Annotated in this window: 94 protein-coding genes, 1 tRNA gene and 2 pseudogenes (2 of these 97 only partly in view); 51 read left to right on the top strand and 46 right to left on the bottom strand. The window is 71.9% G+C overall.

Features of this window, described 5'->3' with window-relative positions; translation table 11 throughout:
* Positions 1 to 126, top strand: partial view of a TIGR02391 family protein gene (locus D7223_RS01305; protein ID WP_238161439.1) — the end only. Its footprint begins 708 nt before the window's first position; the window shows 126 of its 834 coding nt (coding positions 709–834); its start codon lies beyond the left edge, outside the window; the stop codon is at positions 124 to 126.
* A 12-nt stretch (positions 127 to 138) separates the two neighbouring features.
* On the opposite strand, the gene D7223_RS01310 is transcribed toward D7223_RS01305, so the two are convergent.
* Both D7223_RS01310 and D7223_RS01315 read right to left on the bottom strand, forming a co-directional pair.
* Positions 139 to 1,311 (bottom strand): AbiJ-related protein, encoded by a 1,173-nt coding sequence (locus D7223_RS01310; RefSeq protein ID WP_120723910.1) that lies wholly within the window; start codon positions 1,309 to 1,311, stop codon positions 139 to 141.
* Entirely contained in the window at positions 1,308 to 1,532 is a 225-nt protein-coding gene (locus tag D7223_RS01315; RefSeq protein WP_147252449.1) for a hypothetical protein, read from the bottom strand. The genes D7223_RS01310 and D7223_RS01315 overlap by 4 nt, the downstream gene beginning before the upstream one ends.
* A 376-nt stretch (positions 1,533 to 1,908) precedes the next feature.
* On the opposite strand from D7223_RS01315, the gene D7223_RS01320 reads away from it, so the two are divergent.
* From D7223_RS01320 to D7223_RS01380, 13 genes are all read left to right on the top strand, one after another.
* The gene (locus D7223_RS01320; RefSeq protein WP_147442464.1) at positions 1,909 to 3,639 is read left to right on the top strand and encodes a ParB/RepB/Spo0J family partition protein; all 1,731 of its coding nucleotides are present in this window, start codon (positions 1,909 to 1,911) and stop codon (positions 3,637 to 3,639) included.
* A gap of 1,068 nt (positions 3,640 to 4,707) precedes the next feature.
* Positions 4,708 to 5,421, top strand: a complete 714-nt coding sequence (locus D7223_RS01325; protein WP_186832189.1) for a winged helix-turn-helix domain-containing protein — start codon at positions 4,708 to 4,710, stop codon at positions 5,419 to 5,421.
* Positions 5,422 to 5,890: 469 nt separating this feature from the next.
* Positions 5,891 to 6,460 (top strand): hypothetical protein, encoded by a 570-nt coding sequence (locus D7223_RS01330; protein ID WP_120723917.1) that lies wholly within the window; start codon positions 5,891 to 5,893, stop codon positions 6,458 to 6,460.
* Positions 6,461 to 6,601: 141 nt separating this feature from the next.
* On the top strand, positions 6,602 to 6,865 hold the full coding sequence (locus D7223_RS01335) for a hypothetical protein (RefSeq protein WP_120723919.1): 264 nt from the start codon (positions 6,602 to 6,604) through the stop codon (positions 6,863 to 6,865).
* A 611-nt stretch (positions 6,866 to 7,476) separates the two neighbouring features.
* On the top strand, positions 7,477 to 8,691 hold the full coding sequence (locus D7223_RS01340; protein ID WP_120723921.1) for a DUF932 domain-containing protein: 1,215 nt from the start codon (positions 7,477 to 7,479) through the stop codon (positions 8,689 to 8,691).
* A 131-nt stretch (positions 8,692 to 8,822) separates the two neighbouring features.
* Positions 8,823 to 9,326 carry a hypothetical protein gene (locus D7223_RS01345; protein ID WP_120723923.1) on the top strand — a complete coding sequence of 168 codons (504 nt, stop codon included), beginning with the start codon at positions 8,823 to 8,825 and terminating at the stop codon, positions 9,324 to 9,326.
* Between the two features lie 87 nt (positions 9,327 to 9,413).
* Positions 9,414 to 9,638 (top strand): hypothetical protein, encoded by a 225-nt coding sequence (locus D7223_RS01350; RefSeq protein ID WP_147252448.1) that lies wholly within the window; start codon positions 9,414 to 9,416, stop codon positions 9,636 to 9,638.
* Positions 9,639 to 10,257: 619 nt separating this feature from the next.
* Positions 10,258 to 10,683, top strand: a complete 426-nt coding sequence (locus D7223_RS01355; protein ID WP_120723927.1) for a hypothetical protein — start codon at positions 10,258 to 10,260, stop codon at positions 10,681 to 10,683.
* Positions 10,684 to 10,810: 127 nt separating this feature from the next.
* Complete coding sequence (locus D7223_RS01360) at positions 10,811 to 11,452, top strand: GGDEF domain-containing protein (protein ID WP_120723929.1); 642 nt, start codon at positions 10,811 to 10,813, stop codon at positions 11,450 to 11,452.
* Between the two features lie 64 nt (positions 11,453 to 11,516).
* A complete protein-coding gene (locus D7223_RS01365; protein WP_120723931.1) occupies positions 11,517 to 11,966 on the top strand; it encodes a hypothetical protein in 450 nt (149 codons plus the stop codon).
* A 147-nt stretch (positions 11,967 to 12,113) separates the two neighbouring features.
* Positions 12,114 to 12,515, top strand: a complete 402-nt coding sequence (locus D7223_RS01370) for a hypothetical protein (RefSeq protein ID WP_120723933.1) — start codon at positions 12,114 to 12,116, stop codon at positions 12,513 to 12,515.
* Complete coding sequence (locus D7223_RS01375; protein ID WP_120723935.1) at positions 12,512 to 12,913, top strand: hypothetical protein; 402 nt, start codon at positions 12,512 to 12,514, stop codon at positions 12,911 to 12,913. The genes D7223_RS01370 and D7223_RS01375 overlap by 4 nt, the downstream gene beginning before the upstream one ends.
* Positions 12,914 to 13,091: 178 nt before the next feature.
* Positions 13,092 to 13,595 carry a hypothetical protein gene (locus D7223_RS01380; protein WP_147252446.1) on the top strand — a complete coding sequence of 168 codons (504 nt, stop codon included), beginning with the start codon at positions 13,092 to 13,094 and terminating at the stop codon, positions 13,593 to 13,595.
* Positions 13,596 to 13,823: 228 nt separating this feature from the next.
* On the opposite strand, the gene D7223_RS01385 is transcribed toward D7223_RS01380, so the two are convergent.
* A complete protein-coding gene (locus D7223_RS01385) occupies positions 13,824 to 14,237 on the bottom strand; it encodes a hypothetical protein (RefSeq protein WP_120723939.1) in 414 nt (137 codons plus the stop codon).
* Positions 14,238 to 14,473: 236 nt separating this feature from the next.
* Between D7223_RS01385 and mobF the strand changes: the two genes are divergently transcribed.
* Positions 14,474 to 18,742, top strand: a complete 4,269-nt coding sequence (mobF, locus tag D7223_RS01390) for a MobF family relaxase (protein WP_120723941.1) — start codon at positions 14,474 to 14,476, stop codon at positions 18,740 to 18,742.
* Positions 18,742 to 19,821 carry a DUF3800 domain-containing protein gene (locus D7223_RS01395; RefSeq protein WP_147252445.1) on the top strand — a complete coding sequence of 360 codons (1,080 nt, stop codon included), beginning with the start codon at positions 18,742 to 18,744 and terminating at the stop codon, positions 19,819 to 19,821. The genes mobF and D7223_RS01395 overlap by 1 nt, the downstream gene beginning before the upstream one ends.
* Positions 19,822 to 19,898: 77 nt before the next feature.
* Here D7223_RS01395 and D7223_RS01400 read toward each other — a convergent pair whose 3' ends face one another.
* From D7223_RS01400 to D7223_RS01490, 19 genes are all read right to left on the bottom strand, one after another.
* Positions 19,899 to 20,846: a DUF5954 family protein gene (locus tag D7223_RS01400; RefSeq protein WP_238161441.1), complete on the bottom strand. Its 948-nt coding sequence runs from the start codon at positions 20,844 to 20,846 to the stop codon at positions 19,899 to 19,901.
* Positions 20,847 to 21,467: 621 nt separating this feature from the next.
* The gene (locus D7223_RS01410; protein WP_120723947.1) at positions 21,468 to 21,848 is read right to left on the bottom strand and encodes a histone-like nucleoid-structuring protein Lsr2; all 381 of its coding nucleotides are present in this window, start codon (positions 21,846 to 21,848) and stop codon (positions 21,468 to 21,470) included.
* A 331-nt stretch (positions 21,849 to 22,179) separates the two neighbouring features.
* Positions 22,180 to 23,985, bottom strand: coding sequence for a hypothetical protein (locus D7223_RS01415; protein ID WP_120723949.1), 1,806 nt, complete (start codon positions 23,983 to 23,985; stop codon positions 22,180 to 22,182).
* A 98-nt stretch (positions 23,986 to 24,083) separates the two neighbouring features.
* Positions 24,084 to 25,403, bottom strand: coding sequence for an MFS transporter (locus D7223_RS01420; RefSeq protein ID WP_120723951.1), 1,320 nt, complete (start codon positions 25,401 to 25,403; stop codon positions 24,084 to 24,086).
* 80 nt (positions 25,404 to 25,483) lie between these two features.
* Positions 25,484 to 26,881 (bottom strand): APC family permease, encoded by a 1,398-nt coding sequence (locus D7223_RS01425; protein ID WP_120723953.1) that lies wholly within the window; start codon positions 26,879 to 26,881, stop codon positions 25,484 to 25,486.
* Positions 26,878 to 27,411, bottom strand: coding sequence for a MarR family winged helix-turn-helix transcriptional regulator (locus D7223_RS01430; protein ID WP_238161443.1), 534 nt, complete (start codon positions 27,409 to 27,411; stop codon positions 26,878 to 26,880). The genes D7223_RS01425 and D7223_RS01430 overlap by 4 nt, the downstream gene beginning before the upstream one ends.
* A complete protein-coding gene (locus D7223_RS32650) occupies positions 27,408 to 27,551 on the bottom strand; it encodes a hypothetical protein (protein ID WP_158610806.1) in 144 nt (47 codons plus the stop codon). The genes D7223_RS01430 and D7223_RS32650 overlap by 4 nt, the downstream gene beginning before the upstream one ends.
* 54 nt (positions 27,552 to 27,605) lie before the next feature.
* The gene (locus D7223_RS01435) at positions 27,606 to 28,691 is read right to left on the bottom strand and encodes a M23 family metallopeptidase (protein ID WP_120723957.1); all 1,086 of its coding nucleotides are present in this window, start codon (positions 28,689 to 28,691) and stop codon (positions 27,606 to 27,608) included.
* The gene (locus tag D7223_RS32400; protein WP_147442465.1) at positions 28,688 to 29,194 is read right to left on the bottom strand and encodes a hypothetical protein; all 507 of its coding nucleotides are present in this window, start codon (positions 29,192 to 29,194) and stop codon (positions 28,688 to 28,690) included. The genes D7223_RS01435 and D7223_RS32400 overlap by 4 nt, the downstream gene beginning before the upstream one ends.
* Positions 29,191 to 29,412, bottom strand: coding sequence for a hypothetical protein (locus tag D7223_RS01445; protein ID WP_120723961.1), 222 nt, complete (start codon positions 29,410 to 29,412; stop codon positions 29,191 to 29,193). The genes D7223_RS32400 and D7223_RS01445 overlap by 4 nt, the downstream gene beginning before the upstream one ends.
* Complete coding sequence (locus D7223_RS01450; protein WP_120723963.1) at positions 29,409 to 29,669, bottom strand: hypothetical protein; 261 nt, start codon at positions 29,667 to 29,669, stop codon at positions 29,409 to 29,411. Before D7223_RS01450 ends, D7223_RS01445 begins: the two co-directional genes overlap by 4 nt.
* Positions 29,666 to 30,262 carry a hypothetical protein gene (locus D7223_RS01455; RefSeq protein ID WP_120723965.1) on the bottom strand — a complete coding sequence of 199 codons (597 nt, stop codon included), beginning with the start codon at positions 30,260 to 30,262 and terminating at the stop codon, positions 29,666 to 29,668. Before D7223_RS01455 ends, D7223_RS01450 begins: the two co-directional genes overlap by 4 nt.
* Positions 30,262 to 32,115 carry a type IV secretory system conjugative DNA transfer family protein gene (locus D7223_RS01460; protein WP_238161446.1) on the bottom strand — a complete coding sequence of 618 codons (1,854 nt, stop codon included), beginning with the start codon at positions 32,113 to 32,115 and terminating at the stop codon, positions 30,262 to 30,264. The genes D7223_RS01455 and D7223_RS01460 overlap by 1 nt, the downstream gene beginning before the upstream one ends.
* Complete coding sequence (locus D7223_RS01465) at positions 32,115 to 33,689, bottom strand: hypothetical protein (RefSeq protein ID WP_238161447.1); 1,575 nt, start codon at positions 33,687 to 33,689, stop codon at positions 32,115 to 32,117. Before D7223_RS01465 ends, D7223_RS01460 begins: the two co-directional genes overlap by 1 nt.
* Positions 33,686 to 35,182 (bottom strand): SCO6880 family protein, encoded by a 1,497-nt coding sequence (locus D7223_RS01470; protein ID WP_120723967.1) that lies wholly within the window; start codon positions 35,180 to 35,182, stop codon positions 33,686 to 33,688. Before D7223_RS01470 ends, D7223_RS01465 begins: the two co-directional genes overlap by 4 nt.
* Positions 35,183 to 35,199: 17 nt before the next feature.
* Complete coding sequence (locus D7223_RS01475; protein WP_147252444.1) at positions 35,200 to 37,071, bottom strand: hypothetical protein; 1,872 nt, start codon at positions 37,069 to 37,071, stop codon at positions 35,200 to 35,202.
* A gap of 202 nt (positions 37,072 to 37,273) precedes the next feature.
* A complete protein-coding gene (locus D7223_RS01480; RefSeq protein WP_147252443.1) occupies positions 37,274 to 37,981 on the bottom strand; it encodes a hypothetical protein in 708 nt (235 codons plus the stop codon).
* 11 nt (positions 37,982 to 37,992) lie between these two features.
* Positions 37,993 to 38,364 carry a hypothetical protein gene (locus tag D7223_RS01485; protein ID WP_238161448.1) on the bottom strand — a complete coding sequence of 124 codons (372 nt, stop codon included), beginning with the start codon at positions 38,362 to 38,364 and terminating at the stop codon, positions 37,993 to 37,995.
* A 26-nt stretch (positions 38,365 to 38,390) separates the two neighbouring features.
* Positions 38,391 to 39,443, bottom strand: a complete 1,053-nt coding sequence (locus D7223_RS01490; RefSeq protein ID WP_147252442.1) for a MinD/ParA family ATP-binding protein — start codon at positions 39,441 to 39,443, stop codon at positions 38,391 to 38,393.
* 455 nt (positions 39,444 to 39,898) lie between these two features.
* Here D7223_RS01490 and D7223_RS01495 point away from each other — a divergent pair, with 455 nt between their 5' ends.
* Positions 39,899 to 40,213 carry a helix-turn-helix domain-containing protein gene (locus D7223_RS01495; RefSeq protein WP_120723976.1) on the top strand — a complete coding sequence of 105 codons (315 nt, stop codon included), beginning with the start codon at positions 39,899 to 39,901 and terminating at the stop codon, positions 40,211 to 40,213.
* 22 nt (positions 40,214 to 40,235) lie between these two features.
* On the opposite strand, the gene D7223_RS01500 is transcribed toward D7223_RS01495, so the two are convergent.
* Positions 40,236 to 41,699, bottom strand: coding sequence for an NF041680 family putative transposase (locus tag D7223_RS01500; protein ID WP_120723978.1), 1,464 nt, complete (start codon positions 41,697 to 41,699; stop codon positions 40,236 to 40,238).
* A 382-nt stretch (positions 41,700 to 42,081) separates the two neighbouring features.
* Here D7223_RS01500 and D7223_RS01505 point away from each other — a divergent pair, with 382 nt between their 5' ends.
* The 3 genes from D7223_RS01505 (at position 42,082) to D7223_RS01515 (ending at position 45,919) form a co-directional block, all read left to right on the top strand.
* The gene (locus D7223_RS01505; RefSeq protein ID WP_120723980.1) at positions 42,082 to 43,329 is read left to right on the top strand and encodes a dsDNA nuclease domain-containing protein; all 1,248 of its coding nucleotides are present in this window, start codon (positions 42,082 to 42,084) and stop codon (positions 43,327 to 43,329) included.
* Between the two features lie 206 nt (positions 43,330 to 43,535).
* Positions 43,536 to 43,934 carry a hypothetical protein gene (locus D7223_RS01510; RefSeq protein WP_147252441.1) on the top strand — a complete coding sequence of 133 codons (399 nt, stop codon included), beginning with the start codon at positions 43,536 to 43,538 and terminating at the stop codon, positions 43,932 to 43,934.
* The gene (locus D7223_RS01515) at positions 43,931 to 45,919 is read left to right on the top strand and encodes an ATP-binding protein (protein WP_238161450.1); all 1,989 of its coding nucleotides are present in this window, start codon (positions 43,931 to 43,933) and stop codon (positions 45,917 to 45,919) included. The genes D7223_RS01510 and D7223_RS01515 overlap by 4 nt, the downstream gene beginning before the upstream one ends.
* Before the next feature lie 1,286 nt (positions 45,920 to 47,205).
* On the opposite strand, the gene D7223_RS01525 is transcribed toward D7223_RS01515, so the two are convergent.
* From D7223_RS01525 to D7223_RS01535, 3 genes are all read right to left on the bottom strand, one after another.
* Entirely contained in the window at positions 47,206 to 48,225 is a 1,020-nt protein-coding gene (locus tag D7223_RS01525) for a tyrosine-type recombinase/integrase (protein ID WP_238161451.1), read from the bottom strand.
* Positions 48,222 to 48,548: an AbrB/MazE/SpoVT family DNA-binding domain-containing protein gene (locus tag D7223_RS01530; RefSeq protein ID WP_238161452.1), complete on the bottom strand. Its 327-nt coding sequence runs from the start codon at positions 48,546 to 48,548 to the stop codon at positions 48,222 to 48,224. The genes D7223_RS01525 and D7223_RS01530 overlap by 4 nt, the downstream gene beginning before the upstream one ends.
* Before the next feature lie 266 nt (positions 48,549 to 48,814).
* Positions 48,815 to 48,898 (bottom strand) — tRNA-Leu (locus D7223_RS01535).
* Between the two features lie 230 nt (positions 48,899 to 49,128).
* Between D7223_RS01535 and D7223_RS34210 the strand changes: the two are divergent.
* From D7223_RS34210 to D7223_RS01560, 5 genes and pseudogenes are all read left to right on the top strand, one after another.
* Positions 49,129 to 49,728, top strand: a pseudogene (locus D7223_RS34210) (tetratricopeptide repeat protein); the annotation flags it as partial.
* A gap of 2,326 nt (positions 49,729 to 52,054) precedes the next feature.
* Positions 52,055 to 54,673 (top strand): fibronectin type III domain-containing protein, encoded by a 2,619-nt coding sequence (locus D7223_RS01545; protein WP_120723989.1) that lies wholly within the window; start codon positions 52,055 to 52,057, stop codon positions 54,671 to 54,673.
* 29 nt (positions 54,674 to 54,702) lie between these two features.
* Positions 54,703 to 55,698, top strand: a complete 996-nt coding sequence (locus tag D7223_RS01550; RefSeq protein ID WP_120723991.1) for an AAA family ATPase — start codon at positions 54,703 to 54,705, stop codon at positions 55,696 to 55,698.
* A gap of 8 nt (positions 55,699 to 55,706) precedes the next feature.
* A complete protein-coding gene (locus D7223_RS01555) occupies positions 55,707 to 56,858 on the top strand; it encodes a DUF58 domain-containing protein (protein WP_120723992.1) in 1,152 nt (383 codons plus the stop codon).
* Between the two features lie 35 nt (positions 56,859 to 56,893).
* On the top strand, positions 56,894 to 59,362 hold the full coding sequence (locus D7223_RS01560) for a transglutaminase TgpA family protein (protein ID WP_238161622.1): 2,469 nt from the start codon (positions 56,894 to 56,896) through the stop codon (positions 59,360 to 59,362).
* Between the two features lie 131 nt (positions 59,363 to 59,493).
* Here the strand turns inward: D7223_RS01560 and D7223_RS01565 are convergent, their stop codons facing one another.
* Together D7223_RS01565 and D7223_RS01570 are read right to left on the bottom strand one after the other, a co-directional pair.
* Positions 59,494 to 60,285, bottom strand: coding sequence for an SDR family oxidoreductase (locus tag D7223_RS01565; protein ID WP_120723996.1), 792 nt, complete (start codon positions 60,283 to 60,285; stop codon positions 59,494 to 59,496).
* Positions 60,282 to 61,256, bottom strand: a complete 975-nt coding sequence (locus tag D7223_RS01570) for an LLM class F420-dependent oxidoreductase (RefSeq protein WP_120723998.1) — start codon at positions 61,254 to 61,256, stop codon at positions 60,282 to 60,284. Before D7223_RS01570 ends, D7223_RS01565 begins: the two co-directional genes overlap by 4 nt.
* A 158-nt stretch (positions 61,257 to 61,414) precedes the next feature.
* Between D7223_RS01570 and D7223_RS01575 the strand changes: the two genes are divergently transcribed.
* The gene (locus D7223_RS01575; RefSeq protein WP_120724000.1) at positions 61,415 to 62,656 is read left to right on the top strand and encodes a low temperature requirement protein A; all 1,242 of its coding nucleotides are present in this window, start codon (positions 61,415 to 61,417) and stop codon (positions 62,654 to 62,656) included.
* Positions 62,657 to 62,718: 62 nt separating this feature from the next.
* On the top strand, positions 62,719 to 63,600 hold the full coding sequence (locus D7223_RS01580) for a DUF1028 domain-containing protein (protein ID WP_120725604.1): 882 nt from the start codon (positions 62,719 to 62,721) through the stop codon (positions 63,598 to 63,600).
* A 6-nt stretch (positions 63,601 to 63,606) separates the two neighbouring features.
* On the opposite strand, the gene D7223_RS01585 is transcribed toward D7223_RS01580, so the two are convergent.
* Both D7223_RS01585 and D7223_RS01590 read right to left on the bottom strand, forming a co-directional pair.
* Positions 63,607 to 64,293, bottom strand: a complete 687-nt coding sequence (locus tag D7223_RS01585) for a maleylpyruvate isomerase N-terminal domain-containing protein (protein WP_120725606.1) — start codon at positions 64,291 to 64,293, stop codon at positions 63,607 to 63,609.
* Positions 64,290 to 65,171, bottom strand: a complete 882-nt coding sequence (locus D7223_RS01590) for a phosphatase PAP2 family protein (protein WP_120724002.1) — start codon at positions 65,169 to 65,171, stop codon at positions 64,290 to 64,292. Before D7223_RS01590 ends, D7223_RS01585 begins: the two co-directional genes overlap by 4 nt.
* Before the next feature lie 81 nt (positions 65,172 to 65,252).
* Between D7223_RS01590 and D7223_RS01595 the strand changes: the two genes are divergently transcribed.
* A complete protein-coding gene (locus tag D7223_RS01595) occupies positions 65,253 to 65,984 on the top strand; it encodes a DUF3159 domain-containing protein (protein WP_120725608.1) in 732 nt (243 codons plus the stop codon).
* A gap of 283 nt (positions 65,985 to 66,267) precedes the next feature.
* Here the strand turns inward: D7223_RS01595 and D7223_RS01600 are convergent, their stop codons facing one another.
* Positions 66,268 to 69,168: a glycoside hydrolase family 48 protein gene (locus tag D7223_RS01600; RefSeq protein ID WP_120724004.1), complete on the bottom strand. Its 2,901-nt coding sequence runs from the start codon at positions 69,166 to 69,168 to the stop codon at positions 66,268 to 66,270.
* Between the two features lie 1,051 nt (positions 69,169 to 70,219).
* Here D7223_RS01600 and D7223_RS01605 point away from each other — a divergent pair.
* Positions 70,220 to 71,755: a GH1 family beta-glucosidase gene (locus tag D7223_RS01605; protein ID WP_238161463.1), complete on the top strand. Its 1,536-nt coding sequence runs from the start codon at positions 70,220 to 70,222 to the stop codon at positions 71,753 to 71,755.
* 87 nt (positions 71,756 to 71,842) lie between these two features.
* Here D7223_RS01605 and D7223_RS01610 read toward each other — a convergent pair whose 3' ends face one another.
* The 3 genes from D7223_RS01610 to D7223_RS01620 all read right to left on the bottom strand — a co-directional run bounded on the left by D7223_RS01610 (position 71,843) and on the right by D7223_RS01620 (position 76,256).
* The gene (locus D7223_RS01610) at positions 71,843 to 72,265 is read right to left on the bottom strand and encodes a roadblock/LC7 domain-containing protein (RefSeq protein ID WP_120724006.1); all 423 of its coding nucleotides are present in this window, start codon (positions 72,263 to 72,265) and stop codon (positions 71,843 to 71,845) included.
* On the bottom strand, positions 72,262 to 74,778 hold the full coding sequence (locus D7223_RS01615) for a sensor histidine kinase (RefSeq protein WP_120724008.1): 2,517 nt from the start codon (positions 74,776 to 74,778) through the stop codon (positions 72,262 to 72,264). Before D7223_RS01615 ends, D7223_RS01610 begins: the two co-directional genes overlap by 4 nt.
* Before the next feature lie 98 nt (positions 74,779 to 74,876).
* The gene (locus D7223_RS01620) at positions 74,877 to 76,256 is read right to left on the bottom strand and encodes an FGGY family carbohydrate kinase (RefSeq protein ID WP_120724010.1); all 1,380 of its coding nucleotides are present in this window, start codon (positions 76,254 to 76,256) and stop codon (positions 74,877 to 74,879) included.
* Between the two features lie 243 nt (positions 76,257 to 76,499).
* On the opposite strand from D7223_RS01620, the gene D7223_RS01625 reads away from it, so the two are divergent.
* Positions 76,500 to 78,413 (top strand): anthranilate synthase family protein, encoded by a 1,914-nt coding sequence (locus D7223_RS01625; RefSeq protein ID WP_120724012.1) that lies wholly within the window; start codon positions 76,500 to 76,502, stop codon positions 78,411 to 78,413.
* Between the two features lie 86 nt (positions 78,414 to 78,499).
* Here the strand turns inward: D7223_RS01625 and wrbA are convergent, their stop codons facing one another.
* Complete coding sequence (gene wrbA / locus D7223_RS01630) at positions 78,500 to 79,117, bottom strand: NAD(P)H:quinone oxidoreductase (protein WP_120724014.1); 618 nt, start codon at positions 79,115 to 79,117, stop codon at positions 78,500 to 78,502.
* 163 nt (positions 79,118 to 79,280) lie between these two features.
* On the opposite strand from wrbA, the gene D7223_RS01635 reads away from it, so the two are divergent.
* The 5 genes from D7223_RS01635 to D7223_RS01655 are packed head-to-tail and all read left to right on the top strand — an operon-like array spanning position 79,281 to position 83,273.
* Complete coding sequence (locus D7223_RS01635) at positions 79,281 to 80,120, top strand: ABC transporter ATP-binding protein (protein WP_120724016.1); 840 nt, start codon at positions 79,281 to 79,283, stop codon at positions 80,118 to 80,120.
* Positions 80,117 to 80,935: an ABC transporter permease gene (locus tag D7223_RS01640; protein ID WP_238161465.1), complete on the top strand. Its 819-nt coding sequence runs from the start codon at positions 80,117 to 80,119 to the stop codon at positions 80,933 to 80,935. The genes D7223_RS01635 and D7223_RS01640 overlap by 4 nt, the downstream gene beginning before the upstream one ends.
* Entirely contained in the window at positions 80,932 to 82,122 is a 1,191-nt protein-coding gene (locus tag D7223_RS01645) for a sensor histidine kinase (RefSeq protein WP_238161468.1), read from the top strand. The genes D7223_RS01640 and D7223_RS01645 overlap by 4 nt, the downstream gene beginning before the upstream one ends.
* On the top strand, positions 82,119 to 82,736 hold the full coding sequence (locus D7223_RS01650; protein ID WP_120724018.1) for a response regulator: 618 nt from the start codon (positions 82,119 to 82,121) through the stop codon (positions 82,734 to 82,736). Before D7223_RS01645 ends, D7223_RS01650 begins: the two co-directional genes overlap by 4 nt.
* A gap of 48 nt (positions 82,737 to 82,784) precedes the next feature.
* A complete protein-coding gene (locus tag D7223_RS01655) occupies positions 82,785 to 83,273 on the top strand; it encodes a GNAT family N-acetyltransferase (protein WP_186832188.1) in 489 nt (162 codons plus the stop codon).
* A 180-nt stretch (positions 83,274 to 83,453) separates the two neighbouring features.
* On the opposite strand, the gene D7223_RS01660 is transcribed toward D7223_RS01655, so the two are convergent.
* The 3 genes from D7223_RS01660 to D7223_RS01670 all read right to left on the bottom strand — a co-directional run bounded on the left by D7223_RS01660 (position 83,454) and on the right by D7223_RS01670 (position 86,377).
* Entirely contained in the window at positions 83,454 to 83,849 is a 396-nt protein-coding gene (locus tag D7223_RS01660; protein WP_120724022.1) for a DUF4190 domain-containing protein, read from the bottom strand.
* A 199-nt stretch (positions 83,850 to 84,048) separates the two neighbouring features.
* Entirely contained in the window at positions 84,049 to 85,059 is a 1,011-nt protein-coding gene (locus D7223_RS01665; protein WP_120724024.1) for a LysR family transcriptional regulator, read from the bottom strand.
* Between the two features lie 325 nt (positions 85,060 to 85,384).
* Positions 85,385 to 86,377 carry a helix-turn-helix transcriptional regulator gene (locus tag D7223_RS01670; RefSeq protein WP_120724026.1) on the bottom strand — a complete coding sequence of 331 codons (993 nt, stop codon included), beginning with the start codon at positions 86,375 to 86,377 and terminating at the stop codon, positions 85,385 to 85,387.
* Between the two features lie 53 nt (positions 86,378 to 86,430).
* Between D7223_RS01670 and D7223_RS01675 the strand changes: the two genes are divergently transcribed.
* On the top strand, positions 86,431 to 87,114 hold the full coding sequence (locus D7223_RS01675; protein WP_120724029.1) for an alpha/beta fold hydrolase: 684 nt from the start codon (positions 86,431 to 86,433) through the stop codon (positions 87,112 to 87,114).
* A gap of 134 nt (positions 87,115 to 87,248) precedes the next feature.
* Positions 87,249 to 88,349 carry a winged helix DNA-binding domain-containing protein gene (locus D7223_RS01680; protein ID WP_238161475.1) on the top strand — a complete coding sequence of 367 codons (1,101 nt, stop codon included), beginning with the start codon at positions 87,249 to 87,251 and terminating at the stop codon, positions 88,347 to 88,349.
* Here D7223_RS01680 and malQ read toward each other — a convergent pair.
* Positions 88,346 to 90,352 carry a 4-alpha-glucanotransferase gene (gene malQ / locus D7223_RS01685; RefSeq protein WP_120724031.1) on the bottom strand — a complete coding sequence of 669 codons (2,007 nt, stop codon included), beginning with the start codon at positions 90,350 to 90,352 and terminating at the stop codon, positions 88,346 to 88,348. The two genes, D7223_RS01680 and malQ, sit on opposite strands and share 4 nt — an antisense overlap.
* 301 nt (positions 90,353 to 90,653) lie before the next feature.
* Between malQ and D7223_RS01690 the strand changes: the two are divergent.
* The 3 genes and pseudogenes from D7223_RS01690 to D7223_RS01700 form a co-directional block, all read left to right on the top strand.
* Positions 90,654 to 90,836 (top strand): annotated as a pseudogene (locus tag D7223_RS01690) (DUF397 domain-containing protein); the annotation flags it as partial.
* Between the two features lie 41 nt (positions 90,837 to 90,877).
* Positions 90,878 to 91,465: a DinB family protein gene (locus D7223_RS01695; protein ID WP_120724033.1), complete on the top strand. Its 588-nt coding sequence runs from the start codon at positions 90,878 to 90,880 to the stop codon at positions 91,463 to 91,465.
* Positions 91,466 to 91,557: 92 nt separating this feature from the next.
* Positions 91,558 to 92,064, top strand: a complete 507-nt coding sequence (locus D7223_RS01700) for a DinB family protein (RefSeq protein ID WP_120725618.1) — start codon at positions 91,558 to 91,560, stop codon at positions 92,062 to 92,064.
* Between the two features lie 180 nt (positions 92,065 to 92,244).
* Here D7223_RS01700 and D7223_RS01705 read toward each other — a convergent pair whose 3' ends face one another.
* Genes D7223_RS01705 through D7223_RS01720 form a run of 4 tightly spaced genes read right to left on the bottom strand, consistent with a single transcriptional unit; the run spans position 92,245 to position 96,576 of the window.
* The gene (locus D7223_RS01705) at positions 92,245 to 93,450 is read right to left on the bottom strand and encodes an ABC transporter ATP-binding protein (RefSeq protein WP_120724035.1); all 1,206 of its coding nucleotides are present in this window, start codon (positions 93,448 to 93,450) and stop codon (positions 92,245 to 92,247) included.
* Between the two features lie 9 nt (positions 93,451 to 93,459).
* Positions 93,460 to 94,293, bottom strand: a complete 834-nt coding sequence (locus D7223_RS01710; RefSeq protein ID WP_120724037.1) for a carbohydrate ABC transporter permease — start codon at positions 94,291 to 94,293, stop codon at positions 93,460 to 93,462.
* 1 nt (position 94,294) lies between these two features.
* Positions 94,295 to 95,296, bottom strand: coding sequence for a carbohydrate ABC transporter permease (locus D7223_RS01715; RefSeq protein ID WP_120724039.1), 1,002 nt, complete (start codon positions 95,294 to 95,296; stop codon positions 94,295 to 94,297).
* Entirely contained in the window at positions 95,293 to 96,576 is a 1,284-nt protein-coding gene (locus D7223_RS01720; protein ID WP_120724041.1) for an ABC transporter substrate-binding protein, read from the bottom strand. Before D7223_RS01720 ends, D7223_RS01715 begins: the two co-directional genes overlap by 4 nt.
* A gap of 229 nt (positions 96,577 to 96,805) precedes the next feature.
* Here D7223_RS01720 and D7223_RS01725 point away from each other — a divergent pair, with 229 nt between their 5' ends.
* The 5 genes from D7223_RS01725 to D7223_RS01745 all read left to right on the top strand — a co-directional run bounded on the left by D7223_RS01725 (position 96,806) and on the right by D7223_RS01745 (position 100,780).
* Entirely contained in the window at positions 96,806 to 97,384 is a 579-nt protein-coding gene (locus D7223_RS01725) for a DsbA family protein (RefSeq protein WP_120724043.1), read from the top strand.
* A gap of 119 nt (positions 97,385 to 97,503) precedes the next feature.
* The gene (locus D7223_RS01730; protein WP_158610808.1) at positions 97,504 to 98,358 is read left to right on the top strand and encodes an endonuclease domain-containing protein; all 855 of its coding nucleotides are present in this window, start codon (positions 97,504 to 97,506) and stop codon (positions 98,356 to 98,358) included.
* 785 nt (positions 98,359 to 99,143) lie between these two features.
* Positions 99,144 to 99,854 carry a VOC family protein gene (locus D7223_RS01735; protein WP_120724048.1) on the top strand — a complete coding sequence of 237 codons (711 nt, stop codon included), beginning with the start codon at positions 99,144 to 99,146 and terminating at the stop codon, positions 99,852 to 99,854.
* A 171-nt stretch (positions 99,855 to 100,025) separates the two neighbouring features.
* Positions 100,026 to 100,457, top strand: coding sequence for a RusA family crossover junction endodeoxyribonuclease (locus D7223_RS01740; protein WP_120724050.1), 432 nt, complete (start codon positions 100,026 to 100,028; stop codon positions 100,455 to 100,457).
* 47 nt (positions 100,458 to 100,504) lie between these two features.
* Positions 100,505 to 100,780, top strand: a complete 276-nt coding sequence (locus tag D7223_RS01745) for a hypothetical protein (RefSeq protein ID WP_120724052.1) — start codon at positions 100,505 to 100,507, stop codon at positions 100,778 to 100,780.
* Positions 100,781 to 101,156: 376 nt separating this feature from the next.
* On the opposite strand, the gene D7223_RS01750 is transcribed toward D7223_RS01745, so the two are convergent.
* The 3 genes from D7223_RS01750 to D7223_RS01760 all read right to left on the bottom strand — a co-directional run bounded on the left by D7223_RS01750 (position 101,157) and on the right by D7223_RS01760 (position 105,737).
* On the bottom strand, positions 101,157 to 102,095 hold the full coding sequence (locus D7223_RS01750; protein WP_120724054.1) for a rhomboid family intramembrane serine protease: 939 nt from the start codon (positions 102,093 to 102,095) through the stop codon (positions 101,157 to 101,159).
* Positions 102,096 to 102,270: 175 nt separating this feature from the next.
* Positions 102,271 to 102,963: an HAD family hydrolase gene (locus D7223_RS01755; RefSeq protein WP_120724056.1), complete on the bottom strand. Its 693-nt coding sequence runs from the start codon at positions 102,961 to 102,963 to the stop codon at positions 102,271 to 102,273.
* Positions 102,964 to 103,016: 53 nt separating this feature from the next.
* Positions 103,017 to 105,737: an MGH1-like glycoside hydrolase domain-containing protein gene (locus tag D7223_RS01760; RefSeq protein ID WP_120724059.1), complete on the bottom strand. Its 2,721-nt coding sequence runs from the start codon at positions 105,735 to 105,737 to the stop codon at positions 103,017 to 103,019.
* Between the two features lie 42 nt (positions 105,738 to 105,779).
* Between D7223_RS01760 and D7223_RS01765 the strand changes: the two genes are divergently transcribed.
* The 6 genes from D7223_RS01765 to D7223_RS01790 form a co-directional block, all read left to right on the top strand.
* Entirely contained in the window at positions 105,780 to 107,720 is a 1,941-nt protein-coding gene (locus D7223_RS01765; RefSeq protein ID WP_120724061.1) for an amylo-alpha-1,6-glucosidase, read from the top strand.
* A 331-nt stretch (positions 107,721 to 108,051) separates the two neighbouring features.
* On the top strand, positions 108,052 to 109,383 hold the full coding sequence (locus D7223_RS01770) for a glycosyltransferase family 4 protein (RefSeq protein WP_120724063.1): 1,332 nt from the start codon (positions 108,052 to 108,054) through the stop codon (positions 109,381 to 109,383).
* A 54-nt stretch (positions 109,384 to 109,437) separates the two neighbouring features.
* Complete coding sequence (locus D7223_RS01775) at positions 109,438 to 111,975, top strand: serine/threonine-protein kinase (protein ID WP_238161479.1); 2,538 nt, start codon at positions 109,438 to 109,440, stop codon at positions 111,973 to 111,975.
* Between the two features lie 93 nt (positions 111,976 to 112,068).
* Positions 112,069 to 113,865, top strand: a complete 1,797-nt coding sequence (locus tag D7223_RS01780) for a serine/threonine-protein kinase (protein ID WP_238161485.1) — start codon at positions 112,069 to 112,071, stop codon at positions 113,863 to 113,865.
* 100 nt (positions 113,866 to 113,965) lie between these two features.
* Positions 113,966 to 114,775, top strand: coding sequence for a metal-dependent hydrolase (locus tag D7223_RS01785; protein ID WP_120724065.1), 810 nt, complete (start codon positions 113,966 to 113,968; stop codon positions 114,773 to 114,775).
* A gap of 5 nt (positions 114,776 to 114,780) precedes the next feature.
* Positions 114,781 to 115,343 carry the 5' portion of an amidohydrolase family protein gene (locus D7223_RS01790; RefSeq protein ID WP_120724067.1) on the top strand. Its footprint extends 340 nt past the window's final position, so 563 of the gene's 903 nt are visible here — the first part of the coding sequence; the start codon lies at positions 114,781 to 114,783; the stop codon falls past the right edge of the window.

The following is a 115,343-nucleotide window of genomic DNA, read 5'->3' on the forward strand; positions in this document are numbered from 1 at the left end:
CCGGCGCACACGCCGCGTGCGACTGCGGGATGGATCCTAACCGAGCCAGACGTGCTCGATCTGTTCTCGATGCTGTCGCTGGTGCACCGCCGCCTTGACGTGTCAAACGTGCGGACCGGACCATGACCTAGCTGCTGGTCACTGGTGGTACCGCTGGTCTAGACGGTCGAAGAATGCGTTGAGCAGGTGCTGGGCGGCATGGTCGTCGGTGAGTTCGGCGCCGCCGAAGCGGTACACCTCGTACCCCTTCAGGCGCAGGTCGCGGTCGTCGGCCACCATCGCGGCGTAGCGACGCGGGTCGGCGCGTCCATCGGGGTCCGCGTAGTGCTGCTTGCCGTCGCATTCAATGACGACTCGGGCCCGGTGCGGCAGGAGCAGCAGGAAATCCATCCGCTGCCGTGAGAGCGGGCCCGGCGCGCGGCGCTGCCCTGCGGTGTACGGGTCGTAGTGTAGGTACACCTGTGGGATCAAGGCGGCTATTCCGGGGCCGAGTCGCCCGTACCGCTCGGCGTAGGTACGCAGCACGCGCCGCTCGGCGTTGTTGTCGCCAAGCGACTGGTCCAGCCTTTGGTAGAGGCTGCGCCAGACCTCACGTTGCGGCCGGCCGGCCAGGCCCTGCCGGTCGGACCACCAAGCGGTCAACTCGGTCCAGGTCAGCCCGTGCGCAGCCAAGGGCCGGTCGTAGACGAGGCAGTTCTGCTGGTTGCGGATGATGCGCAGGTCGTTATTGACCGCATCGTCGAGCACAATTTCCGGCTTGGGCCCGACTGCGGCGAAGATCAGATTCCTCATCGCGCCGGGCACGCCTGAGCCGATTTGGTGGTAGTCGAAGATCGGCGCGCCACTAACGGCGTCGACCTGGACGAGTTCGTAGCCGTCATGGACCAGCACCGAGTTGAGGAACGTGTGGAGGCGCTCGACCTCGCCCGGGTCGGTGCGTACCGCAGGATGCAGCATCTCGGCCAGGAAACGCAGCAGCGCCTCGTCGTTGTCGACCAGCCCGAAGCGGGAATCGTGGAAGACCCAGTCCTCCTCGTCGTCGTCGTTGGCCACACGATGCTGGACGATGTCCTGGAAAGCCGTAGTGAAGCGGGGGTCGCGGCTGGGTAGCTCGTCCAGGTCGTAAAGCCGGGCCAGGAAGTCGGTTTCGGGCAGGGCGCCGCTCCAGAAGGTGTGCTGTGGTTCCAGGAACTCCATCCGCCCGGCAGGCACTGGACCGCACAGCCGGCACAAGCCCTCACGGAGACGGCGCCGGGTCACCTCAGTGATGCGCCCTGCCGTAGCCGCGCCCTGCTTGGGGAAGGTCATCATCGAGCGGTCGCCGTTATGTGGTCGAAAACCCAGTACTCAGTGACCCGGAAGACCTCGAACAGCCCGACCGCGTCAGCGATGCTGTGCTTGCCGACGGTGTGCAGCTTTACCACGTGTGTCCGCTGAGGCGGGGACAGCTTCGGCCTCCGGCCTTTGACCTTGCCCTTAGGCCAGGTGTTGCCCTTGGAGTAGCGGGAATAGCCGATCAGGGCCGCGGTCATACCGCGGAGTGTACGGATAGCCACCGACATGGAGCCGAGCAGCGGGCGGGCCATCTGAGGTGCGCCCAAGCGGGCCCTTCGCGTTGGTATGGGCCAGTCGAAGCGCCTGTCCCGCGATCGGGGCAGGCACTTCGTCGTGAGGTGTCCTTCCAGCCGGCCGAGCCGATCACGCGCCGCGTCAGCGGCAACTCAACTGGAGCATCCATCACGATAAGGGTGCTCCAATAGCCGGTTGCTCTATACGCACAAGGTCGCCTGCGAGTGATCTCGATCTCATGCTTACAGAAGCCGACCTGATGCTGTATGATTAAAGAGCAAGGATCGGATAGCAGCCCGGACTTGCTACCAACAGCCCACTAGAGGGAGACATGTTGTGATGGAAACCAAGGCCGAAGCGATGCGGCTCGACGCTCTCGACGCGGACCGGCCGGTCGGCATCGTGCCCGACGCCGACTCGCCGGGCAGCCCAAAGCGGGAGGACACCCCCGAGGTCAGCATCCCCGAGACGAACGGCCCGGTGCGCCCGCGTTTGGTGTGGGCGGATCCGCGCGAGCTTCGGGTGCACCCGCGCCAGATTCGTAAGGATCTAGGCGACCTGAGCGAGCTGCGGGACGGCATCGCGCAGAGCGGTGTCTTCCAAGCACTGCTCGGAGTTCCGGGCGAGGATGGCATCTACATCACCCAGGGGCAGCGCCGCCGGGCCGCCGCCATCGAGGCCATCGAGCAGGGATCACCGATGGCATTGGAAGTCCCGGTGCTGGTGCATGACGCGATGGCGGACCTGACCGCCGCCCAGATCGCGTCGATGTTGCAGGAGAATCTGCACCGAAAGGCGCTCACCGCCAGCGAGGAGGCTGGTGGCTACCGGCAACTCACCCTGGAGGGCTGGACTACCGAACAGATCGTGGAGCGAACCGGGCGCAAGAAGGCCCACGTCGAGCGGTCCCTGGCGTTGGCGAAGCAGGGTGCTCAAATCCAGAGCGCCGTCGACAAGGGCGAGCTGACGCTGGAAGACGCCGCCGAGGTCGCCGCGTTCGACGGTGACAAGGCCGCACTCGACCGGATCCTGAAGAAGAGCGGAACGGCGTGGGGCCTGCGCCACCAGGTCGCCAATGAGAAGCGCAAGCGCAGAGTCGCAGAAACCGCCAAGAAGCTGCGCGCCGAGCTGGACAAGGCAGGCGTCGTCGTCGTCGGCAAGCCGAAGGGGTTTCCGCACAGCAGCCGCGAGGCGGCCGTCAAGGATCTGCGTGGCCCCGAGGGCGAGTCGTTGAAGGACGCCGATGTTCGCAACAAGCCCGGATTCGCCGCGTTCATCGACACCTCCGGGCACGACGCCGCGGTGGTGGTGATCTGCCTCAACCCCGACGCGCACGGCTACAAGCGGCGCGGCGTGTACAGCACGTACGTCTCCCCCGCCGAGATCGCCCGCAGGGAGAGCGAGGCTGCCGAGGCCGAAGCCTTCCGCACGGCGTTGCAGACCGCAGGCGATCTGCGCCGCAAGTTCGTGGTGGAGACCTTCGGCAACGCCAAGGCCGCGAAGTCCCTCTACGTCCACGCTCTGCGAGCAACGCTGTCCGACCCAGCGCTGATGAACGGTGGCCCGGACGAGCACGAGCTGCTCACCGGGCTGGTCGGCATCGACCCCGAGAAGGTTGAGATCAACGACGCGGGCGAGGCTCGCCTCGTTCGCCTGCTGGTTGGACGCTGGGTCGCTGGCAACGAGAAAAACCTCAACGACTTCCTCGCCGCACGTTACCGCTTCCGGCGCGACCCGGCGCTGAGCTGGCTCGACCGCCTCAGCGACGCTGGCTATGGCCTGTCCGACGCCGAGCGCGAACTGCGTGACTCGCTGACGCAGAAGCCCGCCGACCAGTCTGTCAACGACTTAGATGAGGACGACTACGAGGACGACGAAGACATCGCGGGCGACGACTACAACCATGGCGACCGCAAAGACGATGGGCCACGTCTGCACGTCGTGCCGGACGGTGCGCTGACTGAGGGCGGCGGCGAAGCTGTCGCGACGCAGACGCCCGCCAACCCTCTGCTTGACGGAGTTGCCGAGAGCGAGCGTCGCAACGATCGAGTGGTGGAGCCGGCGGCGTAGGAAAGGACCGCCGCGTCAATCCGGTGAGGGTGCCTGGCAGACCCGGGCACCCTCACCGCCTCGATCTTGTGAGAACCTGACCGATCACTCTCCACCCAGGGACACGCTCTGGCCTCGCACTCCGGACCAACCAATCCTTGGTCTGACGCCGATGCGATAGTCACCGCCGCTATCACCAACGCCCGCCGTCGGCTAGCACGGTCGTCGAACCGCTACGCCGACGATCTCTTCGAACTCGCCGCCCGCCTCGTCAGCATTCAGCTGCCGTCCGCGCGAACTGTGCTGCTGTCGAAGGCGTATTCGCCAGCCAGCTTATGCACCCGCCTGACACTCGTCGCCGTCCGCGATGCAACAGAGCACTCCTCTGGTACGACCCGGTCGAGCCCTACCCACCACCATCCCGACGCCGTCGCGCTCGGCGTCCCGACTGCCTCGCAGCACCGCGTCAAGAACAAGGACAGCACTCCCGGGAGCGAAGAACCATAAGCCTCGACAACGGCCCGTCATCCTGCCGCACGGACGCCGGCCTGGACTTGGCCGTCGCCTACATCCGCAGCCTGGGCGTGCGATACGAGGAGACCCGGACCATCCTCTACCCAGGTCGACAGCGACAGTCTGGTGGCCCAAGCACCTCGTCCTCCCACGGAGCGCGCGTAAAACCGCCTCCGCCTGACTGCACAAGGGCTGGACCACGAACGCTGCTCGCCACACGCTCACGAGCAGGCGAACCGCCGCCCACAATGGGCAAACCGCCGCCAGGACGCTTGCCCATCGTGGGCGCGTCAGCAACCACAGATCCCGATCACGCACGCAACCGCCCGCAGGAGAGACATGACCCTCCGGACACCACCATCGGCCATACGCAGCAGCAGGAGAATCCTGCGCCACGACGCTGTTACACTCGGCACCAATCTCACGGCGCGCATCCGCTCGTTGTCGAGGTTGTTGGTTGGCGGCCGGGGTGCTGCTGGCACCCGTCCGCGGGTGCATATCCCCGGCCGCCGCACACTTTTGCCCCCCATCCGAGCAGGGACAGACGTGAGAATTCGGGTCGTCGACGGACGGCGGATGACCGACCGCGCCGGCGCCGCCGAGTTCACCGGCCGCAGCGAACACACCATCACCATCCAGACCAGCCCGAAGCGCCGCGCCCAGGGCTCCGGATGGCCCGCACCAATCTCCGGCCCCGAGGGGGTCCTGCTATACCCGCTCGACGAACTGGCGGCTGCAATCGAAGGAATCGCCGAGGCGTCCCGGGCACGCGTCCACTCCATCACCCTCGACGGCGACCCCGACGAACTCATCCCCGCCCTGGAGTTCCGGGCACTCATCGACGCCAAGGCCAGCACCTGGTCCAAGTACGTCGACATGAGCAAGGCGGCCTGGGGGCGCGGCGAAGACGGATACCTGCCCCGTCCGGACCTGGAGGAGCCTTCACCAAAGCGCGGCGTCATCCGCTACTGGAAACGTCACCGGGTGGAACACTGGATCAACAGCCGTCCCGGCCGCGGCGCCGGAGCGGGCCCCCCGGTCCGTACCGAAGCGACCGGCCCGACGGCGGCCAAGTACCGCCGCGTCATGGCCGCGATCCGGCAAGACATCTCGGAAGGCATCTTCGCACCAGGGCAGCGCTTACCCTCCGAGGCAACGCTGGGAACCCGGTACGCAGTCAGCCTCACCACCGTTCGGCGCGCGTTGACCGAGCTCCGCCGTGAAGGGGTCCTGAGCCGCAGCGACGACGGCATCGTGGCGGCCCCCAACACGCCGCCCCATGACGCGTAGCCTCTGAGGGCTTACGAGCATCGGCATACCGATCAGCCAGGCCGCCCCGGTTCCTAGACCAGCGTCGCGGTCGGGTCCGCGCCCGGTACGAAACGCACTCGAACAAGGCCGTCCTCGACCGGTGTGACCGACTCGATCTGGGCCGACATCAGCTCGTAGCGCACGGTCCCCATGACGATTTCGCGGCCGCCGAGACGGACCGTGCAGGGGCGTTCGATCCCGACATCGGCTGTGGTGGGTCTCCCGCAGGGCTGGGGCGTCGGCCAGCCGGACGTGCCCGCGCCCCGAGTCCGACACGTGTACCCCGCCAAGGTGCACGAGCAGGCAGAGGCGACGGGTGGCGCGTCTCGGGTTGCAGGACACCACGCGGCAAGAGCACCCTCCACACCCACTTACGCTGTATGATTAGAGTACGCGCTTGGGGGTCGGCAGCCCCCGCCGCACACCAACACCCGGAGGTCCGAAGACCATGCTGTCCGCGGCAACCGCGCACGCCCTCAGCGAAGCCCTCATCGACACCGAGCGCACCGCCGAGCAAGCCGGATGGGACAACCCACCCCAGTTGCTCGGCATGTTCACCGAAGCCGACACCCCCGTCGAGATCGCGGCAGTCCCTGTGCGCCCCAAGACCTGGCACGCCAGCAACCCGCTGCATCCGGGCGCGTACATCCCGGCCACCGCCATCCTGGAAGTGCTCACCGCCTACTTCACCTCACCCCTCACGCCGGCCTGGCTCAGCGCCTGGCTGCACCAGGACGACCGCGCACCGGTCGGCTCCGCGTTCCTCTGCGAGAACCCGGGAGACTCCCGCACCCCCGGACACCCTTACAGCGACCTCCGAGCGATGCCAGACGCCGCAGACAACGCGATCCGCAGCCTGAGCGCGGCCGACATCGACGGCCGCTACTACTACGTACTTCGACGGCGCGGATCCGACATGGCGTCAGCGAACACCGATCACGACTCGACTCCGCTGATTCGACAGACCACCGCGGGCGCCTGCCTGTACCGACTGCGACACCTCACCCGCCTGGCGTAGCCGATCCCCGGCGCTAACGCAGAATGCGACCCGTCCGCCGCACCCGTCGGAGGACGGCTGTTTCCCGACGCCGCCCCACCCAACGAGACGCGCCGCACGAGGCACGACGGTCAGCGGCCCAGCACAGAACGGCAGACCCGCATGTCTGATAACAAATTCTGGAGCGATGCCACCGGCAAACCCGCCGTCTACGGCCCGGACGATCCGTGGTGGCACGACCAGCAGGACGAGGAAGACGCGCCAAACGCCGAGCGGAGCACCGCCGTGGTACTCGGAGATATCTGGGACGCCGGCGGTGTCGTCCTCTACGACACCCCCGCTAATCTCCGCCGATACCTGCACGATGCCCTGCGACTGCTGGACCTGACAGAGCTGAGCCCAATGCGCACACCCGGGACGCAGTGACGGTCAGCCCGTCGACGCCACCGAGATCGCTCGACCCGATTTTTGTTCCTCGGTTCGTGGTGGTGGCGACCGTTGCTCCCGCCGAGCACCGGGCAGGCCGGACGCTCGCTGCGCTCGCACCCGGTCCGGCCCGCCCTGCCGACTCCGCGCACAGTCACCCTCGCGCCTCAAGGCCGGCACAGGGCCAAGACATTGCCGGAGCGGCCTACGGCCGCGCTGCCCTACCCCTTTTCGGCCGCCGGCTGCGCCGGGATTATCGGTATCGAACGTCGGAAGTAAAATCCGCCGCGGGCTCGGAAAACATCATGCAAAACCCGCATGATCTTTTCCTCGAAACCCCCGCGCCGGATTTGACTGCCGCCGCCCGATACCTGGGCGAGCAAGCTCGCCCCCGGCGGCCGAAAAAGGGGTTGGCCGTGACGTTATCGCCGCGCCGAGCTGATCGCGGCTGGCACGGCCCACCGGGTGATCTTGACGAAAACCAATCGCAGAGAATCGACTCCCGTGTGGACAGCTCAACCCTTAATGCTGTATGATTATAGATGTGAGGGAGGGGATAGCAGCCCCCGACCACACAACCAACAACCCCACAACGAAAGGCAACGCCTGTCATGACCACCCTCGCACTGCCGGACGTCAACCAGAAATTTGCCGCCGAGCGGATCGCGCAGATCAACCGGGCCGCCGACAAGCAGGCGGGCATCGACGCCCAGGTCGCCGCCGGAAAGCTGCGCAACCTCGGCAACGGCCGCTACCTGGTGACCGACCCGGACAGCTGGGACAACGGCGAAGTCCTCACGATGAGCCAGGGCGAGTTGCTGCCCGAACACGGCCTGGACGAGACCACCGGGCAGGTCGCGCTCTACACCACCACGCCCGCGTGGCACCAACTCGGCAACGTCATCCCTGGCGGCACTACCGACATCGACCAGGTGCTCACCCTCGGCGGGATCAACTTCAACGTCAGCCGCCGCCCCGTGCTCTACCAGGCCAACCCCACCGACCAGCTCCGGATCCTGCCGGACCAGTTCGTCAACATCCGCGAGGACACCAACGCCGGTCTCGGCGTGGTCGGAGCCCGCTACGAGGTGCTCCAGAACCGGCAGGGCTTCGAGTTCCTTCAGGACCTCGTCGACGACTACGCCGTGACGTGGGAATCCGCCGGAGCGCTGCGCGAGGGCCGCAAGGTCTTCATCTCCATGCGCCTGCCGCAGACCGTCACCATCGACGCCGAAGGCGTCAACGACGAGGTCGTGCCGTTCATCGTCGCCCTCAACAGCCACGACGGATCGAGCCTGTTCCAGGTTGTCGTCACCCCGTGGCGACCGGTCTGCGGCAACACCGAGCGGTTCGCCGTCCGCGACGCCGTCACCCGCTGGGGTGTGCGCCACACCCGCAACGCCCGCGACCGCATCGAAGAGGCCCGCCGCACCCTGCGCCTGTCGGTCGACTACTTCGACCACTTCGCCGCCGAAGAGGAAGCCCTCGCCCGTACCGAGATCGCTATCAAGGAGTTCCACGAGGTGATCGGCGACCTGTGGACGTCCCCCGACGAGGACGCCCCTGTCCGCACCCGCAACAAGCACGCGAAGCGGCTCGACCTCCTGACCGACCTCTTCGACACCAACGCCGCGCGCCTGGGCCGCACCGCCTACGCCGCCGAGCGGGCCATCACCGAGTTCGCCGACTGGAAAACCACCATCCGCCCGACCGGATCCCTGCGCGGCAACAACCTCGCCGCCCGCGCCACCGCCATGGTGGAGGGCAGCGCCGACGAGCTGAAGAGCAAGGCCCACCGCCGCCTGCTCACCCTTACCCACCGCTGACCCCACCCGGGGCGGGCACCCGATACCCGGTGCCCGCCCCGGCCCGCACGGCCGACACCGCGTCGACGCACATCGAGCGCGCCGACGCGGGCTGCCGCGCCGCACGGCCGCACTCACGCGCAGGAGGGACCATGCCCAAGCCCATCGGACTGCCTCACGGCGTACGCCTACCCCGCACCTTCACCGAGACCGACGCCCGCGACGTGTTCGCCGCGCTCGCCCGCGCCTACGGCTGGACCGGCTACCTGTTCGGCCGCGCCGAAGCACAAGCCCGGATCAGTCCCCTCACTCTCACCGATGCCGAATGGCGACACCTGCACACCACCGAAGAGTGGACCCGGGTCAACACCATGGCACGCCGCGCCGTCGACCACGCCGACGCCATTGGACACGCCCTGCGACAGGCCGGATTCGGTTGCGTAACCTGCACCGAGTTCGTCACCGGCCCGCCCGCCGCAACCTGGCGACGGTGTCCGCGCTGCCTGGCAACCACCACCCTGGCCGAGCTGCAACGCCAACCCTGCCCGGTGGCCAGTGATCCGCCCGCTGCCCACGCCTGGCAAGCGGGCCGGTGCAGCGCCTGCGCGATGCCCGCCCCGACGCTCCGCCTCACCGCCGTACCTGACGCCGCCTAACAACCTGGGGGACACCGGCTACCGCCGGTGTCCCCCACCCGCCGCCGCGCGGTCGCCTCCAACGCGACCCGGACACCCGGAGACGACATGCACAGCCAGCCACAGCAAGCAGCCGACGACGTCATGGCCGACCTCACCCACGCACTACCGCTCATCGGCCGGCACCTAGCCGCGCCTGTGACCGACGCTGGCGACAGCGAGGCCGCCCCAGTCGTCGCCATCACCGGACCACACACCACGATCACCGTCGAGCGAGGCGGCGACACCGGCCACCGAATCACCATCGACATCCACACACCCCGGGCCGCCTGACCATCACATCGGCACCCCATCCGGTCGAGATCCTCGGGCCTACCGACCCGATTTTTGTTCCTCGGTTCGTGGTGGTGGCGACCGTTGCTCCCGCCGAGCACCGGGCAGGCCGGACGCTCGCTGCGCTCGCACCCGGTCCGGCCCGCCCTGCCGACTCCGCGCACAGTCACCCTCGCGCCTCAAGGCCGGCACAGGGCCAAGACATTGCCGGAGCGGCCTACGGCCGCGCTGCCCTACCCCTTTTCGGCCGCCGGCTGCGCCGGGATTATCGGTATCGAACGTCGGAAGTAAAATCCGCCGCGGGCTCGGAAAACATCATGCAAAACCCGCATGATCTTTTCCTCGAAACCCCCGCGCCGGATTTGACTGCCGCCGCCCGATACCTGGGCGAGCAAGCTCGCCCCCGGCGGCCGAAAAAGGGGTTGGCCGTGACGTTATCGCCGCGCCGAGCTGATCGCGGCTGGCACGGCCCACCGGGTGATCTTGACGAAAACCAATCGCAGAGAATCGACTCCCGTGTGGACAGCTCAACCCTTAATGCTGTATGATTATAGATGTGAGGGAGGGGATAGCAGCCCCCGACCACACAACCAACAACCCCACAACGAAAGGCAGCACGATGGGCGAATCTCCCGCCACCTACGAACAGGCCGACCGGATCGCCGCGCTCGTCCGGGTCGTCCGCGCTCGCCACCTCGCGCACCTGCGCCTCACCACCGAGGCAATGCGCGACATCCTGACCGTTCAGGACATCCACGAACGCAGCCGCCGCGTGGTCGTCGTGTTCCTGCACCTGACCATGAGCAAGACCCACCCGGTCACCCCCGAATGCGCCAACCAGATCATCACCGCCGCCGCCTACAAGGCCAACGGCATCGATTGGGCCGCCACCGAGTTCACGATCCGGTGGACCGAGCACGGGCGGTTCTACCTCGACACCCTCAGCGGCGGAGCGACGTTCTGCATGCCCGTCAACCTCACCGCTGACCCGGTCAACGTCGAGCGACACCCGAACGTTTACCTCGCCCCGGCCACCCAGAGCTGACGTCTCCGCCAGGCGGCCGGGACCCGTCCCCCGCGCCCGGCCGCCTCCGGCCCAGCCAGCCACACCCCGCGCGCCCCGATCGCCCACGCCGACGACGTGCCGAGGTGAACACCCCGGAGGCTCCCCCATGCTCGCGTCCAGCCTTACCGCGCTCAATCTCGCGTTAACGGTCGCCATTACTTGGCTCGCCTACAAACAACGATCAACCATCATCAGGCTCAACACCCAGCTGACGATCGCGCAGTACGACGCCGCCCATGACGACCTCACCGGCTTACTCAACCGCCGCGCCATCCTCGCCCACTTGAAAAAGCAACTCGACGCCGCGCGCCCAGTTTCCGTCGCGCTGCTCGACCTTGACGACTTCAAGGGCATCAACGACACCCACGGCCACGACGCCGGAGACGCCGCACTCACCGAGGCCGCACGCCAACTCAAGGCCCTACCTGTGACCATCGGTCGTCTCGGTGGCGACGAATTCCTCATGATCGCCACTGCCGACGAGCGGACCGGATTCGCTCACGCCGCCGCCGCACAAGCCGCCATCGCCAGCGCCCGCATTGACGCGGCCGGGCAGACCGTCCAGTTGTCGGCCACCGCTGGCGTGGCCCACGCCGCCGGAGGGGTCAGCGCGCCGGAACTCCTGCGCCGCGCCGACCGCGCGATGTACGGAGCCAAGATCGCGGGCGCACCGATCCGGGCCTACCACGACCAGATCCCCGACGTGCCCGCCCACGCCCCCCAGCGCCGCCGCACCTACCGCCCGTAACCCATGCCGGGCCGGTGGTCGGGCACCAGCGCCCGCCCACCGGCCCACCACACGAGGAGCCCGCATGAACGCGCTCACCGCGCCAACGCGCATCCTGCCCGCGCTGTCCGCCCCCGACCGCCGCCGGGACGTTCGCCCCCTGCTCGACACCGCTACCCGCACCGTCGCAGCCGCGCTAGACCGACTCGACCTCTGCGCCCACGTCCCCGTGTGGCCAGCAGATCCCATGACAGAGAACTACCACCTACCCACCATCCGCGCCGCCGCCGTCCAGGTCGCGCTACACGCCCGCGACGACCGGTGCGAACGATGCGCCGACCGCCCCCACCAGATGCGCGCCGCCGCCCGACTCGCCGAACTCTGGCTAGAGCTGTCGCGCGCGTGCATCCGCTACGTCACCCAGCCCCAACGGTTCCCACTCCGCCTCACGCAGCGGACCGCCGCATGCCTGGCCGACTTCGTCTCGTGGGTCATCACCGGACGGCCGCACTTCCTGCTAGGCCAACCCGCCTAACCCCACTGTCCGGCCGGGCAGCGCCCGCCGGACAGCGCGCGCGAGACGGCACCGGCGCGCATCGAGCACGCCGCCGCCGGCTGCCGCTCCCGCCCCTCACCCACCGGACCCTGATCCGCCGACCGACGACCCACCCGGAGAGTCCCGATGAGCTGGCACATCCGCCACCCCCGCGACCCACGCCAATCGGTCTGCGGCCTGCCCGCCGCAGACGTGCGCCGATGGGAGACCGAATATCCGCCGCACATCGACTACACCTGCGAAGACTGCTACACCCTGCTACCTGAGGCAGCGCAACCCGACGACGCCACCCACCCGCCGGGCGATGCCACCCTCATCGACACCCTGCGCCAAATCGTCGCCGACCGCCAATACGCCAAGATCGACGGCGTCATTGTCGACACCTGGTCAGCCGCCGTCACCGTCCTGATCTGGGACAACCTCCGCGACGACAAACGACAACGGCTCCTGACCCTGCCGTCGCACGAGCTGATCCTGCGATGCGTCGCGATCTACACCCGGCTCAACGCAAGGAACAGCGACCAGTGAGCCACGGCCGGCTACCCCAGTGGTTCCACTTCGGGCCGTATGTGTTCGACATCGACGCCGCCCAAGCGCTGATCGCCGCGACGCCCCGCGACACCAGCACCGTTGACGTCAACGCCTGGGCCACCGCCTACGGCCTAATCCACCTCGACAACCCGAACCCCTACGCAATCAGCCTCATCGGGCCGGCTCACAACGCCCTCAACCGCACCTACGCCATGACCACCGACCTAGCGCAACCGCTGATCGTGGCGCAAATCGACATCCCCGACGCAGCACCTGCACCACTGCTCATCGACGGAACACACCGGCTGTATCGAGCCTGGCACGAACACCAGCCGCAGCTACCCGCGCACCTGCTCACCGCCGCAGAAACCCGCCAGATCACAGCGCCGCGCTAGCCCACCCGGTCACGCCGGCCCCAACCGGGTGCGCTCGGCCGCCTACGAGGCGGCCGGGCCGCCGCACCGCGACGTCGTCGGCGCGCATCGAGCACGCCACCGCCGGCTGCCGCTCCCGTCACTCCCTGCCGCACGCCACCCACGCCGCAATCCCTCACGTCCCGGAAGGGCACCAGCAATGAGAATGACCCGCCCCGAACTCATCACGATCGCCCACACCTACGCCGACTGGGCGCCCAACTACTACGGTGGACCGCTCGCCCTCGACAGAGAACAGACCGTGCGACACATTGCCGACGGCCACCTCCCCGGGCTCGCTTTGAAGTACGGCCGCCCCGCAGTCTGGGACGCGGTGGCCGCCCACCTCGACGTCAACCCCCACCTGCTCACCGCACCACGCACGACCCAGGCCGAACGCGACAAGCGCCAAGCCGAGCGAGACGCCCACGCCGACCGCTACCTGAAGGCCGCCTACCGCCACTACGTCGCCGCCGAGCCCTACGAAACGCTGGCCCTCATCGACCGCGCCGAACTGACCTCACCCCCCTTCAAGAACTACGACCAGTTCCGCACCGCCACCCACACGAAGACGCCACCCTTCACCCCCACCGACCTCACCGGCACCGCGCTACGCCGCCGGGTTACGCTCCCGCTCACCGCCCGATCCCCGGCCCACCCGTGATGTACCACGGCAGCGATACCCGAGGCTGGGTCTATCCCGGCCGCACCGTCGTCGAAGGGGACTGGCCCGCAGCCATCCCGGAGCACTGCACCGCCACCGACAGCGACACGCAGACGCTCGCTGGTGGCCTCGTGATCGTCTGCACCGGCTGCGGACTCGACTGCACGTAGACGCAGCCCCCGCAGTGTTGGCCGGTCCGAGCGAACCCGACCGGCCAACGCTTGCACCTCAGGCCATCCCATCTCCGCCGGCATCCCCGATCGGCGACGGCCGCGCGTCGGGCACCTGAACAGCCGTGCGGCGCCGACGTGGCAGCACCTCGCCCAGCTCCGCGATCCGCGCTCGCACCGCAGCGCCATCCGCGCCGCGCCGATACGACCGCACCCGGGCAACGTCCACCCCGGTCAAGTCCGCCGCCAAGCCGTCATCACGGAGCACCGTCGCCAGCACCGCCACGGCCAAGCCGTGCGCCGCCGCAGCCTCGCCGACCTCCTCATCCAGCCGCGAAACGGCCTCATGCCGCCGCCGCTGCGCATCCTGGACCGTGCCGGCCGCCTGCTCGACCGCGCGCACCGCCCGCAGCTCCAGTTCCTGCCGCCGCCGCAGCGCCCGGGTCGCGTCATTTCCCGTCTTACTCGCCATTCCTTGACAGTAACGACTGTCCAGATCCGCTCACCAGACCAAGCAACACACCAATTAACCGAACCGTTTGAACCTAGCCAGGATTCTTCACCTTCCCACCGCAGCCGTTCAATTTTGGCCACAGAGCGCCTGGCCTGCCTAGACCTTTGCCACCCCTCCTCTTGTTCAGTTACAGGGGACACACCCCCTTGCATTCTCAACTGCCACATCTCTAATTGATCTTCTACGGTCGGGCCATGTTGACCGTCACGCGCATCTCGCCCGGCGACGGTTACCGCTACGTCATGGAGCAGGTGGCCGCCGGTCGTCATGACCTGCGTCCCCTCGGCGACACGGGCCCGACGCCCTACTACATCAACCACACCGCACGCGGTGAGAGCCCCGGCTGGTGGGCCGGCAACGGCGCCGCCGTCCTCGACGTCAGCGGCTGGGTCACCGAACAACAGATGCGCTATCTGATCGGCCAGGGACGGCATCCCACGACTGGATTTCGGCTTGGTCAGAAATGGCGAATCTACGCGCCGATGACCGACGAATACCGCGACGAAGCGGTACGACGCGCACTGCTGCATCTACCCGACGACGCCACCGTGGAACAGCGCGACAAGGTGTGGCACCGCATCATGAATGCTCCCGAACGGCGGGCGGTGTCCGCCTACGACGTCACGGTCTCCCCCGTGAAGTCCGTGTCGCTGCTGTGGGCTTTCGGCGACGACACGGTCAAGCACGATGTCGTGGCCGCTCATCATGCCGGGGTGCGCTCGCTGCTCGATCACCTCCAGCGGCACGGGGCCTTCACCCGCGCGGGCGCGGCCGGCGTCCGTCAGCTCGACACCGAAGGGCTGGCCGCGCTGGTCTTCGACCATCGGATGAGCCGCGAGCGCGACCCGCAGCTGCACTCGCACATCGTCGTCTCCGCCAAGGTCAAGACGGTCGACGGAAACGGTGAACCGCAGTGGCTGGCGTTGGACGGGCGTGCCTTCTATCGCGCGACCGTCGGCGCCCGCGTCGCCTACGAACGCGCCGTGGAACTCGAGTTGCACCAGCGCCGCGGCGTGACCTTCGCCGCCCGCGGCGACTCCGGGATCCGGGAGATCGTCGGCTTCAGTGAGGCGTCGTTGCGCCACTACGGCAAGCGGCGCGGCGCCATCACCGAGGAGATGGACCGCCGTGTCGACCGCGCCGGACCCGCGGCGCGGTCGACGGCGGCGCAGTGGCGTCGACGCGCCCAGGACGCGACGCTGCGGACCCGCCGCCCGGCCAAAGGCGCGGAGTCCACCGACCAGGCCGTGCAGCGATGGCAGGCCGAGGACCGCAAGGCCCGGCTCGACACTCCCGGTCAGGTACGCCGCGTTCTCACCAGCGACGTGAACGACGACACCGCCGACACGGCGTGGCGCGTCCTGCGCCGCGCCCGTCAGCTGAACCCGGCCGGTGTGGACGAGGAAGCCCTGCGCACGGCTGCCGTTCGACTTGGAATCTCTGGGCCTGAACGCGACCGGGTCATCGACGCGGCAGTACGCAGCGACGTGCGCTTGGCGCTCGCCCGCGCCGTGCACACCCTCGGCCGCGAACGTGCAGTGTTCGGCCACGAGCACCTCGAACTGGCCGTCGGCCGGGTCCTCGGCATTACCCCCGGCGACTCGCCGCAATCCGACTGGCGGAGGGTGCAAACCCTCGCCGGTGATGCCATCGCTCAGAACCTGGGTGGGCTGCGGGTGCTGACTCCGCCCGCCCTCGTGCAGTGGGGACCGACGCTGCTGCGCAGCAGCGACCAGCACAGCGAGTACACCCGCCACCGCGATCTGCAGATGACCACTCACGCCGTCCTCGCCGCCGAGAAGGAAGTCATCACCTACGCCGGCCGCCGCGGCGCCCGCCCCGCCTCCGGCATGGCGATCGACGACGCCGTCACCGCATTTCGGTTGTCGGCGGAGAAGGCCGTTGCACTGCGTTTCCTCGTCGGCGATGACCGGCGCGTCACCGGCGTCGTCGGACCCGCCGGCACCGGCAAGACGTACCTCCAGCGCGCCGTGGTCGCTGTCGCCCGGCACGGCGGCGTGCCGGTGCTCGGACTCACCGTCGGACAGTCCGCCGCGCAGCTGCTCGCCGACGCCACCCGCCAGCCCGACGGGACGATGCTGCGTACCGAAAACATCGCCCGGTGGCTGAGATCCCACGACCGGCCGCCTCCCGGCACGAGCGCCGCCGACTGGCGCTTCGCACCCGGTCAATGGGTCATCATCGACGAGGCGTCGCAGGTTTCCAGCCACGACCTCGCCCGCCTCGTCACCCAACTCGACGCCGTCGGCGGCAAACTCATCCTCGTCGGTGACCCCGCGCAGATCTCCGCCGTCGGACCCGGCGGCCTGTTCCGCTACCTCGACAGCCTCGGCACCACCACCCACCTCTCCCAGGTGCACCGCTTCACCCAACCGTGGGAAGGAGCAGCGTCGCTGCGGCTGCGCACCGGCGACCTCACCGTCCTGGCCGAATACGAACACCGCGGCCGGCTCATCGGAGGGCACCGCACACTGCTCATCGGTCAGATGCTGGACCGGTGGGCCGCCGACATGGCCACCGGCCATCCCAGCATGATGCTCGTCGAGACCGGCGACGAAGCCGCCGACATCGCCCGCCGCGCCCGCGACATCCTCCTGCGCGCCCGCCTCGTCCGCGCCGGCCCCGCCGTGCGCCTCCGTGACGGCAACCACGCCAGTGTCGGCGACATCATCGTCACCCGCCGCAACGACCGTCGCCTCGGCGCCGGTGCCGCGTTCGTCGCCAACCGCGACCAGTGGCGCGTCCAGGCTGTCACCCGTAGCGGGCGGCTCCGGGTCACCAACCTGCGCACCACCGCGAGCGCCGTCCTGCCCGCTCCGTACGTCGCGCGGCACGTCCAGCTCGCCTACGCCCTCACCGTCGACTCCGTCCAAGGGCAGACCGTGCACACCGCCCGCGCGCTCGTCGACGACAGCACTACCCTGGCGCGGCTGTACGTCATGCTCACCCGCGGCCACACCCTCAACGAGGCCTACGTCGTCACCGACGACCACCCCCGAGAAGGCATCCCACCACAACCTCCCACCGCCCGCGTCGCCGTCTTGGCCGACATCATGCGCCGCGCCACACCCGACCGCTCGGCCACCGAAACCGAACACCAACTCTGGGCCGACGTCGACGCCCTGAACACCTGGACACCCATCTACGACGACCTCTCCGCCCGCGCCCGCATCCCCGAATACCTCGCCGTCGTCGCCCGCATCAGCGGACCAACCGTCGCCGACCGGCTCGCACAGGACCTCGCGCTGCCTGCGCTCATCGCCCGCCTCACCACCCTGCGAGAAGCCGGCCACAACCCCGCCGAAGTCCTGCGTCGCGCGATTCGGCCCCGGGAACTAGATTCTGCCGACGACATCGCCGCGGTGCTGTCCTGGCGCATTGACCGCACGATGGCCCGCGCCACCGCCGACCCCGCCATCGCCACCACACCGGCGCTCGCCGCGTCCTACACCGACCGCATGCTCGCCGACCTCACCGGCGACGTCGGAGACGCCCTGCGGCAGGTCGCCGCCATCTGCGACCGCCGCGTCACCGCGCTGGCCGACCTCGCCGCTGAGCAACAACCCGTCTGGGCCCGCGCCCTGGGCGCCGTACCGCAGGACCAGGTGGGCCGCGACCAGTGGCTCGCCCGCGCCGAAATCATCGTCACCTACCGCGACCGCTACCAGCTCACCAGCGACCACCCCATCGGGCCCGAACCCTCCACCGGTGACATCCCCCGATGGAACGCCTGGCACCGCGCCCGCGTCGTGCTCGGCGCAGCCACCCTCGCCGGACATCTCACCACCACCGACGACAACGAGCTCGCGCAGCTCATCACCGCGCAGCAGGCGATCGACGCCACCGCGCCGACCTACGTCGCCGACCAACTCCGCGGCGCGCACCTCGACCTCACCGACGTCGAGCACCGCCACCACGACCTCACCCTGCTTCTCGCCGCCATCAACACCGCCGGCCAGCGCGCCGCCAGCCACGCCCAACACCTGCAACCCCGCTGGTGGCAACGCGGCCCCTCCCGCGCCCGAATGCTCACCGCCCAACAGGAAGCACACCAGCGCGCCGCCGACGCAGCCGGCCACCACGCCAGCCTGAGCACGAAGCTCGCCACCCTCAACGACGTCATCGACCAACGCCGCGAACGCGTCACCGACCTCGAAACCCGCCACGACGAATGGCAGCGCTGGTACACCAACGCCCTGCCCACCCGCTACGCCGGACTCGCCGCCGCCGCCGAACAAACCCGCCGCGCCGCAACCCGCCGCACCGACCTGGCCAACGCCGTCGCCGCGACTACGGCCCGGGTCCGTGCCATCGACGACACCCGCCCACAACCCCACGCCACGCCCGTCGCCGAGCACCTGACACATCAGGCCGATGCCGCCCGGCGCCGCACCGAGCCCACGCCCAGCCACACTGTCGCCGAGGAAATGGAGCTCGAGTGATGGCCGTTCAACCCCATCCCGTCGCGTTCGTCGACGAATCCTGGCTACAGCAACGCGGCAGCCCCGGCGCCTACCTCATGGCCGCCGTCCTCATCGACCAGGACGACGTCGCGCCCGCAATCGCCGCCGCCAACGCCGCCGCCGCAGGCCAGCCCTACCACTCATCCGAGCTGTACCACCGCGGCCACGTCGGCACCATCGAAGCAATGCTCGACGTCGTAGACAACCACGCCGGCTGGTCCGTCGTGTCCGCCCAAGTCCCCCTCGACAACGGCAGGCAAGCCCTCACACCCGACAACCCGCAGAACATGCGCGGCCACCTTGAAGACCAGCGCGAATATGCCCGTCAAGTCAGCCTCGAGCGGCTGCTGCGCTACCTCAACGCTCAACGCGTACGCGACGTCTACTTGGAAAGCCGCGCCAGCATGCGCGAATGGCAGGAAGCCCGCGACGCCGGCAGCCGCCTACCCGCTACCGACCGCACCGACATCCGCGCCTACCGGCGCCTGCTCGACCAAAGCGCGATTAGTCACCGCATGCGCCTCGTGCACGTCAAAGACCGCAGCCACGCTGGCTTGTGGATGGCCGACGCCGTCGCGTGGTCGGCCGGCCGCGCCATCCGCGCCGACGAACCGCAGTGGTGGAACCGCATCGCCGACGTCGCCACCGTCCTCGAAGCAACGACCGGCGCGGAGCTACGCCTCAACGAGAGAGGGGCCGCTCCACCAGATGGCGAACGCGGCCCCCACAACCTGAGCCAAAGCGCCCAGGCCATGTCCTCACCGACAGTGTACTCCGCCGGCCCCGAACCAAACCAGGCCGGCGCCATCCTGCGAAGCCTCGTCGCACAGGCTGACCAGGCCAGGACACCAGCTTCCGACCAGTTGACGCGCGAGGTACTCGGCTACGTACAGCACATCGCCGAACGAGTGGAACAGCTCAGCAGGACTGTCGACCAGATGCTTCCCCGAGCAGCCGGGACATCAGAAACGACGCCCGACCGGACGGCGACTCCTCAACCTCGCCGTGATCTGCACGATGACGTCGAGCCTGCAACTCAACCCGACCTCGGTGAATGAGCAGTCCAGAAGTACCGCCGACACGCACGAACAGCGGCGCACTATCGGAGTCGTTCAACGCGGCGCACGCGGCGCGGCTATCGGCCAGCCGCCGGCGGCTGCTCCGGGTCGGGATCCGAGGAGCGCGGCCCTTCCGGGCCACCACTGGACATGCGCAGCAAGGTTTCGATGCGGGTCACCCGGAAGCGGCGCCCGAGCACGGTGAGGTCATCGACGGGGTTGGCGTCCAGGTCGTCGGCGGCCTGCTGCAAGAAGGCCGTCTGCTCGTCGGTGAGCCTCAACAGGCGCGGCTCGATGTAGCGCAGGCCGAACGCGATCTCGTCGCGCGCCAACTGAGGTGTGGCCACCGCCCGGCTGTACGGCCGCCACGACCCGCCGACGCACTCAGCGGCAGCGTAACGGGCCGGGAGAACCACCCCGAGAGGGTAGGCGGCGACGGCAGCGACGCTCTCGGCGTACACATCGGCGGGCACCTGCCCCCACGGATAGTGCGCCGTCATCAGCTCGACCCGCAACATCGCCTCGCTGACTCCGGTCACCGCTTCCGGGTCGACGACGACGACCTCATCAAGGAAGCTGTCATGGTCCTCAGCATCGCGGGGATCTCGGTCGGTGGGCCGGGGTGGCTCGGGGCCATCCGGACCGAACCGCGCGAACGTGTCCACCCGCACGATCCGATGCGCCCGGCCGGTGACCGTTATCTCGTCGAGCTTCTCCCTGTCCAATACGTCGACAACTGCGGTCAACTCTGTGGCCAGTCCGACGTCCTCGGTCTCGTCCAGCAGCTCGCGCAACCGGTGCGCAAGGATGTCCCGGGCCGCTTGCGGCGTATCCGACACCACAGCACACACCTGCCAGCGTCCGGCCTCGGCCTGCACGGCATGTCCGAACAACGGAGCACCGATCCGAATCCGCGGATACACCTCAGCGCGCCGCGCCGCGTCGTCCTCCATGACCGCACCAACCGGGTCGTCGCGCCGCTGCACACGCAAGACCACTGGTGTGGCCATCTCCTCGTCACCCATAGCAGTCATTGTGTGACTACTCCGGCCATCTAAACAGGTGCCGCGCACGGCGCGAAGCCCGCGGAACGGACGCTGGCCTCACCGAGTGCCACGCCCGGGGCGAGGGCACCGTCCCGGATGCGGTTTCTGGATGGCCGCATTGGCCCGACTGCTGCCAGCCGCGGGACCGCGGCAGCCGGGACCACTGCGAATGAAGCTTCCCGCCCGCCGCTCCACCTCGCTCGAAAGTCGAACGTGTGTACGATCCGACCGTGGTAGAGGAAGTTGTCCGGCGGTGGTGGAACGGCACCTGGGGGCGCTTGACCCGGCGCGACGTGTGGCTGATTCGTCAGACACAGTGGCAGGTCGTGGCGCGCACAGGAGACACCGAGAGCGGGAAGGTGCTGCGGTGGACGTATGACTCCCACGACGAGGCCGAGGCGATGGTCGGTCGACTCCTGCGCTCCGAGACCGCGGGGCGATGGCGCGAGCAGCAAAGCGGACCTCCGCCCCATCAGGGCCGCTCCGCCGGCGGCGACTCGTCGTGAAGCGCCGACGTCGCGCCATCACCTTTGCAGACGCGACGTTGCCCGACGAAGGATTGATACGCAGGCAGGATCCCCGCATGCCGTGAGTCGCTGGTCAACGCCCCGCGCTTTGGTGATACTCATTCACGACGTCCTGCGGGATCCGTCCCCGATCTGAAACGTTCTTACCGGCTCTCTTGGCCCAATCCCGGATCGCCTTGTTCTGCTCCCGGCCGACGACGATACCGCCGCCGACACGGCGAGAACCGGCTGGAGTTGCAGAAGTCCGGGCTACGCGCCCGCCGACAGCGACGCCACCACGGCCAACCTTCGCCCCATGACTGGTGTAGGGCTCAAGAACGCCCCGGAGCTTTTCGGCATTGGGAGCCGACAGGTCGATCTCATACTGGACACCATCGAGAGCGAACTTGACGGTTTCGTCGGCGTCACCGCCGTCCAAGTCGTCGACAAGCTTATGAATGATTTGCTTAGCCACGGCGTCATCCTTCCAGCCTTAAGAAGCGTGACCCGGATAGTAACCCCCCGCACCGGATAACGGAAATTTGAGGCTCACCCTCTGGGCGATGGCTACGTTCACCCATCCTCACCCATCACCGTCGTGCGGAAAGGCCAGCGTCGGTGCCGAGCCAAGAACAAGGAGTGACTTGTGCGCATCAGGCAAACGCCTCAGCTTCACTGCTGGCTGCGATCCCTTCGTCACCGAAACATGGGATTTCCAATGAGCGCCTCTGCGAAAAGGCACTTTCCGGCCTGGCAGGCGCCTTGAGCACAGGGCACTGGCCGGGCACATCGGGTCGGATTCTTCGCTAGGTGCCAAGTAACCAACGGAGCCATTGTCTCGGGCCGGCCATCGCGTCGGCCGGGATACCGAGAGCTCCTGGGTAGATCCGTTCGTAAGCTGCGCTGACGGCGGCGGCGGAGCGCGGGTTACCAAGAAGCCAGGGAGCAGCGGCGCGGTATGGCTCCAGTTTGGCGTGCGGGCCGCTGCCGGAGATCGTTCCCTCGAGTAGGCCGCGGTCGCGAAGAGCGCGCCACATCCGGTCAGCTGGGCCGTCGTAGCTGTCGCCCCAATTGCCCTCTCCCCAGGTGCTCATGGCGTCGATGCGCAGCGGGAGTGCCTCGATCTCTAATTCGGCGGCCATGATCGGTAGCCCGAGAATGCGGAGAGCGTGCGTGCGGTGGGTGCCGTTTCTGCCGATGCGGTGTAGGGGTCCTGCGGGACCGTTGTAGCGCAGCATGCAGGCGTGTCCGAGGTCGGTGAGGATTTCGGTGAAGGCGATGCCGGGGTCGTCGGCTGTCAGCAGTTTCTCGATGATCAGGCCGACTACTTGCGGTCGGTGGGACGCGAAGTCGTTCCAGGATGAGGCGTTGCCGCCGATGACTGTGTCGAGGTCGATCCAGTCGTTGAAGGCGATGCTGCCAAGGTAGACGTCGTCGTCGGAGTCGGGCATGCAGTCGACGACGCCGGAGGTCAGCGGTGCGGTGCGGTTGAGCAACTCCGCACGGGCCAAGATTTGCTCGCCGAGGTTGAGACCGCTCCACCGGCTCCTGATCTGGGCGAGTGCCGCGGTGACCGCCGAGAGCGAGGCGGTGCTGTCGCGCACGAAGTCGACGAGCGGCGGAGGACCGTCGTAGCCTTCATCTGAGATTCGACGGCGTCGGGGGGTCTGAGGTGGGTTAGTCGTCCACCGCACAACGGCGTTGGCACCCGCAGGCGTTGACAGCTGCCTCAGCAGATCCTCGGCGGCAAGTCCGTTGACAACCATGCCGCTGACGTGGCGGTCGCCCTCCTGGGCTGCGAAGGATGTTGGGCCGGTGGTCACAGCCGTCCACGACACCGTGACGTCAGCGGGCGGGGCGTGATCGGCTCTGCGAACCAGCCGCTCGTAGAGAGCCGCGGCCCACGCTGCGTAGTCATCCGGGGCCGATTCCGGGGGCGGAACGTCGCCATCGGCTCGCGTTTGTACCGGGACGTCCGTAGGCTCCAGTAGCGGGATTGCTGCGCCGGTAGATGGCGCCGGTAGTACCACTACCGGGGAGGACCGGTGCCTGCCAAAGGCGGGAACTGATAGCAGTACCCACCAGACACCACTGATAGCCGCCGCGATCCAGCGCCCGTCCCCAGGTGTCGCAGATGCCACCATCGCCGTCGTAGCCGCTCCGTACAGAACCCATCCGATGCGTGCGGCGACGACACGCAGCACGCACATGGCCAGCAGCACCACGCCCGTGATGCACCACGTCCACCACAAGGTGGTCGCGGGGATCGCCAGACCCTCAGCGTGGGTCTCCAGGTATCGGCGCACCGGCGCGAGCACGATTTGCGCGTACGCCTGCTCGTGGACCCAGCCGCTGAGCGCCGCGATCGCGTCACCTGCGGCGAACAGCAGCCCTCGCACGACCGGCACGATCAGCATCAGGACAACGCCGACCCCAACTCCAGCGACCGCGAGGACCAACCACAGAGGCGGCCAGTTGCTGCTTTGCGTGTCCCGCGCCTGCTCCCAGAGGTGCTTGGTGATCGTCAGCAGAACGTCCCGTGGGCCGGGCGCTCGCTCGCTGGTCGTCTCAGGTTCGCCTTCGCGGCCCTTGGGGACGGTGCCGTGACCCATATACGCCTCACTTCATCTACCACCATTGATCGGCTACAGGATGCTATGGAAGTACGACGCGGCGGCAGCCCGGCGGCTTGCGGTCTCACGCAGCTCCTTCACTCAGCTTTCGACAACGCAGCATGGGCTCCTACTACGGCGACCGCCGGCAGCGCCGCCACCGCGGCGAGTGCGACGGGCAGTCCCCACGGCTGCCACAGCGCCGAACATGCGGATGCGCCCACCGCTCCCCCGATAAAGAACATGAGGTTCAGCAAGCCGAGCGCGCCGCCTCGTTGCCGAGGGGCGACGCCGGCGGTAATGGCGGCGGTCAGGGTTGTCTGCGCGATGGCGAAGGCGGCGAACCCGACAGTTGCGGCACCCATAAGTGCTACCGGGCGATGGTTCCACGCGGCGAGCAGCAGGCTGACGCTGAACAACGCCGTCACGCCGACCAGCACCTGCCGGCGCGCGGCGTCACCCGATGCGCGACCGGCGAGGCGGGCAGCCACCGCCGCCACGATCGCGCTAGGCACGAGCAGTAGCCCGATGTCCTGAGCGGAGTAGTCGAGGCGGGTGAGCAACTGCGGGACGGCGTATACGCAGGCGAACAGGCCGCCGTAGACGCCAGCGCCGGCCAGCCCGGCGAGGACGAACCGTCGCTGGCTGATCACCGCGGGGACGAAGCCGTCGGGGTGCCGTCGGCGGTGGCGATCCATCAGGACGGCGAGCGCACAGGTGCCCGCGACGAGACCGACGACGGCCGGCGGCGGAAAGTCCAGGGCGGTGGATTGAATCGTCAGGAGCAGACCTGCTGCGGTGACGACCAGCAAGCCTGCGCCGATCCAGTCGACCCGTGCCTGAACTCTCTGGCGGGGTTGGGCGAGCGGCCAGCACAGCGGTAGAGCGGCCAGCGACAGTGCCGGCAGGACGAGAGCAGCTCTCCAGGACGTGGTGACGGCCAGTGCCCCGGCCAGCGGTGCGGTGGCCGAGAACAACGCCATCGCGGCGCCGAGGCGGGCCAGCACCGCCGGTCGTTGCGTTGCCGGCCGACCGGCGGCGAGGGTGAGGGCGGTCGCGGTCATCGCCCCAGATCCCGCGGCGAGCAGTGCCCGGCCCGCGACGGCTACAGCGAGGATGGCCGCGAACGCGCAGAGGGTCGCGCCTGCCGCGAGCAGCGCCGCCCCGAGCCTGAGTGTGCGTGGTGGTCCCCAGATGTCGGTGGCGCGTCCGGCGACGGCGGCGCCGACGCCGAGGCCCAGGGCGTGGATGGTCAGGATCCACACGGCCGTTGCCGGCGCGGTGTGCAGCCTGTCGGCGGCGACGGGCAGAGCGACGGCAGCGGCGCTGACGCCGTAGATCGCTGGCCCGTAGAGGGCACCGAGGCGCCATCCCACGCTGGCCGCCGATGCTTCGGTGGGTACGACTATGTTAGTCACTAGATGGCCCCTTTGCCGGTTTCCGGACAGGGGTGACGGCGGTCGCCGGTCAGGGAAGTGCCGGCGACCGCCGTCGAGCGTCACCGCTCGCTGGGGGGACGGCTTCGGGTGGAAGCAGAGATCCCGGCACCCGGATTCATGAGGTTGTACGCCCGGCGGGGTTGGACATCTACCACTGCGATTCGCCGTGACGTCGTACCCGCGGTGGGCCTCGCCACCGGAGTACCGGCCGGCAGGTCGCGAGGCGCCGGGTGGTAGCGCCGCCACGCCATGGCCGCGACGGCAACCGCCGCCGGAAGGACCACCAGAGCACCTCCGCACACGACGACTCCGCCGACGACAGCCGCACCCACGGCCGCGCCACTGCGGATCAGCGGTGAGCCGAGGAGTCGTACTGCTGCGGCGAGCCCGAGCAGGGTGACCGATGCCACGAGGACCGAGAACGCGCGCATCAGCAGGTCCACGTCCACGACAGTCGGTGCGGCCAGCGCCGCGACGGCGACCACTGCCGCGCAGCTCGCTTGCACCGCGAGGCTGCGCCGCGGTACTCCGTCGACACCGGTGACGCCGAACCAGGCCGGGAAGGCGCCGTCGCGGCCCAGCGCCGCGCCGGCGCGTGCCGCGGCGGCGATGAAGGTGAAGCAGGCGCCGAAGGTCAGCAGCAGCGCGCACAGCGCAGCCGCCGCCGCTGCGCCGCCGCCGGCCTGCGGGCCGAGTAGGCGCAGCAGCGGCACTTCGTTCTGCCCGGCGGACGCGCCGAGCACACCGACGGTGCAGATCGCCAGCCCGGCGTACAGCACCGCGATGATGCTCACACTTGCGGTAGCCACGATCGGCAGCTGGCGGCGGGGGTGCGCGAATTCGCCCGCCAGGTGAGCGGCGGCTTCCCATCCGCAGATCGCGACGAAGAGCACCGCGGCGGCGCTGGCGATACCCGGGAGGCCCTGCGGGGCGAACGGTGTGAACCGGCTGGCCGCGATGTGCGGCACCGACACGACGATCACCGTGACCAGGAGCGCGCAGAGACCACCGGTGAGCGCCAGATGTAGGCGGCCGGACAGATGCAGCCCGACAAGGTTCATCGCGTATGCCGCCGCGAGCATGACGGCGGCGATCCCTGCCGCGGCGTCCGGCCCGGTGTCCAGCGCGGTGGCGGCGTAGCGGGCGCCGGCCATGGCGCCGGCGACCATGCCCATCGGCACCGCCGTGTAGAACCACCACCCGACAACGGTTCCGGCTTTGGGTCCGAACGCCCGTCGGGTGAAGGTGGCCACCCCGCCGGAGTCGGGGTATCGGATGCCGAGGGCGGTGAACGCCGCCGCGATCGGCACCGACACGGCCAGCATGGCAGCCCAGGCCAGCAGCGACGCCGGACCGGCGGCGTGCACGGCGAGCGCGGGAAGCACCAACACGCCGGGCCCGAGCACCGCCCCGACGTACAGGGCGGCGCCCCGAGCCACACCAATGCGCGCGGTCACCGGGCCGCGCCCGGCTCGCCGGTGGTGCTGTCCTGCTGCGAGCGGGTGGCCAGGGCCCGCAGAACTCGGGCCAGGCTCTCCCCCGACGGCATGCCCGGCTCGCCGAACAGCCGCGCCTGCTCGGCCTCGACCGGGCCTTGGACGCGGCGAGCCAGGTCCATACCGGCCTGGGTCGGGCGAAGAACTACCCGCCGCCGGTCGCCCTCCTGCAGTTCCCGGCGCACCAGCCCTCGGTCAACGAGCGACACGAGAGCGTTGGTCAGGGTGGCCTTGGCGATTCCCACCTCGGCGGCGGCCGCGCGTGTTTCAACCGCCCGACGCGCGCACACCAACACGAGCACGTCGTAAGTGGTCCAGGTCAACCCTTCATCGCGCAGCACATCGCGTTCAATTTGGGCGCGCAGTGTGTTGGCGGTGCGGACCAGCTGCGCCAGCGGCCCCGGCCGCGGCGTCGGCATCCGAGCGGCGTTGACCGGCGGTCGGTAGACCCCGGCGACTCGTCGTGGGCGGCGGTCCGTGGCGGCGCTCACAGCATCCACCTGCGCCGTGCTGGGCGCCGGTTGGGCTTGCGGTTGCGGCGCTGGCCGATCTGGCCGCCGCGGTCGGTCGGCGGCGGCGGTTGCGGCGCCGGCCGGCGCGGACGCTCGGTGTCCTCATCCTCGTCGTACATGTCTTCTCCCCCGTGCTGTGGCTGATGACCTGCCTGCCGTCTTCTGCTGACGCCTCACCTCCTTCCGCCAAGTGCCGCGCCGCGTTGACGCATGAACGGCACCGGGTCGGTGGAGTTGGAGTTGTCCAGGTCGCACCGCGACCCGGAACAGACCCGCTGGTGGGTTTGGAAGTGCAGGTGCGGACCGGAAGAGTGGCCGCTGGTGCCGACCAGGCCGATCCGCTGGCCGGCCTGCACGGTCTCCCCTTCGGTGACGTCGGGCCGGCGGATCATGTGGCAGTACCGGGTGCCATACCCGTCGGCGTGCACGAGGTCGACGTACCAGCCGCACCCCCGGGTGGCGGGGCTGCCGTCGATGTCGCAGTTGCCGGTGCTCGGGTCGCAGCCCGCCCACGCCACCTGCCCGCCGCTGGCCGCGTGGATGACGGTGTTGCGCGGCACGCTCAGGTCGACACCGGCGTGCAATCTGCCGTTACGCGGCCCGTAGCCGCTTCCCACCGCGGCGCGTAGCGGCACCGTCCACCCCGACGCCCCCACCGTCGCCGGCCCGCCCGGGCATCGGGCGAGGCTTGCCCCGGGCAGGTCGGCGACCGATTCGACGCCCGCCACCGCGCCGACGACCTGCTCGGCTTCGTGCTCGTACTCGCCGTACTTGTCGGGGAACGCGGAGACCTGGACGCGTTGCGCGGCGACGGTCAACGGCAGGCTCTCCCACCCGTTGATGCGCTGCAGCTTGTCGTAGAACTTCGAGGCGGCGTAGACGGGGTCGAGGATTTGCGCGGGCGTGCCCCATCCCTGGCTGGGGCGCTGCTGGAACAGCCCGAGGGAGTCGCGGTCACCGCCGCGCAGGTTCCGCAGGCTCGATTCCACCATCGCCGTGGCCACCGCGATGACCCACCCCCGGGCCGGCACACCTAGCTGCCGTCCCACGGCGACGATCTGCGCGGCGTTGCCGACCTGCTCGGCGTTCCACCGCCCCACCTGCCCGACACCGCCGGTGGCTGGTTGCTGCGACGGATCCGCGGCGGTGCACGCCGCTGCGGGAGCGTCGTCGGTGAGCACCACCGTCAGCGGCAGTCCGCACAGCAGCAGAAGCGCGGCTGTGACCGCCACACCGAGCGCGACCTGTCCGCGTTTCACCGGGTCGCAGCCTCCTCGCGGACGCCGAGCGTGGCGACGAGCCACCGGTCGCCGCTGCGCACACACACCACCCGCAGCATCCCGGCGTCGGTGGGAACGTCGACGTCGGTTCGCTCGGCGGTGGCCGCCGCCGCCCGACCCGGACCGGTGATCCGGGTCGCGGGCACGTTCGCCGGGTTCACCGTGGCCAGCAGGTCCGCGTAGGCGGCGACGGAGTAGGGGCGCACGCCCGCCCACCATCGGTCGGCGGGCAGCTCGGGGCGGGCCCAGGCCCGCACGAACCGCACGGCGGTGGTCGTCGCTGCCGGATCGGCAGTGCCGGAGGCGGCCGGCAGGACACCGTCGGGATCGGGGGCCAGCGTCCGAGCCCGCGCCGCCGGTTCGGTAGACGGTCCGCCAGCGGGTGCGCTGGCGGTTGGAGCGGGCCCGGTCGACGTACACGCGGTGAGCAACAGCGTGGCCACCCCCGCGATGGCCGCCCTGACACCGTGACGTCGACTCACCGCGGCTCCTCGGGCGGGACCGGCTCGGCGGGCGCACCGAGCGCGGTGTTGAGGTGCTGGCCCAGCAGACGCACCTGGTGATGGATGTCCACGAGTTGCGGGCGTGCTTGCGGATCGCGGGTCACCACGTCGACGAGAGCGTCGATGTCGTGGCGCAGCCGCTCCAGGCCGGCGCCGATGCGATCCATCGGCGCCTTCGCGGTCCGTGCGGTGCTCATTCGTCCACGTCGCGGGTGTAGTCCCCGTCGAGGTGCCCGTCGCTGGCCCAGTCCAGCTCCGTCTCCCGCCGCGTCATCTCGTCCAGTTCCGCCCATTGCTGCCTGTCCTCCTGCTGGTCGTCGCGCCAGTCGTGGCGCGCGTCGTGAAACTCGGCGATGTACTCCTGCAGGGTGTCAACGCCCGTACGCAGCCCGAACAGGGCCGCTTCGAAGCGTTGCCAGTCCCAGACGCTGGTGACCTCGGCTGGCTGCGTCATGTCGTCCCTCCTTGCGGTTGCGCCGTCGTGCGTGGCCGGACACCGATGTCATCGGTGACAGCCCGCTCGGCGTCGTCCGGCCACGGCTGCGACCAGATGGTGTCGCCGCTGCGGGGTGTGTGGTGGCCGTGCCGGCAGCGGGTGGTGTCCCATGCCTGCCAGCGGTGCCGGGCGCGGTGCAGCGCCTCGTGCCAGCGCAGCGGTGCGTCCGGGTCGGCCTTGCCCGAGTAGGCGTGGTGCCAGGACACGCTCAGCGCGGTCAGCTCTTCCACCAGCGCCGGGTGCGCCGGCCAGCACGCCCCGAGGTCCTGGGCCAGGCCGTAGCGGTCCACGAGCCACCGCGTCCACGTGACCAGCCACGCCCACAGCTGCCGCGCGGCATCGGCGTCCAGGTCGCGCCAGCAGTAGCCCGCCGGCGCCCACCCGCCCGGTGCATCGAGCGTGTCGACGCGGTCGGTGAGAGCGACGTGCGCCTCGGCGAGCTGCTCGACGCTGCCGCGCAGGGTGTCGATGAGTTCGGCGAGCTCCGCAAGCGCCCGCTGCTCCTCCGATGCTTGCTGCGGCAGCTCGAACTGGAATGCGCGCTGCGTCATCAGGAACGCCGCCTTTCGAGGCGGGCGGTGAACGCGGCCTGCGCGGCGCGGAACCGGTCGGCGTCCGGGCGTTCCCACCATGCCGGCTGGACCACTTCGACGGGGGGCATGTTCCCGAGCAGCACCAGGGCGTGGCCGGCGGGCAGGGTGCGCAGCTCGGCGAGGTCGAGCAGGTTCTCTCGGCGGCTGTTCTCCTGCACGCTGGCGCGCCCGCCGCCCCAGGACGCCGCCGACGTCACTTCCTGCACCTGCCCGAGCAGCGACTGTGCGTCCTTGAGCGCGGACACATCCTGCATGCCGCCCATGACGAAGCGGGCGTTCACGCCGTCGCGCAGGGCCTGGCCGCCGTCGCGTCCCCACCGCTGCTGCAACTGGTGGGTGTTCTGGCAGCACAGCGACAGGGCGATACCGGAGCCGCCGCCCTCGGACACCAGCTCGGGTAGCGACGGCAGCGGCGCGATGTTGGTGATCTCGTCTCCGACTAGATACAGGCAGGGCTCGACCCGGCCGCCCACGGCAACCAGCGCGCGTTGCAGGGTGCGGTAGATGATGTCTTCGGCGATGGCGGCGAACAGCGGCGCGACCAGCGACTGCCCGCTGCGGGTGCCGACCAGGTAGAGGGTGCCGGAGGCGTCCAGCCACGGCTCCGGCCGGAACTGCTGCCCGCGTGGCGGGGAGCAGGCGTGCAGGATCCGCGGGTTGCTGAACGCGTCCAGCGCGCCGAAGACGACGGACTGGATGGCGTCTCGGCTGCGTCCGGTGGATTCGCGGTGAAACGCCAACCGGTCGGCCCACACCGTCTGCTGGTGGTGGCGAAGGATCCGTTCCGCCCGAGCGTCGCTGGGATTGGCCGCCCAGCCAGCGACGTCGGTCAGGGTGGTCTTCTCGTCGAGGGCGGCGGCGTGGAGTAGCCCGCGAATGATGGACGCGGCTTGGTCTTGGAAGTATTGGCCGTTCTCGACGTCGGCCTTGAGGCCGGCGCCGGCGGCGAACCCTTTCGCCCGAAGCGCGGCGATGTCGGGATCCTCCGCGCCCTCGATCGGGGACCACCGCAGCCGGGGAACCCCGGGAAGCTGTCCCTGCGGTTCGAAGATCCACGTCGGGCCGATCTGCGCGCGCAGGTCGTAGGTGACGGCGGCGACGTCGAGGCGGGTGGAGGTGGTGATGACCGCGCCGCGGGCGTCCGCGACCCGGGGCACGACGTAGCGGCTTGTCTTGCCCGCGAAGCGGGCCGCGCCGGCGAGCAGTTCGGTGTATTCGTTGGCCAGGTACAGCGGCTCCCCGGTGAGCGCGTGGTCGCCCAGGCGCCGCGCCACCTCCAGCGGATCGGCGCGACGCCGGGTCTTGGCCTGCACGATCTCGGGGCGGTCGGTCTCCCGGATGGTCAGCGCGGGACGCAGCACGTCGACGCGGCGCAGCACCGCCGCAGCGGTCACGACCTGGTCGAGGTCCTTGCGGCGAGCGAATCCGTGCCGCTGCACCCGTCGCTGCGCGACGCGGACCGCCGGCACCGCGAGGCCCACGACGGCGGCGCTGAGCAGCACGAGCCACAGCACGTACAGCAGGCTGGTCGGTGGCAGGTCCGCGCGGGCGGCGGCGGGCCACGCCGCAGCGGGGTCCCCGCCGTTGAGGATCATCCGGACGGCGATGCCGGGCGCGTCCGTCGGGGAGGTGTCCGGCCAGGCCGCGTGGGTGAGCAGGCCGCCGAGCTGCCCGGCCAGCCACAGCGTGCAGGTGCCCAGCACGACGAGCGTCGCGGCGATGCCCAGCAGCGCCAGCCGGGCGAGGATGTCGGCTCGCGGCATGCCGCGCTTGGGCAGCCGGTGCCCGGGGGACATGAGGGAGCCGGCCATCACGGCACCTGCCCCACCGCGGCGGACTCCCGCGCCTCGTACTCCGCGTCGGTCAGCTCCCGCCCTTGCCGATCCGGGTCGACGCGCATGCGGCTGTCGGTGTCGACCATCGCCTTCTCCACCCGGGAGAGCTGGTGTTTGACGACGTAGGAGCGCAGCCCGACCTTCCACAGCCCGAGGCCGCGCCGAAGGTGCAGCAGCAGGTTGGTTTCCACATCGGTGGTGCCCAAGAACTCGCGTGCGGCGTCCAGCGAGCCGGCGGCCTGGCGGTAGGACACCCGAACGCCGGTGTCCTCGATCAGCCCGCGGGCGATGCGGACCTGCTCGGAGTCGGCGCTGCCGCTGGCCGCAAGGTCCGAGAATCGGTGGAAGGCCAGGATGTTTTCTGTGCCCAGCGCGCGGGCGAGTTTCAGTTGCTCGCGCATCCGCCGCACCAGGCCGAGGTGGCGGGTGATCAGGGCGAACTCGTCGTACAGGCACACCCTGGGTGGTGCGTCGGGGCGGGTCAGTTCCGCCTCCAGCCAGGATTGGGCGCAGGTCATCGCCATCGCCGTCATCTGATCCGACGTGCGCACCGCCCGCAGGTCGAGGATCGCCCCCGGTTGGTCGAAGTCCACCGTCAGCGTCGCCGCAGCCGGAGCGTCGAAAATCCCGCCGAGGGCGCCCGTGATCAGCCGCTCCAGCGCGAGGCGGACCCGGCGGCTGTCGGCAGCGAACTGGTCGACCTGGTAGTGCACCCCGGCGAGGCGGTGCGCCCACGCCTGCGGATCACCCATCGCTCGTAGCACCAATGACAGGGTCGGGGTGGCCAGCCGGCCGGCGCTGGTGCCGTCATCGCCACGGGTCACCGCGTCGAGGGCGTATTCGGTCAGCGACCGCTCCGCCTCGCTCAACGGCCCGCCGAGCTGGATCTCCAGGAGTCCTTCGAGCAGCAGCAGCCGCCGGGCCCGCTGGATCTGCAGCCACTGCTCCTCCCTCTGCCCCGGCTGGCGGCGGATGCCGGCGAGGGGGTTCATCACCACGCCCGCACCGGGACCGATGCGTACCGGCCGGATCCCAGCGGCTTGGGCCAGGGCGTCGTATTCGCCTTTGACGTCAACGATGTAGAAGCGGGTGCCGAACGGGATGCCCCGGAACGCGATGGTCTTGAGCAGCGACGACTTCGCCGATCCGATCTCGCCGGTGACCACCATGTTCGGGGCGCTGAGCACCCCGGCGCGGTACAGCTCCCGCATCGAGAACACGAACCCGGTCCGGGAGTACACCTCCTGCCCGATCAGCGGTCCGTCCACGCCGAGGCCGGGATCGGCGACAAACGGGTACACGCTGCACAGCTGCGCGCTGGTGGTGACCAGCGGCGGCAGCCGCAGCCTCCAGAACACCCGCCCCGCCGCGCGTCCGAGAGCGCCGCGCCCGTCGACCGGCGGCGGGCCCAGCAGCCGCTGCGATATCCGGCGCAGCGCGCGTTGCTCGCGCGCCAGGTCGGCCTGCGCCGCCGCGAGGTCCCTCCGCTGCGCAGCCTGTTCGATGCGTTGCGTGAGCGATCCTTCTCGCCGCACCCGTGCCCGGCTCACGCCATCCACCCCCGCATCGGCTTGAGCCCACGTGCCAGGGGCAGCGCTCCGGCGACGAAGCCCTGGTCCTGCTCGCCGTAGAGAACGACGGCTTGGCAGCCGGTGCGTCCCAGGACGCGTTTAATGGCGCGGACGTCGTGACGCAGCTGCTCTTCGCTGCCGGCGGTGACGGTGACGACGATCGCGTAGCGGTAGCGCACGTGCCCGGCGGCCTGCTCCCGGTCGACCTGCTCCACCGAGCGGGCTTCGTCGTCTTCGCGGGCGGTGCGCACTAGCCGCATCTTGCGTTTGGTGATCTCGTCACCGGCGCGGGCTACCTTGTCGCGGCGCGTCGCGAGCTGGGCCAGTTGCGCGGGCACCGGCTCTGCCACGACCGTCACCGCGCGTCGGCCGGCGGTGCGGGTGAACAGGGCGGTCATCCACGTCATAGCGACTGGCTGGCGCGGCATCTCGTATACCCACAGGGTTTGGGAGAACCCGGAGTCGTGGCGGTAGGACGACCAGCCGACGCTCTCGGCGGCGATCGGCCCGGCCATGTGCGGCGCCACCCCTGCCGTGGTCGCGGTCCGCATGTCCACATGCGGCTGGTCCTCCGGGTCGAACTGGGTGCGCAGCACCGCCGCGTACTGTCGGGGCGTCAACCAGCCCACGGTGTCGACGCCGGCCTCCCCGACCGCGGCGCGCACACCGCCGAGCTTGTCCAGCACGACGGTGGCGATGGCCGCGTCGGTGCCGCCCGCGTCGGCGATCTCCGCCGACAGCTTCTTCGTGTCGAACACGACGCTGAGGTACACCTCGTGGCGCTGCGTCGACGGGGCCGCCCCGGCGGTCAACTCGGCGAGGGACCGGTACGCGGGCGTGTCGGTGTCGACCGCCGCCTGCACCAGGTAGCGCTGCGCCCGGTTCCCGGCGTCCGGCACCGCGCGGGCCGTCAGCGCCCACCTGGCCAGACCGCCGTCGGCGTACTCGGTGCCCAGCAGGTTCAGCACGTCCGCCCACGCGGACAAGCGCTGCTGCTGCACCGACATGTCGGCCAAGACCAGGTTACTGCCCGCGCACAGTAGCGCCGCGGTAACGGTGTTCTCCCGGCGGTGATGCAGCAACCCCACCTCGGTCAGCCCGTCAGCGGCGACCGCCGGCAGCCAGCGGTACCCGGCGGCCGGACCCGGAAGGTGCAGATGCGTGCTGCCGGGGGTGGCGGCGAAGACACCACCGCGGTAGCGGTCTTGCCGGACGGCCCGCTGGGTCAGCGCGCCGGCAATGATGGGCGCCCACTCGGTGACCCGGCGGCCCCGCAGCCGCAGCAGACCCACCGTGAGCAGCACCAATGCCGCCAGCAGCATGCCGCCGGCGGTGCCCTGACAGCCGGCCGCCAGGAGGTTCGCGGCGATGACCAGGCAGATCACGCCGGCCACGGCCATGCCGATCTGGCCCCACGAGAAGCCCATGATCGAGCCGCGCGTGGACCGCGGTGGGAACTGGAACTGGGTCACCTGCTCTCTCTCCTCACCTAGACCGGGATGATGGGTAGCTCGGCGGCACCGCCCGCAGCGGCGCCCCCGGCACCGCCGGCACCCGAACCCGCGCCGCCAGGGCCGGCGGCGCCAGGGCCGGTGCCGCCCGTCGAAGGTTGACCGGAGCCGGGCGGTTCGATCGACGGGTGGTGCTCGCTCGACTCGGGGGTGGGTGCCGGGGGCAGCGGCAGCCCGGCCGCCGTCGGGCCGGTCGAGCCGGCGGTGTCCCCGCCGGTGGGCGCCTGGGCGGGGCCGGCGTTGTCCGGGTTGCTGGTTGGCGGGGTGTCCGCGCCGGTGGCCTTCTCGCCGATGGCGGGCGGTGTGACCGGTAGTGCAGACTGTCCCGTCGCGTCGCCGGGGGCGGTGAGCTGACCGTTCGCCACGTCACTCTGCGCGGTGCGGGAGTCCCGCTCGATGCCCTCGACCTCGTCGGCGTTCTCCCCACCGTTGTGCCCGCCGTCTGGCTCACCGGTCGGCTGTCCGACCTGCTCAGCGTCGCCGCCCGCGTGGAGAGCGTCCACCGCTTCGGGCACCGCGCTGGGGCCTCCGGTGGACGGGCCGGCATCACCGGTGGGAATCGTGGGGATGGCATCGGAGTTGCCCTGCATCAACGACGCGGCCTCCGGACCGCCGCCGCCGTCACCACCACCGCTGAGCGGATCGGTCAGGCGACGCGCCGCGGCGTCCATCCCCACCGCGCCGGCCGCCGAGACCAGGAAACCGCGGGCGTCGACGTCGGCCAGGTAGCCGTCCCACATGCTCGTCAACCGCAGCAGGATCCACGGCGCCAGCACCATCAGGATGATGATGAACATGCCGCGCAGCACGTTGATGACGTTGTCGCTCTCGTAGGCGCTGCGTGTGCCGTAGATCCACAGCGCGGCGATGAAGAACTTGCTGCTGGCCAGGGCGTTGCAGGTCCAGAACCACTTGCGTCCCCACGAGCGGGTCTCGGCCATCACCTGACCGGTCATCGCCATCGCCCCGAACAGCGCCGCGCCCGCCGCGAGCAGGGACCGGAACAGCAGCATCACGAACACCAGCACCAGGCCGATCACGCTGATCACCGCGACGACGAAAGCCAGCAGGATCGTGCCGGTGTCCGCGGTCAACGCGTTGAGCGCGTCCACCCACATGCTGGGTTGCCAGTCGCGCTGCTGGTTACGGGCGATCAGCGCCACGGTCGCCTCGTCCCACGCCGCCATGAGGATGTAGGCGATCCCGCCGGCGAACGCGATGCCGAACATGGCCCGGACCAGTCCACCCAGGCTCGATAGCGGGCCGGGGCCGTTGAGGCGCAGTCCGCTGATGGCCGTGGAGATGAGGAAGAACAGCAGCACCACGACGATCAGGACCCCGGAGATGTCGTTGTAGACGCCGTAGAACGGCTCGTCCGGCACCGCGGAGGACTGCTCGAACACCACCTCGGCCAGCTTGCTCAACATCCACGCGAACCCCGCCACGGCAATGTCCGCCAGCCCTTCGAAGCCCGACCGGGCGACGTCCTTGATCTGCTCGCCGACCTTGCAGCCGACGTCGAGCGTCTTGCAGCCCGCCGGCTTGAGGGACGAGAACGGCAGCAGCGACGCCCGCACCGCCTCGCACCGGTGCTGCTTCGCCGTCCACCGATCCGCATTGCCCTCGTCCTCGGCGGCGCGGTCGGCGAACCGCTCGCACCTCACCGGCGCGGCACCGCCTGCCGGTAGCGACTCGTCGAGGACCGACCGTGTGCCCTCTGGCGGCGGTGACTGCACCGTCAGCGACACCGCGTCGCAGCGTTCCTGCTCCACCGCGCCGCCGGCCTTGCCGCAGTCGGTGATCCACCCGTCGCCGGCTCTCCAGCGGGCCCACGGAAGACACCAGTTCACCTGCGGCGCCGTCTGCTCTTTGCCGGGCTGCGGTGGCCGCCCGGCAGACGGCGGAGCAGGGCACACTTCGGCTGCCGAGGCAGACGGGGCCGGGGTTGGAGCCGCCGCGGCCGGATCGGGCGGTGCTACCACGCCTACCAGGAGCAGCACGCCGGCAACCGTGCCGATTCCGCGGCGGCAGATAGCGATCCAGGACATGAGATCAGACCGTCCCCGGCACCCACGACCGCGCGCTGAGGACCTCGAGCAACGGCTGAGTGTCACGCGGGCCACCGTCGCGGCGGGCGCCTCGCTGATCCGGCGGCGGCACCGGCACCGGCCGCTGCACCGCCACCACCCGCCAGCGGTTCTGTGTCCAGCGCACCGTCACCGATTGCACGTACCAGCCACCCGCGAGGCCCGTCTCCGGGCCGGCGACGACGCCGTCGCTCATCGGCCCGGTGAGCGCACACACCAGCAGCCGCGCCGTCACCTCGCCGCCCTGCGGCACCTGCTCGTTGAGGTCCGCCTCGGCGATCCACACCCGGGCGGTCAGCGACTGGGAGATCCCCGTAGAGTCCGCCGGCGGCGATCCTGCGCCCATCATTTCGGCCACCGCCGGGCCGGAACCGTCCACGGCGATGTTGTCGATCAGCGCTTGCCGCTCGACATCCGGGCGGCCCGCTGCGGCGGCCAGTGCCACCACGTACGCCGCCGCCGCGTCCCCCGCGCCACGTGGCGTGCCGGCGAAGCCGACCGGCACCCCCCTGACGAGACGATCGCTGTAGCGTTCGGGCGCGGCCCGTTCAGGTGCGCTGGCGCGTCCTGCAACGAAGACCGCCGTTCCCGCGACCACGACGGCGACAAGGAGCAGAAACACGGTCGCCGTACCGCGCCGACCGTCGGTCGTCTTGTAAGCCGATTCCCGCATGCGAGCCACCCCTAAATCTCGCTCAGCAGGAACGCGATGATCGACGTCGCCGAGCCCACGACGATCGCCACCAGACCGGCCTTCCACATCATCGATTTACCTCGATCACTGATGATGTGCGCACCGAAAATCGGTCCGATCCCGAACGCGATCGCGCCCGCCGCAAGGCCCGCCACCGCGGAAATCACCCCGAGGAACAGCGCGGCGTTGGCGAGCTTGTAGAACAGGTCCGAGCGCGGGACGGCCGCAGGGTCAGGGCTGATCCGGCCGAAGTCGAACCCCCCGCCGGACGGCGTCGGCGTCGGATCCGGTGCCAGCACCGCCATCACCGCAGGCGCCCGCGCCGTCAACACGGCAGCTACCCAGTGCACAAACACAACCATTTCCTCCCCGTGTGAGGTCGCCGTCCTCAGGCGACAGAAGCCCCCTCGTGCGGGCCAAGGTCAGCGGGGCAACGGTCGACAACCGCTGCGGCGACCTCGGTCAACGCCGATCGCGTGGCCTTACTCAACGACCGCGGATCGAGCGGGTCAGGACGCGCGAGCACCGGGTCGAAGGGCACGCGGACGAGATGCGTCGCCGCCTGTCGCGCCAACTGTTCGACCGCGCGAACCTCCCGCGCGGTGGAATGGGTGGTCGTCATGACCACCACCACCGCAGACTCGGCCACCTGATCCAGCCCCGCTGCCTTGAGATGCGCCAACAGCCGCATGGTGTGCTGAAGAGCATCGACGGTCGCCCGGCTCACCAGCACCGGCACCGTCGCCCACCCCAACGCCCGCCACGTCGGCGTGTTGTCCGCCGCAGGAAGATCCAGCAACGCCATCGCGTACACCGACCGCAGATGGCCGATGACCCCGAACATCTCCGACCACGTCGGAGGACGCCGCTGCGCCGACATCTTGCTTTCACCGACCAGAACGCGCAGACCAGTTGGCCCTCGCTGCATCAGCTCCTCGGCGACCCGCGGGTCAGCCAGCTTCGTCTCCGCGACGCTCGCGTCCCACGCCGACGCCGCACTGCCTCGGACCACGCGGTGACCCAGCCCGCCCCACGCACGCGCGGTTACGTCCACCGCGACGATCGGAGCGGGGCTCGCGAGCGCCAAGACACCGCCGAGCGCCGCCGTCAGGGTCGAACGCCCGACACCGCCATCCGCTGACGAGACGCTCACCAAGGGGCAGCCCCGGCGCAGCAACGACGCGCGCAGCCACAGCGACTCAGCCTGGCTGCCGCCACCAAACTCGCGAGGGATCACCCGTGGCCCCCGCGCCAGGTCTGAGGCCCACCACGGCCCGACACTGTCCATACTTACGCCGCGCCCCGCCGCCTGGTCGAGTTCAGCTGGCGAAGCGAGCGTCGCCCGCTCCGCCAGCCTCCCCCGCTCGCCGGCGCCCGTCACCTCCGAAGAAGTCCCGGTGCCGGCGAGATGGCCTGCCGGGTCAGTCGATGGATCCGACACGTCCGCCTCCCTCCGAAGGCTTGCCGTACAGCACTGGCCCGCGACGACGACATAGCCCGCCGCCGGCCGGTCCCCCGTTACTGTCACGACCTGGACGTCGACCACACGAGCAGGCCATCAGGAACCGTGTCACCCCAGGCGTCACAGTCCCTCAACGAAGCGAATCGGAGCCCCACAACCCCTCCAGTGAGGCCGACCGATGCGCTACCCTCAACCCACCAAGTTGGCGTTCGTCCAACTTGGTGTGGATCAGGCACTGAGAGTTAAGCACAGCCGGCGTGAAACTTCCACACAAAGTTGGGTTCCGACCAACTCTAGTCGCAGTCGGGGGCGTCATGGCGACACCGAACGAGGACCCACCGGGTGGCTCGGGCTCAGCACTCATCAGAGATCGACTTCTGTACCTGTATGCCCACCACCACCCGAAGGGCCGGGGTCCGTACACGGACGCCGAGGTGTCCGAGGCACTGAAAGACCGAGGTCATCGCATCTCTACGGAGACCCTGCGGAGACTGCGCACGGGCGAGCACAACAATCCGACAGCTGCGACACTGACGGCCCTGGCTGAGTTCTTCGGCGTCTCGCCGGCCTTCTTCCTGGACTCCTCACAGAGCAGCGCTGAGGTGCAGGTGCTGACACGGTCCCTCGAAAAGCTCTCGCCCGGAGCGCGCGAAGGCATCGCCGCGATCATCCAGAACATCCTGACCATGGAGCAAGCCGCGCAAACCCCACCCAACTCGCCGCGAGGAAGCAAGTACGCAGCCGAGTAATTCGGAGTTCCTAACTGGATCTTTAACCTGTGCGGCGTGGACGGGGATTGACAGTCTTCGACTTCTTTGCGGGCGATGTCTTGGCGTTCGTGGTGGTCGCGATGTGGACGTCGTATCGAGGGGTGGGGTGGTTGTTGCGGCGTCCGGGTGGTCGTCCTGGTCCTGGCCGGGAGGGTTTGGGTGCACCGGCCGGACTGGTGGTCTTCGCGCGCAGGTGCCGAAACCCTCGGCGGACGCGGGCGGGCGAGAGACGCTGCGGTGGTGCGGGTTTCTCCCAGGGGCGGCGCAGGTCGGTGGTGAGGGCGCGGGCCAGCCGGAGTTGGGTGTAGGCGGCGAGGATCAGCCAGGTCCAGCGGTCGGCGGCTTGCGGGGTGCGGATCTTGGGGCAGGTCCCGCCGAGGGTCTGTTTGAACAGGCGGAACGTGTGTTCGATGTCGAAGCGGCGTAGGAACGTCTGCCATAGCCGGTCGACGTCGGCAGTCGTGGCGTCGACGCCGGACCACCACAGCCAGACCGGCTTGGGGGTCGCGCCGCTGGGCAGATGTCCAACTTCCAGGCGGATGACGGTTCCCTCGATGACCGGCAGCACCTTCGCCGAGTCGATCCAGGCGGATCGGTGGGTCAACCGGGGGTGCAACCGGTCCCAGGCTCGGGCCCACGCCCTGCCGTAGAGACGGGTGTCGGCAACGGTGGCCGCGTCCGGCTCACCCCAGGTCGCAGGGTGGCCGAAGATGAACTCGCCGCCGTGACGGGGTGGCCGGCCGATCGTCGCGGGCTGCCGAGGTGGCACGGCCCGGCGGAGAACCCGATCTGAGCGCATCCGCGCGAGGACCTGCACGGGCAGATCACGCAGGAAGAACGCCAGCCGGGGCGCGTCGTAGCCGGCGTCGGCCACGATCAGGATCTCCAGGTCACCGGGCTGCCACTGCCCGGCCGCGATCAGACGACCCACAATGTCGCGCACCTGCCCAGCGGTGACCGTGGCCGCGTCGTGACCAGGCGCCAGCCGCACCGCGTCCAGCGGCGCGGTCCACGAACTGCGACCCGATTCCAGGGCCACGACCATCGAATACGGCCAGCCCGGGATCATGATGGTCTGGTCCTTGCCGCGGCCGTAGGTGTGGCACAGGATCCGCTGCGGTGAGGTGTGGGCGTCCGGCCGCAGCCAGCAGGTGACGTCCACCGCCAGGACCAAACGCCCATCAGCTGCCCGCGGCAACGGCACCCCGGCGAGGGCGGTGCGTAACCGATCGATGTCCAGTCGCCCGCAGGCGAGGGCGTCATACAACGCCCCGTGGCCACGGCGGTGTTCACCCACCAGCGAAAACTCCACCAGCGACCGGACCGGCCCGTCGGTGCACAACACGGCGTCGGTCAGGTCGAACAACGCATCAGCCCGCGCCGTCAGACATCCGTAGAACTCCCGCCGGAACCTGTCCAACTCCCCGGCCACACCCGCCGGACCACGTTCATGCACACTGATCACCAGAACAGCCCTTGGTTATTGATGTTCTTCCCTAGACAAGAAGATCATCAACCAAGGGCTGTTTCCGTGCTCGGCCGGGGTCTCAACAGGACCCACGGGGTTAAAGATCAAGCTAGCGAGGTTTCGCCGGATGTGCCTCCGTGAACTCCAACGTGCCTGCCGAGCGATCGTGGCTACCAGAACGGCGAGCCGGATACGTCACCTGAACGGCTCGCCGAGGACCGGCCCTGCATTACCACAGACCAGCCGAACAGACCGGGTGCGACGGGTCGACCTGCAACGATCCGATCCGTTAACATCATCTTCCCAGAGTAGTAGGACCACTACGCCACGTGATTCTGGTGTGGCCCTCGACGTTGCGCCAGGTGGGAGGGTCTTTCGGGTGACGGAGGCAACAAAGCAAGAGCTGATTCCCGGCCTTGGCAACCTCGCCACGATCGCCAAGATCACGAACGACCCCACCGGACTCGAGACCTTCGCTCGCTACGTCTGGCAGGCAAAACAAGTGGTGCGACAGTGGCTAACCTGCTTGCGGGATCAAGACGGACCCGCCTTCGCCGTTTGCGAGCAGATCGAGGACCTTGCCCTTGTCCACTCCGACAAGGTCCGCCTCATTCAACTCAAGACCCGTGACAAGGGCTCGTGGAGCGTCGCCGCCATGTGCGACAGCGGACTCGACGCGCTGGTCCGGTCTTACGTGAGCGCGCGCAAAGCCAAGTGCCACGAACTCTGCAGCTACGAACTCTGGCTCGAAGGAACGACGGGACCCAAGGCGGACATCGCCAGCTTCGTGCGTGACCCCACCACAGCAAGCAATGACGTCCGCGGTCGCCTCGTCTCGCATGGCCTCATCAAAGCCTGGGTGGACGACTTCCTGCAGCGCCTAGTCATCGAGCCGGGGCAGCCAACCCAGATGTACATCGACAAGGTGGCGATGTGGGAAATGTCAGCCCTGTGGCCGGCACTGTCTCATCAGGAAGTGCTGCACCTCTACGAACGACTCCTAATAGCCGCGAGCGCTGCACAAACTGGCGGCGCCGACCAACCGGCATCGATTCAAGCGATCCTGGCCGCAGCGCTTCCGCACGTGAGTCACGACCTCCCGCATCCAGGAGAGCCGGGCTGGTCAGACATCGAGCCCATACACAACCAGACTCTCAGCCGCGGCATGCTCACAGCGATCACCCCGCCCCTACCCGGTGAACGACAACATCAACTCCTCGCGCGCATGGCGGGTGGATCCGCAACATCGCTGATGGAACTGAAGATGAGAGCTGCAGGTGCCAGCACAACGCTCATCGAAGATGTTCAGGAACTGCGGGCCACCATGGAAGTCCAGCGCCAACTCCTACTCGCCAGTCGCGACAACGCAGAGCCCGAACTTGAAGACCTTGCCCGTCGCGTGCTCCGCATGGCCCAAGCCACCTCTACTCGCATCAAGCTCTCTGCCGTCGGGAACCCCGTCGCTGCCGGCCGCCCCGCCGAAGCTATCGCCGCAGACTTGCGTGCCCGCCCCCACGATCTCGCCCAATGCGATCGGCAACCCTTGCTCCACCAAGACGAAGAACTCATTTTCGGTTACCTCGGGCACCTCTCCGACCTCTGCCGCTTCGACTGGGGTCTCTCGTGATTCCCAGCACGAGACCCGTGGCCGGCACCCCGCCCAGGCGTGCAGCGCCACCGGCGCTCTACGCAGACCAATCACCGCGAGCCCGCTTCCGACCCTCACGCGAAGCCGAGGCACGAATCCTTCTGCTCATCGACGCCTTCAGCCGCAAGGCCCGGGGCCAAGCCCGATACCTCGAAGGCCGCGTCAAACTAGCCAAGCTTGACTTCTTGCTCCGCTACCCGCGCCACCTACGCCGCGTTCTGCTTTCCCAGGGAGTCACCGCTGACAAGATCGAGCAAGTCGATCCCAACGAGGCGCCCCTCGACGCCCGCATGATGCGCTACCGCTACGGCCCATGGGACCCCTCCTACTACGCCGTCCTCGGATCCCTCATCGGCCGCGGCCTCGTCGTAGTAGCCCCCCTCGGCAACGGCTTCGGCTACCGCACCACCAACACCGGCGCCGACCTCGCAGCCCACCTACGCGCCGACGGCAGCTTCGACGACATCAACCAACGGCTAACCCTCCTTCGCCGCCACCTCGATAAGTCCGGAAACACGCTCAAGAACTACCTGTACGAACTGCCCGAAATCGCCGACGCCGCATGGCACGAGGATCTGACGTGAGCAGCTCTACCACGACCCGGCCAGGACCGGAAACGGACCTCCAACCGGCTCATCCACATCGCCTCGAACTACTGCAAGTAGATCTTGTAGGCGGCGGCCGAGAGGTCACTTTCAATCCAGGCCTGAACCACATCGTCGGCGACATCACCACAGGCAAGACCACCCTCATCCGCCTGATCCGAGCGCTGCTCGGCACCATGCCCAAGGATCTACCACCCGAAGTCGACTACATCGACGCCATCCGCGGACACGTCATGCTCGGCGACCGCGCATGGAAGATCTACCGACCCCGAACCACTACCAGCGACGCACTCGTCGAGATCAGCGAAGATGAAAGCGAGCCAGGCCGTGAAGCCCTATCAGTACGGCTCCCCGTTGCACGCTCAGCTCGCACCTACAGCACCTTCCTACTCGACCAACTCGATATCCCAGAAATCAGCGTTCCCCAAGCCCGAACTGACCCCACCGGTGTGCAGAGCCCGGTCACCATGACCGACTGGCTTGGATACTGCATCGTCACCGGCGACGAGCTCGACACCGAAGTCTTCGGACACAAACGCCACTTCCGCGATGTCAAACGCCGCTGGGTCTTCGAGATCGCCTACGGCTACTACGAACCCGAACTCGCCCGCCTCAACGCCCACCTGCGCCACTTGCAACGACAGCTCGACTCCCTCGAACACGACGCTGAGGTCCGCGCCCACTTTCTCAAGGACACTCCCTTCGCGGACCTCGCCACCCTTGACTTGCAACTGGCGGCCAGCACGACAGAGCTCGACCACGTCCTCGAACAACGCCGAGCTCTCGGAAGCGCAATCACCGACGTCCCCGGCGTCCAGCAGGCACGAGAAGACCTGCTCGCCGCACGCAGCCGTCGCGCCGACATCGCCGATCGCATGTCTCGGCTCCAGGCGCAGATCAAAGACCTCAACGATCTGGTCAGGCAACTGAGCAGTCAGTCCGCCCGCCTCACTCGCGCCATCGTCGCCGGCGAGTGGCTTGTGGATTTCGACTTCGTGGTCTGTCCCCGCTGCGGCAACGATGTCGAACCAGCAAGGACCGATCCGCACCTCTGCTACCTGTGCCTGCAACAGCCGCGGCCAGCGCCATCCGAAGCCGAGCTGCTGAGCGAGCAGGACCGTATCGCGAGTCAGATCACAGAAACCAACGAAGTCCTCGAAGGACGTCGGCGCGCTCTCGAAAGATTCGCGTACGAGGCAAGCCGGCTCGACCAGCTCATCGCCGAGCTAGCCGACGACCTCGACCAGCGCACCCAAGCCTTCGTCTCCGATCACGCTGCACAAATCGAGCATCAAGCCACCCGGCAAGCTCAGCTCGAGGCCGACATCAAGCGCCTCCGTGAATACGCCGACCTCCTTCGGCGGCACGAGCAACAAATCGCCAGCCGCGATGAGCTTGAAGCTCAGCAAGAAGATCTCAGGATCCGCATCAGTGAGCGCGAACTCTCTCAATACGATGCGGAAGAGAACGTTAAAGCCCTCGAAAAACGGATGCTCGAATACCTGCAGCAACTTCGCATCCCAGACCTCGGCCAGGAACTTACAGTTAAAATCAACCGAAAGACGTACCTGCCCGAAGTCTCCGGCCGCAGCTTCGACGAACTATCCAGCCAAGGCCTCAAGACACTCGTCAACATCGCGCACGCGCTCGCACACCACACAGTGGCGATCGACCGAAACCTTCCATTGCCCGGCCTTCTCATCCTTGACGGCATTTCGGCCAACAGCGGACAAGAGGGCTTGAGCTTTGACCGCATTCGTGACGCCTACCGACTTCTCAGTGAAGTGGCAGCCGATAACTCATATCGAGGGGCGCTACAAATCATCGCGGTCGACAACGAGCTCTCCCGCGAAATTATCCTTGAACTCGTTGAACGTATTGCTCTTGAACTGACCCAAGAGGATCGTCTCATCCGAACTCCGAATCCGTCACCGAGTTCCGAGCCGGACGAAGTCGAGCCGTGAGCGGTTCTGGTCTTCGCGGCCTGCTCGATCGCTGCGCGACGAGGGCTGTACGGACCCAGCGGAAGGGCGACCCGATTGATGCTCTCCTAGCGGGTGTGGCGGCAGCAGCGAGTTTCGCCAAGCTGACACCTAGCTAAGCTGAGTCCCTACGCCTACATCATGAGGGCGCGTTCACTTGGTTAGCCCGTTGCCTTTTGATCGCCACCAACTGTGGGTCAAGGTTTGACGCTGCCCGGGATGGTCGCGACTCTTGCTGGTGGCGTTGATGGGCTCCGCTTGGGGTGCCCCCTGCCGACTGAGGTACACCCGGAAGCAGGCGTCGACGCGCTCCACCGCCGTCGCCGGTCGAGATGGAGCCCTCTCAGTCCGCTCCCGATGCCGAGGGCTCCTCGATCGGGGTCCATCTCTGATTGCCCCGGCACGAACCACCTATTAATGCAGCCAACCATGGCCGTATCTCCGCCGGAGCCGAAACCACAGGTCACCGTCGCCGTCGACCCCCCAAGCACGCTAGACAAGCAGCTCCGCGCCTGGCCAGAACAAGAGCGCACCACTACGGTCACGGGCTCAGGCGCCAAGCGGATCAGCGCCGCCGACCGCACGCGACGACCGGGAAGGATGAACTGCATGGTAGAGCGATGGGCCGTGGAGCGCGCAGTTCGAGACGCTGACTGCCGCCTCAGCCCTTCCGGACGCCATCTTATCCTCACACTCTTGACCTGGACAGACACTTCAACCGCGGTGATCCCGCCGCAGTTCTCACCAAGCTTGACAGACCTGGAACAGGCAACCGGAATGGCCCGCTCCACAATCACTGTCTGGCTGAACCGGCTTGAGGAGTTGGGCTGGGTCACACGATTCAGGCCAAAGGTAGATGACGCTCGCCGCAAGAAAGCAAGGACCGCCTATCGCCTTCGAATTCCTCCACAAACGGTAGCTGGTTCGGCCACAGAACTAGAGCTAGTACGGCAACCGAACAAATCTAGTCCGACCACCGGACCGGATTCAAACACCAAACAACGCCCCACCGCGCGACGCTCGTCGACCACCAGCCAGAGCCACCCCTACATCCAAGGAGCCAATGGCTACTGCTCCTTTCCCAACTGCGGCAGGTCCGCACCACTCCATTGAGAGAAAGAGCCGGTCATGCAGAAGTCCGCCACGGCGCGCTCAAGGCACGCCGGCAATGACGGAAGAGCTAACTCTAGCCGAGGCCCTACTTGTGGTTCTGTGACACCCCACATCGTGGTGTGACCCAGCCCGCAAGGCCAGGCCCCACCACGCAACTAGCTCAGAGGATGCGGCTCGCTGGTAAGCGCCGACAGAGCGGCCGCGATCTCCTGCACCGTCGCTCGCACATAACTAGCTGTAGTGCCAGCATCGCCGCCACCTTCCGAATGACCGGCATAGGCTCGTGCGATAGCGTAGCCGAAGTTCCTTTCAACCCATGTCAACGTAGTGTGCCGCAACCAGTGTGTGCTGATCTGCTGCACGTAGACCCACGGTAGGTGCTCGCCGATCCGCACCCACAGATGGTCGTAACGCCGGTACGTGATGGGCTGGCCACTCCGGTAGCGCAGCAGTTGACCCGCCTCCGTCGCGCCCCGCTCCTCACCATGCCGTTGCAGGTATCTCATCAACGTCGGAGAAACTGGTTGCCAACGCACCGTGTCTCCCTTCTCGCGCAGCAGAACCAGACATTGGTCCGGATCGAGATCAACCGGGCGAAGCGCCAGAGCTCCGCCGCGGCGACACGCCGTCTCGGTATGCAACCGCAGGAGCAAGGTATCGAGCGCCGGATCGTCGCCCGTGCTGGCGGCGATAGCGTTAATCTCCGCCAGCCGGGCGTCCGCGACCGCCCGCCGCGTGCTCGGCAACCGGCGCGGCTTCGCCACCTTCAACGCAGGGTTGTCTGACGCCGCGATGAAACCATCAGCGACTGCCCTCTTGTAGAGACAACGCAGTGCGGCGATCAGGTGCTCAGCTGCGCTTCGGCCCCCGCGGGCGTTCCGCCGAGCCACCACGTGCGTCTTGACATACTCCGCCAGACGCTCGATCTCCGACGGTGTGGGCTCAACCAGTCTCCGATGCCCCCAGTGCTCCACCACGCGTTTCCAGTAAGAGCCATAGGCTCGCCGGGTACCCTCACTGACCGCAGCCGCTACGACTGGAACGTACTCGGCGAACGTCGGCGCCAACGGTCGCTTCGCCGATGCTTCAATTAGGTCGGCAGGCGAGATGCCCATTCTTGCGAGCAGCAGTCGAGCGGCATCCAACTCGGCCGAGCCCGCCGTGGTCTGACTCACCCCTCGTCACCGCCAAGAGCAGCAGCGTGCGCCTGGACAATCATTCGGTCCAGGGCAGCGGGTGGGTGCACAACAAGAACCCCGGCAGTGGGATCCGCTGCCAGCAGTACCCGCTCGCCGGCCTTGAGCCCGCACCACTTGCGGACAGCCGCGGGCAGGTGCAGATGGCGCTGCCCAGTGAGGGTGAAGACACCTTGCGAGCTCACCCGCACGACGATGAGCCCGGCGTCTTCATGGATATGAAGACGGGTGCCCGATGTCCAGCCGAGCGCGCGGACGATCACCCGGTCGGCGATTCGGCCACTGATGTCGATGGCGGCCAAGCCATACACCATGACCCCCGCGCGTGGCGTCGGAAAGTCTGGCAGCGGCAATGGTGGGCGACGTAGCGATCCGTCTAGTCGCCGACTCTCCTCGCGGATTCGACCCGGCAGCGCAGGAGGCACCAGGGCGGCGACTGTTGCGTCAGCCATGGCGATCAGCCCCACGGGAGACAGTCCCGATGAAGGTTGCCGAAAGGGCTGGAAACCCGTGATCAAGCGAGCTTGACCACGGGTACGTCAGATACAGCAGGGATGCTTCAAATCTGTGTCCGAGGGGGGACTTGAACCCCCACGCCCTATACGGGCACTAGCACCTCAAGCTAGCGCGTCTGCCATTCCGCCACCCGGACCTGCTCGTCCAGCCTACCGCGCCAGGCAGGTGATCTTTCCACCGGCCGGCAGCCCGGCGGGCCGCACGGGGAGTCACTGTACACGCCCCGGATGGATCATGCACATCGGCTTCCGGTCGGTGGACCGGGGCGCGTCCGGACGCCTTCCCGGGCTGATCATCGGGGCGATTCACGCTTTCCCCGGCGGGTCCGGGTAGCGGGCGGGCGGTGTGTGCCGGCAGCATGACGGTGTGTCCCATCCCTCCCCACTCGCCACGGTCCAGCACCGGGCCCTCGCCCTTCGGGAAGCGGGCGATACCGTCGCCGCGCGCCGGCTGCTCACCGACGCCGTGGAGTCGGCCCGCCCGCCGTACGGGCCGGACCATCCGGACACCCTGAGCACCGCGCATCTGCTGGCCCGGCTGCACCGGGAGGCCGACGAGCCGAGCGCGGCGCGCCGGGTGCTGGAGGAGGCGTTCGCCGCGGGAGAGCGCCGGTGGCCGCACGCGGACCCGCTGATGCTGGCGCTCGCCTTCGAGTTGGCCGTCGTCGCGGACGAACTGGGCAACCGGCACGAGGCCCGCCGCAGCTTCAACCGGGTGGTCACCGCCGGCCCCGCCGTGCTCGGCGACGACCACCCGGCGGTACGCGCGGCACGCCGCTACCTCGGCCTCCCCGACGCCCCATCCACTGCCCCGCCACCGGCCCCCGAGCACCACGCCGCCCCGCACCCGGCGACGCCCGCCCCGCACTTGCCGCACCCGACCGCGACGCCGCACCCCCGCCACCCTGCCGCTGCCCCACCGCCGGCCCAGCGCCCACCGACCGCCCGACCCGGCCCGTCACCAGCGGCCACCGCCACCGCCCCGACCAGCAGCGCCAGCCCCACCACCGGCGCTCCCCCACTCGACGGCGGATCGACATCCGCCGATCGTCACGCCACCCCCGGACCGCACGCCACCAGCGGACCGCACACCGTTGCCGGGCCACATGCCACCGCTGGACCGCACGCCACCGGCGGACCGCAGGCCACCGGCGGGCCGGTTCCCGCCGCGCGGACGGCTGGCGACGGGCCGGGCGCGTCGACCCGTTCCGGGTTTCCACCCCGTCCCGACGGCTTCGGCGGGCCGGGACGATCGCCCGGGGTGAACGCGCTCACCGCACCCACGGTCTCGCTCGCGGTCCTCACCACCGCGTGGCGACCGCACGACGGCGAGACGGCCACCGCCCAGCTGCCCCGGATCCCCGCGGACGACGGCGGGCCGCAGCCACGGCGCGGTCGGGAGACGTCGATCTCCGGCGGACCGCCGGAACAGGCTCCGCCGCCGGGCGCCCCGCCCCTGCGGGTACCCACCCCGCGAGCACATCCGGCGGACGCCGGGCCCGTGCCGCAGGCGCACCCGGTAGCCGAACCACCGCCCCGGCAGCCGTCGGCGGTCCCGGCGCGCCGCGCCACCCCGCCGCCGGTCGTGGTGCCGGAGAAACCCGCGGGAGTACGTCCCGGCGCGCCGACCCGGCCTACCTCAGGGGCCGATCCGACGCCGCCGACCTGGTCACCGCCGCAGCAACCGGGGCCCGGGTCGGCGTGGAGGCCCGCACCGTCGCCGCCGCCGGTGGCTCACTCCCCCGGACCGGTCGGACCGCCGACGGCGGACTCGACCGCGACCGGTGCCGGTCCGCAGCCGTCCGCGCCCCGGCAGCGCGCCGGTGACCGCGCGCCGGCCACGCCGCCGCCCCACGAGTCGCACGGCGGGCGGGCGGAGCCGAACCCGACCCGGTCGGACGTGCCGGGTTGGGCCGAGCCGACCATCCAGGTACGGCAGCTCGAGCCCCTTCTGGCGCAGGAGCGGGCCCGGCGGGCCGCCGGGTCCACGGACGGGGACACCGGGCCGCCGGTACGACGAGCCGCCGGAAGCGGGCAGGGTCCGGACGGCGACACGGCTCCCGAGCGGCTCGGAGCCATCCGGCCGGACCCGGCGCCGCCCACCGGTCCGCTCCCGTCGGCGTACCCGACGAGCGGGCCACCGGCCCCAGTGCGCCCGGCCGGGCCGGCGCAGCCGTCGAGCGCGCCCCCCGCCACCTCGTACCCCACCAGCGGGCCCCCGGCGCAGGCCCGTCCCGGCAGCGCACCGCCGTATCCGACCAGCGGACTCCCCTACCCGACCAGCGCACCGCCGGCGCCGACCCACCCCGGCAGCGCACCGCCCTACCCCACCAGCGCACCGCCCTACCCCACCAGCGGACCACCCGCGCCGACCCACCCCGACAGCGCACCGCCGTACCCGACCAGCGGACCGCCCGCGCCGACCCACCCGATCGGTGGGCCGCCCCCGGAGCCGTACCCGGCGGCGACGAGCGGACCGCCGGCGCCGAGTGCGGCACCGCCGATCTGGCCGGGTGCGGCCACGCCGTCCGACCCGGACGCGACAGACCCAGGTAGGAGCGTCGCGCCTCCCGGGGCGTACGGGCCGTCGGGGGGGCAGCCGGCCGGGCAGCTGTGGTCCGGGTCCGGCGCGGCGGAGCGGTCCGGTCACCCGCCGCCGGAGGATGACGGCCGCCGGCGACGGAACCGGATCGTCATCGCCGGGGTGGTCGGTCTGGCGGCGACGGCCACCGGGGTGGGGGTGGGTGCCGTCCTGGCCGACCGCTACCCGGCTGCGTCCTCGGCGCCGGCGACCAGCTCGGCGTCGAGTCCTCCCCCCGCCGACCTGGCGTTGCGGGACGAGGGGGCGTCGGTCACGGTCAACTGGTCCGACCCGTCCGGCGGCGCGGTGCCGTTCATGGTGGCCGGCGGCCAGGCCGGGAAGACCCTGCGGGTGCTGACCACGGTGGACCCGGGTCGGACGACCTGGACGGTCAACGGGCTGAGTTCGCGGCTGGACTACTGCTTCACGGTCGTCGCGGTCTACTCGACGGACGTGGCCGCCACGTCGGAGCAGGTGTGCACCGTGCGCGACGGCACCGCCGCCCCCGGGTGAGCGGAGCGCGTCCGTCGCGGCCGAGCGCGGGGGCGCGCGGAGCGGAATCGGCGGGGACACCCCGGACACGCTGTGTGTCCACAGGAGGACGGTGCGGGTTCCCCCGGGCGTGACCGGGCCATATGATGGCACCCGGCGCAGGGGAGGGTCGCCGGACACCGGTCGCGACCTGCCGTAACGACTCGGAGAGGCGGCCGTTGTGGCGACCATCGACGATGCCGTGAGGGCCGGCGCCTCCGGGAGGCGGTTCCGGGGCGGGTTGGTGACCGTCGGCACGGTGGCCGCGCTGCTGGCCGCGATGGGGCTGACCGTGCTGGGGCTCGGTGCCGCCGACACCGCCGTGGCGAGCCACGACGCGAGTTCCTGGTTGTGGAGTTCGGCCCGCTCCGAGTTGGCCCGGGTCAACGGGGTCACCGCCCGGGTGGACACCCGGGTGGAGGTGCCCGACGCCCGCCGGCACCCGACGCGGGTGTCCCAGACCGACCGGCTGCTGGTCCTGCGTGATCTCACCACCGGGCAGGTGTCCTCGCTGGACCTGGCGACGCTCCAGATCACCGCGAACACGAGGACCGCTCCGGGTATCGGGGTGAACGTCGCCCTGCACGAGGACGCCGCCTTCGTGGTCGACGCCGTGCAGGGCGTGGTCCGCCAGCTCGACCCGCGGTCGCTGGCCCCGATCGGGGAACCGGTCGGCTACCCACCGGGGATCACCGGGGGCGAGTTCGACGGCGCGGGGCGGCTGTGGATCGCGGTGCCGAGTGAGGGCACCGTCTCGATGATCACCGCCGCGCCACTGCCTTCCGCGCCCGCCTCGGCGGCCCCCACCGAGGGCGGCCTCAGCCCGCAGCGCGTCGCGACGTACGAGGTGGCGGAGCCGAGCCACGAGCTGGTGGTCTCCACGCTGGACGAGGGCGTGGCCGTGCTCGACCGCACCGCCGGCGAGCTGGTGACCGTCCGGGCCGGGACGGTCACCAGGGCGAAGCTGGCGGTGTCCGCGCCGGGCACGCTGCCGGCGCGTACCACCGGGTCGGTGGTGCCGGTGACGGTGCCGGGCGAGCGGCGGGTACACGTGGTCGGGACCGCCGGTGACGTGAACGCCTTCGCGGTGCCCGGCTCGGGCGATCGGCTGAGCGCGGCGGTGGCCTGGGCGGGGCGGATCTACACCGCCGACGAGTCGACCGGGACGGTGTACGCGTTCGACGCCGACGGCCGGCTGGTGGACACCGTGCGGGGCCGGTCGGCGGGGCCGCTGGAGCTGGAGGTGCGGGAGAACCACCTCTTCATCAACGCGCCCGACGCGTCGACGGCCCGGGTGGTGGACGATCGGCACCGCGTGCGGGAGGTCGACAAGTACGCCAACGACGTGCTGGGGGGCGACCCGCCGCCGGTTCCGCCACCGCCACCCCCGCCGAAGAAGCCGAAGGTCGGCAAGCCGGGCGCACCGAGGGCGGTGACCGCCGCCGCCGGCAACGCGCAGGCCCGGGTGAGCTGGCGGGCGGCCGCCGCCAACGGCGCGGAGATCGTCCGCTACGTGGTGACCGGCGCCGGGCGGCGCCTGGAGGTGGGCGCCAACCAGCGGGCGGTGGAGGTCACCGGCCTGACCAACGGTGAGACGTACCGGTTCGCGGTGCACGCGGTGAACGCCCGGGGCGCCGGGCCGTCGCGGAACAGCAACCCGGTGACACCGACGGCGGCGGTGCCGGACCCGCCGGCCAGCGTGACCGCGCAGGAGCGGCCGGACGGCACGGTTCTGGTGCGGTGGCCGGCGGCGAACGGCCAGGGCAACACGATCGCCCGGTACGCGGTGACGGCCACCTCGGCGGGCACCAACGCCCCGGCCGGCGAGTCGACGAAGACCGAGCTGGTGGTGCCGGCCGGTGAGTTGGAGTACGGCACCCAGTACGCCTTCACGGTCGTCGCGGTCAACGACCGGGGCGCCGGGTCGGCGGCCTCGCCGGTCAGCAACACCGTGGTGCCGTACGCGGCGCCGGGGCGGCCGGTCGAGCTGAGCGCGGCTACGGTGTCGGACCGGCCGGGCACGGTGGCGGTGCGGTGGGCACCGGCCGAGGCCAACGGACGGCCGGTGACCGGTTACCTGGTGGACGTGGGTGGCCGGCGCAGCGAGGTGACCGACACCGCCACCACGATCGGCGGCCTGGGCAACGGGCAGAACGTCACGGTGACGGTGAAGGCGGTCAACGAGGCCGGACCGGGCGCGGAGGCGACGGTCACCGCGCGGACGGTGGCCGAGCCGCGGGTCACCGTGACCGGGTCGTCGGCGACGGCCACGTCGGCGACGGTGCGGTTCACCGTGGACGCCGGGGGCGGGAAGGTGACCTGCGCGTTGAGTGCGCCCGGTGAGCCGGCGAAGGCCGGCGGGTGCGGCAGCATCACGATGACCGGTTTGCCGCCGGGCACCAGCCACACGTTCACGGTGACCGCGACCAACGCCGCCGGGAAGGGCACCGCCACCCGGGTCCAGGCCACCGCCGCGCTGTACGGGACGGCGACGTGCGTCAACGGCCCGGACGGTGACCAGCGCACCTACTGCAACGCCGACGTCGACGGCCGGAACGGAAACGAGGTCTTCTCGGTGCCCCGTCAGGACAACGACCGGCAGGTCGGCTGGGCGAAGCCCGGCACCCGGCTCAGGGCGTACTGCCGCCAGGCCGGCGAGGACGTCGACTCGTGGATCTACAACGACCAGAAGCAGAGCACCTGGTGGGTGCGGGTCGACTACAAGGGACGCAACTACATCCCGTGGGCCTGGCTCAACCTCGACGGCGGCGACACGATCACCGACCTGCCGCCCTGCTGACCACATACAGGCGAGGAGCACCACCGACCGTGCAGACCCACGACCCGCTCACCCAACCGGAGGTGCAGGGCTTCGCGGCGCTCGCCGCCCGGCTGGCCGAGAACGTCAACGCGGTGGTGCTGGGCAAGCCCCAGGTGGTCCGGCTGGCGCTGACCGCGCTGTTCGCGCAGGGGCACGTGTTGCTGGAGGACGTTCCGGGGGTGGGCAAGACCACCCTGGCGCGGGCGGTCGCCGCGACCGTGAAGGGGCAGTGGCGGCGCATCCAGTTCACCCCCGACCTGCTGCCGTCGGACGTGTCCGGGGTGACCATCTTCAATCAGGCCAGCCGGGGGTTCGAGTTCCACCCGGGGCCGGTCTTCGCCAACATCGTCATCGCCGACGAGATCAACCGGGCGTCGCCGAAGACCCAGTCGGCGCTGCTGGAGGTGATGGAGGAACGCACCGTCACGGTGGACGGGGTGCGGCACCCGGTGCCGCAGCCGTTCCTGGTGGTGGCCACCCAGAACCCGGTGGAGATGGACGGCACCTACCGGCTGCCCGAGGCGCAGTTGGACCGGTTCCTGGTGAAGCTGTCCGTGGGGTACCCGGACGAGGCGGTGGAGGTGGAGGTGCTGCGCGGGGCGACGGTGCGCTCCCCCGAGGCGCTCACCCCGGTCACCGACACGGCCACCGTCGGGGAGATGGTGCGGATGGCGCGCCGGGTGCACATCGCCGAGCCGCTGTACGCGTACGCGGTGCGGTTGGCGGCGGCGACCCGGACGCACCCGCAGGTGCGGGTCGGGGTGAGCCCGCGCGGGGTGATCGCGCTGACCCGGGCGGCCTGCGCGTACGCGCTGATCGACGGGCGGGGTTGGATCATGCCGGAGGATCTGAAGACGCTGGCCGAGCCGGTGTTCGCGCACCGGCTGCTGCTCACCCCGGACGCGCAGGTGCGCGGGGTGACCGCCGCCGAGGTGCTGCGCCAGGCGATCGCCTCGGTGCCGGTGCCGCTGCCGTCCGGGCAGCCGGCGCCGGTGCGGGGCTGACCAGGGGCGTGGGGATCACCGCCCGGGGTGTCGGGTTGCTGGTCGCCGCGGTGGTGCTGCTCGGCGCGGGTTTCCGCTTCGCGTACCCGGAACTGGTGCTGCTGGGCGCGGCGGCCGCGACGGCGGTGGGCTACGCCGGGGTGGTCGCGGCCCGGCGCCCTCGGCTGGTGGTGGAGCGGGTCGCCGACCCGGACCGGGTCGCGCGCGGCGAGCCGGCGGCGATGACACTGTCGGTGCGCAACGGTGGCCGGTGGCCGGTGGCGAGCGTGGTGGCCGAGGACCGTTGCGGGGACCGGGCCGTCCCGGTGCCGCTGCTGCGGTTGCGGGCCGGCCGGGACACGACGGTCCGCTACGACGTGCCGACGGCCCGCCGGGGTGTGGTGCCGGTCGGCCCGCTGCGGGTGGTCCGGCGCGACCCGTTGGGGCTGGTGGCGTCGGCGCGCCGGTACGGGTCGACGGTGCCGGTGTGGGTGCATCCCCGGGTGCATCCGCTGAGTGCGGTGCCGACCGGCGCCGGGCGCAGCCTGGACGGCCGGGTGGACGCGGTCCCGCACGGGTCCATCACGTTCGACGCGCTGCGCGAGTACGTGGTCGGTGACGAGTTGCGTCGGGTGCACTGGCGGACCAGCGCCCGGGTGGGCGAGTTGATGGTCCGGGAGAACGTGGACACCAGCCTGCCCCGGCTCGTGGTGCTGCTGGACAACCGGGCCGCCGCCCATCCGGAGCGGGTCGACGGGGTGGCCGAGTCGTTCGAGTCGGCGTGCGAGGCCGCCGCGTCGGTGGTGACCGCCGCGTACCGGGCGGACCTGCCGGTGGTGCTGCTGCTGGCGGTCCCGGACGACGACGCCGGGTCCGGCGAGCCGGGTGGCCCGCTGGACCGGTTGGCCGCGGCGAGTCTCGGCGACGCCGACGACCTCCGGCCGGTGGTCAACCGGCTGCGCCAGGACCGGCTCGGCGACACCCTGGTGCTGCTGACCGGCCCGGGTGGCCGGGCCGACCTGGGTGCGGTGGGCGCGCTGCGCGGCGCGTACCCCTCGGTGGTGGTGGGGGTTCTCGGTGCGACGCGGCCGGTGCCGGCGGACGCGGCGGGCCTGGTGGTGGTCGACGCCGCCGACGGCGCCGGTTTCGCCGGCGAGTGGGACCGGGTCCGCCGGTGGTGACCGCGCCCGAGCGCGGCCGGCCGGGCGCGGCGGCCCTGGCCGGCCGGATCCTGGCCGCGACGCCGTTGCCGGTGGCGCTGGCCGCGCTGGTCGCGCTGGCCGGGGTCGTGCTGGACCGGGTGTACGCGGGCGCGCTGCTGACCGTGCTGGTGCTCGGTTCGGCGGTCGGGTCGGTGGCGGTGAGCGTGGCGGCGCGCCGGCTGCCGTCGTGGGTGGTGGCGCCGCTGTCGGTGCTGGCGCTGGCCGGTTGGACGGTGTTCGCGCTGCGCTGGTCGGCGAACTCCGCCGGCGTGCCCGGCCCGCTGGCGGGGTCGGTGGCCGACGCGGCGGCCAACGGCATTCCCCGGCTGCTGACCGCGTTGATCCCGGTCGAACCGGCGCCGGACACGGTACTGGTGCCGGTGGTGGCGGCGTGGCTGGCCGGGCTGGCCGGCGCGGAGGTGGCGCTGCGGGCCCGCCGGGTGCTGCTGGGCTACCTGCCACCGGTGCTGCTGTACGCGGGCGCGCTCTACGTGGTGGGCCCGAACGCCGACCCGGCGGCGCGGCCGACCCTCGCGTTCGTCGCGGTGGCGGTGCTCGGCCTGCTCACCCCGGGTGGTGCCGGCCCGCCGGCGGGGCTGCCCGCCCCGGTACGGGCGGCGGTGCGGCTGCGGCTGGTGACCGCCTCGGCCGCCGGGGTGGCCGTGGTGGTCGGGTTGAGCGCGCTGCTCGGGCCGGCACTCGCCGGCCAGGTCGGCGGGCGGCCGGTGGACCCGCGCCGGTACGTCGAACCGCCCCGGGTGGACGCGTGGGACGAGAACCCGCTGGTCCGGATCTCCGGGTGGGCGCTGAACCCGGAGCAGCCGCTGCTGGACGTCCGCACGCCGGTGGGCGCGGACCCACGGGGCGACCGGATCCGGCTGGCGGTGCTCAGCGACTACGACGGGGTGACCTGGCGGGTCGGGGCGACCTACCGCAACGCCGGGCGGGTCCTGCCCGCGCCGGCGCCGCCGGAGTCGGCCACCACCGGGACGGTACGCCAGGAGATCACCGTCGCGGAACTGCGTGGTCGGCTGCTGCCGGCGGTCGCCACCCCGCGTGAGGTGACCGGTGCCCGGGTGGCGTACGACCCGGCCACCGGGACGCTGATCCGGCCGGAGGGGCTGGCGCCGGGGTTGCGGTACACGGTGACGTCGGTACGGGAGCGGCCGGACGCGAACCTGCTGGCCACGGCGAGTGTTCCGGCCGGCGAGGAGGTGGCCCGGGTGCTGCGGGTCCCCGACGGGGTGCCCGACCCGGTGCGCCGCCTCGCCGCCGAGCTGGCCGAGTCCAACGGCGCGCCGTACGCGCGGGCCGCCGCCGTCGAGCAGTTCCTCGCCGAGCACTACCGCCTGGTGGCCGACTCACCGAGCGGGCACGCGTACCCGAATCTGGCGTTCTTCCTCTTCGGCCCGCGTGCCGGTGGTGGGCAGCGGGGCACCTCGGAGCAGTTCGCGGCGTCGTTCGCGGTGCTGGGCCGGTTGACCGGGCTGCCGACCCGGGTGGTGGTGGGGTTCCGGTCGACCGGCGACGGGCCGGTGCGGGCGGGTGACGCGTACGCCTGGCCGGAGGTGCTCTTCGACGGGCTCGGCTGGGTGCCGTTCGACCCGCTGCCCCGGCCCGACGACGAGCCCCGACCGGTCGAGGAGGACTTCCGTCCGCCCCCGGAGGAGCCGCCGCCGTCGCAGGTGCCGGAACCGACGGTGGAGCCGACCGCACCACCGGAACCGGTCGCGGCGTCGGACGGCGAGGCCGGTGGCGGCGGTGTGGGCACCCCCGTTCTGGTGGCCGTCGGGACCGGTGGTGTGCTGCTGCTGGTGGGGGCGCTGCTGTTCGTCCTGGCGGCGCTGCGCCGCTCGCTCACCCGGGCCCGCCTGCAACGGGGTGACCCCGGCCAACGCATCGCCGGCGCCTGGCGGGAGGTCACCGACGCGCTCCGGCTCGCCGGGCACCGGGTCGGCACCGACCTGTCGGCGACCGAGGTCGCCGTGCGGGCCCACCGGGTCCTCGCCGATGCCCGTGCCCGCCACGCCGGCACCGACCCGGGCACGGTCACGGACGGTCCCGGTGGCGGCTTCGTCGCCAACCCCGGCGGCGCGGTTGGCACGGGCGACGCGGGCAGCGCGGGCGGCCCCGGCGCGAGCAGCGGCGCGGGACCTGCGGGCGGCATCGGCGCGGGAGTCGCGGGCGGCGGCATCGGCGCGGGAGTCGCGGGCGGCACCGGTGTCGAGGAGTTGGCCGATCTGCTCAACCGGTTGGTGTTCGCGCCCGGCACCAGCAGCGAAGGGGAGGCGGCGCGCGCGGTGACCCTGGCACGGGACTACACCGCGGCGCTGCGGGCGGCCCGCCCCCGGTGGCGGCGCCTGCTCTGGTCGGTGCACCCCGGTCCGCTGCGCCGCGACCGCGGCACCGGACCGGTCGAGCGGCCAGCATCGACGGACGGTCGTGATCCCACCCCGCATGATCACGCTCGATCCATGTTGTAGTGGCTTCCGGGTGCGGACGAGGCCACTACAACATGGATCGAGCACGATCATGAGCCCGCCGCCGACCGGCGCGGGCACCGCCGACGCACCGGCGCGCGGACGGCGACACCGCGGCGCGCTGGTGGGGCGGGTCAGGTGGTCAGCCGGCGGACGAGTTTGCGCAGGCCGGCCTGCCAACCGTCGGGGTCCTCGGCCCGGCGGCGGGCGTAGTCGGCGACCTCCGGGTGCGGGAGGATCAGGAAGCGTTCCTCGGCGAGGCCGGCGATCACCGCGTCGGCGACCTGGTCGGGGGTGAGCACGACGCCGGAGGCGGCGATCACCTTTGCTCCGAGGTGACCGGCGGCCAGCCCGTCGGCGAGCATCGGGGTGTCCACGCCCTGCGGGCAGAGGGCGTGCACCCGTACGCCCCGGTCCCGGTAGGTGATCGCGAGCCACTCGGCGAAACCGACCGATGCGTGCTTGGTGGCGGTGTACGCGGCGTCCCCGACCGCGGTCAGCACCCCCGCCGCGGAGCAGGTCATCAGCAGGTGACCACCGCCCCGGGCGAGCATCGCCGGCAGCACGGCGCGGGCGGCGTACACGTGCGACAACACGTTGACCCGCCAGGCACGGTCCCAGCCGGCGTCGTCGACCTCGATGCCGCCGCCGGTGGCCACGCCCGCGTTGGCGCAGAACAGGTCGATCCGCCCGTATTGTCGCTCGGTGTCGTCGACCAGCGCGCGGACCTGGTCCTCGTCGGTGACGTCCAGGCCGACACCGTGCGCCTGCGGGCCGGCCGACTCGGCCACCGCCCGGGCGGCGTCGGCGGCCAGGTCGGCCACCACCACCGCGGCGGCGCCCTCGGCGACGAACCGGCGGACCAGTGCCGCCCCGATGCCACCGGCCCCGCCGGTGACCACCACGACCCGATCGGTGAGGTTCACGACCGCGCACCCCCGCCCAGTCGGCCGATCACGTCGAGCAGAGCCTCGGGGCCGCCGGTGTTCAGCTCGGGCGTCGGCAGCAGCGCGAGCACCGGTACGTCCACCCCGGCCTCGGCGTACCGGAGTGCCTCGGACCGGCAGTGCTCCGGCGAGCCGTGCAGCACCAGCGCGTCGACCACCTCGTCGGGCACCGCCGCGCCGGCGCCCCGCCGGTCCCCGGCCGCCCAGGCCCGCCACATCGGGTCGAAGACCTCCGCCCGGCCGAGCCAGCGGTGGAACTCCGCGTACGCGGGCACCGTCAGGTAGCTGGTGATCAACCGGCGGCCCAGGGTGCGGGCGTACGAGGCGTCCTCGGTGGGGCAGACGAAGATCCGGGCGACGACGTCGAAGCCGGGCTTGCGCTCGCCGACGACGCCGAGGGCCTGCGGTACGTCGGAGGCGGCTAGCCAGTTCAGGATCACCCCGTCGGCCTCGGCGGCGGCCAGCCGCAGCATGCCCGGCCGCAGGGCGGCGAGCAGCACCGGTGGTGGCACGGCCGGCGGCCGTTCCAGGGTGAACCGGCGGACGGTGAACGTGTCGTACGCCTCGTCGACGGTCGCGCCGGACAGCGCCGCCTTCAGGAAGCGCAGCACGTCGCGGGTGCGCCGGAACGGCTCGGTGAACTCCCGCGCGTTCCAGTCCCGGACCAGCACCGGCGACGACGCGCCGATGCCCAGCGCGAATCGGCCCGGCGCGGTCTCGGCGAGCGCGGCGGCGCTCATCGCCAGCAGGCCCGGCCCCCGGGTGAAGACCGGCGTGATCGCGGTGCCCAGCCGCAGCCGGGGCGTCCAGGCGGCGGCGAGCGCCAGCGGGGTGAACGCGTCGGCCCCGGCCACCTCGGAGGACCAGAGGTCGGTGAAGCCCGCCCGGTCGAGGGCCGTGTAGACCGCGCCGTGGTCGGCGAGCGGGATGCCGCCCATCGGTACCGTCATGCCCCATCGCGTCGTCATCGGTCGATGGTGCCCGCCGGCGGTGGCGCGCCGCAAGATCGGACGGTGGGGAGCCGAGTGGGATTCTGCACTCCCACTGCACTTGACCGGGTTTCCCGGATGCCGGTCGGGTGCCGCCGCCGGGATGTTACGACTGCCTGATGGGCTCCACCGAGGGCGAACGGCGCCGACTCCTGGCCGGGAGGCGACGATTGCTGCCCACCACGGAGGACCCGGGGCGGGCGACGTTCCTGGAGCTGTTCTTCGACCTGGTCTTCGTGTTCGCGCTGACCCGGATCTCGGCCCGCGCGTTCGAGGACCTCTCGCTGAAACCGGGTGGCGGCGAGGGGTGGGGGGCGGTCACCGGCGGCGGCAAGACCCTGCTGCTGCTGCTCGCGCTGTGGAGCGTGTGGCAGGGCACCGCGTGGACCACCAGCCGGTACGACCCGCGCCGAGGCTGGTTGCAGCTCGTCGTGATCACCGCGCTGGTGTGCAGCATGGTGATGGGGGTGGCGATCCCCCGCGCGTTCTCGGGGACCGGGTTGGCGTTCGCGGTGGCGTACGTGGTCGCCCAGGTGTCCCGGCCGGTGATCCTGCTGATCGCCCTCGGCCCGCACCCGTACCGCCGGCTCAAGGCGCGGATGGCGATCATCTTCGCCGCCAGCGGCGTGTTGTGGATCGTCGGGGCACTGCTGCCGACCAACGAGCGGGTGGCGTGCTGGCTGACGGCACTCGCCGTCGAGTACGTCGCGGTCCGGCTCGGTTACCCGGTGCCCGGGCTGGGCCGGTCGAAGATCTCGAAGTGGGACATCGCCGGGGAGCACCTCGCCGAGCGCTACCAGCAGTTCTTCCTCGTCGCGCTGGGCGAGACGATCCTGGTGGCCGGTTTCGCGTACAGCAAGGGTCCCTACCACCCGGATCAGACGACCGCCTTCGCCCTCGCGCTGGCCACCTCGATCGTGCTCTGGCGGATCTACGTGCAGCGCGCCGGGCAGATCCTCGGCGAGGCGGTGGCCAACGCCCGCCACCCGGCGACGATCGGCCGGTCGGCGGCCGACACCCACCTGGTGATGGTGGTCGGTCTGACCGCCACGGCGATCGGCTACGAACTGGTCGTCGAGCACCCGATGGATCAGCCCGAACCCGCCTGGATCGCCCTGGTGGTCGGCGGGCCGGTGCTCTTCCTGGCCGGCCGGGCCCGCTTCGAGTACGAGGTGTTCTCCCGCGTGTCGCCGTCCCGGTGGATCGCCGTCCTGGTGCTGCTGGCGTGCGTACCGGTGCTGCTGCACCATCCGCCGCTGTGGTCGGCGACCGTCGCGGCGGTGGTGCTGGCCGCGGTGGCCGTGGCCGACGCCCGGCGGGCCCGGGGCCGGCCACCGGAGGCGGCGGCACCGCCGTTCTGAGCTGGGGGTTCCCACCGTCGCGGCCGGCGGCCCGCGCCGTCGGCCGCGCTACCCTCCCTCTCGTGACCTTCTCCCTCGTCGCCCGCTCCGACGACGGCCGCCGGCACGGCATCGTGGTGGCCAGCAAGTTCCTGGCCGCCGGGGCGCTGGTCCCGGCCGCCGAGGCCGAGATCGGCGCCGTCGCGACCCAGGCCCACGTCAACCTCGCCTACCGCCCGCAGGGGCTGGCGCTGCTGCGTACCGGCGTGACCGCGACGGACGTTGTCGCCGGCCTGGTGGCCGCCGACGGCGAACGCGACCACCGGCAGGTCGGCGTGGTCGCCGCGACCGGGCCGGGCGCCACCTGGACCGGGCCGAGCTGCCATCCGTGGGCGGGGGGCCAGGCCGGCGACGGCTGGGCGGCGCAGGGCAACATCCTGGCCGGCCCGCACGTGATCGACGCGCTCCGCGACGGCTGGCTCGGCGGCTCCGCGCTGCCGTTCCCGCAGCGCCTGCTCGCCGCGCTGCGCGCCGGCGACCAGGCCGGGGGCGACCGGCGCGGTCGGCAGAGCGCGGCGCTGCTGGTGGTCGAGCGCGGGGGTGGGTACGGCGGCACCGGCGACGCCCTGGTAGACCTGCGGGTCGACGACCACCCCGACCCGGTCGCCGAGCTGGGCCGGCTGCTGGCGATACACACCCTGCTGTTCAGTCGCCCGGACCCGGCGACCCTGCTCGACCTGACCGGCGCGGTCGCCGCCGAGGTCGGCGCGCTGCTGGCCGCCGTCGGCCACCCGGTCGACCCGGCGGCGCCGGAGGAGGCGCTGGTGTCCTGGGCCGGCCTGGAGAACCTGGAGGAGCGGCTGGTGCCAGGACGGATCGACCCGATCGTCCTGGACCACCTGCGCAAGGCCGCACCGCACGTGCCGGCCCCGCGCGCGGCGAGCGGGACCACCGCGACGACCTGACCCTGCTCAGCCGGCGAAGGAGAGCCGGCGCAGGCCGGCCGCGTCGACGATCAGGCGCTCGTGCGGGGCCAGCGGGACTCGCCCGGTGATCTTGCGGATCAGGTCGAGCCGGTCCCAGCCCAGCTCCGGTGGGACGGGCCGGCCGCCGGTGAGCAGGTCGGCGATCACGGCCGCCGCGGTCGGGGTCAGCCACGGGTCCCGACCCAGGGCCGCCGCCAGGTCCAGGCCGTGCACCCCGACCTCCACCACCCGGGTACGCAGGAACTCGGCGAGCGCCATCGCGTCACCGTGCCGGGTGCGCACCACCCGCCCGGCCGGCGCCCGGTCCACCGCGTCGAGGGTGGTCCGCCAGGCGGCGTCGAAGTCGGCGGCCAGCGCGGCGCCGTCTCCGGCGCGGGCCGCCCGCCGGCCGCCGTCGATCCGGTCGGCGTCCACCGCCGGGGCGAACTTGGCGGCGCCGAAGTAGCCGGTGGCGTCGACCTCGGCGCGGGACGGCGCGGGCGCGGCGAGCATGTCGACCAGCCGGGCCGCTCCGGCGCGGACGTGCGCCACCAGTTCCCGTACCGTCCATGGCGGACAGTCGGTGGGGCGGTCGAGGTCGCCGTCGGCCAGACCGGCGAGCACCTCGACCAGTTGGGCGCACTCGTCGTGGAACGCCGTCCGGACCTGCCGCGGACCGGTCACCCCGGTCAGCCCTTGTGGCGCGGGACGAGGCGGTGCACGCTGATCAGCACCAGCGCCATCACGACGCCCATGGTGCCGGCGATACCGGCGGCGCTGCCCGTGTATCCGACGAAGAGCGGCCGGCGGCTCAGCTCGTCCGGCGCCACCCGGGGCAGGTCGACCAGCCAGGCCAGCGCCAGCGCGCAGGCACCCATCGCCAGCAGGCCCCCGAGGCCGAGGACGAGCGCGGCGGTCCGGTGCGCGTCGGTCGACTCCACCTGCGCCTGCTCCCGCTGGGTGATCAGCAGCAGCACCCCGGCCAGTGCCGCCCACACGCCGACGACCAGGTACGCCGCCACCGCGTCGCTGGGCCGGTGCCAGCCGGCCGAGAGGGTGGCCACCCCGGCGACGGCGGCGTACGCGGTGGCCAGGAACGCACCGACGACGCGGACCTTGCGGGGCAGCACCAGCACCAACGCGACCGCGACCGCCGCGGCGACGGTGGTGTGCCCGCTGGGCAGGCTGTTGCCCACCGCCGCCCGCTCCGGGTCGATCCCGAAGTCCGGCCGGACCAGGAGGTACTTGAGCAGTTGGGTGGTGACGTTGGCGCCCACGATCAGCAGGGTGGCCGTGACGGCCAGCGCGATCCGGCCCCGGATCAGCGCGATGAAGCCGATGACGGCGGTGACCGCGAGCAGCGACACCACGGACATCGCGTTGAGGACGGTGTTCACCGGGCCGTCGATCCGGTCCTGACCGATCCGGTTGCCGGTCAGCGCCACCGTGTCGATCCACTGACCGAGTTCCGCATGGACGGCGTAGCGCCACACCACCAGGAAGGCGGCCGTCTGGGCGAGCGCCAGCACGACCAGCCAGACCGCGGTTCCACCCCTTGCCGTCACGCGCACCCGGACAACCTATCGGCCGCCTCCGGCGGGTCGACCGGTGGGAGGAGGCCGATAGGTTGGGGCTGAGCTGAGGAGGTGACGGTGACCAGCACACCCGGGCACGGAGAGCCACCCCCGCAACCCACCGAGTCGCTCGCCGACCTGCTCGGCGGGCGCCGGGGCGCGGTGGACGCCACCCTGCCGCCGGTCGCGTTCGCCGCGGGCTGGCTGCTGGGCGGGAACTCCCTCGCCGGCGGGGTCGGCGCGGCGGTGGTGACGGGTGCGGCGGTGGCGGGATGGCGGCTGCGCCGCGGCGACCGGCCCCGGTCGGTGCTGGTCGGGCTCTTCGCCGTCTGCGTGGCGGCGCTGGTCGCGCTGCGGACCGGGCGGGCCGAGGACTTCTTCCTGGTTCAGCTCGTCGCCAACGCGGCCAGCGCGCTGGCCTGGATGGTGAGCATCGCCGTCCGGTGGCCGCTGCTCGGGGTGCTGGTCGGCGTGGCGTTGGGGCAGCGTGGCCGGTGGCGACGCGATCCGGCGCTGCTGCGCGCGTACGCCCGGGGCAGCTGGGTGTGGGCGGCGACCTACCTGCTGCGGGTGGCGGTGTTCCTGCCGCTGTGGCTCGGCGGTCAGGTGGTCGCGCTGACCATCACCCGGGTGGCGCTGACCTGGCCGCTGGTGGCCGCCGCGCTGGCGGTGAGCTGGGTGGTGGTGCGCCGTTCGCTGCCGGCGGGCCATCCGGGGCTGCGCCACCCGGTCAGCGCCGGGGACAGCGCCGCGGCCCCGGCCGCGGAGGTGGCCGGAGATGCCGCAGGGGTGGAGCGGGCCAAAGAATAAGGGAGAGGCCGCCACGGGGGGAGCGGCCTCTCCGGTGACGTACGTTACTCCGTCCCGAACCCTCACGTGATCCCGCGGCGGCCCCTTTTTCGGCGTTTTCGCGCTGGCCGCGTATTCGGTTTTGGTGGGGTGGGCCGGTCGGTCCGCTGCGTCGGCCAGATCGACCGACCCACCCCGGCCTGACCGTGGGTGTCAGGCCGTCTGCCGACCGGGCGATCTGCTCCCCCAGGCCCGGTCGGCCGTCGGGTGGGCGGTGTCACGCCGCCCACCCGACGGGTGTGGTTCAGCCGTTCGGGAACAGGTTGCCGTAGTCGGCGTACGCCATGGCGACGTCGGCCTGCGCCCAGAAGCGGTGGTAGTTGAAGGTCGGCTCGGGGCCGCCGTTCAGGTAGGCCTCCACCTTCGGCCAGTCGGGGTCGTTCTTGTAGAAGGAGCGGATGTCCAGGAAGCTCTTGCCCGGGGCGATGGCGTCGCCGTTGGGCATGGTGCCGGTCCAGCCGGACGGGACGTAGAGGCCCTGCCCGGTGGAGGCGTCGTAGACGTCGTCGAAGCGGCGGTAGTCACCGCGCTTCTCCGGCATCGAGACGCCCTTGGCGTCGCTGGCCGCGTGCAGCGCGTCCAGCAGGCCCTTGGCGGTGTTCTTCGCCGCCGCGTTGCCCGACTTGGCCGCGTACGCGATCAGGGTCCGGGCGTAGGCGGCGGCGACGCCGACGTCCTGGCCCTTCACCGTGACCTCGACGTGCAGGTTGGTGTTGGGCTGCGGGTTGGTCGGGTTCCAGGTGGTCGGCTGGCCGGTCCACTTCATGTCCGACGGGATCGACCAGTTGGCGCCGAGGGTGGTGTTGGCGATCGCCCACGGCACCCACTTGTCCAGCAGGGCCTTGGCCTTGGCGTTGCCGGTCTGCAGGTACAGCTCGGCGATGCGCTGCATCGACCAGGCCTGCATGCCGAACCACTGGTTCGACGGCGGGTCGTTGTAGACCGGGTCGACGTCGTAGAACATGCCGTAGAAGGTCGACGTGCCGGCCGGCGGCGTGCCGTAGTGGCCGCCCCAGCTGTTGGTCGCGCCGCCGGCGATGCCGCCCTCGGCCGACTGCAACCAGGTGTAGAACTCCAGCTGCCGCTCGAAGCTCTTGGTCCAGTCCGCCGCCGCGGTCGGCGACTTCGGCGCCAGCTCCGGGGTGTTGGTCAGCGCCCAGGCCGCGAACGGGTTCTGGTAGCCGAAGTGGTTGTGGCTGGAGCCGATCCGCCACGACCAGTTCTGGTTGGCCTCGTACGCGCCACCCCAGGCGTAGTACCAGGACATCAGGTAGTGCGCGGAGTCCCGGCCGTTACCGGCCGGGCAGGTGCTGGCCCCGACGCAGTTGCCGATCTTCTTGAAGTACTTGTCGAACATGGCGTACCGCAGGTAGTCGCCCATCTTGGCGGCCTTGGCCACCGTGGCGGCCACGTCGGCCTGCTTGTTCTGCGCCTTGGCCCAGGTCAGCGCCCAGTAGGCGGCCTGCACCGCGCGGGCGTCGGCGTCCGGGGCGTTGGTGTACTTCCACTGCTTGGCCGGGGCGTTGGCCTCCTTGACGAACAGGTCAAGGTAGCCGTTGCGGCCGCCGTGCGCGTAGGTGTCGCAGGACGGCTGGGGGACGGTCTCCCAGACCGACTCCTGGGTGCCCCGCTGGAAGGTGTTGATGTACGCCGGCTTGGTGGTGCCGTCGCCGCAGCGGCCGAAGCCGTAGGTGTTGTCCACGTCGAGCAGCCAGTGCATGCCGTAGATGTCACCGGTGCCGTAGGTGGACTGCAGCTCGGAGCGCAGCGGGTCCTGGCCGACCGGCACCGACGCCTCCAACTGCGACGGGTACTGGCTGGGCAGGTCGTGCTCGGCGGCGTACTGCGGGGTGCCGGGCGCGCCGGCGGTCGGCTGGTCGGCGTGCGACGGGATGATGTACTTTTCCATCACCGTCCAGGCGTTGTTGAACGGGGCCCAGTTCTGGGTGACCCGCCCGTAGTTGGCCTCCAGCCACAGCCAGAAGCTGAACGCCTCGCTGGTGGTCTCGTGCCCGTGGTCGGGCGCCTCGACGATCAGCGTCTCGATCGAGTGGTACGGCACGCCCTCGGGGCTGAAGTAGCCCGAGTTCTTGATCTTGCCGTACTGCTCCAGGAAGCGGGCGGTGTAGGTGTTGTCCCCGCCGGGGGTGTCGTTGTCGATCTCGGTGGCGGTGATCGCCAGCGGCGCGTACCCGGTCGCCGAGGCGGTGATGGTGGCGGAGCCACCGACGGTGTCGGCGTCCTCCGCCGCCGCGACCGTCACGTTCACCCCGGTGTTCCAGTTGGCCGGGGTCAGCGTGACCGTGGCCGGCGAGACGGTGACGTCGGTGTCGCCGGTGCGGGCGAGGGACACCGGGACGTTCGCCGCGGGCAGACCGCTGAGCTTGAGGTTGACCGTGGAGCTGCCACCCTCGTTGACGCTCACCGAGGACGGGGTGGCGACCAGCACCGGCCCGCTGGCGGCGGCGACGGTGAACGACTTCTCCGCGGTCGCGGAGAGGTTCGCGTTGTCGTACGCCTTGGCCTGGACGGTGTAGCTGCCGGCCGGCAGGTCCTCCAGCGTGTACGCGTACGGCGCGGTGGTGTCGGTGTTGACCAGCAGGCCGTTCCGGTAGAACTCGACCTTGCTGATGGTGCCGTCCGGGTCGCTGGCGGTCGCGGTCAACGGCACGTCGGCGGGGGCCTCGAACGGGCCGGCCGGCACGTTGAGGGCGACGGTCGGCGGCTGCTGTGCGGCACCGCCGCAGGTGACGCCGTTGACCGAGAACGAGGTCGGCTTGGCGTTGGTGCCGCTGTGCGAGCCGTTGAAGCCGATGTTGGTGGAGGCACCGGTGGCCAGGTTGCCGTTGTACGACTCGTTGGTGGCGGTGACCTGGTTGCCGGACTGGCTCCACCGGGCCGACCAGCCCTGGGTGACCCGCTGGTCGCCGGGGAAGGCGAAGCGCAGCGTCCAGCCGTTGATCGGGTCCCCGAGGTTCTTGATGGTGACGTTCGCGGTGAAGCCGTTGTTCCAGTCACTGGTCGCGTAGACCACGTCGCAGGCGGGGGCGGCCTGCGCGGCGCCGGCCGGCAGGGTCACCCCGCCGACGACCAGCGCGGCGGCGGCGACCATCGCCACACGGCGACGTCTAGCCAGATTTCTCATGAAGGCGGTGTCTCCTCGGACCGGGCCGGGGACGGGGCCCCGGCGGGACGCCGGATGTGCTTCGGGGGTTTCACGGCGCCCGGGATGGTGGTCGTCCCCGGCCGGGGCCGGGGTCGTCGTGAGGGAGGCGGCGACGCCGCGTCCCTCGTCGGGTGCCATGCCGGCCGTGCCGGCTGCCCTCGGCGACCCACGTTCACGCGAGCTGGCTCCGCTTCGCGATCGGTCGTCAGTGTGCCACGCCTGGAAGCGCTCCCACAAGAAGTGGACGCCGTCGGAGCAGGTAGATGTTTCGATCTCGTTTTGGGGCTTTCACAAAGCCGTGACGGGCGTTACAGTCGCAGCATCGTCGATGGGAGCGCTTCCATCGACAGAGTTCCACAAGGAAGATCACCCGAAGCGCGGTCGGAAGGCCGTGTCCTCGGGGAGAACAGCCCGAGGGCTGACGGCGGGCCAGCCCGGACGCCGCCGCCAGCCATCATCCCACCAGTGTGGAGGGAGGTGGATCCTCAAGCCACTCGCGTGGCCCGGCTCCCGCGCGACACGTACGGCAGGGATGCCCATTCCGACACGTACGTGTGCTGCAACGGTGGGGACGGGGGTTGCCCTCCCCCGTCCCCACCCTAAACCCCCGTCCACGGTGGGAGAAGTAGCCGATCGGCGCTGAACACCGCACCGGTCAGGTCGGCGGTACGCCTCGTCGCCCACCCGCTTCCCACCCCGTCCCCGCGTCGCACCACCCCGGCGTCCCGCCCCCGCGCCGACCGGCCGCCTCCGGGATCCCCGGCCGACCCGACACCGGCCCGGCCCCCGCGTCACCCCCCGCGGCATCCCCCGGCGCCCCGCCGCGCCAGCCCCCGTACCTCTCGCGCCCCGCGCCCGCAGCGCCGCACCGCGGGCGTACGCGCACGTCCCGCTCCCTTCCGCGCGACCGCCGCGGGCCCGACCGGATCCCCGCCCGGCGCGACCGACGGATGACCGGCGGGAAGCGCCTGCCCTATGCTGGGAGCGCTCCCGGCTCACGGCGGTGGCCCGCATTCTTCAAGGAGAACCCATGTCGATAGTCACCCCGCGGCATCTGATCCGGCGCGCCGCGCTCTCCGCCACCGCCGTGGCTGCCGCGAACGGCACCGGACCACGTGCCACCGCCGTCGTCCCGAGGCCCGGCGCCATGCCGAACAGCGGGCCGGCCGCCTACGCCGACGCCGGTGCCCGGCCCGGCGGTACGGCCGACGGGCGGATCGACACCGCGAGCGACGCCGGACCGGCCGGCGGTCTCCGCTTCCCGCCGGCCTTCGGCTGGGGCGCGGCCACCTCGGCGTACCAGATCGAGGGCGCCGCCAAGGAGGACGGCCGGGGCGAGTCGGTGTGGGACACGTTCAGCCGTACGCCCGGACGCACCCGCAACGGCGACACCGGCGACGTGGCCGCCGACCACTACCACCGGTACGCCGAGGACCTCGACCTGATGCGCGACCTGGGGCTGCGCAGCTACCGGTTCTCCATCTCCTGGCCGCGCATCCAGGCCGACGGCACCGGCCCGGCCAACCAGCGTGGGCTGGACTTCTACCGGCGGCTGGTGGACGGCCTGCTGGAGCGGGACATCGCCCCGATGGTCACCCTGTTCCACTGGGACCTGCCGCAGGCCCTCCAGGACACCGGCGGCTGGGAGTCACGGGACGTCGCCAACCGCTTCGCCGACTACGCCGACCTGGTCTTCCGCGCCCTCGGTGACCGGGTCCCGGTGTGGCTGACCATCAACGAGCCGAAGACCGTGGTGCAGAACGGCTACCTCACCGGCCACCACGCCCCCGGCCGGCAGGACCCGGACGCCGCGTACCTGGTGGCCCACCACCTCCAGCTGGCCCACGGCCTCGCGGTGCGGGCCCTGCGGGCCGGCGGGGGCACCGGTCGGATCGGGCCGGCCTTCAACCTGCACCCGTGCTACCCCGCCGACGAGACCCCCGAGGCGGCCCGTGCCGCCCGCCTCTACGACGGCTACGAGAACCGCCTCTACCTGGACCCGGTGTTCACCGGCGCGTACCCGCAGGACGTGCTGGCCGACCTCGGTCCGGACAGCCGGATGGTCCGGGCCGTGCGCGACGGCGACCTGGAGGTCATCGCCGCCCCGGTGGACCTGCTCGCCGTGCAGTACTACACGCCGATCTACGTCACCGGCGACGGCGGCACGGTCCGCCGCTGGCCGACCTCGCAGGCCGACTGGCAGCAGATCCACCCCGACGGCATGTACGACATCCTGACCCGGGTCACCCGCGAGTACGGGCCGGTCCCGCTGACCGTGACCGAGAACGGCCTGCCCACGCCGGACGCCCTCGGCGACGACGGCACCGTCGACGACGTGGCGCGGATCGCGTTCCTGCGCGACCACCTGAGCGCGGCGCACCGGGCGGTGACCGCCGGCGTGCCGCTGGAGAGCTTCCACGTCTGGTCGCTGCTGGACAACTTCGAGTGGAACGAGGGGTACGACCAGCGGTGGGGCCTGGTCTACGTGGACTACCCCACCCAGCGCCGGATCCCGAAGAGCAGCGCACACTGGTACCGACGGGTCATCGCCGACAACGGCCTCTGACGACCTGTCGGAGTTCCCACCCGACGCCGGTCGGCGGGCGTCGGGTGGGAACCCCCGGCGGGCGCGGTCCCGGCCAGGAGCGGAGACCTAGCGCGGCAGCGCCTGCTGGAGCTCGGCGCGCAGGGCCGGGGTGAGCATCTCGCCGGCCTGCTTGGCCAGCCGGGCCATCTCGTAGCCGACCACACCGATGTCGGCGTCGGCGCCGGCGAGGGTGGCCAGGATCGACCCGTCCCGGACCTGCATGACGAGGAAGTAACCCCGGCCCATCTCGACCACGGTCTGCTTGACCACGTCGCCGTCGAACATCTGCGCCGCCCCGGCGGTGATGCTCATCAGGCCGGAGGTGACCGCCGAGAGCTTGTCGGCGTGGTCGCGGGGCAGGTGGTCGGAGATCGCGACGAGCAGACCGTCGGAGGAGACCACGATCGCGTGCGCCACCCCCGGCACGCGCTGCGCGAAGGCGCTGACCAGCCAGCTCAGGTCCCGGGCCTCCTGGCTCAACGTCGTCACTGTCTTCCCCCTTCGATGCTGCCGCCGGGTGGCGGCACCGGAATCTCGGTGGTGTCCTCGGCCTCGGCCCGTCGCACCCCGCTGTAGAGGCGGGACAGCATGCCGCCGACCGCCTCCGGGTCCGGCTCGTGCCGCGGCCGCGGCTGGTCCGGGCGGGCGGGTCGGGTGACCGCGCTGAGTTGCGCCATCGGCACCCGTACGGGCAGGCCGCGGTCGTTGGTGCCGCCGGTGACCGGCACGGCCGGCGGGACGGGCGGGGCGGCCACGGCGGCCGGAGCCGGTCCCTGGCGCGTCCACCAGCCACTCCCGGCGGGTGCGGCCGGGGCGGCGGGAGCGAGGACGTCCTCGGCGCGGACCGGTACGCCCCGACTCTGGCGCGGCACGGTGGGCGGGTCCGGACGCCGCCCGGCCACCGGGAGGTCGCCCGGCCCCGGGGTGAGAACCCAGTTCGGGACCCGCCGGGCACCGCCGGTCGGTGCCACCGGGCTCGGCCCCGGCTCGGCCGGGGTCGCGGCGAGCAGGTCCCGGGGCAGGAGGATCCGGGCGATCAGGCCGGGCCGGTCGCCGGGAGCGGTGTAGAGCCGCACCTCGACGCCGAGCCGGGCGGCCAGGTGGCTCACCACGAACAGGCCCATCCGCTCGACCGTGGCCACGTCGGCGGCCGGTGGCGTGGCCAGCACGGCGTTCGCCTCGGCCAGCGCGGTCGGGCTCATCCCCAGTCCCTCGTCGACGATCTCGATCGACGCCGTGCCGGCGTCCACCCGCGCCTCGACGTCCACCGTCGTGTCCGGACGGGAGAAGGCGGTCGCGTTCTCCAGTAGCTCGGCGAGGAGGTGGACCAGCTCGCCGACGGCGTGGCCGACGACGTGCAGGTCGGCCACCGATCCGTGCCGGACCCGCTGGTACTGCTCGATCTCGGCGCTGGCGGCGAGCAGCACCGCGCCGAGGCCGACCGGTCGGTTCCACCGCCGGGTCGACTCGGTGCCGGCCAGGACCAGCAGGCTCTCGTCGTTACGCCGCATCCGGGCGGCCAGGTGGTCGAGCTTGAACAGGTTCTCCAGCTGGTCCGGGTCGTTCTCCTCCCGTTCCAGGTCGTCGAGCAGCTCCAGCTGCCGCTCCACCAGGACCTGACTACGCCGGGCGAGGTTGACGAACATCGCGTTGACGTTGCGCCGCATGGTGGCCTGCTCGACGGCGACGCTGACCGCGCTGCGGTGCACGGCGACGAACGCCTCGGCCAGCTCGCCGATCTCGTCGAGCGAGCGCACCACCGCCGGCGCGACGTCGATGGCGGGTACCCCGCCGGTGACGGTGCGCAGCCGGTCCAGCGCGTCGGGCAGCTCCACCTGGGCGATCCGCAGGGCCTGCCCGCGCAGTTGCCCCATCGACCGGGCGATCGACCGGCCGACCAGCAGCGAGATCAGCAACGCCACCGCCAGCACCGCGACGATCACGCCGACCACCAGCAGGGTGGTCCGCAGCTGCGCGGTGCTGACCTCGTCGGCCTGGCGTACCGCGTCGTCGAGCACGCTGCTCTCGACCTGGCGGAACAGCTCCTGACGTTGCTCGCTGGCGGTCCACCACTGCTCGGCGGGGAGCACCGCGGGACGGGTGCCGTCGACGGGCAGGCTCTGCTCCTCCAGCCGGGTGGCCGCCACGAACGCCGGGTCGACCGAGGTCTCGTCGTACCGACCGATCTGGTCGGTGGTGGCGGCGACCCGGAACGCGGCCAACGCGGTGAGCTGCTGGGCTCGCAGGTCGGTGAGCAGCACCTGGTCCTCGACGCCGTACCGGCCGGCCCGACCGGCCTCGTAGAGCTGGGCGCGGACCCGCGAGGAGAGTTCCTTGACCCGGGCGATCTGGACGTAGCGCAGCACGGCGTCGCTCAGCGCCGGCCGTTCCTCGCCGGGGGTGGGCTCGGCGAGCAGGTCGAGCAGCGTGTCCACGGCGCGGTTGTAGTTGCCCAGGACGGTGTCGGTGCCCAGCACCGCCGGGAGCACCGCCGCCCGGATCGACACCACCTGGTCGTAGGCCTCCCGGACCTCGGCGTAGGCGATCCGCCAGGACGCGTCGGCGTCGGCCAGCGGCGCGGCCGCCCGGTCCAGCCCGCGCATCGCCCGGTCGGTCGCCTCGTGCAGCGGTCGCAGGGTCGCGCCGATCGCCTCCCGGTCGACCGCGGCCCGTCCGCCGCGCAGCTCAGCCAGCTCACCGGCGGAGCGGTCCCGCTCCTGCTGGAGCTGGTGCACGGCGGTGGTGATCTCCCGGCCGATGCCGACCTGCTGGGCGAAGTCGCCGAGCGCCGTGGTCCGCCCGACCAGGCCGCTGGTCTGCACCCCGGCGAGCACCAGGAACGCCACCGACGGGATGACCAGGACGGTGGCGAGCTTGGTCCGCATCCGCCAGTCCCGCAGCCGGAACGGGGAGCGCCGGCGGTGGGGTACGACCCGGACGTCGAAACGGCTCCGGCGGTGATGCGACACCGCGCCGTGCGCCCCGTCCGGCCCTGCCCCCACCCTGCCTCCTCCACCTCCCGCGTCCGCGGCGACCCGGGGAGCGGGGTCCATCCAACCAGGTCAGCAGGCTGTGTCAACGACCCGGGCACCGGTGCCACTCAGGAATACGAGTCCTTCTCATCCGTCCGGACGATGCCGGTGAGCCCGGCGGCGGCGTCGATTCGACCCAGCGCCACCAGCGCCGCGCCGATCGCGCCGATCTCCGGGTTGGGCTGGTGCCACACGGTCCGGGGGGCGAGCGCCGCGGCGAAGGCGGACCGCCACCAGCCCGACGCCGCGACCGCCCCACCGCCCAGGACGACGTCGACCGGCCCGTCCACGGTGGACTCCAACTCGGCGAGGTCGACGGCGATCAGGTCGCACATCCCCCGCATCAGACCGGCCAGGATCTCCGTGGCGGTGGTGCCGAAGCTCAGCCCGCGCAGCTCTCCCGAGCCGGCCGGCGCCAGCCCGGGCGGGCGGTCGCCACCGAAGCGCACGTTCGCCGGTCGCCCCCCGTCCGGCGACAGCCGCGCCAGCGCCGCGTCCAACTCGGCGCCCTCCGGCAGCCGCAGCTCCCGGTGCGCCCAGGCGAACAGGTTGCCACCCGAGGAGTACGCCGAACCGGTCACCACGTGGTCGTGGTCGACCCGGTAGCGCCACAGCTCGTGCGGCAGCCGGGGCAGGTCCCGGTGTGCCGGCATGTGCTGCACCAGGCGTACCGCCGCCGAGGTGCCGACGGTCACCGCCGCCCGGCTCTCGTCGACGCAGCCGGAGCCGACGTTGGAGGCCGCGCCGTCGCCGACCGGCACCGCCCAGGCCGCCCGCGCCAGCGCGGGCCAGCGCCGCGCGTACGCCGGACGCAGCCGCCCGCGCCAGTCCTGCGTGGCCAGCACGGGAAGCTCCTCGGGGCGGGCGCCGGCCAGCGCGAGCGCCTCGGCGTCCCAGTCCACCGTGCGCAGGTCCAGCAGGCCGGTGCCAGACGCCTGGGAGACCGCCATCGGGCCCTCGTGCAGCAACTCGCCGAAGACGTACTCGGCCAGGCCGACGAACCGGGCGATCGGGGTGCCGCAGTGCTCCCGGAGCCAGGGCAGCCGCACGGTCCAGTAGCAGCGGTGCCACCAGGCCCCGGTGCGCTGGTGGAACGCGTCGGCGTCGGCCGGTCCGGCGGCCCGCGCCAGCGGCACGGGCCGGGTGTCCAGCCAGGTCAGTACCGCCCCCAGCGGCGCGCCGCCGGCGTCGAGCGGGACCACCGAGTGCCACTGCGCCGACGTGGCGACCAACTCGACGCCGTCCAGGTGCCCGGCGGCCGCCAGCTCGTCCAGACACTCCGCCAGGCAGGCCAGGTAGCGGGCCGGGTCGAGGGTGCCGGTGCCGTCGTCGTGCACGGTGAGGGTGACCTTGCGCCGGGCGAGGGCGTCGGGCAGCGGCCGGGCGTCGCCGTCCAGCACGAGGCCCCGGACCGAGGAGGTCCCCAGGTCGAGCGCGAGAATGTTCATCGCGGGTCACGTTATCCGGCGCGCCGCCCGCCCGCCGAGCGACTCCGCGGCGAGTGGCTTCCCGACCCGGCAGTCACCGCGTAGGGTGGTCCCATGCTCGCGCACCTGTCCTGCTGGTGGCCCGCCGACCCGGCGGCCATCCCCCGCGCGTAGCTTCCCCACGCGGCCGCCCCACGAGGCGGCCGCCGGTCCCTGAGGCCCACCGGTCGCCCCGCCGAGGCGGCTCCCGGCCCGAGGAGACCCATGACCCACCTGTCCGAGCTGATCGCCGCCGCCCTCACCGGCGCGCCAGTCGGCCCGTTCGCGCTCGTCCGGCGTGAGGGCGCCGGCCACGTCGACCTGTTCACCGGCACCGTCCGCGCCGTCGACCGACTCGCCGACGTGCCACTGCCCGACGGCCCGGCCGGCCCGCGAACGCTGGCGCTGGTGCCGTACCGCCAGGTAGCCGAGCGCGGGTTCGCCTGCGTGGACGACGGCACGCCGCTGGAGTGCCTGGCCATCGACCGGCACGAGCGGCTCGACCCGGCCGCGGTGCTCGACGCGCTGCCGGACGCGCCGGTGGTCACCACCGGCGCCGCCTTCGACGTCACCGACGAGGAGTACGCCGCCATCGTCGGCCGGGTGCTGACCGAGGAGATCGGACGCGGCGAGGGCGCCAACTTCGTGGTGCGCCGCACGCTGCGCGCCACCGTGCAGGGCCCACCGCTGGCGGCGGCGCTGGCCGCGCTGCGCCGGCTGCTGGTCGGCGAGCGCGGGGCGTACTGGACCTTCCTCGTGCACACCGGCACCCGGATCCTGGTCGGGGCCAGCCCGGAACGACACGTGAGCGTCGACGACGGGCTGGTCATGATGAACCCGATCAGCGGCACCTTCCGGCACACCGCCGCCGGCGCCGACCGGGCGGCGCTGCTGCGGTTCCTCGCCGACCCCAAGGAGGTCGAGGAGCTGTACATGGTGCTCGACGAGGAGCTGAAGATGATGGCCACCGTCGCCGAGCACGGCGGTCAGGTGGTCGGCCCGTACCTGAAGGAGATGTCGCACCTGGCGCACACCGAGTACCTGCTGGCCGGGCGGAGCACCCGGGACGTCCGGGAGGTGCTGCGGGAGACGATGTTCGCGCCCACGGTGACCGGCAGCCCGATGGAGAACGCCTGCCGGGTCATCGCCCGGCACGAGTCCGGCGGCCGGCGCTACTACGCGGGCGTGCTGGCGCTGCTCGGTCGCGACGACGCCGGACGGCAGACGCTGGACGCGCCGATCCTGATCCGTACCGCCGAGTTCTCCCCCGCCGGCGACCTGCGGGTGCCGGTCGGCGCGACCCTGGTCCGGCACTCGACCGCGGCCGGCGAGGTGGCCGAGACGCACGCCAAGGCCGCCGGCGTGCTCGCCGCGCTCGGCCTCGGTCCGCAGGCGCCGGTGTCCGGGCCCGGCCGGGCACCGCGGCTCGCCGACGACCCGGAGGTACGCGCCGCGCTCGCCGCCCGCAACGCGCCGCTGGCCCGGTTCTGGCTGGACCAGCGGCCGGCGGACGCGCCGGGCCGGCCCGGCCTGACCGGCCGGCGGGCGTTGATCGTGGACGGAGAGGACACGTTCACCGGGATGCTCGCCCACCAGCTCGGCGCGCTCGGGCTCGCCGTGGAGGTCCGGCCGTGGCACGTCGCCGGGCCGGTGGACGGGTACGACCTGGTGGTCGTCGGCCCCGGCCCGGGCGACCCGGGCAGCCGGGACGAGCCGAAGATGGTGACGATGCGACGGCTGCTCACCGAACTGCTGGCACGGCGGCGGCCGACCCTGGCGGTGTGCCTCGGCCACCAACTGCTCTGCGGGCTGCTCGGGCTGCCGTTGCACCGGCGGGACGCCCCCTACCAGGGGCTCCAGCGCGAGGTGCGGCTGTTCGGCACGCCCCGCCGGGTCGGTTTCTACTCGTCGTTCACCGCCCGCGCCGACGACGACCGGCTGGTCGGCGCGTACGGGCCGGTGGAGGTGGCGCGCGACGAGGCGGACGGCGCGGTGCACGCGGTGCGCGGCGATGGCTTCGCGGGGGTGCAGTTCCATCCGGAGTCGGTGCTGAGCCCGGACGGGCTGGCCGTTTTGGCCGAACTGCTGGACGGTCTGCTGCCGGCCCCGGCGCGCTCCGCGGTGGCGGACGGGGCGTAGCCGCGCCCGGTCGGGGTACCGCTGAGGTGACCGGCGTTCCGGGCGGGCCGAGAGCCCCCGCGTGGAACGCCGGTCACCTCGGGCGCTCAGCCGGCCAGGCCGGTCTTCACCGCGACGCCGATCTGCACCGCCCGGCGGGCGGTCAACGCCGCCGCGCCCAGCGCGACGCTGTCCGGCGCGATCTCGCCGTTGTTGCTGGTGTGCGAGGCGCCGTACGGGTTGCCGGCGACGAACTGGCTCGGTTCGGTGTACGCGGGGGTGACCACGATCCCGCCCCAGTGGTAGAAGACGTTGAACAGCGAGGTCAGCGTGGTCTCCTGGCCGCCGTGGGCGGTGGCGGTCGAGGTGAACCCGGAGTAGACCTTGTTGGCCAGCGCGCCCTGTGCCCACAGCGGACCGGTGGTGTCGATGAACTGCTTGAGCTGGGCGGCGACCATGCCGTACCGGGTCGGTGATCCGAAGATCACCACGTCCGCCCAGCCGAGGTCGTCGATCTGCGCCTCCGGCACGTCCTGCGTCTCCAGGTGGTGCGCCTGCCAGCCGGAGTTGGCCCGGATCGCCTCGTCCGGCGCCAGCTCGCGCACCTTGCGCAGCCGCACCTCGGCGCCGGCTTCCCCGGCGGCCTCACACACCGCCTGCGCCATCTGGTACGTGATGCCGGTCGCGCTGTAGTAGATCACCGCGACCTTGATCTGGGCAGCCATCTAATGTTCCCCTCCTCAACTATCGGGTCAGCCCCGGCGACTACCCGTTAGTTGCGGCGTCAAACGCCGCCCGGACCGGGCGGGGTGTCCACCGGTCGACGGACACCGGGATTCCGTCCACCGGTCGTCCCGGGCGGGACCGGTGCGGACCGACGATCGAGGCATGACAGACAACCCCGCCGTCCGGGTCCGCGGACTCCGCAAGGCGTACGGCAAACTGACCGCCCTGGACGGCATCGACCTGGACGTCGCCCAAGGCGAGGTGCTCGCCCTGCTCGGCCCGAACGGTGCCGGCAAGACCACCACCGTGGAGATCCTGGCGGGCCACCGCGACCGCGACGCCGGCGAGGTGGCCGTGCTGGGTCGCGATCCGGGGCGCGCCGACCTGGCCTGGCGGGCCGAACTCGGCATCGTGCTCCAGGGCAGCGCCGACCTCGGTGAGCTGACCGTCCGGGAGTCGGTCCACCACTTCGCCCGCTACTTCCCCCGGCCACGCGACCCGGACGAGGTGATCGCGCTGGTGGGGCTCACCGGCAAGGCCGGCGCGCGGATCCGTACCCTCTCCGGCGGCCAGCGCCGCCGCCTCGACGTCGCCGTCGGCGTGGTCGGCCGGCCCCGGCTGTTGTTCCTCGACGAGCCCACCACCGGCTTCGACCCGCAGGCCCGCCGGCTGTTCTGGGACCTCGTGCGGTCCCTGGCCGGGCGGTACGGCACCACCATCCTGCTGACCACCCACTACCTCGACGAGGCCGAGGCACTGGCCGACCGCCTGGTGGTGATCGCCGGCGGCCGGGTGGTCGCCGAGGGCGCACCGGCCACCCTGGGCGGGCGGGCCGCCGTCCGCGCGTGCGTCCGCTGGGCCGACGGGCAGCAGGACACCGACGACCCGGCCGCGCTCGTGGCCGACCTCACCCGCCGGTACGCCGGCACCGTGCCCGGGCTGACCGTGACCCGTCCCAGCCTGGAGGACGTCTACCTCGACCTGATCGGAGAGCACCGGTGACCGCTGTCGCGCACCGCCCGTCCGCCGCCCTGCTCGGCCTGCACCGCGCCGGCATCGAACTGCGCACGTTCTTCCGGGAACGCGACGCCGTCGTGTTCACCTTCGCGCTGCCGATCGTGATCCTCGCCCTACTGGGATCGATCTACGACGGGGTGTACGAGGGCAGCGACGTCACCACCGCCCAGTACCTCGCCCCCAGCATGGTCGCCGCCGGCATCGCCTCGACCGTCTTCGTCAACATCGGCGCCGGGATCGCCGCCGACCGGGACGACGGCACGCTCAAGCGGCTGCGCGGCGTCCCGATGCCGCCGGTGGCGTACTTCGTCGGGAAGGTCCTGATGGCGTTGCTGATCAGCGTCATCGAGACCGTGCTGCTGCTCGGGATCGGGGTGTTCGCCTTCGACCTCACGCTGCCCGCCGACGTGGTCAGCTGGTTGACCTTCGGCTGGGTGTTCCTGCTGGGGGTCGTCGCGTGCGCGCTGCTCGGGGTGGCGGCGAGCAGCATGGCCGGGTCGGCCCGCAGCGCCGGTGCGGTGATGAACCTGCCGTACCTGGTGCTCGCCTTCATCTCCGGGATCTACTTCACCCCGATCGGCGAACTCCCCGAGCCGCTGGTCACGGCCGGGTCGCTGTTCCCGCTCAAGTGGATGGCGCAGGGTTTCCGGTCGGCGTTCCTGCCGGACACCATCCTCGCCCAGGAGGTCGTACGCTCCTGGGAGCACGGTCGGATCGCGCTCGTGCTCGCCGCCTGGTGCATCGGAGGCCTGGTCCTGTGTCTGACCACCTTCCGCTGGCGGGGCCGGCGGGACCGGTGAGCGGGCCGGGCGCCCGGCCGGAGAACCCCGGCTGGGCCGACCGGTTCTGGCTCTGGGACGCGTACTTCGCGGTGACCGGGGTGGGCGTGGGGACCGTCGTCGTCGCCGACCCGCGCCACCCCGGGCCCGCCCGGCTCGGGGTGGCCGTCCTCTTCGTGGCGCTCGGCGCGTGGTACCTCGCCTTCGGCCGGCCGCTGATGCGCGACGGGATCGAGAACTGGCGGGGATACGTCTACCTGGCCGGCGTCGTCGTGCTCTACGTCCCGGCGGTGCTGCTGTCCGGGTCCACGTCCTTTCTGCTCTTCGCCCTCTGCCCGCAGGCGTTCATGGTGCTGCCCGCCGCGCCGGCCGTCGTCGCGGTGGTGCTGCTCAACGCGGTGCACGTGGGCGTCCTCGCGGTCCGCGCCCGGGACCTGGCCGAGGTGACCGCCCCGCTGCTGATCGCCGCCCTGGTGGTGGTCGTGGTGTCGATGATCGGCATCTGGTCGCAGCGCACCGTCGCCGAGAGCGACCGGCGGGCCGAGCTGATCGCCGAGTTGAACCGGTCCCGGGACGAGGTGGCCCGGTTGTCCCGGCAGGCGGGTGTCACCGCGGAACGGCAGCGCCTGGCCGCCGACATCCACGACACCGTCGCGCAGGGCCTGTCCAGCGTGGTGATGCTGATCCAGGCCGCGGACGCCGACCTGGACCGGGACCCGTCGTCGGTCCGGCGTCACCTGGGCCTGGCGGTGGACACCGCCCGGGACAGCCTGGCCGAGGTCCGCGCCCTGGTCGCGGCCCTCACGCCCGGTGCGCTGACCGCCTCGCCGCTGGCCCAGGCCCTGCACCGGCTGGTCGAACGGTTCGGCCGGGAGACCGGTCTGGCCGCGCGCTGCACGGCCGGCGGAGCGATCCGGCCGCTGGGCACGTCGATCGAGGTGGTGCTGCTGCGTGCCACCCAGGAGGCGTTGGCCAACGTGCGCCGGCACGCCGCGGCCGGCGCGGTGACCGTCCGGCTCGACCACGGACCCGACACCGTGGTCCTCCAGGTCGTCGACGACGGCGCCGGCTTCGACCAGGACGACACCGGCGACGGGTACGGCCTGGCCGCCATGCGGGCCCGGGTCGCGCAGGTGCGGGGCACCCTGACCGTACGGTCGGGTGCCGGCGAGGGCACGACGATCCGGGTGGAGGTGCCGTACTCATGATCTCGGTACTGCTGGTGGACGACCACGCCGTGGTCCGCGCCGGGGTGGCCGGCATGCTCGGCGGTGAGCCGGACATCACCGTGGTCGGCGAGGCGGCGTCGGGCACCGAGGCGGTGGCCGCGGTCCGGGCGCTGCGGCCGGACGTGGTGCTGATGGACCTGCGGCTGCCCGGCATGGACGGCGCCACGGCGACCGCCCAGGTGGTCGCGGCCGCTCCGGCGACCCGGGTGGTGGTCCTGACCACCTACGAGACCGACGCGTACATCCTGCGCGCGGTCGAGGCCGGCGCGGCCGGCTACCTGCTCAAGGACGTGTCCCGCGCCGATCTGGTCCGGGCGGTCCGGGCCGCCGCGCGCGGTGACACCGTCCTCGCGCCGTCGGTGGCCACCCGGCTGCTGCACCAGGTGCGCCGCCCGGTCCGGGAGTCGCCGTCCCCGCGCGAGATCGAGGTGCTCCGGCTCGTCGCCCGGGGGCTGTCCAACGCCCAGATCGGCCGGGAGCTGCACATCAGCGAGGCCACCGTGAAGACGCACCTGCTGCGCAGCTTCGCCAAGCTCGGCGTCTCCGACCGGACCGCCGCGGTCACCACGGCGATGGCCGCCGGCCTGCTCTGAGGCCTCCGCGCCCCCACGCCGGTCCGGTGCTCTGGCATGCTCGACCCGATGGAGATCAGGGCGGCGACCGCCGCGGACTGGCCCCGGATCTGGCCGTTCCTGCGGCAGATCGTGGCCGCCGGCGAGACGTACACCTGGCCGCGCGAGGTGGGCCAGGAGCAGGCGCGGGCGATGTGGATGGTGCCGCCGCCGGGCCGCACGGTGGTCGCGGTCGAGAGCGACGGCACGGTGCTCGGCTCGGCGAAGATGACCCCGAACCAGCTCGGTCCCGGCGAGCACGTGGCCAACGCGAGCTTCATGGTCGACCCCGCCGCCGGTGGACGGGGCGTCGGCCGGGCCCTCGGTGCGCACGTGTTGGACCTGGCCCGCGCCGACGGCTACCGGGCCATGCAGTTCAACGCCGTGGTCGCCACCAACACCCGGGCGGTGGCGCTGTGGACCTCGCTCGGCTTCACCGTCGTCGGCCGGGTGCCCGCGGGATTCCGGCACGCCACCAGGGGTTACGTGGACCTGCTGGTCATGCATCGACCGCTGTGATCACGGCTCAAGATTTCCGCAAGTTCCGGGCGACGTCGTCCCGCGTCGCCGTACCGGCGGGGATGCTGAGCACACCGGCGCCGGCGGGAGACCGTCGCCCCGCGCCGGTCGCCTGAACGGGGGATCGCGCTCCGCCGGCAGCGGTGCCGGCGTAGCGCGATCAGGGGTCGCCCCCCGGGTTCACTGGTCGATGCGGTCGCGCAGGTCGTCCACCTGCTCCTGGATCCGGTCCACCGCACCCTCGTTGTTGAGGAACGTGGTGATGCCGGCGCCGAGCGCGAGCCCGATCAGCAGGGCGAGCACGCTGAGCACGAGCCCACCGATCGCCACTCCCCGACCGGTCACACCCGGCCGGGTGGCCATCTTGAGTCCGATGATGCCCAGCACGATGCCGACGATGGCGAGCACCACCCCGATCCAGGCGAGGATCGCGGTGAGCACGCTGAACAGCGCGGCGACGCCGAACACCAGGGCGAACGCGGCGGCCGCGCTCGTCTTGGCCGCCGTACCCGAACGGCTCCGGCCGGTCCGGGTCGATGTGCCGGCACCTCGGGCCGGTTCGCTGGACGCAGTCATGTCACTCCCTCCCGCGCGCTCGGCGCGCATGCCTCCGCCGCGCCGCATCCCCCCTCAAGACCCGCTTATGCCTCGGTGTCGGCACCGAGCAGTACGCGGCCTGGCGGCCGCCCCGAACCCGCCGACCCGGCGTCGGCGCAGGCGACCGAGCCCTCTCCGGGTCGTTGCGCCGTCGTTCCCGGTGGAGGACGTGCGTGGATCACGCTCGGCGGCCACCCGGTGCCGGACCACCGGAAGCGGGCCGGCCCGTCGCCCAGTCCTGGCCGGCGCGGCGCATCACGGTGCGTGCGGCCTGGAGCAGGGCGGTGAGGGCCGGGTTGTCGTGGCGGGGTAGCCAGGCCAGCGCCGCCGTGGACGGTGGCAGGTCGACGACATCGACGTAGGCGACGCCACGGCGGGTGTAGTCGAAGCGGGCTTCGGCAGGCAGGAAGGCGATGGCCCGGCCGCGAGCGACCGCCGACAGCAGGGCCTCCATGTCCCCGGCCACCGGCCCGTACCGGACGGCACCGCCGTCGGGCCGGGGGTTGACCGTCCAGAAGTCCCACCACTGTCGTAACTCCGGGATCGGGACGTCGACCACCACCCGATCGGCCAACTGCGCCAGGGTCAACGGCGCCTGCGTCACCAGCGGATCGTCGGCGGGCAGGCAGGCGACCCGAGGCTCCGTCGACAGGTGCAGGCCCCGTAGCCCTGACGGCAGCGGCGGTCGCAGGAACGCCGCGTCGACGTCGCCCCGGGGTAACGCGTAGACCTGTTCGACGAAGTCCACCGAGCGAATCTCGACAGTGATCCCCGGATGCCGGTTGGACAACTCGGTGAGGATGGCGGTCGCGTAGGGCATGAAGGCCTCCCCGCCGATGGCACCGATCCGCAGCTTGCCCCGGGTGGTCCGGGAGTAGGCGGAGGCGACCGCCTGTAGCCGGGTCATGGCGGCGACCGAGTCGCGTGCCCGGGGTATCAGCGCCTGACCCGCCGGGGTGAGCCGCACCTGGCGGGAGGATCGGTGCAGCAGTTCGACATCGAGCCGGTCCTCCAGCGCGCGGATCTGTTGGCTGAGGGCCGGCTGGCTCAGGAAGAGTCGTTGAGCGGCACGACCGAAATGCAGCTCCTCGGCCAGGACCAGGAACAGTCGCAGTTGATGAAGGCTGGGCTCACGTGCGGCGGAAGGAACGTGGGGTGGTGGCCGCCCGCCGACATCGACACGATCCATAAGGGAAACCTTATCAATAGCCACCGAATCGCCATCATCCAACACCTGTACGACGGGCCAGCCGGCAGGCATCGTTCCGGGAGGGCGACCCGCGCTCGAATGCTGGTCGTCACCGACACCTGCACGGGGATGTGTCGTTGGCCGCCAGCCCCGAGTAGCGGGCGACGTCGTGCCCGCCGGCCGCCGTCGTCCCGGCAGTTCGGGTGGCGCTCGCCCCGACAGACGGTGCGGGTGCCGCCCGGGCTGAGTCCCCCGGTGCCCGAAAAGGCCGGCCACCTGACGTCGGTGGACTCAGGGGGATGCGTGGCCAGGGGGGCCCTGCTGCTCAGTTGTCCTCGACGGCCGCCGGGGCGGGTCCCGGCGGAGGCGGGAGCGCCGCGCCGAAGCGGGCCGCGACCGTGGCCACGGCGGCACGCAGTTCGGGGCCTTCCTCCACCGAGAAGTCGAACGGGACCGGGGCCAACCACTCCTGGGCGTACATCGCGGGGTTCTGCGTGCTGCCGACCAGCACGCACCGGTCGCCGGCCGGCTCGAGGCGTCCCATCGGCGGCGGGATCCACGGGGCCACCTTCTCCCGCGGCGCGTGGAACACCACTCGCGTGGGGTACTTCCAGCCCGCGCCGAGATTTTCCTCGAGAGCGGCAACCGGATCCAGGCCGTCGGGCAGGGTGAAGCCGTGCGGCATCTGCCGCACGCCGCGCACCCGGTCGATCCGGTACGTACGGACCGCCTCCGCGCGGTGCGAGTGGCACAGCAGGTACCAGCGCCCGTAACGCCCCACGACTGCCCACGGGTCGACCTCGACATCCCACTGCTCGCCGCTCTCGCCTCGATAGGTGACCAGGACGCGGCGCTGGTCGGCGACGGCGGCGACGAGGGCGCTCGCGATGGCGGGGTCGGGGCGGGCCGAACGTCGGTCAGGAGTGGCCGAGGCGTACGCCCGCAGCGCCGCCGCCTGCCGTCCGATGCTCTCGGGGAGCGCCCGGATGACCTTGCTGAGCGCCGCGCCGACCAGATCGCCGGCGTCGATCGCGGCCGGCTGCCCGTCGAGCACGGCCATCACCAGGCCGAGCGCCTGCTCCTGGGTGAAGACGACCGGCGGCAGCCGGGTGCCACGGCCCAGCCGGTAACCGCCGTACGGCCCGCGGACTGATTCGACCGCGATGCCCGCCTCGCGAAGGATCGCGACATAGCGCCGCGCGGCGCGCTCCGTCACCTCCAGGAGCGAGGCGAGTTGGTCGGCAGTCACGCCGGGCCGTTCCTGCAGGATCTCGAGGGCGCGCAGGGCCCGGGCGGTGGGGCTCGGACCGGTGCGCACCGCGGAAATATTACCGGAAGTAGAACGTCCGGAATCGCCGTTACGTTGACTCCATGACGACAGATCAGATCGTGCTCGTGGGTGGCCTGTGGCTCGACGGGTCGGCGTGGAGCAGCGTCGCCGGTGAGATCGAGGAACGGGGCCGCCGCGCGGTGCCGGTGACCCTGCCGGGGCAGGGCGACGGCAACATGTCGGCCACCCTGGCCGACCAGCTGACCGCGGTGCTCACCGCGGTGGACGCGGGTCCGGGCAGGTCGGTGGTGGTAGGGCACTCCGCAGCCTGCACGCTGGCCTGGATGGCGGCCGACGCGCGGCCCGAGCGCGTGGCCAAGGTGGTGCTGATCGGCGGGTTCCCCTCGGGCGACGGGCAGCCGTACGCCGACTTCTTCGAAATCGACGACGGTGTCATGCCGTTCCCCGGCTGGGGACCGTTCGCCGGGGCCGACGCGGCCGATCTGGACGAGCCGGCCCGGCAGGCCTTCGCGGCGGCGGCGATCCCGGTTCCCGAGGGGGTGGCCAGGGGCGTCGTACGGCTGACGGACGAGCGGCGGTTCGGCGTACCGGTCGCCGTGGTGTGCCCGGAGTTCACGCCTGCCGAAGCGCGGGGGTGGATCGACGCGGGAGACGTACCCGAGCTGGCCCGGGCCACGCACGTCGACCTGGTCGACATCGACTCCGGACACTGGCCGATGCTGACCCGGCCCACCGCGCTGGCGCGGATCCTCGCCGCGGCCTGAGCCCACCCTCGTCCCGCTCGGAGGTTCGACCCACCGGGAACGCCGTCGCGGCCACCGGCCGCACCGTCGGCGCCCGCTCCTGGGGCCGCTCACTAGGCTGAGCGCCCCGGACCGGACCACCCTGGAGGACGACGGTGACCGTCGAGCTGACCCGGCGCGCGGCGCTCGCGCTGCGGATGACCAGCCTGCTGCTGCGGCCTCACCCCACCACCGGCGCGGGCACCGTGGCCGGGGTGGTGGAGTGGTTCGGCGCCCTGCAGGCACAGGACCTGGCCAGCGGCCTGTGGTCGCTGGGCGCCCGGCTGCCCGGGCGGACCGAGGCGGACGTACGGGCCGCGTTGGAGCGCGGGGAGGCGCTGCGCACCTGGCCGATGCGGGGCACCATCCACCTCGTTCCGCCGGCCGACGCCCGGTGGATGGTGGAGCTGACCGCCGTACGCGCGCTGGCCGGCGTCGAGACGCGGTGGGCGGCGCTCGGGCTCACCCGCGCCGAGGTGGACCGGGCGGTCGACGTGCTCGGCACCGCGCTGGCCGGCGGCGGCCGGCTGACCCGCGCGCGGTGCCTGGCCGCGCTGGCGGCCGCCGGCATCGCCACCGACGGGCAACGGGGCTACCACCTGTTGTCCTACGCGAGCCAGCGGGCGGTGACCTGCCTGGCCGGGGCGGACCAGTCCTTCGCGCTGCTCGACGAGGCCGCGCCCGACCCGCGCCGCCCCGAGCGGGACGAGGCCCTGGCGCTGCTGGCGCACCGCTACGTACGCGGGCACGGGCCGGTCACCGCCCGGGAGTTCGCCGGCTGGTCGGGGTTGACCCTCACCGACGCGCGGCGTGCCTTCGCCGCCGCCGGGGACGCCCTGGCCACGGTCCGCGTCGACGACGAACCGGCGGCGGTCGACCCGGCCCTGCTCGACGCGCCGCCCCGACCGGTCGACGACCTGTTGGTGCTGCCCGGTTTCGACGAATACCTGCTCGGTTACCGGGATCGGACGCTGATGCTGGACCCGGCGCACGCCGCCGCCATCGTCCCCGGCGGCAACGGTGTCTTCCGGGCCACGGTGGTGCGGGCCGGCCGGGTGGTCGGCACCTGGAAGCGGACCGTCGGCCCGGCCCGGGTGGCGGTGAGCGTGCACCCGCTGGTCGACCTCGACGGCCGGCAGCGGGCCCGGGTGGAGCGCGCGCTGGGCCGCTACGCGCGCTTCCTCGACCGTGCCCTGAAGGTCGACTGGCCCTCCTAGGGACGGCTCCGCGCCGGGCCGGGGCCGGCCGACGGCGGGCGGCTCACGCGGGGGCGGGCCGCGCGGAGCAACTCCGCGATCCGGGCGACCCGCGGGTCGGCGCGGATCTCCGCCAGCGAAGCCGGCAGCGGCAGCCGCCAGTTGGGGTACTCGTCCACGGTGCCCGGCATGTTCGGCTGCCGCACCTCGCCGAGCACGTCGTAGAGGGACGCGGCGAGCAGCAGGGTGGGGCTGGCCGCCAGTGCGGCGTACAGCGCGGCGACGACCTCGTCGTCGTCGGCGCCCTCGCCGTCGGATGGCAGCAGCCCTTCGACCCGGAGCATCGCCAGCAGTTCCCGCCGGTCGGCCTCGGCGCGCTCCCGCTCGGTGCGCACGTCGGTGGCGAGCAGCTTCAGCTCCGCGCGGACCCGGACGTGCTCGCCGGAGAGGAAACCGGGCGCGGTGGGCAGGTCGTGGGTGGAGACGGTGGCCAGGGCGGTACGCGGCCACCGCGCCGGCGGCTGGAAACGCCCGTCGTCGTCGCGGGCGAACCAGAGCACCGTCGAGCCGAGCATGCCGCGCTCGCGCAGCCCCCGGGTGACCGCCGGCTCGACCGTACCCAGGTCCTCCCCCACCACCACCGCGCCGGCCCGCTGCGCCTCCAGGGCGAGGATGCCGAGCATCGCCTCGGCGTCGTAGTGCACGTAGGTGCCCTCGGCGGCGCCGGCGCCCGGCGGCACCCACCACAGCCGCCACAGGCCGGCGACGTGGTCCACCCGCAGCCCACCGGCGTGTCGCAGGACCCGGCGCAGCATGTCCCGGTAGGCGGCGTACCCGGTCTCGGCCAGCCGGTCGGGACGCCAGGCGGCCAGGCCCCAGTCCTGGCCGAGCTGGTTGAAGTCGTCCGGGGGCGCGCCGACCCGGACGCCCTCGGCCAGCACGTCGGCGAGCTGCCAGCCGTCCGCGCCGCCGGGGTCGATGCCGACGGCCAGGTCGTGCACCACCCCGACCGGCATGCCGGCGGCCCGCGCCGCGTCGGCGGCGGCGGTCAACTGGGCGTCGCAGAGCCCCTGAAGCCAGGCGTGGAAGGCCACCCGGTCGGCGAGCCGGTCCCGCTCGGCGGCCACCTCCGGCGTGTCCGGCCGGCGCAGTTCCGCCGGCCAGCGCCGCCAGTCGTCGCCGTGCCGCTCGGCCAGCGCGCACCAGGTGGCGAACGCGGTCAGGTCGGGATCGGCGTCGGCGTCGGCGTCGGCGTCGAACGGTTCACCGGGCGGACGCAGCAGTTCCAGGGCGTGTCGCTTCGCCGCCCAGACGGCGTCGTAGTCGACGAGGTCGCTGCGGTCCGGGCGCAACGCGTCCACCACCGCCCGGGTCGCCGCGTCCGCCGCCCGGTACGCCGGGGTGTCCGCGACCCGCAGGTAGAGCGGGTTGACGAAACGGCGGCTGGCCGGCGAGTACGGCGAGGAGGCCACCGGGTGCACCGGTGCCGGCGCGTGCAGGGGGTTGAGCAGCACCAGCCCGGCGCCCCCGCGTCCCGCCCAGTCGGCGAAGTCGGCCAGGTCACCGAGGTCGCCCATGCCCCAGGAGCGCTCCGAGCAGAGCGCGTAGAGCTGGAGCATCCAGCCCCAGGTGGCGGGCGGTTCGGGCAGCCGGGGCGGCACCACCACCAGCGGCACCTCCCGGCCGGCGCAGTCCAGCCGGTGCCAGCCCAGCGGCAGGTCGGCGGGGAGTTCGCCGTCGACGCGGCGGGTGCCGCCGTCCTCCAGCAGCACGGTCGCCGGGCCGGGCAGCGCGCGGGTGGCGCCGGCGGTGAGGACCACCGTGGGCGGCAGCGCGTGCGGGTCTCGTGCGTCGACGGCGGCCAGCGCGTCGGCGACGGCCGCCGGGCCGCTGGCGTCGACCCCGAGCAGACCCAGCACCGCGACCACGGTCTCCGGTGCCACCTCCACCCGGCGGTGCCGCCAGTCCTCGTACCAGGTGGCGACGCCGTGGGCGCGCGCCAGGGCGGCCAGCCGCCGGTCCATGTCCCCTCCACCTCCGCAGCCCCAGTGGCCTCACCCTCCCATGCCGCGCGGCTGTCCGCAGCACGGGTCGCGGCGACTCAGTCGAGGACGGACGGTGGGCGCCCGGCGGGCCGGCGGAACGGCCCCCACCCGACCGGATAGCTCATGCCGACAATCAGCTCAAGGCGCAGATCGTGGACGCCCCGGCGGATGTCGCCGAGTTCTCCAAGACGTGGGAGATCGTGCGGAACGAGGCGCTTCCCGCCGGAAGTCGATCGAGCGGATCAAGGAGGCGGCGACGTCATGGACGTACTGACCCCCCCGTTGGCGCAAGTCGAGCAAGTCCGGCGGCAACGGCGGTGCCTGCGTCGAGGTGGCCGACAACCTGCCCGGCGTCGTGCTGGTGCGCGACACCAAGGACCGCGACGGCGGCACCCTCCACGTCAGGCCCGAGTGCTGGCGGTCGTTCGTGGACCTGGCGCGGCGGATCGGACCGGTGGGCTGACCACCTTCCCGACGGCGGGCGATCGTGGCAGGCTCACGCCAATGATCGACGACGTGGCGAAGGCGTACCTGCACAGCTGTCTGCGGGACGTCCGCGAGGCGGTCCTGTGGAAGCTCGACGGGCTCGGCGAGTACGACGTCCGCCGCCCCCTGACCGCGACCGGCACCAATCTTCTCGGCCTGGTCAAGCACCTGTCGGTCTGGGAGGCCCGATATCTCGGCGAGGTCTTCGGCCGGCCGTTTCCCGAACCCCTGCCCCGCTGGGACGACGCCGAGGCAGCGGGCAGCGACATGTGGGCGACCGAGCAGGAGACCCGCGCGGACGTCATCGACCGTTACCGTCGTGTCTGGGATCACTCGGACGCGACGATCACCGGCCTGGCCCTCGACTCACCCGGCCAGGTGCCCTGGTGGCCGCGCCCCCGGGTCACCCTGTTCGCCGTCCTGGTCCACGTCCTCAGCGAGACGAACCGACATGCCGGACACGCCGACATCCTGCGCGAACAGATCGACGGCTCGACCGGGACGGACGCCGGGGACACCGGCGCCCAGCAGGGGGCGGCCTTCTGGGCGGTCACCCGCGAGCGGATCGAGCTGGCCGCCAGGGCAGCCGGTTCGACCGAGACCTGAGTCGCCGCCCGTCGTCGCCCCGGATCAGCGTGGGCGGGCCCGCGTACGCGATGGCGTTGCCCGCGGGCCGGGGGCCTGCGATGCTGCGCGGTATGTCCTCCTTTCCGGGCACCTTCGCCGACGACGTCATCGGCCAGCCGTTCCGCGTCCAGTTCGAGGCGTTCCTCGACGAGCACCGCCGGGCGATGCACGACTGCCTGGACGGGTTGACCGAGGAGCAGGCCCGCCGGTCGCTGGTGTCCTCCCGGACCACCCTGCTCGGGCTGGTGAAGCACGCCACGTTCGTGGAGAAGGTCTGGTTCGACGAGGCGATCACCCGCCGGCCGCGTACCGAGATCGGCCTTCCGGCGACCCCGGACGAGTCCTTCGTCCTCGCCGACGACGACACCATCGCCGGCGTCCAGCAGGCGTACCGGGAGGCGTGCGCGGCGTCCCGCGCCGCCACGTCGCCGTTGGACCTGGACGACCTGCTGTACGGCAACCGCCGTGGCCCGCTCCCGCTGCGCTGGGTCTACCTGCACGTGCTGCGGGAACTGGCCCAGCACTGCGGACACGCGGACATCCTGCGCGAGCAGCTACTGGACCAACAGCGCGCGTAAAGCCCCGCAGGCCCGCCGCCCCGCAGGCCCCGCCCGCCGGCCCGCAGGCCCGCAGCTTCGGGGAAGATGCTGCCTCCCCGGCTCGGGAGACCGCACCTTCCCCGAAACTGCTGCCGCGCTGATGGCCGGAACTGCTCCCCCGCCGACGGCCGGAACTGCCGGCCGACGGCGGCGGGCGGGTCAGTCGCCGAGCGCGCCGGCCGCCCGGCCCTCGTGCAGGGTGAGGTTGCGGCCGTTGGTCGGGTCGAACAGGTGGATCTTCTCCAGGTTGAACCAGACCCGGCGGTTCTGCCCCTCCGCCACCGGGGACTCGGCGGACAGCCGGGTCACCAGGTTGGACCCGCCGCCGCTGAAGTCGGCGCCCGCGTCGGCCGCCAACTCCTCCAGCTCGGCGGCGCTGGCCCGCTCCCCCTCGACGGTGAAGTAGACGTACTTGTCCGAGCCCATCGACTCGACGATCTCCACCGGCGCGTCGAACTCCATGCCCCGGCGGCGGGTCTCGTCGTCGATCAGCTCGGCGTCCTCGAAGTGCTCCGGCCGGATGCCGAGGATCAGCTCCCGGGGCGCGTCGGCGCCCTCCAGCTCGCGGCGGACCCGCTCGCCGATCGGCACGTCACCCAGGGCGGTCTTCAGCTTGCCGTCCTCCACCGCGGCGTGCAGGAAGTTCATCGACGGCGAGCCGATGAACCCGGCCACGAAGAGGTTGCGGGGGTGGTCGTACAGCTCCTGGGGCGGGCCGACCTGCTGGATCGCGCCACCCCGCATGATCACCACGCGGTCGCCGAGGGTCATCGCCTCGGTCTGGTCGTGGGTCACGTAGACGGTGGTGGTGCCGAGCTGCTTCTGCAACCGGGAGACGACCGTACGCATCTGCACCCGCAGTTTCGCGTCCAGGTTGGACAGCGGTTCGTCCATCAGGAACGCCTTCGGCTGCCGGACGATCGCCCGCCCCATCGCCACCCGCTGCCGCTGCCCACCGGAGAGGTTGGCCGGCTTGCGGTCCAGCAGCGCGGTCAGCTCCAGGACCTTCGCCGCCTCGTCGACCTTCTGGTTGATGGTCTCCTTGTCCAGCTTCGCCAGCCGCAGCGGGAACGCCATGTTCTCCCGGACGGTCATGTTCGGGTAGAGCGCGTACGACTGGAACACCATCGCGATGTCCCGTTCCCGCGGGGCCTTGTCGTTGACCTTCTCCCCGGCGATGCGCAGCTCGCCGGAGCTGATGTCCTCCAGGCCCGCGATCATGTTCAGGGTGGTGGACTTCCCGCATCCGGAGGGACCGACCAGGATGACGAACTCACCGTCGGCGATCTCCAGGTCGACCTCGGCCACCGCGACGGTGCCGTCCGGGAACTTCTTGCTCACCTTGTCGAGCACGATGTCAGCCACGACTACCACCTATCCCTTGACTGCGCCGGACGTCAGGCCGGACACGATCCGGCGCTGGAAGAAGAGAACGAACAGGATGATCGGAATGGTGATCACCACGGCGGCGGCGCAGATCGCCCCGGTGGGGTCCTCGAACTGCGACTCGCCGGTGAAGAACGACAGCGCGACCGGCACCGTACGGGCCCGTTCGGTGGAGGTCAGCGTGATGGCGAACAGGAAGTCGTTCCAGCAGAAGATGAACACCAGGATCGCCGTGGTGAACAGCCCCGGCGCGGCCAGCGGCGCGATGACCCGGCGGAACGCCTGGCCCTGCGTCGCGCCGTCCATCTTCGCCGCCTTCTCCAGGTCCCACGGGATCTGCTTGAAGAACGCCGACAGCGTGTAGATCGCCAGCGGCAGGGCGAAGGTGATGTACGGCAGGATCAGCCCGGGCCAGGTGTCGAAGATGCCGAGCTGCCGCTCGATCTCGAACAGCGGCGACACCAGGGACACCTGCGGGAACATCGCGATCAGCAGCGAGACCCCGACCAGCAGCTTCTTGCCGGGGAAGTCCAACCGGGAGATCGCGTACGCGGCCATCGCGCCGAGCACCACGGCGATCAGGGTGGCGATCAGCGCGATGCCGATCGAGTTGACCAGTGCCCGGACGAACTGGTCGGTCTGGAAGATCGTCCGGTAGTTGTCCAGCGTCCACTCGCGGGGCCAGAACTTGCCGTCGGTCAGGGTCGCCGGGGTCTTGAACGACAGCGACGCGATCCACAGCACCGGCACCAGCGCGAAGACGACCACGATCAGGTCGAGCAGGCCCCAGCGGACCTTGGCCTTGGTGGTGGTGTCAGCCATGTCAGCGCCTCTCCCCGTCGTCGCTGCCCGGGGCAGCGGTACCGAACAGCTTCACGAAGACGAAGGCGATGATCGCCACGGTGAGGAAGATCAGCACCGACATCGTCGAGCCGATGCCGAGGTTGAGACCCCGGATCAGGTTGTTGTAGGCGATCATCGAGACCGACGAGGTCTCGTTCGCGCCGGCGGTCAGCACGTAGATGTTGTCGAACACCCGGAACGCGTCCAGGGTGCGGAACAGCAGCGCGACCAGGATCGCCGGCTTCATCACCGGCAGCATGACCTTGGTGAACCGCTGCCAGGCGGTCGCGCCGTCGGTGGAGGCGGCCTTGAGCAGGTCCTCCGGCACCAGAGCCAGACCCGCCATCAGCAGCAGCGCCATGAACGGGGTGGTCTTCCAGATCTCGGCGAGCATCACGATCGCCAGCGAGCTGGCCCGCTCGGTCAGCGGCGCGCCCTCGCCGAACACGTTCGCCAGGTAGCCGGTGCCCGGCGTCCAGGCGTACCGCCAGGAGAACGCGGCGACGACCGTGACGATGCCGTACGGGATCAGCGCCGCGGTCCGGACGATGCCCCGCCCGACCAGCGTCCGGTGCATGATCAGCGCGAGGCCCATGCCGAGCACCAGCTCGACGGCGACGGTGACCACCGTGATCAGCATGGTGACGCCGAAGGCCGTCCACCAGAACTCGTTGGTGAGCACGGTGACGTAGTTCTCCAGCCCGATGAACTCGCGTTCGGCCGGGAACCGCAGGTCGAAGCGCTGCAACGACAGCCAGATCGAGTAGAGGATCGGGTAGGCGGTGACCAGCAGCATGACCAGTGCCGCCGGAGCGCAGAGCAGCCAGCCGAGCTTCCGCTCGGCGCGCTTGTTCTCGCTCAGCGGCGTCTTCGGCGCCCTGCCGGAGCGCTGCGCGGGCACCGCGGCGTGCCGGCCGGCGGTTCCGGTGGCGGTCTCGTCGGCGGCGACGTCCGCGCCCGCCGGAGTGGCGTTCACGCTCACGGGAGCACCCCCTTGGACTCGAGTGCGTCGGCGATGGCGGAGCGCAGCTCGTCTGCGGTGCCCTGCGGATCGATCGCCGACGGCGGCGACAGGATGGCCGACATGACGGTGGAGATGCTCTGGTAGGCCGGGGTCAGCGGTCGTACCGCCGGCTCCTTGAGCTCCTCCAGGATGGTCTCCTTCATCGGGTACGCCTCTTCCATCTCCGGATCGGAGTAGATCGACTCGATGGTCGGCGGCACACCGTCGTTGATCGCGGAGAACTTCTGGTTCTCCGCGTTGCGGATGCACTTCGCCGCGTCGAAGGACTCCTCGGGGTGCTTCGAGTAGGCGCTGACCGCCATGTTCACCCCGCCGATGGTGACCTTGCTCGGGGTGCCCTCCTCGATGCCCGGGACACGCGCCCAGCCGACCTGCTTGGCGAGGTCGGGGTTGGCCTCCTGGAGCGCCGGGTAGACGAACGGCCAGTTCACCTGGAACGCGCCGGTGCCGTTCTGGAACTCCAGCCGCACCGGGTCCTCGGTGGCGTTGCTGAACGACGGCGAGGTCACGCCCGACGTGGCGAACGCCTTGAGCTGCTCCAGCGCCCGGACGGTGCCCTCGTCCATCACGGCCTGCTCGCCGTCCTCGCTGAGGATCCGGCCGCCGGCGCTCTCGGCCAGGGTGTTGTAGAGGACGACCAGACCCTCGTACTGCGCGCCCATGGTCAGCACCTGGTACGGCTTGCCCTGCTGCTTCAGGTCCTGGGCGACCTTGATCATCTCGTCCCAGGTGGTCGGCGGCTCCTGGACCAGGTCCTTGCGGTACCAGAGCAGCTGCACGTTGGTGTTCTTCGGTGCCGCGTACAGCTTGTCCTCGTACCGGGCGGTGTCGAGCGGCCCTTCCAGGGTGCCCTGCTCGACGTCGGCCCGGTCGGCGTCGGTCCACTCCAGGATCCAGTCGGCGCTGGCGAACTCCTGGGTCCAGGTGACGTCGAGACCGAGCACGTCCATCCCGTCGTCCTGGGCGGCGAGCCGGCGCACCATCTGCACCCGCTGCTCGTCGGCCTGCCGGGGCAGCACCCGGTAGACGATGTTGTACCGTCCCTGCGCCTGGGCGTTGCAGTCGTCGACCACCTTCTGCAGGTTCTGCTCGGGTGGGTAGTACAGGTTGATCGTGGGCGTACCGCCGTCTCCTCCGGAGGCGCACGCGGCCATGGGTGCCACCAACGTCAGCGCCGCGGCCGCCGCTACCGCGCGCACACGCGGCCGGCGTCGGGTCCTGTCAGGGACGCTCATCACCCCTCCCCTCTTCTCGGCCAAGACCGGGGGAGGTTCCCGTGCCCCGGCGCACGGCGAGACGGTCAAGGCCCTGACCAGGAAATTCGTCTGGCCCTCGACGTTTCGTGGCCCCACACTGCCCGACCTGCGAAGTTCCGAAACCTGAGGAGCCACACCGGGCCCCGCTCCGGCGCGATGTGGCGCGGATCACTCCGCTGCGGTTCGGCGGGGCGGACCGTAGGCTCGCCGGATGGACGCCACGTTCTTCTTCGACCCCATCTGCCCCTGGACCTGGCGCACCTCGCGCTGGCTGGTCGCCGTCGCCGACGCCCGGAACCTGCGCGTCGAGTGGCGGGCCTTCAGCCTGGCCATCCTGAACGAGGGCGAGATCGCGCCGCAGTTCGCCGAGGCGCTGGCGGAGTCGGGCCGGGCGCTGCGCCTGGTCGAGGCACTGCGCGCCGACGGACGCCACGACGACGCGGGCCGGTTCTACACCGAGTTGGGTGCACGCACCCACGACGCCGGCAACCCGCCGGGGGCGAAGATCCTGGACGCGGCGGTCGAGGCGGCCGGCCTGCGCGACGCGGCGGCGGCGCTCGACGACGAGAGCTGGGACCAGGCGGTACGCGAGTCGCACGCGCTGGCGTACGCCTCCGCCGGACCGGACATCGGCTCGCCGGTGCTGCTGGTGCCCGGCGCCGAGCGGGGCATCCACGGCCCGATCCTGACCGAGATTCCCGGCACCGACGACGCCCTCACCATCTGGGACTCGCTGCTCCCGCTGATCCGGATGCCCGCCTTCCACGAGGTCAAGCGCGCCCGCCACTGACACCGGGTCGAGGCCCCGGTTTCCGAGGTTGTCCACAGGGGCTTACGGGGAGACCCAGGGTCGTTCAGGGTTGAGGGATGCCTCCTTCTCCTCGACGGCCGGCACCGCTTCAGGGGCGCGTGTTCCGTGGGTCCCGGGTCCTCGCGCAGGGGCTGCTCACCCGCGCCGAACTTCGCAGCGGCGCCTGGCGACCCCTCTTCAAGGACGTCTACGCCGACGCCCGGCTCGCCGTCTCGCATCCCACCCGGTGTGCGGCGGCGGCCCGATGGTTGATCCCACCCGGTGCGGCGATCGCCGGGCGAAGTGCGGCGGCGCTGTTCGGCGCCGGTCGCGTCGAGCCGCACGAGCCCCTCGACGTCCTGGTGCCCGTCGCCCGACGGTTCGGTCCGGTCGCCGGCCTGGCCGTGCACACCGCCGCCCAGGTGCCCGGCACCGACGTGGCCCGACGGGCCGGCGTTCCGGTCACCACACCGGAACGCACCTGCTGGGATCTCGCGCAGTGGCTCCGGGTGGAGGATGCCGTCGCCCTGGTCGACGTTCTCGTCCGTCGCCGGCTGGTCGACCCGGCACGGCTGGGCGAGCGGGCCCACCGGCACGCGGGGGAACGCGGCTGGCGGCGGATGCTCCGGGTCGCCGAGCTGACCGACGGTGGCGCGGAGTCACCACCGGAGTCGCGCCTGCGGGTCCGGCTGGTCCTGGCCGGCCTGCCCGCCCCGGTCACCCAGTTCGTCGTCGAACGGAACGGCGCCTTCGTCGCCCGACTCGACCTCGCCTGGCCGCAGTGGAAGATCGCGATCGAGTACGACGGCATCTGGCACCACGACCCGCAGCAACTCCACCGGGACCGGCGACGACTCAACCGGCTGGTCGGGGACGACTGGATCGTCCTGCACCTGACGTCGAAGCGCTTCGCGACCGACTTCGACGGCTTCCTCGCCGAGGTGCGCCAGGCCATCCGCACCCGCAAGCGCTGAGCACGGGCCGACACCCGGCAACGTCGGGGAAGTTGCTGCCTCCCCCCGCCCCGGAAACCGCAACTTCCCCGAAGTTGCCGCCGTCCCCTCCGCGAGGGCCCGGATGCGCGGGCGGGCGCGCGGGCGGGCGGGCACGAGCAAGGACGCGCGGGCGCTGAAGACGGACCGACGCCCGCGCAACTTCGGGGAAGTTGCTGCCTCCCCCGCCCCGGAAACCGCAACTTCCCCGAAGTTGCCGCCGTCCCCTTCGCGAGGGCGCGGGCACGCGGGCGCGCGGGCGGGAGGGCACCAAGGACGCGCGGGCACGAGCAAGGACGCGCGGGCGCTGAAGACGGACCGACGCCCGCGCAACGTCGGGGAAGTTGCTGCCTCCCCACGCCAGAAACCGCAACTTCCCCGAAGTTGCCGCCGTCCCCTCCATGAGGGCGCGGGCGGGCGGGCGCGCGAGCGGGCACGAGCAAGGACGCGCGGGGCGCTGAGGACGGACCGACACCCCACGCAACTTCGGGGAAGTTGCTGCCTCCCCCGCCCCGGAAACCGCAACTTCCCCGAAGTTGCCGCGGTCGCCGTGCGGGGCACGGCGGGGCGGGGGTGCGAGGAGCGTGGGGCCGTGGGCGCGGGGCGCGGGGCGCGGGGGCTTGGAGGCGAGGGGCTTGAGGCCGAGGGGCTTGGGGGCGTGCGGCGCGGGCGGGGGTGCGCGGGTGCGCGGGTGCGCGGGTGCGCGGGTGCGGGGGTGCGCGGGTGCGGGGGTGCGGGGATGGGTGGGGTGCGGGAGGATGGGCGACATGATCGCGCGGTTCGAGGATCTGTGTCTGGACGGTGTGGACGCCGTCGCGCTGGGGGACTTCTGGGGGCGGATCCTGGACGGGGAGGTCGTCGACGCCGGGGACTCGGACGTGCGGGTGGACCCGCGGCGAGCCGGCGCCGGCGCCAGCGCGGAGTCGATCTGGGTCAACCGGGTACCGGAACCGCGTACCGTCAAGACCCGCGTACACCTGGACCTGAGACTGGCCGACGCGGACCCGGCGGCGCTGCTCGCCGCCGGCGCGCGACTGGTCCGCGAGCCGGACGCCGAGATCCACTGGTGGGTGCTGGCCGACCCGGAGGGCAACCTGTTCTGCGCGTTCGCGCCGGGGCAGGACACCCGGGCCGGCCCGTTCGAGCTGGTGGTCGACTCCGCCGACCCGGCCGCCCAGGCCGCCTGGTGGTGCGGGATCGTCGGGGGCACGGTCGAGACGAGCGAGAAGGGGTACGCCTCGCTGGTCGGCGCCGCCGGCTTCCCCTGGGACTACTGGGTCTTCGACCCGGTGCCGGAGCGCAAGACGGTGAAGAACCGGCTGCACTGGGACGTCAAACTGGTCGATGCGGACCCGACCGCGTTGATCCGGGCCGGTGCCACCCTGCTGCGCGAGCCGGACGACCACATCTCCTGGTGGATCCTGGCCGACCCGGAGGGCAACGAGTTCTGCGCGTTCGCGCCGCGTCCCACCGAGTGAACGGACGGTTACCCGACCGCCGTCCGGTGGACTAGCGTTTACCTGCGCGTTCGCCGACGACGTCGACACGCCTCGGCCGACCCCGGCCCCGCCCGATCGGTGGGTTCTCGCGGGAACTCCCACCGCCGCCATGCCGGTTGGGCAGGATCGATTCCACGAGGAGGTGCCGTCGTGCAGGACACCCGCGCTCTCGCCCTGACGTTCGAGGTGAGCGGCCTGCCACCGGTCAAGACCGAGGCGCTGTCCATCTTCGCCGCCGGGCACCGGCAGGCGACGAGGGTCCGCGCCCTGCTCCAGGCGGCCTGTGCCGCGGCCCAGCGCACCGGCTGGACCCCGCTGTCCGGGCCGGTCGAGGTGGACCTCGTGCTGCGTTGCCCGCCGGGGCACCGCACCTCCGACGCGAGCACCCTGCTCGGCGGGGTGTGCGCGGTGCTCCAGGACAAGAAGCGGGTGGCCAGCATCGGCCTGTCCCACCTGGGCGTCCTGATCGACGTCGCCCTCTACGACGACGACCGGCAGATCCGGAAACTGTCGTACGCGGAGGAGCCGGCCGAGGACTTCTCCTACCAGGTGCGGGTGGCAGCCGTACCGCACCGGGTTTGACCGACGCCCGCGGTGGGGTACCGCGGACGCCGACGAAGGGAGCACCGATGTCGGAGCCACATGTCACGCTGGACCCTCGCGGGCTCGACCCGGTGCAGCAGAAGCTGCGCGGCCCGCTGGAGGACCAGCTGACCTCGGCGTTGCAGGCGGCCACCGACCGCGTGCGGGCCAGCTACGCCGGCGAGCCGGTCGAACAGGTCTGCCAGCGGCTGCTGGACGAGACCCGCAGCGGTCTGCACCCCGACATCGCGGCCGGTTTCCAGCCGGACATGGACGAGTTCTGCCGGGTGGCGGTGTCCATCGTGCGGGGCGACGCCGCCTGAGTCCCGGCCACCCGACGCGGGAGCTACGGGTCAGGACCGGGTCCGCAACTCCCCGGTCCTGACCCCAGCCGTCCGGAGTGGCGGCGGGCACGCCGCGTCGGTCGCGCGAGCGTGGCACTTCGCCCACACCGCACCGAACACGGCGAGCGGCCCCGCCTGCACTCAGCTCCACGGTGCCCAGCTACCGGACTTCGGCGCGCTCAGGGCTCACCCCGATGGGCCGTGAGCGCCGGATCAGGCTAGGCGGGTCCGACCGGCTCGGACAAGGCGTTCCGCACCCCGTGGGCGGTGATTGATGTCAAGGTGGAAAAGCGGCATGTCGGCGTAACACGGTCGTCGAGATCGACGCTGTTCCCGGTCGAGACCACCCTCGCGCTCAGCCGGTGAACTGGAGCGACTTCAGGATCACCAGCACGGCCAGGATCAGCGCCACCCCGGCGACCACCAGCGCCTGCACGGCGGCGCGTCGCTCGCGGGGCGCGTACGCCAGACCGGCACCGGTGACCCCACCGGCCAGCAGGCCGCCGAGGTGCCCCTCCCAGGACGTGAAGGTCGCGGACAGCACCAGCCAGAGGACGAACATCAGCATCAGCCGGTTGCCGTCCAGCGGGTGGTGGCGCAGCTTGCGGGTCAGCACGAAATAGCAGGCCGCGAGGCCGAAGACGGCTCCGGACGCGCCCAGCGCGGCCTGGCCCGGGTCGACCAGGATGGCGAGCACCGAGCCGCCGACGGCGGAGAGCAGATAGACGGCGACGAGGCGCACGTGCCCGAGGCGCTCCTCCAGGACCCGGCCGAGCACCCACAGCCAGTACATGTTGAGCAGGATGTGCGCGATCCCGAAGATCCCCTCACCGGGCAGCGAGTGCAGGAACGCCGAGGTGACGAGGCGGTACCACTCGCCGTGCAGGACACCGACCTGGTCGAATCCCGGGTAGGGGGTGCCGTCGTCGACGTACTGCGCGCCGTCGGCGTCGACGAGCGCGGCACCGATGTTGTAGTAGAGGTCCACGACGCCGGGGACGGCCAGTTCGACCAGGTACGCCAGCACGTTGAGGGCGATCAGCGCGTACGTCACCAGGGGCGCGGTGACCGTCCGGCCACCGAAGACGGTGCGAGCCTCGCGTACCGTCCGGTTGTCCTCCTTGACGCACACCGGGCAGCGGAAGCCGACCGGCGCCTCCCGCATGCAGTCCGGGCAGATGTAGCGGTCGCAGCGGGTGCACCGCAGGTACGTCTCACGCCTGGGATGCCGGAAGCACGTGGTGGGGGTGTCGGCCGCCGGCGGGCCGGCGGGCGGGGTGCTCGTGGTGTCCATGGCCGTTCTCCCGGTCCGGCGCGGGTGCCGCGCCACCTGTGCCGTCGGCTCGCGGGACGGCGCCGCACAGGCTAACCGACGATCGACGATCCGGTGGCCCCGCGACCGGGGCGGCGACGGGGGCCACCGGCCGGGGCGACGACCGGTCGGCCCCGCGGCCGGGGTCACCCCGATCTCAGAAGTGGCGCAGCAGGTCGGGGAAGGCGGCCAGCCGCAGCACGCCGGTGTCGGTGGGGTCCAGGTCGTCGTGCTCCAGCACCCAGGTGTTGGCGTTGGGGATGAACACCGCGTTCATCCCGGCCGCCCGGGCGGGCAGGATGTCCGAGCGCGGGGAGTTGCCGATCATCCACGCCCGCGCCGGGTCGAAACCGTGCTCACCGGCCAGCCAGCGGTAGGTGTCGGCGTTCTTCTCCGGGACGATGTGCGCGGCGCCGAAGTGGTGCAGCAGGCCGCAGGCGTCCAGCTTGCGCTGCTGCTCCTCCCGCTCCCCCTTGGTGAGCAGCAGCAACTCGTGCCGGCCGGCCAGTTCGTCGAGCGCCTCGGCGACCCCGGGCATCAGCTCCACCCGGTGCTCGACCAGCGCCCTGGCCAGACCGTCGATCGACCGCCGCTCGGCGTCGGTGGCCGGCCGTTCCCGCAGCCGTTCCAGGCACTCGCCGAGGCTGTGCAGGAAGACCTTGCTGCCGTAACCGTGGGTGACCGCGTTGGCCCGCTCGATGTCGTCGAGGATCGCCCGGATCTCGGCCCGGTCGAGGGTGGGGTGGTCCAGCCACTGGAGGAAGTCGTCGATCACCCGCTCGAAGACGACGTTGTTCTCCCAGAGCGTGTCGTCGGCGTCGAAGACGAGCACCTGACCCACGTACGGCATGCGTTCCTCCCCAGTTCGATCCCGCGCCACGGTACGTCGGCGCGGACGCCGGCTCATCCCGGTTTCTCCGGCCGGCGCAGCGTGAGGATGAGGTCGGCGACCAGCGCGGTCCAACCGGTCTGGTGCCACGCGCCGAGACCGGCGCCGTTGTCGCCGTGGAAGTACTCCGGGAAGGAGATCAGGTCGCGCCAGTCGGGGTGGGTCTGGAAGAGCTGCGCGGCGCCGTAGATGGGCCGCCGGCCCCACCCGTCGCGGGTGAACAGCGAGATGAGGCGCGCCGACAGGTCGTCGGCGATCTCGTCCAGGGTCCGCTTCACCCCGGAGCGGGTGGGGTACTCGACCTGGAGGTCGTCGCCGAAGAACGCCGCGTAGTCGCGCAGCGCGCTGATCAGCAGGAAGTTCGTCGGCATCCAGATCGGGCCGCGCCAGTTGGAGTTGCCCCCGAACAGGCCGCTGGTCGACTCGGCGGGCTCGTAGCCGACGCAGAACTCCTGACCGCCGAGGGTGACCGCGAACGGCTTGTCCAGGTGGGCGCGGGACAGGGTGCGCAGGCCGTACTCGGAGAGGAACTCGTCGGTGTCCAGCATCCGGGCGAGCAGCCGGACGATCTGCTCCGGGCCGACCATCGACAGCAGCCGCTGCTGGCGGCCGTCCGGGCCGAGCCGGCGGGCGCCGATGACCGAGGCGTACTCGGGGCGGTTGGTCAGGAACCAGCGCAGCCGGGCACCCAGCTCGGGCAACCGGTGCAGGGTCCGCGCGGTGAGCCGGGTGACCGCCGCGAGCGGTAGCAGACCGACCACCGAACGCACCTTCAGCGGCACCTTCGTGCCGTCGTGCAGGCGCAGCACGTCGTAGAAGAAGGCGTCCTCGTTGTCCCACAACCCCTGGTCGTACGCGGCGGCGGCGATGTAGGCGAAGTGCTCGAAGAACTTGGTGGCGGTGTCCACCCAGGTCCGGTCGTGCTCGGCCAGCACGATGGCGATGTCGAGCATGTTGAGCGCGTACATGGCCATCCAGCCGGTGCCGTCGGACTGCTCCAGCACCCCGGCGACGGGCAGCGCGGCGGAACGGTCGAACGGGCCGACGTTGTCCAGCCCGAGGAACCCGCCCTCGAAGACGTTGTTGCCGCCGGTGTCCTTCCGGTTGACCCACCAGGTGAAGTTGAGAAGCAGCTTGTGCATCACCCGGGCGAGGAAGGCGTGGTCCCGCCCGCCGTCGATCTCGAACACCTTCAGCGCCGCCCACGCGTGCACCGGCGGGTTGACGTCGCCGAACGCCCACTCGTACGCGGGGATCTGCCCGTTGGGGTGCAGGTACCACTCGCGCAGCAGGAGCAGGATCTGCTCCTTGGCGAAACCGGGGTCGACCCGGGCGATGCTCACACAGTGGAAGGCCAGGTCCCAGGCGGCGTACCAGGGGTACTCCCACGGGTCCGGCATGGAGATCACGTCGAAGCTGGTCATGTGCCACCAGGCGCTGTTGCGCCCGTGCCGGCGACCCGCCGGGGGCGTGGAGCCCGGGTCGCCGTCCAGCCACCGCTTGACGTCGAAGTGGTAGAACTGCTTGCCCCACATCAGCCCGGCGATGGCCTGCCGGGCGACCAGGGCCTCGTCGGCGGTCGCGGTGCCCGGGACGACACCGGCGAAGAACCGGTTGGCCTCGGCCCGGCGGGCCCAGACCACCGCGTCGAAGCCGGCGCCGAGGTCGGCCGGCGGCGGCGCGGTGCCGCCGGGTGGCGGCGCGGTACGCGTCAGCCGCAGCCGGATCTGCCGCTGCTCCCCCGCCGGGACGGTCAGCGCGTAGTGCAGCGCGCCCTTGGTGCCCTCCCGGTCCGGGTTGACCGTGTCGGCCCCGTCGACCACGTGGTCGTTGATCCCGTCCTTCGGGTAGCGGGAGCGGCCGGGCAGCCCCCACAGCCGCTCGGCGTTGGTGTCGTTGTCGCAGAGCAGGGGAACAGGGTCGCCGTCACCCTCCAGCAGGAGCTGCCCGAGGACCCAGTGCTCGCCGACCAGCCGGGAGCCCTCGCCGACGATCCGGGGTACCCGGTCGCCGCCGGGCAGGCCCCACGCCCAGGTGTTGCGGAACCACAGCGTCGGCAGCACGTGCAGGGTCTCCGCGCGGTCACCCCGGTTGGCCACGGTCACCACCACGCACATGTCCCCGGGACCGGCCTTGGCGTAGTCGACGGTCACCGCCCAGTACCGGTCGTCGTCGAAGATCCCGGTGTCGACCAGCTCGTACTCGGTGTCGTCCCGGCCGCGCAGCGCGTTGACGGCGACCAGCTCGTCGTACGGGAAGGCGGCCTGCGGGTAGTGGTAACGCCACCGCATCCAGGAGTGGGTGGGGGTGGAGTCCTCGTACCACCAGTAGTCCTTGGCGTCCTCGCCGTGGTTGCCGCCGTCGCCACCGAGGCCGAACATCCGTTCCTTGAGGATCGGGTCGCGGCCGTTCCACAGCGCCAGGGCGAAGCAGAACGTCTGCCGGTCGTCGCAGACGCCCGCCATGCCGTCCTCGCTCCACCGGTAGGCTCGGGACCGCGCGTGGTCGTGGGGGAAGTAGTCCCACGCCGTGCCGTGCTCGCTGTAGTCCTCCCGTACCGTCCCCCACGCCCGCTCGGACAGATAGGGACCCCATGCGCGCCAGTCCTGCTCCCCGGCGTCGGCCTGGGCGAGCCGGATCCGCTCCGGGTCGGGCGCGGAGCTGGGTGGGGGTGAGGAGTCGGTGATCACCTGCACATCTTCGACGCCGCCGGGGTACTTGACCACAGCGGCCATTCTCGTCGTGGCGTGTTGCACCACGCCGCCGGTGGAGGAAAGTTGATCGACATTCGCTTCGGCCCCCAGGTGTGTGGTGACCTGACCAGCGGGGCGACCCGGGAATGGGTGGTGCCCGACGGTCTCGGCGGGTACGCCATGGGCACCGTCGCCGGGCTGCGCACCCGCCGGTACCACGGCCTGCTGGTGGTGGCCGGGGAGACACCGGCGTCCCGGAAACTGGGACTGGCCAGCCTCGACCCGGCGGTGGTCCTGCCGTCCGGGGCCCGGGTGCGCCTCGGCGCGCACGAGTGGTCCTCCGGCGACGTCGACCCGCGCGGCTTCGAGCTGCTGGAGCGCTTCGACCTCACCGACGGGCTGCCCCGCTGGCGGTGGCGGATCGGCGACGTGGTCATCGAGCGGGAGATCGCCATGGCGTACGGCCGCTCCTGCGTGGCGGTGGTGCACCGGCTGGTCACCGGCGGTCCGGTGCACCTGGAGCTGAGCGCGGCCTGCACCTGGCGGGACGCACACGGCGAGCGGCGCGCGGACGGGCCGAGCCCCCGGGTGGAGCCGGTGGCCGACGGGGCGGTCGTCGAGAGCGCGTACCGGCTGGCCGGGCCGGGCTGGTCCCCGGAGGGCCAGTGGTGGACCGGCGCGCACCACCGCGAGGAGGCGGCGCGCGGGTTGAACCCCGACGAGGACCTGTGGCACGCCGGCCGCTTCTCCGGCGCGCTGGAGCGGCCGGGCGACACGGTGTCCGTGCTCGCCTGGTCCGGTGACCTGTCCGACGAGCCACCGGCGGCGACCGAGGTGGTCGCGGCGGCACGGGCCCGCAACCGGGCGGTGGTGACCGCGGCGAAGCCGGCGGACGCGGTGGAGGCGACCCTCACGCTGGCCGCCGACGCGTTCGTGGTCGCCGGACCGGCCGGGCCGGACGTGGTGGCCGGCTATCCGTGGTTCGGCGCCTGGTCGCGGGACACGATGATCTCCTACGAGGGCCTGTTCCTCTGCACCGGCCGGGCGGACCTCGGCCGGGAGCTGCTGCGGTCGTACGCGGCGACGCTGTCCGAGGGAATGCTGGCGAACACCGCCGACACCGGGCGGGTGGAGTACAACACGGTCGACGGGACCCTGTGGTTCCTGCACGCGGTGAGCCGGCACGTCACCGTCACCGGCGACACCGACCTCGGTGACGAGCTGCTGCCGGCGCTGCACGGCGTGGCGGAGGCGCACCTGACCGGCACCCGGTTCGGCATCGCGGTCGACGCCACCGACGGGCTGCTCACCCAGGGCGGCACCCCCGGCACCGCACTGACCTGGATGGACGCCCGGGTGTACGGGGTGCCGGTGACCCCGCGTACCGGCAAGCCGGTCGAGGTCAACGCGCTGTGGATCAACGGGTTGGCCGGCCTGGCCGAGCTGACCGAGCTGGCCGGACAGGACGCCGGGGAGCTGCACCGCCTGCACGACCGGGCGGCGAAGGCGTTCGGCACCCGGTTCCCGTCCCCGGCCGGCTGGCTGCACGACGTGGTGGACGCGCCGGCGCCCGCGTACCCGCTCGGCGGGGCCGCCCTGCACGACGACGACCTGCTGCGCCCCAACCAGCTGCTGGCCTGGTCGCTGCCGTACGCCCCGCTGGAGCCGGACGGGCCGACCCTGCGCCGGGTGGCCGCCGGGCTGCTCACCCCGCTGGGCCCGCGCAGCCTCTCCCCCGACTCGCCGGAGTTCACCGGGCGGCACCGGGGCGGGCCGGCGGAGCGGGACGGCGCCTACCACCAGGGCACCGTCTGGCCCTGGCTGCTCGGCCCGTACGCGGACGCGTGCCGGCGGGCGGGGGTCGCCGTCGACGACCTGTTCGTCGGCGTGCAGGCGCACCTGACCGAGTACGGCCTCGGGTCGGTGAGCGAGACCGCCGACGGTCTGCCGCCGCACGCCGCGACCGGCTGCCCGTTCCAGGCGTGGTCGGTCGCCGAGCTGCTCCGGGCCCGGCGGCCACGCTAGGGCCTGTGTCGAAGTCCCCGGTCGAGCCGAGGCGGAGTCCAGGCGGCGGTCCGGCAAGGCGGAGATTCGTGCGGATACCGGTGTTGTATCCGGACGAATCTCCAACGCGGCCGGTCGTCGTCTGGGCCCGCCGCAGGCCGGCCAGGGGCTTTGACACAGGCCCTCGGGCCCGACCGCAACGGCGGTGTTCCATTTACACGACTGCAACGACCGCGTCTCCGCCGGTTAGCCGGATCCCGGCAGGATTGGTCCCGATCCAGTTGCTCGCCTGACCGGCATCGATCCCGGTGCCGGTCGGCGTGCGCTCGGCAGACAACTCCAAGGGGGCCGCATGTCACCGGACGCCGACGTGATCGACATCAACCCGGCCCGGCACCAGCGCGTGCTGATGCTCTCCTGGGAGTACCCACCGGTGCTGGTCGGCGGCCTCGGCCGGCACGTGCACGCCCTGTCGGTGGCCCTCGCCGCCGCCGGGCACGAGGTCACCGTCGTCACCCGGCACACCGAGGGCGCGCCACTGGAGGAGTACGCCGACGGCGTCCGCGTCGTCCGCGCCGCCGAGGACCCGGTCACCTTCCCGCTGGCCACCTCGTCCCTGCTGGCCTGGACGATGGCGTTCAACCACACCCTGACCCGCGCCGCCCTGCGCGCCACCGAGTCCGGCTCGTACGACGTCATCCACGCCCACGACTGGCTCGTCGCGCACACCGCGGTCACCCTCGCCGAGCACCTGGACCTGCCGCTGGTCACCACGATCCACGCCACCGAGGCCGGCCGGCACCAGGGCTGGCTGCCGGAGGAGATGAACCGCACCATCCACGGCGTCGAGCACTGGCTGAGCAACGCCTCCACCCGCCTGGTGGCGTGCTCGGGCTACATGCGCGACCAGGTCGCCACGCTGTTCGACGTGCCGGACGGCCTGATCGACGTGGTGCCCAACGGGGTCGACGACCGCGCCTGGCACGCCCGGCCCCGGGCGGTCGCCGCCGCCCGCGCGCGGTTCGCCGGGGACGGGCCGCTGATCGGGTACGCCGGCCGGCTGGTCTACGAGAAGGGCGTGCAGCACCTGGTGGACGCGCTGCCGCACCTGCGTGAGCGGCACCCGGGGCTGCGGGTGGTGATCGCCGGGGACGGCCCCTACCGGGACGAACTGGTGGACCGGGCCCGACAGCTGAACCTCGGTGACACGGTCCGCTTCGCCGGTTTCCTGGACGCCACCCAGCTGCCGGCCGTGCTGGCGGCCACCGACGCGACCGTGGTGCCGAGCCTCTACGAGCCGTTCGGGATGGTGGCGCTGGAGGCCGCGGCCGCCGGCGCGCCGCTGGCCGTGGCGCGGACCGGCGGGCTGGCCGAGATCGTGGAGCCGGGTGTCACCGGGGTGACCTTCCCGCACAGCGACCCGGACGCGCTCGCCGGTGCGGTCGGCTCGCTGCTCGGCGACGACGTCTTCGCCCGGCGGGTGGCCCGGCGGGCCCGCCGGATGGTCGGCGAGCGGTACGGCTGGGCGACCATCGCGGCCCGCACCGCCGCCACCTACGCCACCGCCCGCCGGGAGCACGGGCCGGTGCGGGTCCGCCGGGCCGCCGCCCGGCTCGCCGGTGGCCGGCGGGCGGTCGTCATCCCGGAGGGGAACCTCCTCGCGGTCGGCGGGGCTGCCTGCTAGGCGAGACGGATTTCCGCCCACAGTGGATAGGCGAGTCCCGATCCCCTGACTAAGGTGTACGCCGGGCGGGGGTGGGACATCGTGGAGCAGCGGCTGGTCGCCGGACGATACCGGCTGTTCGAGCTGGTCGGGCGGGGTGGCATGGGCCGGGTCTGGCGGGCCCGCGACGAGCTGCTGCACCGCGAGGTGGCGGTGAAGCAGGTGGTCCCACCGAGCTGGCTGACCGAGGACGAGAGCACCGAGCTGCGCGCCCGCGCGCTGCGCGAGGCGCGCACCGCCGCGCGCGTCGACCACCCCAACGTGGTACGGGTCTACGACGTGGTGCGGTTCGGGGACAGTCCGTGGATCGTGATGGAGTACGTCCCCTCCCGGTCGCTCCAGGACATCCTGGACGCCGAGGGGCCGCTGCCGCCGGCCCGCGCCGCCTCGGTCGGGCTGGCCCTGCTCGCCGGCCTGCGTGCCGCGCACGGCGCGGGCGTCCTGCACCGGGACGTGAAGCCGCAGAACGTGCTCGTCGCCCCGGACGGGCGGGTGCTGCTGACCGACTTCGGGCTCGCCGTGTTCGACGGCGGAGACGGGGCGATGACCCGACCGGGCATGGTTCTCGGCTCCCCGCAGTACGTCGCACCGGAGCGCGCCGCCGACGGCGTCTCCAGCGTGGCGGCCGACCTGTGGTCGCTGGGCGCGACGTTGTACGCCGCGGTGGAGGGCCAGTCCCCGTACGCCCGGGCCAGCGCGATGGCGACGCTCAGCGCGCTGGCCAGCGGCCCGCCCGATCCGGTCCGCCGCGCCGGACCGCTGGCCCCGGCGCTGGCCGGGCTGTTGCGGCGGGATCCCGCGCAGCGGACCGACCACGAGGAGACCCGCCGGCGGCTGGCGCGGGCGGCGGGCGAACCCGCGGCCGGGCGGCAGCCCGCCACCGTGCCCGCCGACGCGGAGCGGACGCTTCCGCTGGCCCGCGGGGCCGGCCCACGACCCACCGCCGGCCAGGCGATCGACAGCACGGCCCGGCACACCGTCCCGCCCGCTCCGCCGCCGACCCGGCCGGCGGTCCGCCCGGCCGGCGAAACCCCCCGCGCTCTGCCCGCGACCCCGGTGGTGGGCCGCCCGGCCGACGAGACCCCCCGCGCTCTGCCCGCGGCCCCGGTCGTGGGCCGGCTGGGCGCCGCGCCACGGGCCGCGGCGGTGTCGCCGGCCCTGGACGACGCACCGACCGTCCCGCAGCGGCCGGGTGCCCGACCGCAGATCTCCGGCCTGGACCCGGACGAGGCGCCGACCGCCCCGCAACACCCCCACACCAGCGCCGCGACCGTCCCGGCGCCGACCAGCCCCGCCCCGACCAGTCCCGCCCCGACCGACCCACCCGCCGACACCGACGAGGCGCCGACCGTCCCCCAGCACTCTCCCACGCTGCGCGCCGTGGCCGCCCCGGCACCGACCAGTCCCGCCCCGACCGGCGCACCCGCCGACACCGACGAGGCGCCGACCGTCCGCCAGCACTCCCCCACGCTGCGCGTCCCGGCCGCCCCGGCACCGGACGACCTCGCCCCGACCGACGCCGACGAGGCGCCGACCGTCCCGCAACACCCGCACGCCGGCACCGCGACCGTCCCGGCGCCGCCCGGGACCGACGCGTCCACCGGCCCGGACGAGGCACCGACCGTCCCGCATCGCAGCCGGGTGCCGCGACGCGCGACGGCCGGCACCGACCCGCCCGGCGCGGAGAACGCCCCGACCGTCCCGCACCGGTTCGTCGCGGCGAGTCGGGTCCCGGGCGGGCCGGATCGCGGCGAGGTCGGCCGCCGGCCGGTCGGCCGCTGGGCGTTGGCGGGTACCGCGCTCCTGGTCGCGGTGGCGGCCGGTGTCGGCACCGCGCTGACCCTCGTCGGGCGCGGCACCGACCCACCCGCCACCACGCCGCTGACCGTGGGCGCTCCCGGCGGGCAGCCGGACGACCGCCCGGAGAAGCGGGGCCCGCGGGGCCGGGCACCCGGCGATCCGCGCGCCGCCCTCACCGGCGCCGGTTACGACGCGGGCCAGGGTCGGCCCGGCCCCCCACCGGGAGGTCGACCGCCGCCGCCGTTCCCCTGCGTCCGGCCGGACGTCGTCGGCACACCGGTCGACGCCGCCACGGCGCCGGCCGAGGCGTCCTTCCGCCCGCCCACCGGCTGGGTCTGGCACGCCGGCGACGGCTTCCACGTGGCCGTGCCCGCCGGCTGGCGCTACTCGCGGGACGGCGACGTGTCCTGCTTCCAGGACCCGGAGACCGGCCGGGCGCTCAGCGTCGTCCCGTCCGGCGACACGACGGTCGGGGCCCTCGACCGGCTCCGGGCCGCGCGGGCCCGCGCCCAGAAGGCCGCCACCCTTCCCGGGTACACGGAGTTCCGGCTGGCCCCGACCGTGGACGCGGCGGAGTGGGAGTGCGCGTGGGACACCCCGGACGGCGGGCGGCTGCGTGCCCTACAGGTGGTGCCCGACCTCCCGGCCGGCTCGCGGTCGTTCACGCTGGGCTGGATCACCCGGGACACCGACTGGACGGCGGCGGCGGATCAGCTCGACACCGTCCGGACGAGCCTGCGCCCGAGCGGCTGAGCAGGCAGGGGCCGACACGGCCGGCCCGCAGCGGATGAGAAAAGTCGCGGGGGTGGCTATCGTGGTGACTCGGGGTGACCGAGGGGGAGCGGCGTGCGCCAGGAGCAGATCGCGGGCCGGTACCGGCTGCTCGACCTGGTCGGGACCGGTGGGATGGGCCGGGTCTGGCTGGCCCGGGACGAGATGCTGCACCGCGACGTGGCGGTCAAGGAGATCGTCCCGCCCACCTGGCTGGCCGAATCAGAGCGGGCGGAGGTGCGGCTGCGCACGCTGCGCGAGGCGCGGACGGCCGCCCGACTCGCCCACCCCAACGTGGTACGCGTCTACGACGTGGTGCACGACCGGGGCAGCCCGTGGATCGTGATGGAGTACGTCCCGTCCCGGTCGGTGCAGCAGATCCTCGGCACCGAGGGGCCACTGGAGCCCCGCCGCGCGGCACGGATCGGGTTGGCGGTGCTGGCCGCGTTGCGGGCCGCGCACGCCGCCGGCGTACTGCACCGGGACGTTAAGCCGCACAACGTGCTGGTCGCCGACGACGGTCGGGTGGTGCTCACCGACTTCGGGCTGGCCACGTTCGTCTCCGGCGACGGTGGGATGACCGGGCCGGGCCTGGTGCTCGGCTCGCCCCAGTACGTCGCTCCGGAACGGGCCCGCGACGGCGTGTCCGACACCCGCACCGACCTGTGGTCGCTGGGCGCCACGCTCTACGCCGCGGTGGAGGGGCAGTCGCCGTACGCCCGGGTGAACATGATGGCCACCCTCAGCGCGCTGGCCAGCGAGGACCCCACCCCCGCGCGTCGGGCCGGCCCGCTGCGTCCGGTGCTGGACGGTCTGTTGCAGCGCGACCCGGCGCGCCGGCTGACCGCCGCGGAGGCCGAGCCGCTGTTGCTCGTCGCGGCGGCGGACCACGACCGCCCGGTCGGTCCGGACCGGCCCGCGGGTTCGACCGGCCGGGCGCCGGCCGCCGGCCTGCCGGCCTGGGCCGGTCCGGGCGAACAGTCGACGCGGCCGAACCGCCCGGTGCCGGACCGCCCGGTGCCGGACCGCCCGGTGCCGAACCGCCCGGTGCCGGACCGGCTGCCCGGCGACGGAGAACCGGACCGCTCCGGCGTTGGCAGCGGGACCGCCCCCACCGATCGGGCGGCGTCGCCCGGGACCCCCCTCGGCACGTCCGGCCCGGTGCCCGACCGGCTCGCCCGGCCGGCCGACCCGGCTTCGGCGCGACGGCGCCGGCGGCGCTGGATCGGCGCCGGCACCGCCACCGCCCTGTTCGTCGCGGCGGGGATCGGCGTCGCACTGTCCCGGCCGGATGACCCGAAGACTCCCGCACCGGGGTCGGGCGCGGGTTCACCGGCGCCCCGCCCGGCCGCTTTCGCCTGCGCCACCCCGCCACCGTCCGACGCGACACCGGTGCCGTCGGTGCCGCCGCCACCCGGGGCGTTCGCGGTCGTGCCGAACTGGACCTGGCACCAGGATCCGGCCGGCTGGCGCATCGCCGCGCCGGTGGGTTGGCTGCGCTGGACCGACGGCACGGCCACCTGCTTCCGCGAGCGCGGCGGCGCGCGGGTGCTCAGCGTGGAGAGCGGCCCGCGTCGGGCCGACCCGGTCGGATGGTGGCAGGCGGAGGAGCAACGCCTCACCGCCGACGGCAGTGGGCTGCGCCAGTACCGCAAGGTGGACATCACCCCGCTGGACATGTTCGCCGGCGGGGCCCTGTGGGAGTGCGCCTGGACCAACGCCGTCGGGGAGCGCGTGCAGACCGCCCGGCTGCTGGCCAACACCTCCGCCGATCGTTCCTACACCGTCTCGTGGCTGACCAGGGAGTTCGACTGGGGGATCAACCGGGAGTTCTTCCTCATGATCCGGCAGAGCTTCACTCCCCTGCCCTGAGGCTCCCCAGTGGACCGACCGGGCGATGCCCCTGCGACTCCGGGCCGAACTACAGTGACGTAGTTTTGGCGCTCAAGATCCCCGGGGAGGGTGAGCCGACATGATGGGACCGTCCCACGCGCTGTCCGGCGCGGCGGTGTGGTTGACCGGGTCGTGGGCGCTGGACCACTTCTACGACTACCACCAGTCGCCGCTGGCGATCGCGGTCGGCACGGCGGTCTGCGCCGGCGGCGCGCTCTTCCCCGACCTCGACCTGTCCGGCAAGGTGACCCGCAACCAGGGCGGTGCCACCGTCGCCCGGACGTTCGGCGTGTTCTCGCTGTTCATCGCCGAGGTGACGGAGAAGGTGTCGCTCGGGGTCTACTACGCCACCAAACTGAGCCGGGACCCCCGCCGCAACAACGGCCACCGCACCCTGACCCACACACTGCCGTTCACCGCGCTGGTCGGCTGGGGCACCACCGCGCTCTGCGCCGCGTACGGCAAGTGGGCGGTCATCGGCATTCTGTTCTTCATGTTCGGCCTGGCGCTGCGGGGCCTGTTCGACGAGTGGGCCGAACGCGCCGGCTGGGTGATCGTGACCCTGGCGTCGCTCGCGGCGGCCTGGTTCACCTTCGCCACCCTGCCCGGCGACCGCGGCTATCCGATGATCGGTCTGGCGGTCGGGGTGGGCTGCTTCGTGCACATCATCGGTGACATGATCACCCGGGCCGGGGTGCCGATCCTCTGGCCGATCCCGATCAAGCGCCGGATGTGGACGATGATCAGCCTGCCGGACCGGATCGCCCTGCGCGCCGGCGGCAAGACCGAGGTGGTGGTGGTCCGCACCGCGCTGACCGTCATCTCGGTGCTCGCCGCCGTCGGGCTGGTCGCCCCGTCGGTCCTGCAACGCTTCAACATCGACGTGTGACCGGGATGAGCGGAGCCGAGCCGCCGCCGGCCGACGCGGAGGTGCCCGCGTTCTGGCGGTCCCTCGGGCTGCCCGGCCTCGCCGACGTGCACGTGCACTTCCTGCCACCGCGACTGCTGCGGCGGGTCTGGGCCTACTTCGACGCGGCCGGTCCGCTGGTCGGCACCGAGTGGCCGATCCGGTACCGGTGGAGCGACGCCGAACGGGTCGCCCACCTGCGCCGGCTCGGGGTCCGGGCGTTCAGCGCGCTCGCGTACGCCCACCGGCCCGGCATGGCGGCGGAGCTGAACCGGTGGACGCTGGACTTCGCCGCGACCACGCCGGGTTGCCTGCCCTCGGCCACGTTCTTCCCCGAGCCGGCGGCCGAGCGGTACGTGGCCGACGCCCTCGACGCCGGCGCCCGGGTGTTCAAGGTGCACGTGCAGGTCGGCGGCTTCGCGCCGACCGACCCGGCGCTGGACCGGGTCTGGGGGACGCTGGCCGACGCGGGCGTCCCGGTGGTGACGCACGTCGGGCACGCGCCGGTCGGCACCCCCCACACCGGACCGGAGCCGTTCGCCGCGCTGCT

The organism is Micromonospora endolithica (assembly GCF_003626595.1).
Classification (GTDB): Bacteria; Actinomycetota; Actinomycetes; order Mycobacteriales; family Micromonosporaceae; genus Micromonospora; species Micromonospora endolithica.

Excerpts from the sequence above, each read along its gene's own strand:
- D7223_RS01315 (WP_147252449.1), bottom strand. The coding sequence starts at position 1,532 with ATGACCGCGGCCCTGATCGGCTATTCCCGCTACTCCAAGGGCAACACC.
- D7223_RS01625 (WP_120724012.1), top strand. The coding sequence starts at position 76,500 with ATGACCCACCTGTCCGAGCTGATCGCCGCCGCCCTCACCGGCGCGCCA.
- wrbA (WP_120724014.1), bottom strand. The coding sequence starts at position 79,117 with ATGGCTGCCCAGATCAAGGTCGCGGTGATCTACTACAGCGCGACCGGC.
- D7223_RS01700 (WP_120725618.1), top strand. The coding sequence starts at position 91,558 with ATGTCCTCCTTTCCGGGCACCTTCGCCGACGACGTCATCGGCCAGCCG.
- D7223_RS01620 (WP_120724010.1), bottom strand. The coding sequence starts at position 76,256 with ATGAACATTCTCGCGCTCGACCTGGGGACCTCCTCGGTCCGGGGCCTC.
- D7223_RS01355 (WP_120723927.1), top strand. The coding sequence starts at position 10,258 with ATGGGCGAATCTCCCGCCACCTACGAACAGGCCGACCGGATCGCCGCG.
- D7223_RS01340 (WP_120723921.1), top strand. The coding sequence starts at position 7,477 with ATGACCACCCTCGCACTGCCGGACGTCAACCAGAAATTTGCCGCCGAG.
- D7223_RS01480 (WP_147252443.1), bottom strand. The coding sequence starts at position 37,981 with ATGCGGGAATCGGCTTACAAGACGACCGACGGTCGGCGCGGTACGGCG.
- D7223_RS01650 (WP_120724018.1), top strand. The coding sequence starts at position 82,119 with ATGATCTCGGTACTGCTGGTGGACGACCACGCCGTGGTCCGCGCCGGG.
- D7223_RS01370 (WP_120723933.1), top strand. The coding sequence starts at position 12,114 with ATGAGCTGGCACATCCGCCACCCCCGCGACCCACGCCAATCGGTCTGC.
- D7223_RS01400 (WP_238161441.1), bottom strand. The coding sequence starts at position 20,846 with ATGGGTGACGAGGAGATGGCCACACCAGTGGTCTTGCGTGTGCAGCGG.
- D7223_RS01485 (WP_238161448.1), bottom strand. The coding sequence starts at position 38,364 with ATGGTTGTGTTTGTGCACTGGGTAGCTGCCGTGTTGACGGCGCGGGCG.
- D7223_RS01755 (WP_120724056.1), bottom strand. The coding sequence starts at position 102,963 with ATGCCGTACGTGGGTCAGGTGCTCGTCTTCGACGCCGACGACACGCTC.
- D7223_RS01665 (WP_120724024.1), bottom strand. The coding sequence starts at position 85,059 with ATGGATCGTGTCGATGTCGGCGGGCGGCCACCACCCCACGTTCCTTCC.
- D7223_RS01455 (WP_120723965.1), bottom strand. The coding sequence starts at position 30,262 with ATGACGCAGCGCGCATTCCAGTTCGAGCTGCCGCAGCAAGCATCGGAG.
- D7223_RS01745 (WP_120724052.1), top strand. The coding sequence starts at position 100,505 with ATGTCGGAGCCACATGTCACGCTGGACCCTCGCGGGCTCGACCCGGTG.
- D7223_RS01770 (WP_120724063.1), top strand. The coding sequence starts at position 108,052 with ATGTCACCGGACGCCGACGTGATCGACATCAACCCGGCCCGGCACCAG.
- D7223_RS01450 (WP_120723963.1), bottom strand. The coding sequence starts at position 29,669 with ATGACGCAGCCAGCCGAGGTCACCAGCGTCTGGGACTGGCAACGCTTC.
- D7223_RS01725 (WP_120724043.1), top strand. The coding sequence starts at position 96,806 with ATGGACGCCACGTTCTTCTTCGACCCCATCTGCCCCTGGACCTGGCGC.
- D7223_RS01760 (WP_120724059.1), bottom strand. The coding sequence starts at position 105,737 with ATGGCCGCTGTGGTCAAGTACCCCGGCGGCGTCGAAGATGTGCAGGTG.
- D7223_RS01330 (WP_120723917.1), top strand. The coding sequence starts at position 5,891 with ATGCTGTCCGCGGCAACCGCGCACGCCCTCAGCGAAGCCCTCATCGAC.
- D7223_RS01660 (WP_120724022.1), bottom strand. The coding sequence starts at position 83,849 with ATGACTGCGTCCAGCGAACCGGCCCGAGGTGCCGGCACATCGACCCGG.
- D7223_RS01360 (WP_120723929.1), top strand. The coding sequence starts at position 10,811 with ATGCTCGCGTCCAGCCTTACCGCGCTCAATCTCGCGTTAACGGTCGCC.
- D7223_RS01570 (WP_120723998.1), bottom strand. The coding sequence starts at position 61,256 with ATGACGGTACCGATGGGCGGCATCCCGCTCGCCGACCACGGCGCGGTC.
- D7223_RS01710 (WP_120724037.1), bottom strand. The coding sequence starts at position 94,293 with ATGGCTGACACCACCACCAAGGCCAAGGTCCGCTGGGGCCTGCTCGAC.
- D7223_RS01310 (WP_120723910.1), bottom strand. The coding sequence starts at position 1,311 with ATGATGACCTTCCCCAAGCAGGGCGCGGCTACGGCAGGGCGCATCACT.
- D7223_RS01785 (WP_120724065.1), top strand. The coding sequence starts at position 113,966 with ATGATGGGACCGTCCCACGCGCTGTCCGGCGCGGCGGTGTGGTTGACC.
- D7223_RS01350 (WP_147252448.1), top strand. The coding sequence starts at position 9,414 with ATGCACAGCCAGCCACAGCAAGCAGCCGACGACGTCATGGCCGACCTC.
- D7223_RS01575 (WP_120724000.1), top strand. The coding sequence starts at position 61,415 with ATGGGCTCCACCGAGGGCGAACGGCGCCGACTCCTGGCCGGGAGGCGA.
- D7223_RS01415 (WP_120723949.1), bottom strand. The coding sequence starts at position 23,985 with ATGGGTCACGGCACCGTCCCCAAGGGCCGCGAAGGCGAACCTGAGACG.
- D7223_RS01320 (WP_147442464.1), top strand. The coding sequence starts at position 1,909 with ATGGAAACCAAGGCCGAAGCGATGCGGCTCGACGCTCTCGACGCGGAC.
- D7223_RS01460 (WP_238161446.1), bottom strand. The coding sequence starts at position 32,115 with ATGGCCGGCTCCCTCATGTCCCCCGGGCACCGGCTGCCCAAGCGCGGC.
- D7223_RS01395 (WP_147252445.1), top strand. The coding sequence starts at position 18,742 with ATGGCCGTTCAACCCCATCCCGTCGCGTTCGTCGACGAATCCTGGCTA.
- D7223_RS01345 (WP_120723923.1), top strand. The coding sequence starts at position 8,823 with ATGCCCAAGCCCATCGGACTGCCTCACGGCGTACGCCTACCCCGCACC.
- D7223_RS01325 (WP_186832189.1), top strand. The coding sequence starts at position 4,708 with ATGACCGACCGCGCCGGCGCCGCCGAGTTCACCGGCCGCAGCGAACAC.
- D7223_RS01675 (WP_120724029.1), top strand. The coding sequence starts at position 86,431 with ATGACGACAGATCAGATCGTGCTCGTGGGTGGCCTGTGGCTCGACGGG.
- malQ (WP_120724031.1), bottom strand. The coding sequence starts at position 90,352 with ATGGACCGGCGGCTGGCCGCCCTGGCGCGCGCCCACGGCGTCGCCACC.
- D7223_RS01600 (WP_120724004.1), bottom strand. The coding sequence starts at position 69,168 with ATGAGAAATCTGGCTAGACGTCGCCGTGTGGCGATGGTCGCCGCCGCC.
- D7223_RS01695 (WP_120724033.1), top strand. The coding sequence starts at position 90,878 with ATGATCGACGACGTGGCGAAGGCGTACCTGCACAGCTGTCTGCGGGAC.
- D7223_RS01750 (WP_120724054.1), bottom strand. The coding sequence starts at position 102,095 with ATGGACACCACGAGCACCCCGCCCGCCGGCCCGCCGGCGGCCGACACC.
- D7223_RS01385 (WP_120723939.1), bottom strand. The coding sequence starts at position 14,237 with ATGGCGAGTAAGACGGGAAATGACGCGACCCGGGCGCTGCGGCGGCGG.
- D7223_RS01365 (WP_120723931.1), top strand. The coding sequence starts at position 11,517 with ATGAACGCGCTCACCGCGCCAACGCGCATCCTGCCCGCGCTGTCCGCC.
- D7223_RS01445 (WP_120723961.1), bottom strand. The coding sequence starts at position 29,412 with ATGAGCACCGCACGGACCGCGAAGGCGCCGATGGATCGCATCGGCGCC.
- D7223_RS01380 (WP_147252446.1), top strand. The coding sequence starts at position 13,092 with ATGAGAATGACCCGCCCCGAACTCATCACGATCGCCCACACCTACGCC.
- D7223_RS32650 (WP_158610806.1), bottom strand. The coding sequence starts at position 27,551 with ATGTACGACGAGGATGAGGACACCGAGCGTCCGCGCCGGCCGGCGCCG.
- mobF (WP_120723941.1), top strand. The coding sequence starts at position 14,474 with ATGTTGACCGTCACGCGCATCTCGCCCGGCGACGGTTACCGCTACGTC.
- D7223_RS01335 (WP_120723919.1), top strand. The coding sequence starts at position 6,602 with ATGTCTGATAACAAATTCTGGAGCGATGCCACCGGCAAACCCGCCGTC.
- D7223_RS01735 (WP_120724048.1), top strand. The coding sequence starts at position 99,144 with ATGATCGCGCGGTTCGAGGATCTGTGTCTGGACGGTGTGGACGCCGTC.
- D7223_RS01635 (WP_120724016.1), top strand. The coding sequence starts at position 79,281 with ATGACAGACAACCCCGCCGTCCGGGTCCGCGGACTCCGCAAGGCGTAC.
- D7223_RS01605 (WP_238161463.1), top strand. The coding sequence starts at position 70,220 with ATGTCGATAGTCACCCCGCGGCATCTGATCCGGCGCGCCGCGCTCTCC.
- D7223_RS01655 (WP_186832188.1), top strand. The coding sequence starts at position 82,785 with ATGGAGATCAGGGCGGCGACCGCCGCGGACTGGCCCCGGATCTGGCCG.